At 62.0% G+C, this 112,773-nt stretch carries 113 protein-coding genes and 3 tRNA genes (1 of these 116 only partly in view); 79 read left to right on the top strand and 37 right to left on the bottom strand.

Features of this window, described 5'->3' with window-relative positions; genetic code table 11:
* Together VR71_RS06120 and VR71_RS06115 are read right to left on the bottom strand one after the other, a co-directional pair.
* A protein-coding gene (locus VR71_RS06120) for a Hint domain-containing protein (protein WP_045682087.1) crosses the window boundary here: on the bottom strand, positions 1-1,948 show its 5' portion. It extends 305 nt beyond the left edge of the window; 1,948 of the gene's 2,253 nt are visible here — the first part of the coding sequence; it begins with the start codon at positions 1,946-1,948; its stop codon lies beyond the left edge, outside the window.
* Between the two features lie 190 nt (positions 1,949-2,138).
* The gene (locus tag VR71_RS06115) at positions 2,139-2,891 is read right to left on the bottom strand and encodes an SDR family NAD(P)-dependent oxidoreductase (RefSeq protein WP_045682085.1); all 753 of its coding nucleotides are present in this window, start codon (positions 2,889-2,891) and stop codon (positions 2,139-2,141) included.
* A 73-nt stretch (positions 2,892-2,964) separates the two neighbouring features.
* On the opposite strand from VR71_RS06115, the gene VR71_RS06110 reads away from it, so the two are divergent.
* From VR71_RS06110 to VR71_RS06100, 3 genes are all read left to right on the top strand, one after another.
* Positions 2,965-3,447 (top strand): isoprenylcysteine carboxylmethyltransferase family protein, encoded by a 483-nt coding sequence (locus tag VR71_RS06110; RefSeq protein ID WP_009815598.1) that lies wholly within the window; start codon positions 2,965-2,967, stop codon positions 3,445-3,447.
* 128 nt (positions 3,448-3,575) lie between these two features.
* Entirely contained in the window at positions 3,576-5,150 is a 1,575-nt protein-coding gene (locus VR71_RS06105; protein WP_009815597.1) for a Re/Si-specific NAD(P)(+) transhydrogenase subunit alpha, read from the top strand.
* Between the two features lie 13 nt (positions 5,151-5,163).
* The gene (locus VR71_RS06100) at positions 5,164-6,597 is read left to right on the top strand and encodes an NAD(P)(+) transhydrogenase (Re/Si-specific) subunit beta (protein WP_045682083.1); all 1,434 of its coding nucleotides are present in this window, start codon (positions 5,164-5,166) and stop codon (positions 6,595-6,597) included.
* Positions 6,598-6,688: 91 nt separating this feature from the next.
* Here the strand turns inward: VR71_RS06100 and VR71_RS06095 are convergent, their stop codons facing one another.
* Positions 6,689-7,639 (bottom strand): DMT family transporter, encoded by a 951-nt coding sequence (locus tag VR71_RS06095; protein ID WP_045682081.1) that lies wholly within the window; start codon positions 7,637-7,639, stop codon positions 6,689-6,691.
* Positions 7,640-7,931: 292 nt separating this feature from the next.
* On the opposite strand from VR71_RS06095, the gene VR71_RS06090 reads away from it, so the two are divergent.
* The gene (locus tag VR71_RS06090) at positions 7,932-9,212 is read left to right on the top strand and encodes a DUF3422 family protein (protein WP_009815594.1); all 1,281 of its coding nucleotides are present in this window, start codon (positions 7,932-7,934) and stop codon (positions 9,210-9,212) included.
* A gap of 6 nt (positions 9,213-9,218) precedes the next feature.
* Here VR71_RS06090 and glyA read toward each other — a convergent pair whose 3' ends face one another.
* Positions 9,219-10,535, bottom strand: coding sequence for an aminotransferase class I/II-fold pyridoxal phosphate-dependent enzyme (gene glyA / locus VR71_RS06085; protein WP_045682189.1), 1,317 nt, complete (start codon positions 10,533-10,535; stop codon positions 9,219-9,221).
* Between the two features lie 101 nt (positions 10,536-10,636).
* Between glyA and VR71_RS06080 the strand changes: the two genes are divergently transcribed.
* From VR71_RS06080 to VR71_RS06055, 6 genes are all read left to right on the top strand, one after another.
* Complete coding sequence (locus VR71_RS06080) at positions 10,637-11,527, top strand: LysR family transcriptional regulator (protein ID WP_045682079.1); 891 nt, start codon at positions 10,637-10,639, stop codon at positions 11,525-11,527.
* 68 nt (positions 11,528-11,595) lie between these two features.
* On the top strand, positions 11,596-12,747 hold the full coding sequence (gene ribB, locus VR71_RS06075) for a 3,4-dihydroxy-2-butanone-4-phosphate synthase (protein WP_045682077.1): 1,152 nt from the start codon (positions 11,596-11,598) through the stop codon (positions 12,745-12,747).
* A 4-nt stretch (positions 12,748-12,751) separates the two neighbouring features.
* On the top strand, positions 12,752-13,297 hold the full coding sequence (locus tag VR71_RS06070; RefSeq protein ID WP_045682075.1) for a 6,7-dimethyl-8-ribityllumazine synthase: 546 nt from the start codon (positions 12,752-12,754) through the stop codon (positions 13,295-13,297).
* Positions 13,294-13,776 (top strand): transcription antitermination factor NusB, encoded by a 483-nt coding sequence (gene nusB, locus VR71_RS06065; RefSeq protein WP_009815589.1) that lies wholly within the window; start codon positions 13,294-13,296, stop codon positions 13,774-13,776. Before VR71_RS06070 ends, nusB begins: the two co-directional genes overlap by 4 nt.
* Positions 13,777-13,921: 145 nt before the next feature.
* Complete coding sequence (locus tag VR71_RS06060; protein WP_009815588.1) at positions 13,922-14,257, top strand: hypothetical protein; 336 nt, start codon at positions 13,922-13,924, stop codon at positions 14,255-14,257.
* 354 nt (positions 14,258-14,611) lie between these two features.
* Positions 14,612-15,055: an MmcB family DNA repair protein gene (locus tag VR71_RS06055; protein ID WP_009815587.1), complete on the top strand. Its 444-nt coding sequence runs from the start codon at positions 14,612-14,614 to the stop codon at positions 15,053-15,055.
* Here VR71_RS06055 and VR71_RS06050 read toward each other — a convergent pair whose 3' ends face one another.
* Entirely contained in the window at positions 15,056-15,238 is a 183-nt protein-coding gene (locus tag VR71_RS06050; protein ID WP_009815586.1) for a DUF6324 family protein, read from the bottom strand.
* 78 nt (positions 15,239-15,316) lie between these two features.
* On the opposite strand from VR71_RS06050, the gene VR71_RS06045 reads away from it, so the two are divergent.
* Both VR71_RS06045 and VR71_RS06040 read left to right on the top strand, forming a co-directional pair.
* Positions 15,317-15,802 carry a GNAT family N-acetyltransferase gene (locus VR71_RS06045; RefSeq protein ID WP_045682071.1) on the top strand — a complete coding sequence of 162 codons (486 nt, stop codon included), beginning with the start codon at positions 15,317-15,319 and terminating at the stop codon, positions 15,800-15,802.
* Positions 15,803-15,843: 41 nt separating this feature from the next.
* Positions 15,844-15,920, top strand: a tRNA-His gene (locus VR71_RS06040).
* A 265-nt stretch (positions 15,921-16,185) separates the two neighbouring features.
* On the opposite strand, the gene VR71_RS06035 is transcribed toward VR71_RS06040, so the two are convergent.
* A complete protein-coding gene (locus VR71_RS06035; protein WP_045682069.1) occupies positions 16,186-17,271 on the bottom strand; it encodes a PLP-dependent cysteine synthase family protein in 1,086 nt (361 codons plus the stop codon).
* A gap of 368 nt (positions 17,272-17,639) precedes the next feature.
* On the opposite strand from VR71_RS06035, the gene VR71_RS06030 reads away from it, so the two are divergent.
* On the top strand, positions 17,640-18,254 hold the full coding sequence (locus VR71_RS06030) for a hypothetical protein (RefSeq protein ID WP_296429957.1): 615 nt from the start codon (positions 17,640-17,642) through the stop codon (positions 18,252-18,254).
* A 92-nt stretch (positions 18,255-18,346) separates the two neighbouring features.
* On the opposite strand, the gene VR71_RS06025 is transcribed toward VR71_RS06030, so the two are convergent.
* The gene (locus VR71_RS06025) at positions 18,347-18,661 is read right to left on the bottom strand and encodes a DUF6476 family protein (protein WP_045682067.1); all 315 of its coding nucleotides are present in this window, start codon (positions 18,659-18,661) and stop codon (positions 18,347-18,349) included.
* Here VR71_RS06025 and VR71_RS06020 point away from each other — a divergent pair.
* The 4 genes from VR71_RS06020 to VR71_RS06005 all read left to right on the top strand — a co-directional run bounded on the left by VR71_RS06020 (position 18,660) and on the right by VR71_RS06005 (position 22,235).
* Positions 18,660-19,688: a pseudouridine synthase gene (locus VR71_RS06020; protein ID WP_009815580.1), complete on the top strand. Its 1,029-nt coding sequence runs from the start codon at positions 18,660-18,662 to the stop codon at positions 19,686-19,688. The two genes, VR71_RS06025 and VR71_RS06020, sit on opposite strands and share 2 nt — an antisense overlap.
* A gap of 161 nt (positions 19,689-19,849) precedes the next feature.
* Positions 19,850-20,746, top strand: coding sequence for an RNA polymerase sigma factor RpoH (gene rpoH, locus VR71_RS06015; protein ID WP_040650238.1), 897 nt, complete (start codon positions 19,850-19,852; stop codon positions 20,744-20,746).
* A gap of 133 nt (positions 20,747-20,879) precedes the next feature.
* Positions 20,880-21,902 (top strand): alpha/beta fold hydrolase, encoded by a 1,023-nt coding sequence (locus VR71_RS06010; protein WP_296429953.1) that lies wholly within the window; start codon positions 20,880-20,882, stop codon positions 21,900-21,902.
* A gap of 63 nt (positions 21,903-21,965) precedes the next feature.
* Positions 21,966-22,235, top strand: a complete 270-nt coding sequence (locus VR71_RS06005) for a DksA/TraR family C4-type zinc finger protein (RefSeq protein WP_009815577.1) — start codon at positions 21,966-21,968, stop codon at positions 22,233-22,235.
* An 84-nt stretch (positions 22,236-22,319) separates the two neighbouring features.
* Here VR71_RS06005 and VR71_RS06000 read toward each other — a convergent pair whose 3' ends face one another.
* Positions 22,320-24,140, bottom strand: a complete 1,821-nt coding sequence (locus VR71_RS06000) for a M3 family oligoendopeptidase (RefSeq protein WP_045682062.1) — start codon at positions 24,138-24,140, stop codon at positions 22,320-22,322.
* A 134-nt stretch (positions 24,141-24,274) separates the two neighbouring features.
* Here VR71_RS06000 and VR71_RS05995 point away from each other — a divergent pair, with 134 nt between their 5' ends.
* The gene (locus VR71_RS05995) at positions 24,275-25,105 is read left to right on the top strand and encodes a fumarylacetoacetate hydrolase family protein (RefSeq protein ID WP_045682060.1); all 831 of its coding nucleotides are present in this window, start codon (positions 24,275-24,277) and stop codon (positions 25,103-25,105) included.
* On the opposite strand, the gene VR71_RS05990 is transcribed toward VR71_RS05995, so the two are convergent.
* Both VR71_RS05990 and VR71_RS05985 read right to left on the bottom strand, forming a co-directional pair.
* Positions 25,059-26,048 (bottom strand): alpha/beta fold hydrolase, encoded by a 990-nt coding sequence (locus VR71_RS05990; RefSeq protein ID WP_045682058.1) that lies wholly within the window; start codon positions 26,046-26,048, stop codon positions 25,059-25,061. The genes VR71_RS05995 and VR71_RS05990 overlap by 47 nt on opposite strands.
* Entirely contained in the window at positions 26,048-26,338 is a 291-nt protein-coding gene (locus VR71_RS05985) for an SCP2 sterol-binding domain-containing protein (protein ID WP_009815573.1), read from the bottom strand. The genes VR71_RS05990 and VR71_RS05985 overlap by 1 nt, the downstream gene beginning before the upstream one ends.
* 71 nt (positions 26,339-26,409) lie before the next feature.
* On the opposite strand from VR71_RS05985, the gene VR71_RS05980 reads away from it, so the two are divergent.
* The 5 genes from VR71_RS05980 to VR71_RS05960 all read left to right on the top strand — a co-directional run bounded on the left by VR71_RS05980 (position 26,410) and on the right by VR71_RS05960 (position 31,490).
* On the top strand, positions 26,410-26,970 hold the full coding sequence (locus VR71_RS05980) for a tetratricopeptide repeat protein (protein WP_296429951.1): 561 nt from the start codon (positions 26,410-26,412) through the stop codon (positions 26,968-26,970).
* Positions 26,971-26,991: 21 nt separating this feature from the next.
* Positions 26,992-29,913, top strand: a complete 2,922-nt coding sequence (locus VR71_RS05975) for a helicase-related protein (protein ID WP_045682055.1) — start codon at positions 26,992-26,994, stop codon at positions 29,911-29,913.
* A gap of 4 nt (positions 29,914-29,917) precedes the next feature.
* Positions 29,918-30,298: an RNA-binding S4 domain-containing protein gene (locus VR71_RS05970; RefSeq protein ID WP_009815569.1), complete on the top strand. Its 381-nt coding sequence runs from the start codon at positions 29,918-29,920 to the stop codon at positions 30,296-30,298.
* Positions 30,299-30,350: 52 nt separating this feature from the next.
* Positions 30,351-30,689, top strand: a complete 339-nt coding sequence (gene fdxA / locus VR71_RS05965) for a ferredoxin FdxA (protein WP_009815568.1) — start codon at positions 30,351-30,353, stop codon at positions 30,687-30,689.
* A gap of 291 nt (positions 30,690-30,980) precedes the next feature.
* A complete protein-coding gene (locus VR71_RS05960) occupies positions 30,981-31,490 on the top strand; it encodes a CarD family transcriptional regulator (RefSeq protein WP_037242295.1) in 510 nt (169 codons plus the stop codon).
* A 57-nt stretch (positions 31,491-31,547) separates the two neighbouring features.
* Here the strand turns inward: VR71_RS05960 and cobS are convergent, their stop codons facing one another.
* On the bottom strand, positions 31,548-32,306 hold the full coding sequence (gene cobS, locus VR71_RS05955) for an adenosylcobinamide-GDP ribazoletransferase (RefSeq protein WP_045682054.1): 759 nt from the start codon (positions 32,304-32,306) through the stop codon (positions 31,548-31,550).
* Positions 32,307-32,383: 77 nt separating this feature from the next.
* On the opposite strand from cobS, the gene cobT reads away from it, so the two are divergent.
* Positions 32,384-33,400 carry a nicotinate-nucleotide--dimethylbenzimidazole phosphoribosyltransferase gene (gene cobT, locus VR71_RS05950; RefSeq protein ID WP_045682053.1) on the top strand — a complete coding sequence of 339 codons (1,017 nt, stop codon included), beginning with the start codon at positions 32,384-32,386 and terminating at the stop codon, positions 33,398-33,400.
* A gap of 89 nt (positions 33,401-33,489) precedes the next feature.
* Complete coding sequence (locus VR71_RS05945; RefSeq protein WP_045682052.1) at positions 33,490-35,154, top strand: iron ABC transporter permease; 1,665 nt, start codon at positions 33,490-33,492, stop codon at positions 35,152-35,154.
* A gap of 54 nt (positions 35,155-35,208) precedes the next feature.
* Here VR71_RS05945 and VR71_RS05940 read toward each other — a convergent pair whose 3' ends face one another.
* A complete protein-coding gene (locus VR71_RS05940; protein WP_296429949.1) occupies positions 35,209-35,814 on the bottom strand; it encodes a flavin reductase family protein in 606 nt (201 codons plus the stop codon).
* An 88-nt stretch (positions 35,815-35,902) separates the two neighbouring features.
* Here VR71_RS05940 and VR71_RS05935 point away from each other — a divergent pair, with 88 nt between their 5' ends.
* The 4 genes from VR71_RS05935 (at position 35,903) to VR71_RS05920 (ending at position 39,076) form a co-directional block, all read left to right on the top strand.
* A complete protein-coding gene (locus VR71_RS05935) occupies positions 35,903-36,388 on the top strand; it encodes a GNAT family N-acetyltransferase (RefSeq protein WP_045682048.1) in 486 nt (161 codons plus the stop codon).
* Between the two features lie 55 nt (positions 36,389-36,443).
* Positions 36,444-37,214 (top strand): EcsC family protein, encoded by a 771-nt coding sequence (locus tag VR71_RS05930; RefSeq protein ID WP_045682046.1) that lies wholly within the window; start codon positions 36,444-36,446, stop codon positions 37,212-37,214.
* A gap of 196 nt (positions 37,215-37,410) precedes the next feature.
* On the top strand, positions 37,411-37,887 hold the full coding sequence (locus VR71_RS05925; protein ID WP_296429947.1) for a hypothetical protein: 477 nt from the start codon (positions 37,411-37,413) through the stop codon (positions 37,885-37,887).
* Entirely contained in the window at positions 37,880-39,076 is a 1,197-nt protein-coding gene (locus VR71_RS05920; RefSeq protein WP_045682044.1) for an HlyD family secretion protein, read from the top strand. Before VR71_RS05925 ends, VR71_RS05920 begins: the two co-directional genes overlap by 8 nt.
* A gap of 12 nt (positions 39,077-39,088) precedes the next feature.
* Here the strand turns inward: VR71_RS05920 and ptsP are convergent, their stop codons facing one another.
* The 5 genes from ptsP to VR71_RS05895 all read right to left on the bottom strand — a co-directional run bounded on the left by ptsP (position 39,089) and on the right by VR71_RS05895 (position 44,393).
* Positions 39,089-41,332 carry a phosphoenolpyruvate--protein phosphotransferase gene (ptsP, locus tag VR71_RS05915; RefSeq protein WP_009819542.1) on the bottom strand — a complete coding sequence of 748 codons (2,244 nt, stop codon included), beginning with the start codon at positions 41,330-41,332 and terminating at the stop codon, positions 39,089-39,091.
* A gap of 67 nt (positions 41,333-41,399) precedes the next feature.
* On the bottom strand, positions 41,400-42,638 hold the full coding sequence (locus VR71_RS05910) for an aspartate kinase (protein WP_009819543.1): 1,239 nt from the start codon (positions 42,636-42,638) through the stop codon (positions 41,400-41,402).
* Between the two features lie 108 nt (positions 42,639-42,746).
* The gene (locus VR71_RS05905) at positions 42,747-43,394 is read right to left on the bottom strand and encodes an SDR family oxidoreductase (protein ID WP_045682042.1); all 648 of its coding nucleotides are present in this window, start codon (positions 43,392-43,394) and stop codon (positions 42,747-42,749) included.
* Between the two features lie 15 nt (positions 43,395-43,409).
* Positions 43,410-43,820, bottom strand: a complete 411-nt coding sequence (locus VR71_RS05900; RefSeq protein WP_045682185.1) for a DUF1178 family protein — start codon at positions 43,818-43,820, stop codon at positions 43,410-43,412.
* A gap of 69 nt (positions 43,821-43,889) precedes the next feature.
* Complete coding sequence (locus VR71_RS05895; RefSeq protein ID WP_157046639.1) at positions 43,890-44,393, bottom strand: NUDIX hydrolase; 504 nt, start codon at positions 44,391-44,393, stop codon at positions 43,890-43,892.
* Between the two features lie 216 nt (positions 44,394-44,609).
* On the opposite strand from VR71_RS05895, the gene hemP reads away from it, so the two are divergent.
* From hemP to bfr, 4 genes are read left to right on the top strand one after another with little or no spacing between them, the layout of a single operon-like run.
* On the top strand, positions 44,610-44,774 hold the full coding sequence (hemP, locus tag VR71_RS24705; protein WP_009819548.1) for a hemin uptake protein HemP: 165 nt from the start codon (positions 44,610-44,612) through the stop codon (positions 44,772-44,774).
* Positions 44,771-45,241, top strand: a complete 471-nt coding sequence (locus VR71_RS05890) for a hypothetical protein (protein WP_009819549.1) — start codon at positions 44,771-44,773, stop codon at positions 45,239-45,241. The genes hemP and VR71_RS05890 overlap by 4 nt, the downstream gene beginning before the upstream one ends.
* Positions 45,242-45,257: 16 nt before the next feature.
* Positions 45,258-45,551, top strand: coding sequence for a bacterioferritin-associated ferredoxin (locus VR71_RS24700; RefSeq protein ID WP_083781571.1), 294 nt, complete (start codon positions 45,258-45,260; stop codon positions 45,549-45,551).
* Positions 45,499-45,984, top strand: a complete 486-nt coding sequence (gene bfr, locus VR71_RS05885; protein ID WP_045682039.1) for a bacterioferritin — start codon at positions 45,499-45,501, stop codon at positions 45,982-45,984. The genes VR71_RS24700 and bfr overlap by 53 nt, the downstream gene beginning before the upstream one ends.
* A 50-nt stretch (positions 45,985-46,034) precedes the next feature.
* Here bfr and VR71_RS05880 read toward each other — a convergent pair whose 3' ends face one another.
* From VR71_RS05880 to VR71_RS24695, 4 genes are all read right to left on the bottom strand, one after another.
* The gene (locus VR71_RS05880) at positions 46,035-47,054 is read right to left on the bottom strand and encodes a hypothetical protein (protein WP_045682037.1); all 1,020 of its coding nucleotides are present in this window, start codon (positions 47,052-47,054) and stop codon (positions 46,035-46,037) included.
* A 92-nt stretch (positions 47,055-47,146) separates the two neighbouring features.
* Positions 47,147-47,884, bottom strand: coding sequence for a hypothetical protein (locus VR71_RS05875; RefSeq protein WP_045682036.1), 738 nt, complete (start codon positions 47,882-47,884; stop codon positions 47,147-47,149).
* Complete coding sequence (locus VR71_RS05870) at positions 47,884-49,341, bottom strand: amidohydrolase family protein (protein WP_045682034.1); 1,458 nt, start codon at positions 49,339-49,341, stop codon at positions 47,884-47,886. The genes VR71_RS05875 and VR71_RS05870 overlap by 1 nt, the downstream gene beginning before the upstream one ends.
* Positions 49,342-49,498: 157 nt before the next feature.
* Positions 49,499-49,582 (bottom strand) — tRNA-Tyr (locus VR71_RS24695).
* A gap of 134 nt (positions 49,583-49,716) precedes the next feature.
* Between VR71_RS24695 and rlmB the strand changes: the two genes are divergently transcribed.
* Positions 49,717-50,493 carry a 23S rRNA (guanosine(2251)-2'-O)-methyltransferase RlmB gene (gene rlmB, locus VR71_RS05865; protein WP_045682032.1) on the top strand — a complete coding sequence of 259 codons (777 nt, stop codon included), beginning with the start codon at positions 49,717-49,719 and terminating at the stop codon, positions 50,491-50,493.
* On the opposite strand, the gene VR71_RS05860 is transcribed toward rlmB, so the two are convergent.
* Together VR71_RS05860 and VR71_RS05855 are read right to left on the bottom strand one after the other, a co-directional pair.
* Positions 50,475-51,368 carry a hypothetical protein gene (locus VR71_RS05860; RefSeq protein WP_045682030.1) on the bottom strand — a complete coding sequence of 298 codons (894 nt, stop codon included), beginning with the start codon at positions 51,366-51,368 and terminating at the stop codon, positions 50,475-50,477. The genes rlmB and VR71_RS05860 overlap by 19 nt on opposite strands.
* Positions 51,369-51,441: 73 nt before the next feature.
* The gene (locus VR71_RS05855) at positions 51,442-52,209 is read right to left on the bottom strand and encodes a class I SAM-dependent methyltransferase (protein ID WP_045682028.1); all 768 of its coding nucleotides are present in this window, start codon (positions 52,207-52,209) and stop codon (positions 51,442-51,444) included.
* A 188-nt stretch (positions 52,210-52,397) separates the two neighbouring features.
* On the opposite strand from VR71_RS05855, the gene VR71_RS05850 reads away from it, so the two are divergent.
* The 3 genes from VR71_RS05850 to VR71_RS05840 all read left to right on the top strand — a co-directional run bounded on the left by VR71_RS05850 (position 52,398) and on the right by VR71_RS05840 (position 54,754).
* A tRNA-Gly gene (locus VR71_RS05850) sits at positions 52,398-52,471 on the top strand.
* A 100-nt stretch (positions 52,472-52,571) separates the two neighbouring features.
* Positions 52,572-54,368, top strand: a complete 1,797-nt coding sequence (locus VR71_RS05845; protein ID WP_045682027.1) for an ABC transporter transmembrane domain-containing protein — start codon at positions 52,572-52,574, stop codon at positions 54,366-54,368.
* Positions 54,369-54,442: 74 nt separating this feature from the next.
* Positions 54,443-54,754, top strand: a complete 312-nt coding sequence (locus tag VR71_RS05840; protein WP_009819558.1) for an ETC complex I subunit — start codon at positions 54,443-54,445, stop codon at positions 54,752-54,754.
* A gap of 109 nt (positions 54,755-54,863) precedes the next feature.
* On the opposite strand, the gene VR71_RS05835 is transcribed toward VR71_RS05840, so the two are convergent.
* The 4 genes from VR71_RS05835 to ccmI form a co-directional block, all read right to left on the bottom strand.
* Entirely contained in the window at positions 54,864-55,106 is a 243-nt protein-coding gene (locus VR71_RS05835; protein ID WP_045682026.1) for a hypothetical protein, read from the bottom strand.
* A gap of 146 nt (positions 55,107-55,252) precedes the next feature.
* The gene (locus VR71_RS05830; protein WP_045682025.1) at positions 55,253-55,489 is read right to left on the bottom strand and encodes a DUF1289 domain-containing protein; all 237 of its coding nucleotides are present in this window, start codon (positions 55,487-55,489) and stop codon (positions 55,253-55,255) included.
* A complete protein-coding gene (ruvX, locus tag VR71_RS05825; RefSeq protein ID WP_009819561.1) occupies positions 55,479-55,961 on the bottom strand; it encodes a Holliday junction resolvase RuvX in 483 nt (160 codons plus the stop codon). The genes VR71_RS05830 and ruvX overlap by 11 nt, the downstream gene beginning before the upstream one ends.
* On the bottom strand, positions 55,958-57,190 hold the full coding sequence (ccmI, locus tag VR71_RS05820) for a c-type cytochrome biogenesis protein CcmI (protein ID WP_045682024.1): 1,233 nt from the start codon (positions 57,188-57,190) through the stop codon (positions 55,958-55,960). Before ccmI ends, ruvX begins: the two co-directional genes overlap by 4 nt.
* Positions 57,191-57,404: 214 nt before the next feature.
* Here ccmI and VR71_RS05815 point away from each other — a divergent pair, with 214 nt between their 5' ends.
* The 6 genes from VR71_RS05815 (at position 57,405) to rarD (ending at position 64,425) form a co-directional block, all read left to right on the top strand.
* Positions 57,405-58,649 (top strand): sarcosine oxidase subunit beta family protein, encoded by a 1,245-nt coding sequence (locus VR71_RS05815; protein WP_045682023.1) that lies wholly within the window; start codon positions 57,405-57,407, stop codon positions 58,647-58,649.
* Between the two features lie 14 nt (positions 58,650-58,663).
* On the top strand, positions 58,664-58,993 hold the full coding sequence (locus tag VR71_RS05810; RefSeq protein ID WP_045682022.1) for a sarcosine oxidase subunit delta: 330 nt from the start codon (positions 58,664-58,666) through the stop codon (positions 58,991-58,993).
* Positions 58,994-59,055: 62 nt separating this feature from the next.
* The gene (locus VR71_RS05805) at positions 59,056-62,067 is read left to right on the top strand and encodes a sarcosine oxidase subunit alpha family protein (RefSeq protein ID WP_045682021.1); all 3,012 of its coding nucleotides are present in this window, start codon (positions 59,056-59,058) and stop codon (positions 62,065-62,067) included.
* Complete coding sequence (locus VR71_RS05800; RefSeq protein ID WP_045682019.1) at positions 62,060-62,629, top strand: sarcosine oxidase subunit gamma; 570 nt, start codon at positions 62,060-62,062, stop codon at positions 62,627-62,629. Before VR71_RS05805 ends, VR71_RS05800 begins: the two co-directional genes overlap by 8 nt.
* A gap of 107 nt (positions 62,630-62,736) precedes the next feature.
* A complete protein-coding gene (locus VR71_RS05795) occupies positions 62,737-63,336 on the top strand; it encodes a superoxide dismutase (protein WP_009819567.1) in 600 nt (199 codons plus the stop codon).
* A gap of 192 nt (positions 63,337-63,528) precedes the next feature.
* The gene (rarD, locus tag VR71_RS05790) at positions 63,529-64,425 is read left to right on the top strand and encodes an EamA family transporter RarD (RefSeq protein WP_045682017.1); all 897 of its coding nucleotides are present in this window, start codon (positions 63,529-63,531) and stop codon (positions 64,423-64,425) included.
* Here the strand turns inward: rarD and VR71_RS05785 are convergent.
* Entirely contained in the window at positions 64,386-64,937 is a 552-nt protein-coding gene (locus tag VR71_RS05785) for a TIGR00730 family Rossman fold protein (RefSeq protein ID WP_040651788.1), read from the bottom strand. The genes rarD and VR71_RS05785 overlap by 40 nt on opposite strands.
* A 102-nt stretch (positions 64,938-65,039) precedes the next feature.
* Between VR71_RS05785 and VR71_RS05780 the strand changes: the two genes are divergently transcribed.
* The 15 genes from VR71_RS05780 (at position 65,040) to VR71_RS05710 (ending at position 80,869) form a co-directional block, all read left to right on the top strand.
* Entirely contained in the window at positions 65,040-66,143 is a 1,104-nt protein-coding gene (locus VR71_RS05780; RefSeq protein ID WP_296429945.1) for a LysM peptidoglycan-binding domain-containing protein, read from the top strand.
* A 64-nt stretch (positions 66,144-66,207) separates the two neighbouring features.
* Positions 66,208-68,028 carry an ABC transporter ATP-binding protein/permease gene (locus tag VR71_RS05775; protein ID WP_009819571.1) on the top strand — a complete coding sequence of 607 codons (1,821 nt, stop codon included), beginning with the start codon at positions 66,208-66,210 and terminating at the stop codon, positions 68,026-68,028.
* A gap of 170 nt (positions 68,029-68,198) precedes the next feature.
* The gene (locus tag VR71_RS05770) at positions 68,199-68,783 is read left to right on the top strand and encodes an HNH endonuclease (protein WP_040650796.1); all 585 of its coding nucleotides are present in this window, start codon (positions 68,199-68,201) and stop codon (positions 68,781-68,783) included.
* A 119-nt stretch (positions 68,784-68,902) separates the two neighbouring features.
* The gene (locus VR71_RS05765; protein WP_009819573.1) at positions 68,903-69,790 is read left to right on the top strand and encodes a LysR family transcriptional regulator; all 888 of its coding nucleotides are present in this window, start codon (positions 68,903-68,905) and stop codon (positions 69,788-69,790) included.
* A gap of 90 nt (positions 69,791-69,880) precedes the next feature.
* Positions 69,881-70,345, top strand: a complete 465-nt coding sequence (locus VR71_RS05760) for a formate dehydrogenase subunit gamma (RefSeq protein ID WP_009819574.1) — start codon at positions 69,881-69,883, stop codon at positions 70,343-70,345.
* Positions 70,342-71,850, top strand: coding sequence for an NADH-quinone oxidoreductase subunit NuoF (locus tag VR71_RS05755; RefSeq protein ID WP_045682009.1), 1,509 nt, complete (start codon positions 70,342-70,344; stop codon positions 71,848-71,850). The genes VR71_RS05760 and VR71_RS05755 overlap by 4 nt, the downstream gene beginning before the upstream one ends.
* A complete protein-coding gene (fdhF, locus tag VR71_RS05750; RefSeq protein ID WP_045682007.1) occupies positions 71,847-74,741 on the top strand; it encodes a formate dehydrogenase subunit alpha in 2,895 nt (964 codons plus the stop codon). Before VR71_RS05755 ends, fdhF begins: the two co-directional genes overlap by 4 nt.
* Positions 74,741-75,568 (top strand): formate dehydrogenase accessory sulfurtransferase FdhD, encoded by an 828-nt coding sequence (gene fdhD / locus VR71_RS05745; protein WP_296429942.1) that lies wholly within the window; start codon positions 74,741-74,743, stop codon positions 75,566-75,568. The genes fdhF and fdhD overlap by 1 nt, the downstream gene beginning before the upstream one ends.
* On the top strand, positions 75,558-75,782 hold the full coding sequence (locus VR71_RS05740; protein WP_009819578.1) for a formate dehydrogenase subunit delta: 225 nt from the start codon (positions 75,558-75,560) through the stop codon (positions 75,780-75,782). Before fdhD ends, VR71_RS05740 begins: the two co-directional genes overlap by 11 nt.
* A gap of 425 nt (positions 75,783-76,207) precedes the next feature.
* Positions 76,208-77,605, top strand: a complete 1,398-nt coding sequence (gene murD / locus VR71_RS05735; protein ID WP_045682005.1) for a UDP-N-acetylmuramoyl-L-alanine--D-glutamate ligase — start codon at positions 76,208-76,210, stop codon at positions 77,603-77,605.
* Positions 77,606-77,607: 2 nt separating this feature from the next.
* Positions 77,608-78,231, top strand: coding sequence for a VOC family protein (locus tag VR71_RS05730; protein WP_045682003.1), 624 nt, complete (start codon positions 77,608-77,610; stop codon positions 78,229-78,231).
* The gene (locus VR71_RS05725; RefSeq protein ID WP_045682001.1) at positions 78,228-78,707 is read left to right on the top strand and encodes a GNAT family N-acetyltransferase; all 480 of its coding nucleotides are present in this window, start codon (positions 78,228-78,230) and stop codon (positions 78,705-78,707) included. Before VR71_RS05730 ends, VR71_RS05725 begins: the two co-directional genes overlap by 4 nt.
* A gap of 45 nt (positions 78,708-78,752) precedes the next feature.
* Positions 78,753-79,451 carry a molecular chaperone DjiA gene (locus tag VR71_RS05720; protein ID WP_009819582.1) on the top strand — a complete coding sequence of 233 codons (699 nt, stop codon included), beginning with the start codon at positions 78,753-78,755 and terminating at the stop codon, positions 79,449-79,451.
* Positions 79,432-80,457 (top strand): endonuclease/exonuclease/phosphatase family protein, encoded by a 1,026-nt coding sequence (locus tag VR71_RS05715; protein WP_045681999.1) that lies wholly within the window; start codon positions 79,432-79,434, stop codon positions 80,455-80,457. Before VR71_RS05720 ends, VR71_RS05715 begins: the two co-directional genes overlap by 20 nt.
* Before the next feature lie 37 nt (positions 80,458-80,494).
* Positions 80,495-80,869: a hypothetical protein gene (locus tag VR71_RS05710; RefSeq protein ID WP_009819534.1), complete on the top strand. Its 375-nt coding sequence runs from the start codon at positions 80,495-80,497 to the stop codon at positions 80,867-80,869.
* A 30-nt stretch (positions 80,870-80,899) separates the two neighbouring features.
* Here the strand turns inward: VR71_RS05710 and VR71_RS05705 are convergent, their stop codons facing one another.
* From VR71_RS05705 to VR71_RS05675, 7 genes are all read right to left on the bottom strand, one after another.
* The gene (locus tag VR71_RS05705; protein ID WP_009819533.1) at positions 80,900-82,441 is read right to left on the bottom strand and encodes a Ppx/GppA family phosphatase; all 1,542 of its coding nucleotides are present in this window, start codon (positions 82,439-82,441) and stop codon (positions 80,900-80,902) included.
* Positions 82,442-82,491: 50 nt separating this feature from the next.
* The gene (locus VR71_RS05700; protein WP_009819532.1) at positions 82,492-84,666 is read right to left on the bottom strand and encodes an RNA degradosome polyphosphate kinase; all 2,175 of its coding nucleotides are present in this window, start codon (positions 84,664-84,666) and stop codon (positions 82,492-82,494) included.
* Positions 84,667-84,718: 52 nt separating this feature from the next.
* The gene (locus VR71_RS05695; protein WP_045681995.1) at positions 84,719-85,393 is read right to left on the bottom strand and encodes a DnaA/Hda family protein; all 675 of its coding nucleotides are present in this window, start codon (positions 85,391-85,393) and stop codon (positions 84,719-84,721) included.
* Positions 85,390-86,457, bottom strand: a complete 1,068-nt coding sequence (locus VR71_RS05690; protein ID WP_040650788.1) for an AI-2E family transporter — start codon at positions 86,455-86,457, stop codon at positions 85,390-85,392. The genes VR71_RS05695 and VR71_RS05690 overlap by 4 nt, the downstream gene beginning before the upstream one ends.
* A gap of 156 nt (positions 86,458-86,613) precedes the next feature.
* On the bottom strand, positions 86,614-86,820 hold the full coding sequence (locus VR71_RS05685; protein ID WP_040650786.1) for a cold-shock protein: 207 nt from the start codon (positions 86,818-86,820) through the stop codon (positions 86,614-86,616).
* A 234-nt stretch (positions 86,821-87,054) separates the two neighbouring features.
* Positions 87,055-87,621, bottom strand: coding sequence for a L,D-transpeptidase (locus VR71_RS05680; RefSeq protein WP_009819528.1), 567 nt, complete (start codon positions 87,619-87,621; stop codon positions 87,055-87,057).
* A gap of 340 nt (positions 87,622-87,961) precedes the next feature.
* Entirely contained in the window at positions 87,962-89,182 is a 1,221-nt protein-coding gene (locus tag VR71_RS05675; RefSeq protein WP_045681993.1) for a multidrug effflux MFS transporter, read from the bottom strand.
* A 179-nt stretch (positions 89,183-89,361) separates the two neighbouring features.
* On the opposite strand from VR71_RS05675, the gene VR71_RS05670 reads away from it, so the two are divergent.
* The 9 genes from VR71_RS05670 to VR71_RS05635 all read left to right on the top strand — a co-directional run bounded on the left by VR71_RS05670 (position 89,362) and on the right by VR71_RS05635 (position 96,711).
* Positions 89,362-90,894 (top strand): acyl-CoA carboxylase subunit beta, encoded by a 1,533-nt coding sequence (locus VR71_RS05670; RefSeq protein ID WP_045681992.1) that lies wholly within the window; start codon positions 89,362-89,364, stop codon positions 90,892-90,894.
* Between the two features lie 72 nt (positions 90,895-90,966).
* Positions 90,967-91,302 (top strand): hypothetical protein, encoded by a 336-nt coding sequence (locus tag VR71_RS05665; protein WP_045681990.1) that lies wholly within the window; start codon positions 90,967-90,969, stop codon positions 91,300-91,302.
* Positions 91,299-91,712: a DUF6497 family protein gene (locus VR71_RS05660; protein ID WP_009819524.1), complete on the top strand. Its 414-nt coding sequence runs from the start codon at positions 91,299-91,301 to the stop codon at positions 91,710-91,712. The genes VR71_RS05665 and VR71_RS05660 overlap by 4 nt, the downstream gene beginning before the upstream one ends.
* A 223-nt stretch (positions 91,713-91,935) precedes the next feature.
* Positions 91,936-92,073 (top strand): hypothetical protein, encoded by a 138-nt coding sequence (locus VR71_RS24690; protein WP_009819523.1) that lies wholly within the window; start codon positions 91,936-91,938, stop codon positions 92,071-92,073.
* Positions 92,074-92,163: 90 nt separating this feature from the next.
* Positions 92,164-92,508 carry a hypothetical protein gene (locus VR71_RS05655; RefSeq protein WP_009819522.1) on the top strand — a complete coding sequence of 115 codons (345 nt, stop codon included), beginning with the start codon at positions 92,164-92,166 and terminating at the stop codon, positions 92,506-92,508.
* 400 nt (positions 92,509-92,908) lie between these two features.
* Entirely contained in the window at positions 92,909-93,139 is a 231-nt protein-coding gene (locus VR71_RS05650; protein WP_009819521.1) for a hypothetical protein, read from the top strand.
* 161 nt (positions 93,140-93,300) lie between these two features.
* Positions 93,301-95,301, top strand: a complete 2,001-nt coding sequence (locus VR71_RS05645) for an acetyl/propionyl/methylcrotonyl-CoA carboxylase subunit alpha (RefSeq protein WP_045681988.1) — start codon at positions 93,301-93,303, stop codon at positions 95,299-95,301.
* Between the two features lie 4 nt (positions 95,302-95,305).
* On the top strand, positions 95,306-96,088 hold the full coding sequence (locus VR71_RS05640; protein ID WP_045681986.1) for a hypothetical protein: 783 nt from the start codon (positions 95,306-95,308) through the stop codon (positions 96,086-96,088).
* A 5-nt stretch (positions 96,089-96,093) separates the two neighbouring features.
* On the top strand, positions 96,094-96,711 hold the full coding sequence (locus VR71_RS05635; RefSeq protein WP_296429940.1) for a hypothetical protein: 618 nt from the start codon (positions 96,094-96,096) through the stop codon (positions 96,709-96,711).
* A gap of 13 nt (positions 96,712-96,724) precedes the next feature.
* On the opposite strand, the gene VR71_RS05630 is transcribed toward VR71_RS05635, so the two are convergent.
* On the bottom strand, positions 96,725-97,171 hold the full coding sequence (locus VR71_RS05630; RefSeq protein ID WP_040650781.1) for a DUF4174 domain-containing protein: 447 nt from the start codon (positions 97,169-97,171) through the stop codon (positions 96,725-96,727).
* 169 nt (positions 97,172-97,340) lie between these two features.
* Here VR71_RS05630 and VR71_RS05625 point away from each other — a divergent pair, with 169 nt between their 5' ends.
* Positions 97,341-98,276, top strand: coding sequence for a hypothetical protein (locus VR71_RS05625; protein WP_045681984.1), 936 nt, complete (start codon positions 97,341-97,343; stop codon positions 98,274-98,276).
* Complete coding sequence (gene scpA, locus VR71_RS05620; RefSeq protein ID WP_045681978.1) at positions 98,248-100,377, top strand: methylmalonyl-CoA mutase; 2,130 nt, start codon at positions 98,248-98,250, stop codon at positions 100,375-100,377. The genes VR71_RS05625 and scpA overlap by 29 nt, the downstream gene beginning before the upstream one ends.
* Positions 100,378-100,567: 190 nt before the next feature.
* On the opposite strand, the gene VR71_RS05615 is transcribed toward scpA, so the two are convergent.
* Complete coding sequence (locus tag VR71_RS05615) at positions 100,568-101,764, bottom strand: NAD(P)/FAD-dependent oxidoreductase (RefSeq protein WP_045681977.1); 1,197 nt, start codon at positions 101,762-101,764, stop codon at positions 100,568-100,570.
* A gap of 126 nt (positions 101,765-101,890) precedes the next feature.
* On the opposite strand from VR71_RS05615, the gene ftsW reads away from it, so the two are divergent.
* The 10 genes from ftsW to ftsZ form a co-directional block, all read left to right on the top strand.
* The gene (gene ftsW, locus VR71_RS05610) at positions 101,891-103,054 is read left to right on the top strand and encodes a putative lipid II flippase FtsW (RefSeq protein WP_045681976.1); all 1,164 of its coding nucleotides are present in this window, start codon (positions 101,891-101,893) and stop codon (positions 103,052-103,054) included.
* Complete coding sequence (locus tag VR71_RS05605) at positions 103,051-104,157, top strand: UDP-N-acetylglucosamine--N-acetylmuramyl-(pentapeptide) pyrophosphoryl-undecaprenol N-acetylglucosamine transferase (protein ID WP_296429938.1); 1,107 nt, start codon at positions 103,051-103,053, stop codon at positions 104,155-104,157. The genes ftsW and VR71_RS05605 overlap by 4 nt, the downstream gene beginning before the upstream one ends.
* Complete coding sequence (murC, locus tag VR71_RS05600) at positions 104,154-105,551, top strand: UDP-N-acetylmuramate--L-alanine ligase (protein ID WP_045681975.1); 1,398 nt, start codon at positions 104,154-104,156, stop codon at positions 105,549-105,551. The genes VR71_RS05605 and murC overlap by 4 nt, the downstream gene beginning before the upstream one ends.
* Positions 105,552-105,555: 4 nt before the next feature.
* Positions 105,556-106,743: an APC family permease gene (locus VR71_RS05595; protein ID WP_045681974.1), complete on the top strand. Its 1,188-nt coding sequence runs from the start codon at positions 105,556-105,558 to the stop codon at positions 106,741-106,743.
* Complete coding sequence (locus VR71_RS05590) at positions 106,740-106,985, top strand: DUF2484 family protein (RefSeq protein WP_009819508.1); 246 nt, start codon at positions 106,740-106,742, stop codon at positions 106,983-106,985. The genes VR71_RS05595 and VR71_RS05590 overlap by 4 nt, the downstream gene beginning before the upstream one ends.
* A gap of 55 nt (positions 106,986-107,040) precedes the next feature.
* Positions 107,041-107,982, top strand: coding sequence for a UDP-N-acetylmuramate dehydrogenase (gene murB, locus VR71_RS05585; protein ID WP_296429971.1), 942 nt, complete (start codon positions 107,041-107,043; stop codon positions 107,980-107,982).
* Between the two features lie 52 nt (positions 107,983-108,034).
* A complete protein-coding gene (locus VR71_RS05580; protein ID WP_198134903.1) occupies positions 108,035-108,958 on the top strand; it encodes a D-alanine--D-alanine ligase in 924 nt (307 codons plus the stop codon).
* Between the two features lie 29 nt (positions 108,959-108,987).
* Complete coding sequence (locus tag VR71_RS05575) at positions 108,988-109,815, top strand: cell division protein FtsQ/DivIB (protein ID WP_296429936.1); 828 nt, start codon at positions 108,988-108,990, stop codon at positions 109,813-109,815.
* 2 nt (positions 109,816-109,817) lie between these two features.
* Positions 109,818-111,152, top strand: a complete 1,335-nt coding sequence (gene ftsA, locus VR71_RS05570; protein WP_009819504.1) for a cell division protein FtsA — start codon at positions 109,818-109,820, stop codon at positions 111,150-111,152.
* 173 nt (positions 111,153-111,325) lie between these two features.
* On the top strand, positions 111,326-112,773 hold a 1,448-nt coding region (gene ftsZ, locus VR71_RS05565; RefSeq protein WP_045681970.1), incomplete at its 3' end, for a cell division protein FtsZ.

Here is a 112,773-nt window from a genome sequence, read left to right as displayed (position 1 = left end):
CAAAGAGCAACTCGGCCTTGTAGCCGGTAAACAGAAAGCGGTGCTGCGGCGAGACCAGGAGCGGCGCGCGCGCCCCGTCAAGCACATGCGCGGCCACGCGCACCGGCGCAAAGCGGTCAAGTCCCGGCACCGTCCGGCGGCCGGTCCAACGGACGGGTTGCGGGCCGTGATCGCGGGTGAGTACCAAATCCCCGGCGCGCAAGGTCTCTACGTTGCGCTCGCCGTTGGGCGTCAGAAGGCGGATGCCGGGGGTGAAACAGATGATGTTCTCGATCTCGGAGAAATTCACCACCGTGCCGTCAGTCAGGGTGAAACTGCCTGATAGCCCACCCGCCGCATCGTCGGGGTTGGAGAATGTGATGTCTGCCTTGCGCGCCTCGGGCGACAGAAAGAGCGTGTCGCCGCCGGTTTCGCTGCCTTCGCCACCGACGATGGTGATCGTGCCGGTGCCGGTCTCGGCGGGCGAGCCGATGACAAAGAGGTCATCGCCATCGCCGCCATATAGCGTGTCATTCTCGCCTGCGATCAGCGTGTCAGTGCCGCCCTCGCCAAAGAGCAGGTCCGCCCCCGCGCCACCATCGAGGTAATCATTGCCCGCAATGCTATCGCTGCCCACGATCAAGGGGCTGGTCGCCAGATCCTGCACCGCCCCCCCCGGCAAGGTCACGGTGCCCGAGAGCACATTGCCGCCGAGGTTTTCCCAGTAGCGCACCTCGATGGTGTAACTCTGGCCCGCCTCAAGCGTCACCTCGCCCCAACGGGTCGTCGCGCCCTGATGGAAATCGTTGTCGAGAAACGATCCCGTCGTGCCGTTCTGATTGGTGAAGGTGACAGGATCGCCGTTGCCGTCGAGAATGCGGATGGTCGATCCATCGTCCGAGGTGGTGGCAAAGCGGTAAACCCCGTCCGCCGTGGCAATGAGGTTCGAGCTATAGATGACGCCGTAATCGTTCGGATCGCCCTGACCTGTCGCCTGTTGGCCGTGGCCTGTGACGTCGAACGCGGCAGAGGTGCCAGAGCCAGCCAACGTGCCGCTCTCGATGTCGAACGCCTGCCCGTTGGCCGATGTGAAATCGCGGGTATAGACCTGATAGCTCCAGCGTGCGGCAGTGCCGCCATCGCCATAAAGCGTGTCATTGCCTGTGCCGCCGTCGAGGCTGTCATCCCCCGCGCCACCGATCAGCGTATCGGTGCCGCCCTCGCCCAAAAGCGTGTCATTGCCGCTCTCGCCGCTCAGGCTGTCGGCGCCGGTGCCGCCCTGGACCGAATCGTTGCCCAGCCCCGCCAGCACGGTGTCATTGCCCGCGCCCGCGTTGATGACATCGTCGTTGCCGCCGCCCGGTGCGTCGTTGTTGTCCACCCGGTCAGAGCCAGAGGCGACCGGCTCGGTATAGCCGCTGTTGATGAGATCAGCGCCGCCGGTGCCCTGCACGATGCCATCATCAATGCCGATGTCAGCCCGGTCAGCCCCGAGATTGGTATTGGTGGAGGTGTTGACCGAGTTGAAGGTGACAGACTCGATCGGGCGCGCGGTCATGGCCGCGATATTCGCGGCATTCGCCGGCGTGGTATTGAGCGGCGGCGCCAGAAAGAGATTGCCATTGGTGTCCTGCACCAGAATCGCAAGAAACGATGCCGTCGTGCCATCGGTATAGGTCAGCGTGGCGTTGAATGTGGACAGGCCGTCAAAGGTAAAGGTCTGCGTGCCGCTGCCGATGTCGGTCGAGAATTGATCATTCGAGGCGGTATTGTTCATATCCAGCGCGCCCGCCGCCCCACCATTGTCGATGGTGGTGACGCGCGTCACGTTCTGGTAGAGCGGATCAATCGCGGTGCCATAGGTGCGGTTGACGAACAGGCCTGCGTTCTCGGCATTGCTGTTGCCTTCGGTCGGATCGAGAATTATCGGCTCGTTGCCTAAAAAAATCCAGTTGAAGGTCGTTGGCATTGTATTGGCACCCTGTTGTTTCCAAACTGGATACACAGCGTCTGCGGCGGCAATGGGCGCGGATTCAGGAGAAATTTAGACGAGTGTGTCCAAATTCGGACGCGTTCGACGTGTCGCAAGGCAGGGGGCGCTGCCCCCGGACCCCCCGGAGTATTTCAGCCAAGAAAAAGCCAAGAGGGCCGGGGATGGATCAGACCTGTCCGCCCGCGATTTCAAGCGCTTGGCCATTGATGCTGGATGATCCCGGACCGCAGAGCCAGAGCACCGCCTGCGCCACCTCGTCGGGGGTAATCAGGCGCTTGTGGCGGTTGGCCTCGACCATCATGGCGCGCGCCTCTTGCTCTGATACGCCTGCGCGCGCGGAGATGGCGGTGACATTGCGGCTGATGATTTCGGTGTCCACATAGCCGGGGCAAATCGCATTGAAGGTCAGACCTGTGCCAAGATAATCCTCGCTCAAGCTGCGGATCAGGCCGATCATCCCGTGTTTGCTGGCGCTATAGGCCGCAGCCCCCTTGAGCCCCTTGATCCCGGCAATCGAGGAAATTGCGATCACCCGCCCCCAATCGGTCTGGCGCATGCCGATCAGGCATTCGCGCACCGTATAAAACGCGCCGTCGAGATTGGTGGCCATGATCTGCCGCCAGAATGCGGCATCCGTCTTGTGCAGGGCGCGGCCTTCGGCGATGCCGGCATTGGGGATGCAGATTTGCACCGGGCCGCGTGCCTTGACCGCGGCGACCACGCCCGCTGCGACCTCATGCTCTTGGGTCACATCCATGGACAGCGGGTAGAGGCCCGCGCCTGCCACCTCGTCCAACACCGCCGCACGGCGTCCGGTGATCGTCACCTCAGCACCCGCCCCGGCGAGCGCGCGGGCGATGGCGAGGCCAATGCCGCTGCCGCCCCCCGTCACCAAAGCGTGCTTGCCCGCTATTGTCATCTTGCCTCCGCCATATCTCACGCTACTCTACCCGCTCTTGCTCCAGAGACAACCACGAGAGGACCGCAGGCCCATGCTGAAATGGCCCATGCTGAAATGGCCAGTGCTGAAATGGATCGACATGCCACCGGTCTGGCTTGTGGGGTTTTTGGCCGTGGCCTGGGCGCAGTCCAGTCGGTACGCCATGGGTCTCAGCTTTGGCGAGACATGGGCCGATCTCTTGGGGGGGCTGCTGGTCGGCGGGGGGATTTTGCTAGTGGCGATGGCCGCACTGGAATTTCGCCGCCATAAAACCACCATCGTCCCGCATGAGACGCCAGAGCGGGTGATCCAGTCCGGCATCTTTCGCCGCTCACGCAATCCGATCTATCTCGGTGACACCCTGATTCTCGCCGGGCTGATTCTGCGCTGGGACGCCGTTTTGGCGCTGCCGCTGATTCCCATTTTCGTCTGGGTGATTGAAAAACGCTTCATTATCCCGGAAGAGGACCGTATGCGGCGCAAATTCCGCATGGATTTTGCCCGATACTGTGAAAAAACCAGACGTTGGTTGTAGAAACCGCGACAATCTTGATCTCGTCACTCACGAAATAGTGTGAAATAACGACCTTCGGGACAAAGAAACCGGCATGCCGCAGATGCGGGGCCATCAGAACACGTCATCTGCCAGAGGGGGAGACAGCATTGAAGATCGGAACGCCAAAGGAAGTGCTTGAGGGCGAGAACCGGGTTGCCATGACGCCCGACTCGGCGCTGCAATTGCAAAAGCTGGGATATGACTGCGCGATTGAGAGCGGCGCAGGCGCTGCGGCCGGGTTCTCGGACGCCGCCTATAAGGAGGCTGGCGTCGAGGTGCTCAAGACCGCCGCGGCGCTTTACAAGGCCGCCGATGTGGTGGCCAAGGTCCGCCCCCCCAATGAGACAGAGGCCAAGCGCCTGACCGAAGGCCAGCTTCTGATTTCCTTCTTCTGGCCTGCGCAGAATGAGGCGCAGATGAAACAGCTCGCCGAAAAAGGCGCGTCGGTCATCGCCATGGACATGGTGCCGCGCATCAGCCGCGCGCAGAAGATGGACGCGCTCTCAAGCATGGCCAATATCGCCGGCTATCGGGCGGTGATCGAGGCGGGCAATAACTTTGGCCGCTTTTTCACCGGCCAGATCACGGCGGCGGGCAAGGTGCCCCCGGCCAAGGTTCTGATCGTCGGGGCCGGGGTTGCTGGCCTCGCGGCGATTGGCACCTCGACCAGCCTCGGGGCCATCACCTACGCGTTCGACGTGCGCCCCGAAGTGGCCGAGCAGGTCGAATCGATGGGCGCGCAATTCGTCTATCTCGATTTCAAGGAAGAGCAGCAGGACGGGGCCGCCTCTGGCGGCTATGCCTCTGTCTCCAGCCCCGAGTTCCGGGAGGCGCAATTGGCCAAGTTCCGCGAACTGGCCCCCGAGATGGATATCGTCATCACCACGGCGCTGATCCCCAACCGCGAAGCCCCCGAGCTCTGGACCGAGGATATGGTCAAGGCGATGAAGCCCGGCTCGGTCATCGTCGACCTTGCCGCGGAAAAGGGCGGCAATTGCAAAATGACGGTGATGGACGACAAGATCGTCACCGACAACGGCGTGACGATCATCGGCTATACCGATTTCCCCAGCCGGATGGCGGCGCAATCCTCGACGCTCTATGCCACCAACATCCGCCACATGATGACCGACCTCACGCCCGACAAGGACGGCAAGGTCAATCACAACATGGAGGATGACGTGATCCGGGGCGCGACCGTGGCCCATGCCGGTGCGGTCACCTTCCCGCCACCGCCGCCCAAGGTTGCGGCGATTGCGGCGGCCAAGCCCAAGGAAAAAGTCAAGGAACTGACTTCTGAGCAGAAGCGCGCGGCAGAACTGGCGGCGTTCAAGGCGCAGACCAAGAACCAGGTCACGCTGCTTGTGGTCGGTGCGGCCCTGCTTCTCGCCGTGGGTCTGGTGGCCCCGGCCAGCTTTATGCAGCATTTCATCGTCTTCGTGCTGGCCGTTTTCGTGGGCTTTCAGGTGATCTGGAACGTGTCGCATTCGCTGCACACGCCGCTGATGGCGATCACCAACGCGATCTCGTCGATCATCATTCTGGGCGCGCTCATGCAGATCGGATCGGGGTCTTTCCTCGTGATCGTGCTGGCGGCGCTGTCGGTGTTCATGGCCGGGATCAATATTTTCGGTGGCTTCCTCGTCACCCGGCGCATGCTCGCCATGTTCCAGAAGTCATAAGGAGTAGAGGATCATGGATTACGGTTTCACGACGGCCGCCTATGTGGTGGCGGCCATCCTCTTCATCCTCTCTCTGGGTGGGCTCTCGGGGCAGGAAAGCGCCAAGCGCGCGGTGTGGTATGGCATGGCAGGCATGGCGCTGGCGGTTGTCGCCACGCTGATCGGCCCCGGTGCCGGGCTCTGGCTCTTGTCGCTGGTGCTGATCGCCGCCGGGGGCGGGATCGGCTATGTCGTCGCCACGCGGGTGCAGATGACCGAAATGCCGCAGCTTGTGGCGGCGATGCACAGTCTTGTGGGTCTGGCGGCGGTGTTTGTCGGCTTTAATGCCGATCTCGAACTGGGCCGCGTGCTGGCGATGGACGAGACCGCGCGCAAGGGGCTTGAGGGCTTTGCCGCCGTGCTGGCCAAGAAAACCAGTGTCGAGGTGGCAATCCTGCGGGTCGAGGTGTTCCTCGGCGTCTTCATCGGGGCCGTGACCTTTACCGGCTCGATCATCGCCTTTGGCAAGCTGGCGGGCAAGGTCGATACCGCCGCCAAAAAGCTGCCGGGTGGGCATATGCTCAATGCCGGGGCGGCGTTCTTGTCGGTGGTTCTGGGGGTGATGTATTTCAACGACGCAGGCCTCTGGACGCTGGTGGTGATGACGCTTCTGGCGTTTTTCATCGGCTATCACCTGATCATGGGCATTGGCGGCGCGGATATGCCCGTGGTGGTCTCGATGCTCAACAGCTACTCGGGCTGGGCGGCGGCGGCGATCGGCTTCAGCCTTGGCAACGACCTCTTGATCGTGGTCGGTGCCTTGGTCGGCTCAAGCGGTGCGATCCTGAGCTACATCATGTGCAAGGCGATGAACCGCTCGTTCATCTCGGTCATTCTGGGCGGCTTCGGCGGCCCGGCGGGCGAACAGATGGCCGTTGAGGGCGAGCAAATCGCGATTGACGTCGATGGCGTCGCCGCAGCCCTGAACGAGGCCGACAGCATCATCATCATCCCGGGCTACGGCATGGCGGTGGCGCAGGCGCAGGGGGCGGTCAGTGAACTGACCTCGAAGCTGCGGGCCAGGGGCAAGACCGTGCGCTTTGCCATCCACCCGGTCGCAGGCCGTCTGCCGGGGCATATGAACGTGCTCCTGGCCGAGGCCAAGGTGCCCTACGATATCGTGCTGGAAATGGACGAGATCAACGAGGATTTCCCCGGCACCGATGTGGCGATCGTGATTGGCTCCAACGACATCGTCAACCCGGCGGCGCAGGACGATCCCAACTCGCCCATCGCCGGCATGCCGGTGCTGGAATGCTGGAAGGCCAAGCAGGTGTTTGTCTCCAAACGCGGCCAGGGCACCGGCTATTCGGGGATCGAGAACCCGCTCTTCTACAAGGACAACACCCGCATGTTCTACGGCGACGCCAAGGCGAGCCTGTCGAGCCTCTTGCCCAAGATCGACTGATCCTTGGAGGTGTGATTTGCGGAGGGCGCGGCCGAAAGGCTGCGCCCTTTGGCTTTGCTGCGCCCTTTGGTTTTGCTGCGCCAGCGTATCGTCAGACAGATCGCCTGCGGCGCGTGACGACCGTTCGCAGGTGTTTCACCGGACGACCGTCGACCGCGCAGAGACCTGCGCCGATCAACGCCATACCCCAGATATGCCGCGCGAGCAGCGCCTCGCCCAGAAACAGTGTCCCCAACAGAATCGCGCTGATCGGCACAAGAAGCGTCACCAGCAAGAGATTGGTCGCGCCCGCCGTCGACAGGATGCGGAAATAGAGCGTATACGCGAAAGCCGTCGATATGGCGGCGACGCCGATCACCGCGCCGATGCTCCGCCATCCGGGGACGGGCAGGGTCCAGGGCTGATCCACGACCATCACCAATGGCAAAAGGATCAGGCTGGACGCGATGACCTGACCGGTCGCGGTGCTCATCGGGCTAACGCCCAAGGTGCGAAACCTGCGCCCGAAGATGCCCGCGACAGCATAGGAAACCGCAGCGAGAAGGCATAGGATCTGGGCTGCGACGTGAACGCCAAGATCGCGCAGGGCCCCAGTGCCGATCATCACCGCGACCCCGGCAAAGCCGATCAGTACACCCGAGAGCTTGCCGCGACTCATCTGCTCGTCCTGCGTCAACAGATGCGCAAGCAAGACTCCAAAGAACGGGGTCGAGGCGTTCAGGATCGACGCCGCACCCGAGGTGATATGCTGCTGCCCCCAGACGATCAGGGTGAAGGGAATGGCATTGTTCAAAAGACCCATGCCAAGAAAGGCCGCCCAGACCCGCCGGTCCTGCGGCATCCGTTCGCCGCGCAGCCGCAGAAGCGCAAGCAGAAGGATCGCGGCAAGGGCCACCCGTGCCAGAACCACGGTCAAGACCGGCAATTCCCGCAGCGCGACGCTGTTGAAGAAGAAAGACCCGCCCCAGACGGTTGCAAGGGCCAAAAGCATGACCCATTCCCGTCCCGTCATGGGGCGGTTTGCAGGGGTGAGGAGTGGCATGTCCTGTCCTTTCACTTGGCGCTCCGGCAGAGCGGGTTGACACCACCTTGTCATCGACACGCGCGCCGGACGACCCGTTTCCTGCGCTAAAGAGGTTTTAGACGCGCGCGTGTCATCCTCTGGCGCTTTCGTCTTTGGCTGTCGTTGAAAATTGAGTATTTAGACCAAGAAAAAGCCCAAAGGTCAGGCTGTATACACTTGTGTTCCGCTAAATCATTGGGTTTGAACGAAAAACCTCTTTTTCGCGGGCGCGGCACGCGCTAAGGAGCGGTCAGGATCAGGAGAACGGCGCATGCCCCCCATTCAGGACCACCCGCTGCGCTATGATCTGGCCAATGAGCTGCATGCGCGGCCGTTTCCGTCACTTGAGGCGCCCTGTACGGCGGTGTTTCTGGCCGTCAAGCAACCGCATGACGCGGCCAAGCGCGACCGCGCGGCGGATCTGGCGCATCTGACGGCGCTTCTGGATCGCTACGGGGCCAAGCATCCGCAGCCGGGGGCCACGCATTATTCCGGTCAGATCGGGCGGCACAGCCTGAAATGGGAAAGCCATACCGAGATGGTGACCTATACCGTCTTTACCGACGGGGTCAGCGCGCGCCCCTTTGATCCGGCAGATTTCGAGGTCTTTCCCGTCGATTGGCTGTCCGATGCGCCGGGGCTGCGCGTCACCTCTGCGATGATCCGGGTGATCCCGTGGAAAAGCCGCGAGGCGACGCGCGACGAGATTGATCAGTGGTTCGTGTCCGAGAGCGTGGCTGTGGCGCGGGTGCTGGATGATGCGGCCGTGATGGCGGGCGATTTCCGGATTGATCCGGCGGGGCATCTGCGGTTCTCGCTACATGTCGCCCCCTCAACCGGCGCGCGCCGGATTGGCCGTGTGGTGCAGCGCCTCTGCGAGATCGAGACCTACAAGGCGATGTCGATGCTGGGCTTTGCCCGCGTTCGCGAAATGGGCCGCCAGATGGGCGACACCGACAGCCAGTTGAGCCGCCTCATCAATGACATGACCGGCGGCAGCCAGCCGGCGGAGGAAACGCTGCAAAGCCTGTTGCGGGTTTCGGCGGAACTGGAGGCGCTGGTGGCGCAATCCTCGTTCCGCTTTGGCGCCACGGCAGCCTATGAGCAGATCGTGCATCAGCGGATCGTCGTTTTGCGCGAGGAGCGCTTTGAGGGCCGTCAGACATTCGCGGAATTCATGATGCGCCGCTATGATCCGGCGATGCGCACGGTGCGCGCCACCAAGGACCGGCTGGCCGCGATGGCAGACCGGGCGATGCGGGCGGGCGAATTGCTGCGCACCCGCGTCGATGTCGAACGCAGCGCGCAGAATCAGGCGCTGTTGGAGAGCATGGACAAACGCGCCGATCTGCAATTGCGCCTGCAAAAGACCGTTGAAGGCCTGTCAGTGGTGGCGATCAGCTATTACGCCGTCTCGCTCGCGGGCTATCTGCTCTATCCGTTGGCGGAGGCGCTGGAGGTCAGTAAAGGCATGGTCACAGCCATTGCGACCCTGCCGGTGATCGTGCTCGTGTGGTGGATGGTTCAGCGCATCCGCAAGAAACTGCATTGACGCCGCTCAGGTGATGTAATGCAGCCGGTCAAAGCTCTGTCGCCAGTCCGACACCTCGGGGCGCAGCGCGTCCGGGTCATTGCCGCGCAGCGCCCGCGCGATCACGGCGGCCATGCGCGGAGCATGGTCTGGCGTGACCCCCCAGCGGACCAGTTCCGGCGTGCCGATGCGCAGCCCGTTCATGTCGCCCGCCACGGCGGGTAGGGGCAGGCCGATGCCACAGGCGAGAAAGCCTGCGCGGCGCAGTGTTTTGGATGCCGCCTGACCGCCGCCAAATCCGGCTGCCGCGATGGCGAATTGATGCGAGGCCGTGGCGATACCCCCGGCCTTGAAGACCGGCAGACCTTCTGCCTCGAGCGCCGCTGCCAGCGCCTGCGCCAGTGCGATCATCTGCGCGGCATAGGCGCGCCCATGCATCCGCCAATCCAAGAGCGTTACTGCCAGAGCCGCCGATTTCGCCGCGTCGAAATTCGCGGTAAGCCCCGGAAAGGCGATGGCATCCAGCCGCTCGGCCAGAGCGGTGTCATTGCTGACGATGAGCCCACCGGCAGGCCCGCCAAGGCTCTTGTAGGTGCTCATCGTCATCAGATGCGCGCCCTCATGGAGGGGGTTCTTCCATGCGCCACCCGCAATGATCCCACATTGATGCGCCGCGTCAAAGAGCAGATGCGCGCCCACGTCATCGGCAATCGCGCGCACCTCGCGCACCGGATGTTCCTGCAGATTGAGGCTCGCGCCCAGCGTGATCAGCCGGGGGTGTTCAGCCTCAGCCAGCGCGCGCAGCCTCTCGACATCCACCGTATACCCATCGGCATGGACCGGCGCCTCAAGGATGCGCAGCCCGTAGAGCCCGGCACAGCCCGGCGCGTGATGGGTCACATGCCCGCCGATGCTGGCAGGCGGCGCAATGATCGTGTCGCCGGGTTTGCAGGTGGCCATAAAGGCGTAGAGGTTGGCAATCGCGCCGGAGGGGACGCGAATCTCGGCATAGCGGGCGTCAAACACCTCGGCGGCGAGTTCGGCCGCGATGACCTCGATTTCCTCGATCGCCTCAAGCCCCATTTCGTATTTGTCGCCCGGATAGCCCAACGACGGGCGCGACCCGATGCCAGAGGCGAGAAGAGCCTCGGCGCGCGGGTTCATCACATTGGTGGCGGGGTTGAGGTTGAAACACTCGGCCTCATGGATGCGGCGGTTGTCCTCGGCCAGCGCCTCGATGCGCGCGGCGATTGTGTCTGCGTCTTGGGTGGCGGTGCGGGTGGCAAGCGTCTGGATCAGGTCTTCGCATAGGCTGGGCACCCAGGGGCGGCGGGCAAGTGTCATGGCGGTCTCCTCAGGATCGGTTTCCAGCAAAATGCTTTGACGGGCTGGACGGCGCAAACGAGATTATATAAAATTCAGCGTAGAAAAACTAAGGCTAGAAAATGTCTGTATCGCCTCCGCGTCCCAAGGGTCCGCCGCTCAATGCGTTGCGTGCGTTTGAGGCCGCCGCTCGTCTGGGTGGTTTTGCCAATGCCGCCGAAGAGCTCTGCGTCACCCCCGGTGCGATCTCGCAGCATATCCGCGCGCTGGAGGCGTGGATCGGCGCGGACCTCTTTGAGCGCCGCTCGCAGGGGGTGCGGCTGACCGCGCTGGGGGCCGAGGCGCTGCCGGGGTTTGCCACGGCTTTTGATGCGATGGGGGCGGCTGTGCATGCCATGCGGAGCGCCGCGCGGCATGGCACGCTGCATATCGCGGCGCTGCCATCGGTGGCGCAACTCTGGCTCTCGCCGCGCCTGCCGGCGGTGCGCGCGGCGCTGCCGGACCTGCGCATTTCCGTCTCGGCCATCGAGAGCCCGCCCAATCTGGCGCGCGATCTCTTTGACCTCAGCCTCTTTATCCGCCCGCCGACCGGGGCCCGGGGCGAGCGGGTGCTGGCGCGGGATATGATCCTGCCGGTCTGTGCGCCCGAGATTGCCGCAGGTTTGCGCAGCTCTGACGATCTTGTCGGGGAAACCCTGTTGCACGATGCGCTCTGGCCCGAGGATTGGGCGCAATGGGCACGGGCGAGGCTGCCGGGTATCAGCCTTCCCACCAACGGGCCGCGCTATTCACTCTATGCCATCGCGTTGGAGGAGGCGCGACATGGGGCGGGGGTATTGATGGGGCATCAGAGCCTTGTGCAGAGCGCGTTAGACGATGGCACCCTTGTCGCGCCCTTTGATCTGGCTGTGCCGACGGGCAAGGCGCTGGTGCTGGAGCATCCGGCCTTTGATCCGCCCCGCGCCGATCTGGCGCGGGTGTTGGCACTGCTCGGCGGACAGGTCACGGGCTGATCCCCTCTGGCCATTGCCGCGCGGCTGCGGTATCCGGGCCGGGTTGCAACACCCCGGAGGGCGCGCTCATGTCCGACACCGTTCCATTCGAGAAACCCGGCCCCGTCGAGGCCGATCTGCGTCACGCCATCGCGCCGACCGAAGAGATCATCGCCGAGGCGCGCAAGGGCCGGATGTTCATCCTCGTGGACCATGAGGACCGCGAGAACGAGGGTGATCTGGTGATCGCCGCCGAATTCGCCACGCCCGAGGCGGTGAATTTCATGGCGACCCACGGGCGTGGCCTGATTTGTCTGCCGATGACAGCCGAGCGGATCGACCGGCTGGGCCTGCCGATGATGGCGGTCAACAATTCCTCGCGGCATGAAACCGCCTTTACCGTCTCGATCGAGGCGCGCGAAGGGGTGAGCACCGGGATTTCCGCCCATGATCGCGCCCTGACCATTGCCACGGCGATCAACGAGCAAAATACCATGGCGGCGATTGCCACGCCGGGGCATGTGTTTCCGCTGCGCGCGCGGCGCGGCGGCGTGCTGGTGCGCGCCGGTCATACCGAGGCGGCGGTTGATATCGCGCGCCTTGCCGGGCTGAACCCCTCGGGCGTGATCTGTGAGATCATGAAGGAAGACGGCGGGATGGCGCGGCTGCCCGACCTCATCGAATTTGCGGCCAAGCATGACCTGAAAATCGGCACGATTTCAGACCTCATTGCCTACCGGCACAAGCACGATAACCTGATCACCGAAATCCGGCGCGAAACCGTGACATCGAGTCACGGTGGCGCCTGGGACATGCGGATTTTCGCCGACCAGATCACGCAGACCGAACATGTCGTGCTGAGCAAGGGGGACATCACCGATGGACGCCCCGTGCTGGCGCGCACCCATGCGCTCAATGCGCTGGAGGATGTGCTGGGCATAGGCCTGAGCAAACGCGCCGAAGGCCCCACCGGCAAGCTGCCGCGTGCGATGGAAATCATTGCCCGCGAGGGACGCGGTGCCGTGTTCCTGTTCCGCCAACCCCGGCCCAAGCTGGCGGGCGAGATGGAGGATGAGGATGCGCCGCGCACCATCAAGCACACCGGGCTTGGGGCGCAGATCATGTCGACCATGGGCATTCACGAGTTGATTCTGCTGACGGACAGCCCGAAAACCCGCTATCTGGGTCTGGATGCCTATGGCATTTCGATTATAGGCACCCAGCCACTGACCGAGGAGTGAGAGCATGGCCGAGCATGAATACACCCTGCCGCGTGCCGAGTTTGACAAGCCAGTGAAGCTCTTGATCGTCGTGGCGCCGTTTTACCGCGACATCGCCGACAATCTGATCGCTGGGGCCACCGCCGAGATCGAGGCCACGGGCGGCACCTATGAGATTGCCGAAGTGCCCGGCGCGCTGGAAATCCCCACTGCTATCGGCATCGCGGAACGCATGTCCAACTTTGACGGCTATGTCGGGCTGGGCTGTGTGATCCGGGGCGAGACCACGCATTACGAGACCGTCTGCAATGACAGCTCGCGTGGGATTGCGCTCTTGGGCTTGCAGGGGCTGTGCATCGGCAATGGCATTCTCACCGTCGAGAACCGCCCGCAAGCCGAGGTGCGCGCCGATCCCAAAGCCATGAACAAAGGCGCAGGGGCTGCGGCAGCGGCCTTGCATCTGGTGGCCTTGGCCCGTAAATGGGGCGGCCCGCGCAAAGGCGTCGGCTTTAAACCTGCGACCGAAGAGATCCAGATCGCGGGTCAGACAAAAGGCACGCCCACCGCATGACCACCGATCCCGCCCTCTCTGGCAACCGCAAACGCCAGATGAAATCCGCAGCCCGCCTCTACGCGGTGCAGGCTCTGTTTCAGATGGAACATTCCGGCCAGACCTCTGACGTGGTGCGCGAGGAGTTTCTGGATTTCCGGTTCGGGGCCGAAGTGGACGAGGGCGTCGACATGGCCGAGGGCGATGTCGATCTGTTTCGCAAACTGCTCGACGATGCGGTGAACTGGCAGGCCAAGATTGACCAGATGACTGACCGCGCCTTGGTGGCGAAATGGCCGATTGCGCGGATTGATCCGACCCTCCGGGCGCTCTTTCGCGCAGCGGGGGCCGAACTGGTCGAGTCCGACACGCCGCCCAAGGTGGTGATCATGGAATATGTCGATGTTGCCAAGGCCTTTTACCCGGCGGGCAAGGAATCGAAATTCGTCAATGCCGTGCTCGATCACATGGCGCGCGAGGCGCGACCCGAGGCGTTCTGAACGAGGCCCCGCCAGCGTGAGGGCCAGCCCCAAACCCCGAGGTATTTGCGGCCAGATGAAAGCGACAGGTAAAAGGGTCGCGGGGCGCCGACTTGTAATTCTGTGTCAAAAGCGTAAACTTGAGCCAAAGCAAAGGAGTCGTTTCATGCCCAAGCTTATACGCCTCTACATCACGCAGGTTGCCATCGGCTTTGGCATCGCGGGGGTCTTTGTCGCCCTGCTGCTGTGGTTCAATGTCGCAAATCTCTGGCATCTGGTCAGCCATTCCGACAAGGGGCTGCTGGCCGTTGTGATCCTGTGGTTTGCGAACGGCATCGTGTTCGCAGGCGTGCAATTCGCCATTGCCGTGATGCGGATGAAAGATGACGATGACGACGAGCCGCGCGGTGGGCACCGTCAGCATATGATGCAGCGCGACTATATGGCTATCCCGGTCCGGGTCGACGATGGCCGCGCCCGTGAGGCATGGCGCAAGCGCTAGGACCGTTCACCGCGTTCGAACTGAGGTCTGAAGCGCCCCCTTGCGGGGCGTTTTCAGTGCGTACAGACTGCATGTCCACACAGGACACGGTGTCCGCAGGTGAAAGGTTGGATCTGGGTGTGACGGGCCCGTAGCAACCGTTCGGTGGTATGATTCCCGAGGACCTGTATGTACAGGTGGGCATCGGATAACTGGACCAGGGCCCAGACAGAGCCAATTCCCTCGGATTTGCTTAAGGCCACTGGAATGCAACCGTTATCGAGAAGAACAGAACCCGCCACGCCTCACAGTTAAGCCTTTGCTCGGGCCACGACAAGGGGTTGCGCGCGTTCGTGGTTTGTTCATAATCGCCGCATGGAATGGACCGCCGATCAAATCCTGCAACCGGGACAACTTCTGGCACGCGGAGTGTGTCGCCATCTACGCGGCTATGATTTTGATTCTATTGTAGAGTTTGTGCCGGAGCGGGGGCGGCGCGTGGATGTCATGGCGATTGGTCCCAAGGGTGAAATTTGGGTGATCGAGTGCAAATCAAGCCGCGCCGATTTCATGGGGGACGCCAAATGGCAAGGATATCTGCAATGGTGTGACCGCTATTTCTGGGCCGTAGACGCGGAGTTTCCCATCGACCTGCTGCCAGATGGCACCGGGCTGATTCTCGCCGATGCCTATAATGCAGAGATCATTCGCATGGCGCCGGAAACCCGGCTTGCCGGGGCGCGCCGTGCCGCGCTCACCCGTAAATTCGCCCGTCATGCGGCGCGGCGTCTGCAATCGGTGCTGGACCCGCGCCTGTGATCACTTGGCCCGCGCAGCCGTGGCCGAAGCGATGAGCTCTTGAGCGATTTCCTCGGCCTCATCTGGGGTGAAGTCCATAGGAATTTCAAGGCCTTGCGCCTCAATGTAGAGGCGCACCATGCCCTGATCGGTGGGCCCGATTTGCAGGTTGGCTTCGACGTCGCTCTCTGAATTGATACCCATTGCGCTCTCCTTGAAAGAGCCGGTTTGCTACTCTTTTCCCACTTGCTTGACAAGCGCCTTGGCGCTTTGGTGAGGGGTATGGACGAAATCACTCTGCGCCTCTTTCATCCGGACGATGCCCCTTGGCTCATCGAGCGTCACGGGACCCTTTATGCTCAGGAGGCGGGGTTCGATGCTACGTTCGCCCCGCTCGTGGCCGAAATCGTCAATGACTTCATAGCGATGCATGATCCAGAGCGCGAAGCGGGCTGGGTCGCGGAGGCAGGCGGGCAGCCGCTTGGGTCAATCTTTTGCGTCGCGTTGAGCGAGGATATCGCCAAATTGCGGCTCTTTCTGCTCGACCCCGGCGCGCGGGGCAGGGGCCTTGGCCAGCGGATGTTGAGTCATTGCATGGCCTTTGCCCGAAAGGCGGGCTACCGGGGCATGCAGCTTGCGACCCATGAAAGCCACCGCGCCGCTTGCGCGCTTTATGCGCGCAACGGCTGGCGGATCGCCACTTCGCACCCGGTGCGGTCGTATGGCTGTGATCTTGTGGAACAAACCTGGGAAATCCGCTTTCATTAGGCTTGCATTCGGAGAACGGTAAAGTTACATCGCCCTCCAGTGCCGCCTTAGCTCAGTTGGTTAGAGCGCTGGATTGTGGATCCAGAGGTCCCCTGTTCAAGCCAGGGAGGCGGTACCATCAAAACCCGATAGAACATGCCAAGCGGGTCTGACTGAGTTCAGAGATCCGCGTGATTTCTGCATGCTTCGCAAACCTCTCGACATGCGACCGCAACGCACTGGCGTTGCCCCTCCGGTTCGGACGGGTTTACGGTGGTCTGAAGTGTACCCGGTTTAGGTCTTACACTGCGTGTTTTTGCTCCAAGCCCGACCAATATGCATGGTTGGGCCTCTGCGGATCATGTCAGGGCGTGTGCCCGTCACCACCTTGGGTCAGTGACGGGTTATTCGGCTGCCATTCGGTATCCCGGCGTCGAGTTTGACATGGCCAGTTCCTCGTCATCCATGAACTCGACAATGTCTTCGAACAGCGGCGTGGACAGGTAACGCTCTCCTGTGTCGGGCAACATGGCGAGGATCACCGATCCTTTGGGCGCCCGTTCGGCAATCTGCATGGCGACAGCAAAGCTCGCGCCGCCCGAGACACCGGTCAGGATTCCCTCGCGTGCGGCGAGTTTCTTGGCCCAAGCGATGCCGTCTGCACCAGTGACCGGGATCAAGTCGTCATAGCCGCCCGTGTCCAAGGCTTCTTGGAGCACCAGCGGAATGAAATCCGGCGTCCAACCTTGGATGGGATGTGGCTCAAAGGCGGGATGACTGCCCGCGGGGGCACCGTTGCTGCTACGCTCCTGAGCGATCCCACTTGCGATCAGCGCGGCATTCGCGGGTTCGCTGAGAATGATCTTTGTCTCCGGACACTCCTTGCGCAGAACCCGCGCGAGTCCCGTGACCGTGCCGCCGGTTCCGTATCCTGTGACGAGATAATCCAGCCTGTCACCGGAAAAATCATTGATGATCTCGCGCGCGGTTGTTGATTCGTGGATATCCGCATTTGCCGATGTCTCAAATTGATGCGCGAGGAACCAGCCGTTCTTTTCGGCCAATTCCACGGCTTTCATATACATTCCCGTGCCCTTTTCCGCGCGCGGCGTCAGCACGACCTTGGCACCCAGCATCCGCATCATCCGCCGACGTTCGACCGAAAAGCTGTCGGCCATGGTGACAACCAGCGGATAGCCTTTCTGCGCACAGACCATCGCGAGCCCGATGCCGGTATTCCCGCTGGTGGCCTCGACCACGGTCTGACCCGGCTTCAGAGTACCTGCGCGTTCCGCAGCCTCTATGATGTTGAGGGCAAGCCGGTCCTTGACCGATGCTGCCGGATTGAAAAACTCGGCCTTGACGTAAACGCGCACATCCGGCGGCGCGATATTGTTGATACGAACGACCGGTGTGTCGCCAACGGTATCAAGGATCGAGTCGTAGAGGCGTCCTCGTCCATTTGTGGTTCGGAGTGTTCCAGTTGTCATTCGTGTTCTCCCTTAGTCTGTCCGGTCGTGCGGTGGTGGGCCCGTCTTCGCCTGAGACCTGAACGGATACGCCGCAGCAAGACGTCTTGCACGACACGCAAAGGACAACGAAGATGGTGAAGGATACCATCGGCGCGGACATCTCGAAAGACCATCTCGACGCGCGCCGCCTGATTGACGTCGAGCCCAAGGGCAGGGGTCATGATCGCTGACAGACGGTCCGACATCTGGAATGAACAGGCAAAGCAGAGCGGAACAGGCGCATTGCCTTGCCTTTGCTGGCGTATGGCACCCCTGGCTCGCGTGTGGCTGAGGTCAGGCGAGTAGAGTTTTCGGGGCTCCACTCAAATCTCGGAAACTCTGGAGTCGTGAAAGTCGTCAGCATCAGGCATAATGCGCGAACGACGCCCCGTTCGGCGGTGCGGGACTGGGGTGCGGGACTGGGGCGCGGGACGGGCCACGAGCAACCATCGCATCTGCCTTTTCCGTTTACCCGGTGGCCCGACCGGGTATTACTTTCAGTGACGCGCCATGCTGGCGCCGCCTCTGCCGCGCGACATCCGGAGATCAACGCTTTGACCAGAGTTTCAAGAATCTTTGCAGCCCTTGTGCTGGCATCATTTGCCGCTGGCTGCAGCACGCCGCGCGAAAGCTGCATCGCCTCTGTGACGCGTGACTACAGGGCACTTGAAAGTCTGATGGTCGAAACGCAGCAAAATATCATTCGGGGCTACGCGGTCCATTCGCAAAGCGTGCCCTATACCGTCCAAGGCATCTGCCACTGGAGCGATCCCTATACATACCGAACGTTGCCCTATCCCTGCCCGTCAACCCAATACCGGACCCAGACAACGCCGGTGGCGATTGATGTCAGCCATGAGAAGGAAAAACTTGCGCAATACAAACGTTTGTTGCCCGATTACGCCGCCAGGGCCGCAAATGGTGTAAAGCAGTGCAACGCGCAGTTTCCGGAAAATTCATAGGCCCTGACCCCGCGCGACCCCGTTCGATGGGTGATCCGCCACTCGGGCCCGAGTGGCTGCGCGATGTGGTCCGATGTCCCCGTTTTTCGGGGTCACTCTTGCCGCTCAACGGTCACGGTTTGCCGCAGGGTTCCGCTCTGGCGGTCATAAATCAAGATGCGGTTGTCGTCGGTCACGATCGCATACCAGTCGCGGCCTTGGGTAAAGGCTGTGGCGTTGGTGCCATCTGGCAGGGCGATGCTGTCAGGCACAACAGGCCGCGCCACGGTGTCATACCCCCAGAAGCGGGTGACAAGCAGCCCCACGATCACTAGAAGGCCCACAATCATGGTCGCGGTCAGGACAGTGACCAGCCGCGCCAGAAATTTCAGTGTCGCCGGACTGATCGGCGCGGAGTTGTCATCCATGGGGCTAGAACCACTTGTCTTTCGGATCGGGGATGATCCGCCTCAACGCCTTGATAAGGCGCTTTCGCGCGATGTGCCAGAGGAGGCGACCCTGTCGCGCACCCGTCTGGCGCGGCTGCTCGAAGAGGGGGCTGTGCAGGTCAATGGCGCGGTGATGCGCGACGCCAAGGCGCGGGTGACTGCGGGCGACCTGATAGAAATCCTCGTGCCAGAGGCGCGCGAGAGCCATATCAGCGCCGAGGCGATAGCGCTGACCGTCGTCTATGAGGATGACGATCTGATCGTCATAAACAAACCGGCCGGCATGGTTGTGCATCCGGCACCAGGCAGTCCGGAGGGGACGCTGGTCAATGCGCTGTTGCATCATTGCGGCGACAGCCTGTCAGGGGTGGGCGGGTCCAAACGACCCGGCATCGTCCACCGCATCGACAAGGACACCAGCGGTCTCTTGGTGGTTGCCAAATCGGATGCCGCGCATCAGGGGTTGGCCGCGCAATTCGAGGCGCATAGCGTCGAGCGCTCATACCGCGCCGTGGTCAATGGTGTGCCCGATGCTGGCGACCCGCGTCTGCGGGGCCTGCCCGGCATCAGTTTCGAGGCCGGCAATATCCTGCGCATCGCCACCCGTCTGGCCCGACACAAGACCGACCGTCAAAAACAGGCCGTGTTGTTTGAGGGCGGGCGGCATGCGGTGACGCGGGCACGCGTGATCGAGTCCTTTGGGACGCCCGGCGTTGTTTCGCTCATGGAGTGCTGGCTGGAGACCGGGCGCACCCACCAGATTCGGGTGCATATGGCGCATGCCGGGCACGGGCTGATTGGTGATCCGGTCTATGGCGGACGTCGAAAACTCTCGGAGAAGGCACTTTCAGCCACGGCCGTCGCGGCCGCGCGCGACTTTCCCCGGCAGGCGCTGCATGCGGCTGTGCTGGGGTTTGTGCATCCGGTGAGCGGCATGGCCCTGCGGTTCGAGGCGGCGCTGCCCGAGGACATGACAACCCTGATCGCTGCGCTGCGTGGATCGTGACAGAGGCGCAAGATCGCGTGACTTTTTGTCATAATGCGGGCGTAGCGACGGAACTATCCTAGATCAGCGTTAGTTGATCTAGAGTACGACAGCACCTTGAAAGGGTGTCAGCCTGTACCTAGTTCAATGTTAACGATGTAAACATCAGGAGGGACAACCGAGTGGGAAATTACAAGAATCTGCCGGCCCCAACGCCGGAAGGCGGTTTGAACCGCTACATGCAGGAAATCCGCAAATTCCCGCTGCTAGAGCCGGAAGAGGAATACATGCTGGCGAAACGTTGGGTCGAGGAACAGGACACCGAGGCGGCGCACAAGATGGTCACCAGCCACCTGCGTCTGGCCGCCAAGATCGCCATGGGCTATCGCGGCTACGGCCTGCCGCAGGCCGAGGTGATTTCCGAGGCCAATGTGGGGCTGATGCAGGCGGTCAAGCGGTTCGACCCCGAGCGCGGCTTTCGGCTTGCGACCTATGCGATGTGGTGGATTCGCGCCAGCATTCAGGAATATATCCTGCGCTCGTGGAGCCTTGTGAAACTGGGCACCACCTCGGCGCAGAAAAAGCTGTTTTTCAATCTGCGCAAGGCCAAAGCCAAGATCGGCGCGCTGGAAGATGGCGATATGCGGCCCGAAGTCGTCAAGAAGATCGCGACTGATCTGGGCGTGACCGAGGCCGAAGTCATCAGCATGAATCAGCGGATGGCCGGGGCTGACGCATCGCTCAATGCCACGGTTGGCTCTGAGGGCGAAGGGTCGATGCAGTGGCAGGACTGGCTCGAGGATGAGGATGCCGATCAGGCTGGTGATTACGAGCGACGCGATGAAATGGATGCGCGACGCGAATTGCTGACCATGGCGATGGACGTGCTCAACGAGCGCGAGCGCGATATCCTGACACAGCGCCGCCTGAGCGATGAAACCGTGACCCTCGAAGATCTGAGCGCGGAATATGACGTGAGCCGTGAACGTATCCGTCAGATCGAGGTGCGGGCCTTTGAGAAACTGCAAAAGCGGATGCGGGCGCTGGCGCAGGAAAAAGGCATGCTTGCATCGGTCTGAAGCAACGCTTGGCGCGACCGAACAAAACGCGTATCTCTCGACCGACAATCAGTGTGCGAGGGATACAGTGACGCAAGCAGCAGGGCAGGCGGTGACAGGGGCAAACCGTGGAGTCAGGCTTTTGTGCTTTGGCATGGTTCTTCTCATCGCCGCCTGTGCGCCGCGCGCAACCGCCGAGCGCGCGGCCCCCAATCCCGCAGCCACGGTCGTGCCGATCTATGTTGCGACGGGGCGCAGGCTCGATCAGACCGGGCCGATTTTCGGGTTGGAGCGGACAGAGGGTCTGCGCTATTTCCGGACCGATGTGTCCGTTCCACCAACCCACCAACCGGGGCAGATCGAATGGCCGGACGGCCCTCCGGACGCGGCCACGGATTTTGTCGTCACCGGAACCGAGGTCTTCCCCAGTCCCGGCGCGATGGTCAATGAGGTCAGGCAAGAGCACGCAGGACGCGAGACCCTGCTCTTTGTGCATGGCTACAACAACACGCTGTCCGAAGCGATGTATCGGCTGGCACAGATCCAGACCGATTTCGACACGGGCATGCCGGGACTGTTGTTCTCGTGGCCCTCGGCGGGCGATCCGCGTGGCTATATCTATGACCGCGATTCGGTGCTTTATGCGCGCGATGATCTGACTGATATGCTGCGCCAGCTGACCCGCGCGCCGGGTGACAAGGTGTTCTTGCTGGCGCATTCCATGGGGTCGAGCCTTGTGATGGAATCACTGCGCGAAATCGCCCTCAGTGGGGACCGCCATTTGCTGAACCGGATCAGCGGTGTGGTGCTGATGTCGCCTGATATCGACCCGGATGTGTTTGACCGTCAGGCCGAGGTGATCGGCAAACTGCCGCAACCGTTCCTGATCTTCATCACCAAGGCGGACCGGGCGCTGACTGTCTCGGGGTTCATTACCGGGCGCAAACCGCGTTTGGGCATGATCGACACCGTTGACAAGGTGCAGCGGCCGGATGTTCAGGTCTTCGACTTCAGCACTTTGGCGGATGGCTCCGGGCTCAATCACTTTGTGCCCGTTACATCGCCTGCCGCCATCGGTCTTCTGCGCGAGATATTGGCCGAGTCAGGGCCACAGAGCAGTGACTTCATCAAGAGCATGGCGCTGCGCCTTCCCAAACCCAAAGTGTTGCAGCCCTGAGGAAGTGGGAATTGACGCAAAGTGCAGGGCGCGTAGACTGAAACTCTGCGAAAGGAGGATGCCATGGCTGGCGGATGGGCGCGCGACGGCGCGGTAAGTGAACAGATCGAGGCGTCGATTTCTGATGAATTGGCGCGGTTGAAGGCGCGGCGCGGCCCGCAGGGCGAGAGCCTGACGCATTGCGCCGAATGCGAGGAACCGATCCCCGAGGCGCGGCGCGTGGCGATTCCAGGGGTCAAGCTCTGCATCGACTGCCAGCAAGAGCGCGACGCGGCCCAATCCCCGCGCGGCGGCATCAACCGGCGCGGATCAAAGGACAGCCAGTTGAAGTGAGGGGGGAAAGCGGGGGCTCTGCCCCCTTGGCCTACGGCCAATTCCCCCGAAGTATTTTGGGCAAGATGAAAGCCCGACCGAGCCTTAGCCCTCCATCGCCTCCAACTCGTCGATCATACCAGAGATCATCGACAGCCCCTTGTCCCAGAACGCCGGGTCAGAGGCATCAAGGCCGAACGGGGCAAGCAGGTCCTTGTGATGTTTGGACCCACCCGCCTTGAGCATCTCGAAATACTTGTCCTGAAATCCCTCGGGATTTTCCTCGTAGACCGCATAAAGAGCGTTCACCAGCCCGTCACCAAAGGCGTAGGCGTAGACGTAGAAGGGTGAATGGATGAAATGTGGGATATAGGCCCAAAAGGTCTCATACCCGTCCATGAAATCAAATGCTTCACCGAGACTTTGGGCCTGCACTGACATCCAGAGCAGGTTGATATCGTCAGGGGTCAGTTCGCCGTCGCGCCGCGCGGCGTGGAGTTTGCATTCGAAATCGTAAAACGCGATCTGGCGCACGACCGTGTTGATCATGTCCTCGACCTTGCCAGCCAGCAGCACCTTGCGTTCGGCCTGGGTCTTGGCCCCGTCGAGCATGCGGCGGAAGGTCAGCATTTCGCCGAAAACACTGGCGGTCTCGGCCAGGGTGAGCGGTGTCGAGGACAGCAATTCGCCCTGATCCGCCGCCAGGCGCTGATGCACGCCATGCCCCAGCTCATGCGCCAGCGTCATCACGTCGCGCGGTTTGCCAAGGTAGTTGAGCATCACATAGGGATGCACGGTCGTCACGGTCGGATGGGCAAAGGCCCCCGGCGCCTTGCCCGGTTTCACGCCGGCGTCGATCCAGCCCCGCTCGAAAAACGGCTGCGCCAGATCGGCCATGCGCGGATCAAAGGCGGCGTAGGCCCCCATCACCGTGTCGCGCGCCTCGTCCCAATCGACCAGGCGCGTGGTCTCCATCGGGAGGGGGGCGTTGCGGTCCCAGACCTGCATCCGCTCCAGCCCCAGCCACTTGCGCTTGAGCTCGTAATAGCGATGCGACAGTTTCGGATAGGCCGCGACCACCGCATTGCGCAGCGCCTCGACGACCTCGGGCTCGACATCGTTCGAGAGGTGGCGTGCGGTCTGGGCCGTGGGCATCTTGCGCCAGCGGTCGATCACCTCTTTTTCCTTGGCCTGCGTATTGTGGACGCGGGCAAAGGTGCGGATGTTCTCGCCAAAGACCCGTGCCAGTTCACGAGCCGCCGCTTCGCGTTTGCTGCGGTCCTGTTCGGTGAGCAGATTCAGCGTGCCCTCGATGCTGAGGTCATCGCCATCGACGGTAAAGGTCAGCCCGGCAATGGTCTCGTCAAAGAGGCGCTCCCAGGCGTCGCCGACAACGCCGAGGTCATGCAGGAATTTCTCCAGCTCATCCGAAAGCTGATAGGGCTTCATCGCGCGGATGCGGTCGAGCACCGGCTTGTAGCGGGCAAGATCGTTGTTTTCGGAATACATCGCCGTCAGCGCAGTCTCGTCGAGCCGGTTCAACTCCAGCGAAAAGAACACCAGCGGCGTGGTCGAATTCGTCACCTTTTCCTGACAATCAGACATGAATTTCGCCCGCCCGCCATCGGTGGTCAGCTGGTAATAGCGCAGGCCCGCGTAGGACATGATGCGTCCCGCGATGTTGCTGATCGCCTCATCGCGCCGGATACAGTCCACAAGACCCTTTGCGTCGAGCGTGGCCAGTTTCCCCTCGTAATCGGCGGCAAACTCGGCGCAGGCGCTCTGTAGCCACTCAAGATCGCGTTTGAGTTCCGGGGCCGTCTCTGAGGTGTAGAGATCGCTCAGATCCCATTCCGGCAGGTTTCCCAGGTTCCTGTTACCAGATGTTGCATTGGCGTCGCGGACGGGAAACGGCAGATTGAGCATGGGGCACCTCGTGTTGATATGGCCCAGACATAGGCCGGAGGTGCCGGGGCTACAAGAGGACAGGCACCACTGGTGCTTGCCATTCGCGACCTGCTGGCTAGGGTGGCGCGCACCATGAACCGGGGAGGTGAGACATGAAATTCGCACGATATGGTACGGCCGGGCAGGAGAAGCCTGCGGTTCTGGACGATCAGGGGCGGTTGCGCGATCTGTCGGGCGTTTTGCCTGATCTCGCGGGGCCGCTGTTGGCGGACCTGCCGCGCATCGACCCCGAGAGCCTGCCATTGGTCAAGGGAACGCCACGGATCGGCCCGCCGGTAGGTCAGGTGGGCAAGCTGATCTGCATTGGGCTGAACTATACCGATCATGCCGAGGAGTTGGGCGTTGACGCGCCACCAGAGCCGGTGGTGTTCCTCAAGGCGACATCGGCCATCACCGGCCCCTATGACCCGGTCAGCCTGCCGCGTGGCGCGCGCAAGGGCGATTGGGAGATCGAGTTGGGCGTGGTGATCGGTCGTCGCGCAAAATACGTGACCGAGGCAGACGCGTTGTCCCATGTTGCGGGCTACACCATTGTCAACGACGTGTCAGAGCGCGCCTATCAGATGGAGCGGGCCGGCCAATGGACCAAGGGCAAGAGCTGTGACAGTTTTGCGCCGATTGGTCCCTGGCTGGTCACGCCTGACGAGGTGGACGATCTCGAGGCGCTCGACCTTTCGCTCGACCTCAATGGCACGCGGATGCAGACCGGCAGCACGGCGCGGATGATCTTTCCGGTGGCGCATATCGTGGCCTATCTGAGCGAATTGATGACGCTTGAACCCGGCGACGTGATCGCAACCGGCACGCCTCCCGGTGTGGGCATGGGCCAAAGGCCGCCGCGCTATCTGGCCGAGGGCGATGAAATGGTGTTGCGGATCAGTGGGCTTGGGGAGCAGCGCTCGCCCGTGGTGCGGGACCGCTAGAGCCAAGGCGCGCGGTGCTGCCGTAGAAATCGCAAAGCTGTTGCAACATGCGTTTGCGCATGTCTTGCGTGTCCATCAGGGTCTCATGCCGCCCGCCGGGCACCACGTCCAGGTGCCCGCCCGGCCACTGCGCCATGCGCTCGTGCACACGCGGCACATCGACGATCTGCTCGTCGCTGCCCAGAATGGTCAGGCAGGGCAGGGCGGGTGAGGGCAGGCGTGCGAGATCGCGGGTCTCGCGCAGGGCCTCGTGCAGCCAGTGCAGACTGGGGCCGCCCAGCCCAAGTTCGGGATGCGCCCGCAACTGCCGCGCCATGTCGTCATACATCTCGCGGTCATTGGTCAGCTTGTTGGTCTCGAACGGTTCGGCCAGCACGTAATGTTCGCCCGCCGTGCCGGGGGCATAGCGATGGCTCATGCCAAGTTGCCGACTGCCCCAAGACAGCGACCACGCGACCGGGCGCAGCGCTTGGGCCATGTGGATGCCCCACATCGGGCTGGAAAAGGCACAGCTTTGAACGTCCAGCCCCTCTATCACCGCACGCAGCCCGATGCAGCCGCCCATGGAATGCGCCAAGAGATACCAAGGGCGCGGCAGATCGAGGCGCTTGGCGGCCTCGCTCATGGCGATGACATCCTGCTGGTAGTCTATGAAGTGATGCACATGGCCCGCCATGGCATCCTCGGTCAGCCGGTCAGAGAGACCCTGACCGCGCCAGTCGATCGCCAAAGTCGCATAGCCACATCCGGCAAAATGCGTGGCGGCACGACCGTATTTTTCGATGTATTCCGTCCGTCCGGGAAACAGCAGAATGGTGCCCTTCGGCCCCTGCCGGTTCCACAAGCCAACGCGAAGGCGCACCCCGTCGGCTGCGGTCAGCCACCACGCAGCACCGCCCTCAGGCCCGTAGGCCACATCGTCAAAGAGCGGTGCCTCATGCATCAGGCCAGCACGCTGCCCAGCTTCATCGCCATGCCCATGTCGCCGTCGACGCTGAGGCGGCCAGACATGAAGGCGGCGGTCGGATCGAGATCGCCGGCGAGAATCGATTCGAACGTGTCGCGGCTGGCCGTCATCGTGACATCGGTCTCGTCGTCACCTTCGCGCGCGCCATCGGCGTCGATCACGATCGCACCCTCGTCCTCGATGACGAATTTCGCGGTGCCGTCAAACCCTTCGCCGCCGAGTTTTTCATTCAGGGCAGCCACCGCTGCGGTCATAACGTCGCTCATTTGCGCTTCCTTTCACATTTGCGATGCCGGGGCTGTGCAACCGGACAATCTGCGCTAAACTCACACATGTTATGGGTGCAGTAATCATCAATCTCAACCGTATCGTCGCGGCAGGTGTCGCGATAGTCACGTTTTCCCTACCCGTGCTGGCGGAGGAGACGCGATTGGATGATCTCTTTGCCCAGCTCTCGCAGGCCGAGGCGCCCGAGGCGCGCAAGATTGCCGCAGAGATAGAGCTGGCGTTGTCGCGCTCTGGGTCGCCCGCGATGGACCTCTTGCTGAGGCGGGGGCAGGATGCGCTCGAAGCGGGGGACCTTGGGGCGGCAATCGAGCATTTGAGTGCCGCCATCGACCATGCGCCGGACTTTGCCGAGGCGTGGCATCTGCGCTCCGTCGCGTTCTTCAAGCAGGAAAGATACGGTCTTGCGCTGCATGACATCGAGCAGGCCTTGGCGCTCGAGCCGCGGCATTTCAACGTGATCTATGGCCTGGGTGTCCTTTTGGACGAACTCGGCCAGCCCGATCTGGCAGAGGATGCGTTTTCGCGCGCCTTGGCTATACATCCCCATCACGAGGACGTAACCAAGGCCCGGGAGAGCGTGACCCGGGACTTGGGCGGCGCGGAACTCTGACACTTTCAAGGAGCACGGCGGATGCCCGAACAGTCAAGAACCTTTGCGGTTCTGGGCCCGACCAATACCGGCAAGACGCATTACGCGATTGAGCGGATGCTGGGCTATCGCACCGGAATCATCGGCCTGCCGTTGCGCCTCTTGGCACGCGAGGTCTATGACAAGATCGTAGCCGTGCGCGGCCCCTCTGTCGTGGCGCTGGTCACGGGCGAAGAACGCATCGTGCCCGAGCGCGCGCAGTACTGGGTCTGCACCGTCGAGGCGATGCCCGAGGGGATGGGGACGGATTTCGTCGCGGTGGATGAGATCCAGCTCTGCGCCGACCCTGAGCGCGGCCATGTCTTCACCGACCGGCTGTTGCGCATGCGCGGATTACGCGAGACGCAATTTCTCGGCAGTCACACCATGCGCCAAACCATGGCCGCGCTGGTGCCGGGGGTGGAATTCCTGAGCCGCGCGCGTATGTCACAACTGACATACACCGGCCCCAAGAAGATCGCCAAGATGCCCGCCCGCAGCGCGATTGTCGGGTTCTCAGTTGAGAATGTCTATGCCATCGCTGAATTGCTGCGCCGTCAAAAAGGCGGGGCCGCAGTGGTCATGGGCGCGCTCAGCCCGCGCACCCGCAATGCACAGGTAGAGCTCTATCAGAATGGCGATGTCGATTATCTCGTCGCGACGGATGCCATCGGCATGGGGCTTAATCTCGATATCAACCATGTGGCGTTTTCCTCTCTCAGCAAATTCGACGGGCGCAGAATGCGCTATTTGCAGCCGAACGAGTTGGGGCAAATCGCCGGGCGCGCCGGGCGGGGGATGAGCAACGGCACCTTTGGGGTGACCGGCGAGGCCCCCGATCTTGATCCCGAACTGGCCGAGGCGATCATGGAGCATCGCTTTGCGCCGATCCGCAAACTCGAATGGCGCAATGCGCGTCTGCAATTCGGCACCACGGCCGCACTGATTGGCAGTCTTGAGGCGCGACCGGAGCACGAGTTGCTGGCCCGCGTCCGCGAGGCGGATGATCTCACCGCGCTCAAGACTTTGTCTGACCTTCCGGATGTGGCGCGGCGGGCCATCGGCGGGCCTGCCGTGAAACTGCTCTGGGATGTCTGCCGAATTCCCGATTTCCGGGGCATCAGCGCGGCAGAACACGCGAGCCTTCTGGAACGAATCTTTTGTGATCTGGTTGAGTATGGTCGGGTGCCCGATGACTGGCTGGCACAGCAGGTGAGCCGCATCGACCGGACCGATGGCGATATCGACACACTGTCCAAACGGTTGGCGTATATCCGCACATGGACCTATGTCGCGCAGCGAAAAGGTTGGGTGGATGACGAAAAACATTGGCGCGGCGCGACACGCGCTGTAGAAGACCGCCTGTCGGACGCGCTGCACGAACGTCTGACCCAGAGATTTGTGGACCGGCGCACATCCGTGCTCTTGCGCCGGCTCAAGCAGAAGGAAGCCATGGTGGCCGAAGTGAACGATCAAGGTGACGTGACCGTCGAAGGCGAATTCGTCGGACGGCTCGAAGGGTTCCGCTTTATGCAGGACAGGTCTGCGGCGGGCAACGAAGCGCGCACGCTGCAACAGGCGAGCACGGCGGCACTGGCCCCGCATTTTCATCTCAAGGCGGACCGGTTCTACAACGCGCCCGACACCGAGATCGACTTTACCGAGCAAGGCGGCCTCTTGTGGGGCAAGGAGGCGGTGGGCAAACTGACGCCCGGTGCAGACCCGCTCAAGCCGCAGATCGTGGCCTTTGTCGATGACGAGGCGGGGCCGGATGTGGCCGCCAAGGTGCAACGCCGCTTGCAGCATTACATCGACCGCAAGATTGCCACCCTGTTCGAGCCGCTCCTGAACATCCAGCGCGACGAGACGCTGAACGGTCTGGCGCGCGGATTCGGCTTTCGCATGGTCGAGGCGATGGGTCTCATCCCGCGCGGCGAAGTGGCGGATGAAGTCAAGGCGCTGGATCAGGACGCCCGCGGCGCGCTGCGCAAACATGGCATCCGCTTTGGTCAGTTCACGGTATTCCTGCCACTCCTGCTCAAGCCCGCGCCGACGCGCCTGCGGCTGGTGCTGTGGTCGCTAAGCCAAGGGATGGATGAATTCCCCGAGGCCCCGCCGCCGGGTCTGGTCACGGTTCCCGCGCGCAGTGACGCGCCCAAGGGCTATTTCACCATGGCTGGCTATCGCGCCGCCGGGGATCGGGCGATTCGGATTGATATGCTCGAACGTCTGGCGGACATGCTGCGCGGTGAGGATACGCGGGCTGGGTTCGAGGCCAAGCCGGACATGCTCTCGATCACCGGCATGACGCTGGAGCAATTCGCCGTCTTGATGCAGGGGCTGGGCTACAAGGCCGAGCGCGGCGAGCGCGAAAAAGTCAAACCGGTGGATCAGGCTATCGCGGATGCGCCCGCCGATGCTGCCCAAGCCGCAGAGGCTGAAACGGTAGGCGATGTGGTTGCGGATATCCCCGATGAGGGCGTCGCTCCCATCGCGGCAGAGCCCGAGATCGAGGCCGAAGTGCCCGGCGCTCTGGACGCGGTCCCCGCCGAGGAACTGGTCCCCGGCGAGACGCCGGACGTGGCCGCCCCCGAGATCGAGGTCTTCTATACGTTCACCTGGGCTCCGCGTGCGAGTCGGCCTCGTGGCGAACGTCCGGCGCAAGCAGGACGCGGGCCGCGTGGCGCACAGGGCGCGCAGGGAGCACAGGGTGCCCCGAGCGACGGTGGCGAGGCGCAAAAGCGGGAAGGCAGACCGCAGCGTCAAGGTGGCAAACCCCGCGGCAAACCCGGCAAGGGCAAACCGCGCGAGGCGCGTGAAGAACAGCCCAAGACCTATGCCGCCAAGCCCGAGAAAAAGAATGACCGGATCGACCCGGACAATCCCTTTGCCGCCGCGCTCATGGGGCTGAGGACCAAGGGCTGAGCGTTTGGACGGCCCGGGCGTAAAAATCAGGCTCGACAAATGGCTCTGGCAGGCGCGGTTCTTCAAGACGCGCACGCTGGCGGCCAAGGAAGTATCGGCCGGGCATGTGCGGGTGAATGGCGCGCGGGTGAGCAAACCCGCGCAGGCCGTCGGGCCACAGGATGTGCTCACATTTTCACAGGCCACACGGGTGCGGGTGGTGCGGATCGTCGAGATCGGCACCCGGCGTGGCCCGGCACCCGAGGCGCAGGCGCTCTATGACGACCTGAGCGACCCGGTGACGCAGGACAGCGTTCCGCCCGCGCCCAAATATGAGGGAAAAGGACGCCCGACCAAGCGTGACCGCCGCAAACTCGATCTCAATGGACCGGGACCGCTTGATTGATCCGCCCCACTGGATTAGGTGAGGCGCAATTCGGCAAGAATGAGAGACGGCCATGACCTATATCGTGAACGACGCCTGCATCGCCTGCAAATACACCGACTGTGTCGAGGTCTGCCCGGTCGATTGTTTTTACGAGGGCGAGAACATGTTGGTCATTCATCCGGATGAATGCATCGACTGTGGCGTCTGCGAGCCGGAATGCCCCGCCGACGCGATCCGCCCGGACACCGAGCCGGATATGGAAAAATGGGTCGAGTTCAACCGCAAATATGCCGAAATGTGGCCGGTGATCATCACCAAGAAAGACCCGCTGCCCGAGGCCGAAGAGCGCGACGGTGAGGCCGGCAAGCTTGATAAATATTTCTCCGAGGCTCCCGGCGAAGGCGGCTGAGACTGATTCGCGGACAGGGTGCGGCCGACTGGGCCGCGCGCGAAATCGTGAACGCCGTAAAGCGTTCATTTGAGGGCGTGAGTGCCCTCTGCCAGAACACCGCCCTTTCATTGAGCGGTTTTTTGTGATACAGTTTCATGACAAATGAAGAGATAGCCTGATATCCATTCACCCGCGTTGCTGCCCGGGGGTGGATTACTCTGCGACAGAGTTACATATTCCGTGGACCAATATGGCCCTTGGCATATGTTTTTGTGCGTCTGAGCTGGCAGCCCTGCGAGGAAGACCTGAATGTCGAAGACCAAGAAGTCCGAATTTCGCCCTGATGATTATGTTGTATACCCCGCGCATGGCGTGGGCCAGATCGTTTCGATCGAAGAGCAGGAAATCGCCGGCATCACGCTGGAACTGTTCGTGATCTCGTTCGAAAAAGACAAGATGACCCTGCGTGTGCCGACCAACAAGGCCACCGAGATCGGAATGCGTGGCCTGTCCAGCCCCGATGTCGTGTCCAAGGCCATGAGCACGCTCAAAGGCAAAGCCAAGGTCAAGCGCGCGATGTGGTCGCGTCGGGCGCAGGAATACGAGCAAAAGATCAATTCCGGCGATCTGATCGCTATCGCCGAAGTGGTGCGCGACCTGCACCGCTCTGACGACCAGCGCGAGCAAAGCTATTCCGAGCGGCAGCTCTATGAAGCCGCGCTCGAGCGTTTGACCCGCGAAGTCGCCGCCGTTTCCGGCGGAGATGAAGTGCTGGCTGCGCGTCAGGTGGATGAGGTGCTGGTGTCGCGCGCCGCGTGAGTCCGATCACCTCAGATAGTCAAAGGCCGTACCGCAAGGTGCGGCCTTTCTCGTGCCTCACGCCAAGAGGCTGATCAACACCGCGATCTCCGCCAGTTGCTGCGTTGCGCCAAGGATGTCGCCCGTCTGTCCGCCGATCTTGGCGCGCGCGATCAAAGCGATGGCCAACGTCGTGAAACCTGCGCATACCAGTGCTGTAAGACCCGCGCCCCCAAGCAGCGCAAATGTCCCTGCCGCCGCCAGCCCAATCCCCAGGGTCACAGTTGCAACCCTCGGGCGCCCCTGTGCCTGTGACAGCCCCGTGTCGCGGGCATGCGGCAGGGCACACATCACCACCGGCATCATAGCGCGCGACAGCATGGCTGCGGCCAGCACGGCCGCTGTCGCAATCGCCGGGCTGGCGTCAAAAAGCAGCCAGAGCGCCACACCGCGAGCCCCAAGGGACAGGATCAGCGCAATCACCCCATAACTGCCGATATGACTGTCTTTCATGATCGCCAACCGCCGCTCGCGCGTCCAACCGCCCCAGAGACCATCGGCAGTATCGGCAAGCCCATCCTCGTGCAGGGCACCGCTCAGCAGAATCGGAGTGGCGACGACCAAGAGCGCCACCAACGGTGTCGGCCATCCCAGCCAGAGCGCGACCAGCCCGCCCAAGGCCGCTAGTCCGCCCAGCACCACGCCCGCCAGCGGATAGGCCCAAGCCGCCCGCGCGCCCCGCTCATAGTGCCACACCGGCACAGGCAAGCGGCTGAGCAGGCTCAGCGCCAGCGGCACATCTCTGAACCGGATCAAGGCTGTGTCGTTTTCTGCCATGGGCGTGCCCTTTTCGTCTGGGGCGGGGGCTCTGCCTGCGATACAGAAAGGACAGATCACAATCAATGAGGCTTTGCATGGCGGGTGCCTTCTCTTCACTGTCCGATTTTGCGGCACTCCTTGGCGAAATGCCCGGCCCGGACCCTGCCGCCATGATTGATGCGCAGGCGCGTGATGCGCAATTGACCAAGCCCCCCGGTGCTCTTGGGCGGTTAGAGGGGCTTGCGGTGTGGTATTGTGGCTGGCGCGGCGAGGCACGGGCCCGCGTGACCGCACCTCAGGTGATTGTCTTTGCCGGCAATCACGGTGTCGTGGCGCAGGGCGTTTCGGCCTTTCCCGCCGAAGTGACCGCGCAGATGGTCGCGAATTTCCGCGCGGGCGGTGCAGCCGTAAACCAATTGGCGGCGCAGGTCGGCGCGCGGATGGACGTGCACGCGCTTGATCTCGACCGGCCCACGGGCGACATCAGCCTTGGCCCGGCCATGTCCGAAGACGAGATGTTGATCGCGCTCAGCACGGGCTGGGATGCGGTTGATCCGGCCAGTGATCTCTTGGTCGTGGGGGAAATGGGGATCGGAAATACCACAAGCGCTGCGGCAATTGCCTTGGCGCTCCATGGCGGAGAGGCCGCCGCTTGGACCGGGCGCGGCACGGGCCTCGCAGACGCGGCACTTGCCCATAAGGCGCAGATTGTCGCGCAGGCGGTTGCCATCAACGCGGCCAGCGGGGCAGGGGGGCTGGAAGTCTTGCGCCGCTTGGGCGGGCGCGAGTTGGTGGCGATGGCCGGGGCCATGGCGCGGGCGCGGAACCTGCGCATTCCGGTGATTCTCGACGGATTCATCTGCACTGCCGCTGCGGCCTGCCTTGAGGCAGAATGCGCCGGCGCGCTCGGTCACACTGTGGCGGGGCATGTGAGCGCCGAACCCGGACATGCGCGGCTCTTGCAGATATTGGACAAGGTGCCGCTTCTCTCCCTCGATCTGCGTCTGGGCGAGGGATCAGGCGGCGTGCTGGCGGTGAGCGTTGTTCAGGCGGCCTTGGCCTGCCATTCTGGAATGGCCACCTTTGCAGAGGCGGGCGTGACGGGCGCGTGACGCTGCCTGTTCTGGCGTCATCGCCTTGACCCGCCTGTTGCCCCGGAATACTGATTAAAATCGTCAGATTACCCCGGAGCGTCAGGCCCATGAGCGAAAAACTTTTGCACCGCCTTGCATGGGTCGTGGTCGTGCTCTGCGTGGCCCCTATCCTCGCGGCGGCGCTCGCGGCGTTGACGGGCGATTTGCAAACCTGGCGCGAGGTGCTGTCCACCGTCCTGCCCCGCTATACAGCCACGACCCTGACACTGGTCGTGATTGTCGGGCTGAGCACGGCGGTGATCGGGTCGGTCACGGCTTGGCTCGTGACCGTCTATCGCTTTCCCGGTGCCCGGCTGCTGGAGGTTGCACTGGCCCTGCCGCTGGCCTTTCCGGCCTATGTGATGGCCTATGCCTATACCCATATGCTGGATCACCCCGGCCCGGTGCAAACGGCGCTGCGTGCCGTGACCGGATGGGGGCCGCGTGACTATTGGTTTCCCGAGGTCCGCAGCTTGGGCGGTGCGGCAGTGATGCTGACCATCGTTCTTTACCCTTACGTCTACCTGCTGGCGCGCGCCTCGTTCCGGCAGCAATCGGGCAATGCGTTTCTGGTGGCGCGCACGCTGGGACGCTCGCCGATGCAGGCGTTCTGGCGCGTGGCCCTGCCGATGGCGCGTCCGGCGATTGCGGGCGGTGCGCTTCTTGCCATCATGGAGACGATCGCGGATTTCGGCACCGTGGCGTTCTTCAACGTTCAGACCTTTGCCACAGGCATCTATCAGGCGTGGTTCAGCCTTGGCGACCGGGCGGCGGCCGCGCAGCTGGCGCTCTGCCTGCTGGCCTTTGCGCTGTTGCTGGCCGGGCTGGAACGCAACAGCCGGGGGCGGTCGCGCACCGCCGGACGCGGCGCGCGGTTCGAGACGATGGAGCAGCCTGTTCTAAAGGGAGCGGCGGGCTGGGGGGCATTCTTGCTCTGTTTCCTGCCGGTGCTCCTGGGGTTTGTGCTGCCGGTGATCATGCTCGGGGTGATGGCGATCGGCTCGGGGCAGAATATTCTCTCAGCGCGGTATCTTGGGTTCATGTCCAACTCGATCCTCCTGGCGAGTGTGGCCGCCGTGCTGACCGTCGCGGGGGCCATCCTTGTGGGATTTCGTGCGCGCACCCGTCCAGGGCGCAGCTCTCGCTGGCTAGTGTTGGGGGCCGGGCTTGGCTATGCGGTGCCGGGCGGGGTGATTGCGGTGGGGCTGATGGTGCCAATGGCGGGGCTGGACAATGCCATCGACGCCGTCATGCAAGAGACATTCGGCATCCGCAGCGGGCTTTTGATCACGGGATCAATCTGGTTGATGATCCTCGCCTATATTGTGCGGTTCATGGCGGCCGCGCTCAATGCCTATGACAGTGGCATGGCGACGGTGCCGGGGCATCTGGATGCGATCGGCCGCTCCTTGGGACAGCCCGGACCCAAGCTGCTGACCCGTGTGCATTTGCCGGTGGCGCGCACCTCGGTGGTGACCGCGCTCTTGATCGTTTTCGTCGATGTGATGAAGGAACTCCCGGCCACGCTGATCCTGCATCCCTTTGACGTTCAGACGCTGGCGGTGCAGGCGCATCGCCTCGCCGCCGATGAGCGGCTCTCAGAGGCGGCGGTGCCCTCGCTGGTGCTGGTGGGCTTTGGCCTGATCCCGGTGCTGATCCTCTGTCGCACGCTGGGACGTGAAAGCATGGGACGGCGTGCGGCGAAACTGGGCACGGCGATTTCGGCGGGGTGATGGGAGGGGCAGTCGCCCCTAACGCCACCGCGCGGCTCACCACACCGCACCGCGTTACTCCCCCGGACGCCGCAGGCTGAATATCTCGCGGATCACCGAATAATCCTGATACCCAAGCCGAGTCAGAGGCGTGTAGCGGGTGATGTCAAAGCGGCCATCCACCATGCAATCATCGCGCATGTGAATGCCTGTCACTTCGCCGAACACCACGAAATTCGCCTCACCCGGCAATTGCACGATCTCGGTCAACTTGCATTCCAGACTCGCCGGAGAGGCCGCCACCCGCGCGCAGGAAATCGTGCTGCACTCGGCTTTCTCCAGCCCGGCATCGACAAATTCATCCACGTCACGCTCCCATGCCCCAGAGGTGCGATTCATCGCGTCGCGCAAGGCCTCGCTTACGATATTCACGCAAAACACGCCGGTCTCACGGATATTGGCCACACTGTCCTTGGTATCGCCGCGATCCGCCTTGGCCGCAGTCGAGGCGAACATCACCTGCGGCGGCACATAAGCCACGGCATTGAAAAAGGAATAGGGGGCGAGGTTATCCTGCCCATCGGCACCCCGGCTCGAGATCCAGCCAATCGGGCGCGGCGTCACAATGGCGTTGAACGGGTTGTGCGGCAGGCCGTGGCCATCCTCGGGTTTGTAAAACATCCACCTCTCCTTGGTCATCGGGTTTGTGCCTGTCGTAGCGTCGTGCTACGCGCATGACCAGTTGATTTTCGCAAGGACAGAGCCCGGCATGTTCACCCTCGAGACGGAGAAAGCCGTTGATTATTGGGAGGTTGAGGCCCTCTATGACCTGTGCTTTGCACCGGGGCGCGAGGCGCTGTCGTCCTATCGCCTGCGCGACAACGTGCCAGCCGTCGCCGATTTGTGCCTTGTGGTGCGCGATGGTGAGGGGATTTTGGCCGGGGCGATCCGCTACTGGCCTGTGCGGATCGGGGTGGCACGCGCGCTCTTGCTGGGGCCAGTGGCCGTGCATCCCACCCATCAGGGCGAGGGGTTGGGCGCGCTTCTGATCCGCGACAGCTTGGAGCGGGCAGAGGCGCTGGGCTGGGATCGGGTCATTCTGGTGGGCGATGCGCCCTATTACAGCCGCTTTGGATTTGCCAAGCTGGCCTCGGTGGAAATGCCGCCCCCCACCAACCCAGAGCGCGTTCTGGGGCTGGAACTGCGCCCGGGTGCATGGGCGACTGTGGCGGGCAAAGTGGCGCGCGATGCTTGAATTCTAACGCCGCCGTGGCCAGTTCAACGGGGTAAAACCCTTGCGGAGCACGCAGATGGAGCTATTGGGCCGACCAATCGGCGAGACCGAGATCGAAACGCGCATGAACGCGTTGGTGCAGCGCAATGCTCAGGCGGGCAATGGGGTCATTGACCTGCTCAACCTCGTGGGCGGACAGGCCGAGGGGCTGCTGGACCGCCTGCCACCGGCGCTGCGGATGCGACTCAACGAGACCACCGAAGAGGCGCTCCGCCGTGCTGCCGAAATAGCGCATCGCTCGCGCAGCGTTGTCGGCGAACAGCCCGGATGGCGAACACGCGCGCTGACCGCCTCGATGGGGGCTGTGGGTGGCATGGGCGGCCTGCCATCGGCCTTGGCAGAGTTGCCAATGACGGTGACGGTGCTGCTCCGGGCGATTCAGGATGTGGCGGTAGAGCACGGGTTTGATCCATCTGAGCCCAGTATTCGGTTCGATTCCATCGAGGTGTTCGGCGCGGCCGGTCCGCTTGAACGCGATGATGGGGCCAATGCGGGCTTTATCGGGACGCGGATGACGGTCACTGGCCCTGCGCTCAAGGCGCTGATCGCGCGGGTGGCCCCGCGTCTGGCGGCTGTGCTTGGGCAAAAACTGGCGGCGCAAACGGTTCCGATCCTCGGCGCTGCGGCGGGGGCTGCCACCAACTATGCCTATACCCGCTACTATCAGGATATGGCGCAGGTGCATTTCGGGCTACGGCGGCTGGCGATTGATGCCGGGCGCGAGAGACAAGATGTGGTTGCGGAATTTCGCGCGAAAGCCGCCAAGACGCGGCTGCGAAAAGGGTAAAAGATACCGGGTCCAGATTGATGGATGTCGTGGGCATAAGTTTATCAAAATCAATTGGCTAGGCGTTGTGAAATTTACCCAGAACGGCCCGGACACCCGTGGGTTGAAGTGCCGAAGACCACGACCCTCGCGCGGCGTGCGCCTCTTGGCGAGATAGGAGCAAACAGCACCCGAACCGGGACTGCGACCGGGAAAAATGACCACTGCACTGCCAAGGGCTGCGAATTTTCTTGATATTCTGTGCCGAGATCATACCGTCGAGACAATCAATTTTAGTCAGGTGTTAAGCATGGCAGCAGAATCAGATCATGGACACGCTCTGCCGGCATGGTTCGCATCTCCCGGTGATGGGGATGTTCTTGCGTGGCTGTCTTTGGCTTTGATCATCGGGGGGCTTTACGCGCTCGTGACGCTCTATGCGGCTTTTGATCGTTGGGCAGAGCATCAGTCACACGGAACGCCTTTGGCCAAAACCATTCCCACAATGCTGACGGTTGCCTTGCTGTACGAGATATTTCCTCTTGGACATTTCAACATCCTGCTCCCGATCAGTGCGATCCTGATTGCCTTGATGGCGGATTGGGCGCGCTTCAATCTGAGAGGGGCGCCTGCGGCTGAGAGTGATCCGCGACCGGATGTCGAAAACCAGACAAGCGAGGCAGACCGTGTTTGAGCTCCTACTGACCTCGTTTCCGGTCATCATCCGCTATTTCCAGTTAAAGCGCCGAGGGGAGGCTCTGACCGTCTGGAACATGCGCACGGCGGTTCTGATCTGGGCGGTGCTGGCGTTCCTGCTGTTTCTCGTCATCTTTTACTTTCACCCCAAATCCTATTCGGGCATCGTCCCCTTTCGCACCATTTCCGTGGTTGCGCAGGCCAGTGGGCCGGTCACCGAACTTCCAGTCCGCAATGGTCAACGGGTCGAACCCGGTGATCTCCTGTTCCGTGTTGACAGCCGGTCCCAACAGGCGGCTCTGGCGCAGGCAGAGGCCGAGTTTGCCAAGATCAGCGCGGCAGAAACCAAGGCTGGTGAGACCCTGAAGGTGGCGCAGTTCAGTGTGGTCGAGGCGACGGCATCGCTGGAAAAGCTGAGGGTCGATCTGGAGAATGCGCAGACATTGGTGTCCAGAAATGTCGGGACACGAGATGCGGTTCGCGAGCTTGAGGCCTCGGTCGCAATGGCGCAGGCGGCATTGGAGTCCGCAGAGGCACAAGTGGGCCTCGCCCAAACGGATATTTCCGAAAGCCTGCCGGCGCAACGTCGGGCGGCTGAGGCTGTTCTGGAGAGTGCAAAGGTCGCGGTCGATCAGACCGAGGTGCGCAGCTATTCTGGGGGCGTGGTAACACAGCTTGCGATGAGCGTGGGCAGTCCGGCCTCGACCCTGATCCTCAGCCCGGCCATGGTGATCATTCCGGACCGGCCCGAGGGATGGCCGGTGCGGACGATCGCGGGGTTTTCTCAGGTCGCTCGCGGGACCATTTATGACGGAATGCCCGCTGAAATTGCCTGTGACAGCAACGTCAGCCTGTCGTTCCGCAACGCGGTCCTGCCTGCGCGGGTGGTTGCAGTCCAGCCTGCGATTTCCACGGGGCAGATCGTGCCGGGTGGGCGCTTGTTGGACCCTGCCGATATGCTGCGACGCGGCTCGATTCTGGTTTATCTCGAGCTTGAGTATCCCGAGCACGAAAAGATCATGCTGGATGGCAGCGGGTGCTTGATTCAGACCTATACCAGCAATCTTCCGGGATTTTTGGGGCATGTGATCGCGGCGACGGGCGTGATCAAGGCGGTCGGGTTGCGCATCAAGGTCTGGGGATCGCTGGTGTCGGGCGTGGGTCTTGCCGGGGGTGGTGGGCACTAAGTCCCCTTCGCGTTACATCTGCTCGCGTAGATAATCCATCACAGCCGGGCGCACGCTTTGCGCGCCGCGCGCGCGCTCGATGTGAATCACATCACGCAATCCCCCAAGGTCGATCCGCCGCAACAGGCTTTTGACCGGACCGATAGAGGCGGGGCGCATCGAGAGCGTGCGAAATCCGATCGCGGCAAGACACGCAGCCTCAACGGGGCGGCCCGCATCCTCGCCACAGAAACTGAGCGGCGTGCCAAGGGTAGCGCAGCGATAGACTATGCCTTCGAGGAAATTCAGAAAGCTGATGTTGAGCGTGTCGTACCGGCGGCGCACGCGCTCGTTCTCGCGGTCGGCGGCAAAGAAGAACTGCTTGAGATCGTTCCCCCCGACCGACAAAAAGTCCACCTCGGAATAAAACGCATCCGGCGCAAAGGCGAGCGATGGGGTCTCCAGCATCGCCCCCACCTCGATCAGTTCGGGAATCGGATGGCCCAGAATGCGCTCGCGCTCCAGTGCCTTTTCCATCTCGGCGCGGGCGGCGGTGAATTCGTCGCGCTGTGCGACAAAGGGGAACATGATGGTCAGCGGGCGGCCCTTGGCCGCACGGATGAGCGCCTGAAGCTGCATCCGCATCACCCCCGGCTTGTCCAGCCCAACCCGGATCGCGCGCCAGCCCATCGCCGGGTTGGGCTCGTCGTTGGGCTTCATATAGGGCAGCACCTTGTCCGAGCCGATATCAAGCGTGCGGAACACCACGCGCTGTTGGCCTGCGGCATCCATCACCCGCGCATAGAGCTCTGACAATTCCGCCCGTTTGGGCATGTGGTTGCGAATGAGAAACTGCAACTCGGTGCGAAACAGCCCCACCCCCTCGGCCCCGGATCCGGCAAGGCTCGGCAGATCCGCCATAAGCCCCGCATTCATCTTGAGTTTGATATGCTGGCCACAGAGCGTCTCGGCGGGCTTGTCCCGGATCGAGGCATAGCGTTGCTGCGCCTCGGCCTGCATCGCCATCTTGTCGCGAAAGGCCGACACCACGGTATCGTCTGGGCGCAGATGCACAATGCCCTGATCGCCATCGACAAGGATCAGATCGCCGTTCAACGCCTCGGTGGTGATGCGATTGGCATGGATCACCAGCGGAATCGCCAGGGCTCGCGCGACAATGGCGGCATGCGACCCGACCGATCCCTCTTCCAGAACGATCCCCTTGAGGCTGCGACCATAGTCCAGCAATTCCGCCGGGCCGATGCTGCGGGCGATGAGGATCGGATCGGGCGGCATATCCGCGCCAGTCTCGTGGCCCTGACCGGTGAGGATACGCAACAGGCGGTTCGACAGGTCATCCAGATCATGCAGCCGCTCGCGCAGGTAGGCATCCGTGACCTGTGTCATGCGGGCGCGGGCGGCGGATTGTTCCTTTTCCACGGCGGCCTCAGCCGAGAGGCCGCTGTCGATATTGGCCTCCATCCGGCGCATCCAGCCCTTGGAATTGGCGAACATGCGATAGGCCTCGAGCACCTCCATCTGGTCCTTGTCGCCGCCCTTGGCAGACGTCAGCATACGATCAACGCCCACGCGCAACGTCTCGACCGCCTCGTTGAGGCGCGCCAACTCGCGCACCGGATCATCGGCAATGGGGTTGGTCACAACCACGCGCGGTTCGTGCAGCCAGACACGGCCCTGCGCGGTGCCCTCTTGCGCGCTGGTGCCACGAAAGAGCACGGCCTGCTGATGGCGGGCCGACATGGCCGCCCCTTCACCCACGAAGGCGCCAAGCTCGGCCATTTCGGCCAACACCATGGCGACCACCTCGACCGCATAGATTTCCTCATCCGAGAACAGTCGCGCCTGTTTCGATTGCACGACGAGAACGCCCAGTTTTTCACCAAGCCGCTGGATCGGGACGCCGAGAAAGGATGAATAAGCCTCTTCCCCGGTTTCCGGCATATAGCGAAAGCCGCGCTCTGCGGGGGCATTGTCAGTGTTGATCACCTCGCCGGTGCGCGCCACACGGCCCACCAGACCTTCACCCATGCGCATCCGGGTCTGGTGCACGGCCTCGGGTTTAAGACCCTCTGTGGCACAAAGTTCCAGCGTGTCCTCATCGCGAAACAGGTAGATCGAACAGACCTCGATCCGCATTTCCTCGGCGATCAGGCGTGTAATCTGGTCAAGACGGGTCTGGCCGCCTGCATCCTCGGCCATGATGGCGCGCAAGCGGCCCAACATCTGGCGGCTGTCGGTCTTGAAATGGTCGCTCATGCGCGGCGGTCCCCCGGGGCGGATTCAGGGATTGGCCAGACCCGGGACCGGTGATGTGGGGGCCGGGTCAGGCCGCTTTGTCTAACTCGAAGGCATCATGCAGCGCCTGAACCGCGAGTTCCATGTATTTTCGGTCGATCAGCACGGAAATCTTGATCTCGGAGGTTGCAATGACTTTGATGTTCACACCTTCATCGCTCAGCGTCTTGAACATCTTGGCGGCAACGCCCGATTGGCTGCGCATGCCAATGCCCACAGCCGAGACCTTGGCCACATTCGTATCAGCGATCAGGTCGTGATAATTGATCTCGCCGCGCTCTTTGGCATCGCGCAGCGCCTTTTCGGCGCGGATCACCTGATCGACCGGGCAGGAAAAGGTCATGTCGGTGCGCCCCTCCTCTGCAATGTTCTGGATGATCATGTCGACATTGACACCCGCCTCTGACAGCGGGCCAAAGATGGCGGCGGCGATGCCGGGGCGGTCAGCCACCGAAATGAGGGTCATTTTCGCCTCGTCGCGGGAATAGGCAATACCGCTGACAACCTTTGATTCCATGATTTCCTCCTCGGCGCATACAAGCGTGCCGGCCGCGTCCGATGGTTCCTCGAAACTGCTGAGCACCCGCAGTTTCACATTATAGCGCATCGCCAGTTCCACGGAACGGGTTTGCAGCACCTTGGCCCCGAGCGAGGCCAGTTCCAGCATTTCCTCAAACGCGATCTTGTCCAGCTTGCGCGCCTTTGAGGTGATGCGCGGGTCGGTGGTATAGACCCCGTCCACATCTGTGTAGATATCGCAGCGCTCCGCGTCAAAGGCGGCGGCAAAGGCCACGGCGGTGGTGTCAGAGCCGCCACGCCCCAATGTTGTGATCCGGCCCTCAGGAGAGATCCCTTGAAACCCCGCCACCACGGCCACGCGCATGCCTTGGGCGAAGCGGCCATTGATGTTGTCGGTCGGGATTTCTTCGATCCGGGCGGCGCTATGGGCGGAATTGGTCTTGAGCGGCACTTGCCAGCCTTGCCAGCTGCGCGCGGGGATTTCCATTTCCTGAAGCGTCAGAGCCATCAGACCAGCGGTGACATTCTCACCCGAACTGACCACGGCATCATATTCGCGCGCGTCATACAGCGGCGAAATCTCTCCGACCCAACCCACCATTTCATTGGTCTTGCCGGACATGGCCGAGACGATGACGATGACGTCATAGCCCTTGGCCACCTCAAGGCCCACGCGCTTGGCGGCGCGGCGGATGCGGTCGATATTGGCGACCGAAGTGCCGCCGAATTTCATCACGAGAACGGGCATGGATGCAGTCCTGAGCCGATTTATCGCGCGGGGTGTACGCGCGGGCAAGGCGCGGCGCAAGGGGGGAGGTGTCGTAGGGGGTTTGGGTGCCGCCGCCACCCTCTGCGTTCAATAGGGATGGTCGCGCCCGTCCCATGTCTGAAAGCAGCCCGTCGAGGCGATATCCAGCGCGGCAAAACGCTCCGCCAGGCCCGTTGCGGCCTCGTCCACGGAAATCTCCGCAGTGTCACCGCCCATGTCGGTGCGCACCCAGCCGGGGTGATAGATGCCCACCGAAATCCCGTCCCCGCGCAAGTCACTGGCCAGATTGCGCCCGAGATTCAGAGCCGCCGCTTTCGAGGCGCGGTAAATGTAACTGCCGCCGGGCGCGCGGGTGTGGCTTGCCATCTGGCTTGAGATGATCGCGATCTTTGCCGATTGGCCCGCGCGCAGATGCGGCAATAGCGCCTGAACGGTCAAAAATATGCCGGTGACATTTGTGGCAAAGGTCTCGGTCCACATCCCGACCGGATAGCCAGTCTCCAACGATTGACCTTTGTCGGCATAAACGCCTGCATTGCAGATCAATAGGTCAATCGGCTGACCGGCGAGGCACTCGCCAAGGGCCGCGCAAGAGGCAGGGTCCGTCACGTCGAGGGCGATTTCCCCTTCAGCGGGCCTGCGCGCGGTGGCGATGACGCTGTGCCCTTGGTTGCGGTACTGATCGGCGAGCGCGCGGCCGATACCGCGATTGGCCCCTGTGATGAGGATATGCATGTCAGACCTTTCAGATCAGTTGGATTTGCGACGCGGAATAAATGGCAGCGGGGCCACGGGCACCCCGTCCTCGATCAGCTTGCGCGTCTCTTCGGGCTTGGCTTCGCCGTAGATGCTCCGCTCCGGCGTCAGCCCGTCGTGCATGTCACGCGCCTCGCGGGCAAAGTTGAGCCCGACATATTCCGATTGTGTCTCGATTCGATGCTTGAGCAGGGCAAGCGCCTGTTCGGCAGGGCTGGGAGAATTCGGCGCTGCCTCAGGTGTGTTGTGCAGGCTGGGCGCCATCAACGCCTTCTGCACGTCGGACATGCCGCAGATTGCACAATTGACCATGCCAGCGCCCTGCAGTTTCTCAAAAGCGGCAGCGGATTGAAACCAACTGTCGAACTGATGATCTGCGGCGCATTTGAGGGTGAACTTAATCATAACCTGATCCATTGCAGTGCCGTCGATAGTTACGCCGCTGCGCGGAAAATTCAAGCTATGCTTTTGATCTTACAGCCCAAGCCGTTGCGGATTGAAACTTCTTATGATCTCTGCCAGTTCGGGTTCCCTTACCCGCGCCGCGGCCTTTTTCGGGCGAAACCACTTCACGCGGCGCTGTCCGGCTTCGGGAAAATGCGCGGTCTGCGATTTCACACGAACCGGATAGACAAGGGCCACACAGGGCAGGCCGCGATCAGGTCCGATGGTCTTGGCATAGGAATAAAGGCCGAGGCAGGTGTCGTAGGCGCGCCCTTGCACGCCCGCTTCTTCCCATGCTTCGCGCAGGGCCATGGCGGCCGGGGTGCGGCCCGATGCAGGCCAGCCCTTGGGCAAGATCCAGCGACCAGAGCCACGGCTGGTGATCAGCAGGATTTCGGGCTTGTTCCCGACCATGCGAAAACAGAGCGCCGCGAACTGCGTGCGAATCTCCGATTTGGGGACTGCCGACAAGAGGAGCGGCATCTGCTTGAGTTTCAAAAGCGTCACCGGCCTGACCGCTCCCCATGTCGCCATACATCCCTGTGATCCATATAGCGCGGGGCTCGGGCCTCGGACCAGCAGATTTTCACCTATCATTTCTGATCAAAAGAATCGGAATTGACATACCTTATTAATTAAGTCAGAAATTACGAGCCAAGCCAGCCCGTCGTGGTGCGAGCCCGGCGTAACCTGCAACAGAGGACTGCAAGGCATGGCACATGTAAATTTTTTCTCGGCGGGGGCTCTTGCATGATCCGCGCACAAACCAAATCAGACCCCGATCTGGTGGCCGAGGCCACCTGCCACGACGCCCGCGCGCTGACGAATGGGGCCAACACGGCCTTGATCGTGCTCGACGGGCAGATTTACACGCTGCGCATCACCCGCGCAGGCAAGCTGATTCTCACCAAATGAAACATGCGCGCGACCTGACCGGCGAGATGCCGGTGGCCCAAATCTCTGAGATGCATCACCTGAACAGGCTGGTGGTGGCCTCGCTGCGGGCGTGGAACGCGGGCGGCGCACTGCGCGCGCATGCCCTGCTGTGCGAACGGATGGCAGAACCGATGGCGCTCGCGGCGTTTGAGGCGCTGCATGATCTGACCGAGGCGCTGGGGGCAACTCTGCGCCGCCCGTTGCGCTGTCACACGCCGCAGTGCGGCTGTGTCGGTATGGATGAGGCCGCCTTTGCCCGGTTTGTCGAAGAGGCGGCGCTGGGCGACCGCGAAGATGCCCTGATGATGGCAAGCGTGCTTGTCACTGCGCGTGGCATTCTGCCGCTGACCGAGGCGGCGGCGCGCTTTGGATTGTGTTTGCACAGGGCAGACCTCTGTGCGAAATCCGCGCGGATTCCGGAACCAACAAGCGCGACCCGGCATTAAGACAGGGGAACTGGCCATGATGATCTGTCACTGTATGTCCATCACCGATACCGATATTCACCGGGCCATCGACTGGATGCGCGCGGCCGATCCGGACACGCTGATCACCCCCGGCAAAGTATACCGCACCTTGGGCAAGCGGGCTGATTGTGGCGGATGTCTGCCACTCTTTATTGACACCATGCGTCAAGCGGATAGCCTGAGCATACCTATGCACCTGCGCGGACTTCGCCGCGCGACCACACAGGGAGACGCATATGAAAGGCGACGCCAAGGTCATCGACTATCTCAATCAGGCACTCAGGAGTGAGTTGACAGCGGTCAGCCAATACTGGCTGCACTACCGCTTGCAGGAGGATTGGGGATATGGCCGCATTGCCGCCAAATCCCGCGAGGAAAGCATCGAAGAGATGCAACACGCCGACAAGCTGATTGCGCGGATCATCTTTCTGGGCGGGCATCCAAACCTGCAAAAGCTGGACTCGCTCAGGATCGGAGAGAATTTGCGCGAGACGCTCGAGGCCGACCTGGCCGCCGAACACGACGCGCGCACGCTCTATATCGAGGCGCGCGGCCGTTGCGAAAGCGTGGCGGATTACGTGTCAAAGAACCTCTTTGAAGAATTGATCGCGGATGAGGAGGGGCATATTGATTACCTCGAAACGCAGATCGACCTCTTCGATAAATTGGGCGCCGAGCGGTATGGCCTGCTCAACGCCACCCCGGCCGATTCGGCAGAATAACGCGCGCGTGGACTGAGGGGGGGTGCCTGACCGCGTCGGTTGCTTGCCCCTCAACGCATCCAGAATCCGTTCCGCTTGATCGTGTTGCGGATCACCTGCTCGCGGCGTGGCAGGTCGTCTTGGTCAAAGAGCGCCCGCACCTTCAATCCCCTCCCCTGATAGATCATCCGCTTGGCGGGATCGTAAGCCTTGAGCACGCGCTTGATCTTGTTGGGGGCGGTCACGTCTTGCAGGACGTTGACCACATGATCGGCCTCGCGCGCATAGAGCAGCGGCAAGAGCCGGTAATGACAACTGACCGCACCATCCAAAAGGCCGGGCGGCAGCGTGTCGCGCCCACCCCCAAGCGAATGGATCACTAGGGGCAGCGCCACCTGATCGAGCCAGGGATCGAGCGATTGGCAGATCAACTCGCGCGGCGCGTCATCGCGGATGCCGAGCGCGTAATCGAGAAACCGTTGACCAAAGACATGCGGGCATTGGTAGAAAAAGAAGCCGGCGTTGAAATAAAGATAGCGTTGCCAGTAGCCCTCGGGCTGGCCATGATCGAGCGAGGTTTCGAACTCAATGCCAAACTTGTCGTAGAGAGATTTCCAAATCTGGGTATGGGTTGGCCCATAGAGCTCGATCTGCGGCCATGTGCCTTCACGGCGCAGCGACGCGGTGGGGCGACTGAAATCGAACGGCACCGACGCAAGATCACCACAGATCAACGTATCAGTGTCGAAAAACACAAAGGGCTCCCCCTTGGGCAAGGCGAACAGCGCCTCGATCTTGTTTCCATAGGGATAGGCCGCGCCGAAATGACGGCTCTCAAAAGCCAGGAATTCCGCGCCGAGATCGGTCAAGAGCGCTCGACTGTCCTCGTCCTTGATGCGCGGGTCATCCCGCCACAGCGGCCCCGGCTGCGGCTCCGCCACAAAAAGACGCCCCGGAAACTCGGGCGAGGTGGCCCGCAGCGACGCGGCAAAGAGAATGGCCTCGTATTGCAAACGACCGGCCTGACCGACGATCAGGATATTGTAGCTCTGAGGCGCCTCTGTCTTGGGAACCTGTGTCTTGGGGGTCATTCTTGTCGTGATCCTGCCTGACTGCCGCCGCCACTATGGGGTTTTCCACCGTCCAGATAAAGCGGTTATCGCAGGGCGGCGCGCCGCATGGATCAAAAGCGCAGGGTCAAACCGGCAAGCGGGCCAGAGAATGTCGCGTCGAATTTTCGGCCATTCTTGCTGTAATCCACATAAAGATGCCGGTAACCCGCCGAGAGCCAGAGCCGGTCATTGGCCTGCCAGTTGAGCGTGCCCACCAGTTGGGACGTCATGTCAGATCCCGCACCAAAACCGCCGACATCGGCATAGCCGATAAAGGACCAGCGGTCCGAGAGGCGGATATTGGTGCGTGCGGCCAGGATCGGATCAGTAAAGCTCACGTCGATCCCGGCGGCAAGGCCCGGCACCGGCGTCGTCGCGCGCCCCTCGACCTCCCAGTGGCGCAAACCGACCATGAAATCGACCGCCGCATCGGGCGTCGTCAGTGCCCGGTAGCCTGCGGTGAGTGTCAGTGAGGTTTGCTCAATCCGGCCCTGCGCGGGCAGGCCGGGGGCAGGGGCTGGCAGTGGCACGATCCCGCTCCGCGAACTGGCCGAATGCGAAATGTCCCCCATCACCACGAACTGCTGATAGCGGGCATACCCCGTGAGAAACAACGCCGCGTCGAGATCTTCGAGAACATCCGACAGCCCCTCGTCAAACCGCAATGACGGGCCGCCCGCAAGTGGCATGATCGTGCCACCAACACCCGTCCCCCAGGCGTAGGGCGTGATCTGGGCGCTCCAGTCCTGCGCACGCGCCGGCGCAGCAAGGCTCAGGATCGCGAGCAGGGCCAAAACCCGCGCCCACATCAGAGCCGGTCTTTCACGATGGACCCGCCTTTGACGATCATCGCAAGACTTTGCTCGGGCGTATCCAGCCAGTCGAGCCCAGCTTCCGGCTCACCCTCGACAACCAGAAGATCGGCCATGGCCCCCACGTCGATCACGCCCAACCGCCCCTCATAACCCGCACGGTCCCCCGACAGGGCCAGCAATTCGCCCGCCGCCCCCGTCGCCATGCGCAAGGCCTCAAGCGGGGGCATGAACCGGCTCAGCTTGGCCAGTTGCCGCCCCTGACTGCTGGCCCCTGCGGGGTTCATCAGAACGTCGGTGCCAAAGGCCATGTTGACCCCTTCGGCGCGGCCCAGCTCAAATGCCCGCTCTGTGCCTGCGGACACCTCTTCCTGCTTGGCGCGTTGCACGGGATCAGTGCGGGGATTGGCATCCTCATCCATCAAGAACGGCTGGATTGACCACCACGCGCCTGCATCGCGCATCATCCGCACGGTTTCGAGATCCGCCAATTGCCCGTGTTCAATGGATTTCACCCCGGCGCGCAGGGCGCGCTGGATGCCCTTGGGCGTATAGACATGGGCGCAAACATAGGTGCCCCAATCCGACGCGGCCTCGACGGCAGCGCGCATTTCATCCTCGGTATATTGCAGGCTCTCAAGCGGATCATAGAGCGAGGTGACACCACCCCCGGCCATGATCTTGATCTGGCTCGCGCCCTTCATCAGTTGCTCGCGGGTGCGGCGCAAGATCTCAGTGCGCCCGTCGGCGATCGCAACCACGCCAACCTTCTCGGTATAGCTCAGGTCGCCGTCGGCGCGGGGCAATTCCGAAATCATGCGAAAATCGCCATGTCCCGAGGTCTGCGACAGCATCGCGCCAGAGGCAAGGATGCGCGGACCGCTAAGCGCGCCTCGGTCAATCGCCAGTTTCAGGCCAAAGGCCGGTCCGCCGGTGTCGCGCACCGAGGTAAATCCGCGCATAAGCGTCGCGTCCGCCTCGCGCCCTGCCATCAGGTGCACGAAACCGATATCCGCTGTCATCGCCTGAAGCTGGGTCACACCGACCAGCGTGCTGTGCCAATGCGCGTCGATCAGGCCCGGAATGACCGCCCGTCCACCACAGTCGATGCGCTCCGCCTCGCTTGGTCCCTGTCCAGCGGCAGGCAGGCCGGTGATCCGCGCGCCCTCGATCAGAATGTCGCGTCCTTGGGTCAACGCGGGGCCGTGACCGTCGAAATAACGCAGATTGCTCAGCAACAGCGGGCGTCCGGGCGTCTGCGCCCGCGCCTTACGTGGCGCAAGACCAAAGCCCGCGTAGAGACCAAGGAGTGCCGCCGTCCCGCCCAGCATCTCGCGGCGGTTGAGATCCGCCTCAATCCGGGCAAAGGCCGCCTGTGTCGTCGGCGCTCCGCAGAGACAGCAATCAAGGGCGGCGTGGGGCGGGGTATCGGTATGGCTGCAAATCTGGCACATGAAAGGCTCTCTCCCAACTGCGTCAATCAAGCATGCAGGGCGCCAATCGCGCCATCCACGCAATTTAAACTAGAGATCGAACCGCCTGCGTCAACGCAAAGCACATGCCAGCGGCCAAAAAAACCGAAAATGCAGTCGAAATTTGAGAGGGTCAGAGTGGTGGGCGACCCAGGAATCGAACCTGGCGTGCGTCTCCGCGAGGGAGTTACAGTCCCCTGCCACACCTTGCGGCCTGTCGCCCACTGTCCAGCGCTTGCGCGTCTGGCGTGGGGGGCTGATTACTAGTGGCTGCATGCTGCGTCAACCGGAAAATCGCTTGCAAGCCATGCCTGCCCGTCGCATTGTCGCGGGCCGGAAAAGAGGGGCCTTATAGCCATGAAAAAACCCCGTTGGGTGATCGACAAGGAACAGGCCAAACGGGCGTCGGCCTCTGAGACCGTGTGGCTTTTTGGGCTGCACGCGGTGCGCGACGCGCTGGAGAATCCATCCCGTGAAAAGCTGCGCCTGATCGTCACAAAGAATGCCGCGGACAAGCTGGAGGCGGCGATTGCCGCGAGCGGGATCACCCCGGAAGAGGTTGATCCGCGCAAATTCAACGCGCCGCTTGATCCCGGTTCCGTGCATCAGGGGGCCGCGCTCGAGGTCAAGCCGCTCGATTGGGGACCGATGGGCGAGGTCTGTCTTGGCGACGGACGCACAGCCCCCCGTGTGGTGCTCCTGGACCGGGTGACGGACCCGCATAACGTGGGCGCGATCCTGCGCTCCGCAGAGGTGTTCGGCGCGCGGGCGGTCATCGCCCCCCGCCACCACGCCGCCCCCGAGACCGGGGCGCTCGCCAAGACCGCCAGCGGCGCGCTGGAGCGGCAGCCCTATCTGCGGGTGCGCAATCTGGCAGACGCCATCATCGAGTTGCAGGCGATGGGGTATCTGGTGCTGGGACTGGCCGGTGAGGCGGAGATGACCATCGAGGCCGCCATGGAGGGGCGGCGCGACCGGCCCGTGGCCCTTGTGCTTGGGGCCGAAGGGCCGGGCCTTCGAGAGCGCACGCGCGAGGTCTGCGATGCGCTGGTGCGGATTGAGTTCGCCAGCGATTTCGGCTCGCTCAACGTGTCGAACGCGGCCGCCGTGGCGCTCTACGCCGCACGCGCCTGAGGCAGGGCGGCGGCATCCTCAAAGGCAGTGAGGAACCGTCCCTTGATCATCCAACTGAGGCCAAAGGCGCAAAGCCCGAGAGATTCAAACAGGAAGGTCAGGCGCAGGCTGTCCCACAAAGCTTCGATGTTCTGCGCAAAAGCAAGCGGTAGGATCATCTCGAGCAGCGCCGCCTTGACCGCCAACACCCCCACCACGGCAAAGATGATCCGCCCAAGCATGCGATACCACCGATTGCGTCGGTCCTTGCGGTTGCCAGCAAGCCGCGCGGTGGTCGTATTCTCGCGGGTAAAGACAAAAGTCGAGAAATACCCCAACACGAGAAACATCACCCCCGCCGCCCCGAAATGCATCATTTGAAGGGCTGTGGGCACATCCGGGCCGATAGCGGCAAAACTGGCCCAGAAATCATAGCTGATCGTGCCGTCGACCGTGCCGCCCGGCGGGTGGAACCCCTCTGAGCCGCTGGCATTGGTCAGGAACACGCGCGCCACCTCGCCGGTATAGGCACAGCCAGACCCGGTTGTGGGCACAAAGGCCACGATAACCGCAGCCACCCCAGCGAGCTTGAGCAGCGCCACGTCATACCAATGCCAGCCCAAGCAGCCCTCGCGCCCCGGCGCGCGAAAGCTGTAAAAGAACATCAGCAAGAGCCCGATAAAACTGAGCGCGCCCACGAGGATATCCCCCCCGATGCGGCTGAAATAATAATGGCTGATCGAGGCGTTGAAGCAGGTGTTGGTCAGGATCGACGCCAGCCCAAGCGACACCGGCAGGCCAAGCGCCACATAGCCAACGCCCAGATTGAGGCGGCGCAGGTCGATGTCGAACGGCAAATCACGCAAGTCAGGGAGCGGGTCGTTTGTATCGGTCATCGGGCGTGTCCTTTGTCTGTCAGCCAAGACCAGACTAGCGCAGGACCACCGCTATCCGAAACGCTTTCACGCCTCAGGCCGCGTCCTCCTCGCCGTCCGCCTCCGGCGCGGTCCAGCGATTGACATAATCGGATTGATAGACCTTATCCGCCGATTTGGTCGAGCGTTTCGGTTTGCGCACCGCATAGTCGAGGATGATCCCGCCCTCGGCCAGAGATCCCGACAGGCGCGGGCGCTTGCCGGTCACATTGGGATTGGTGGTCGTCACCACCTTGCGCGCATGGGCGGGTTTGATCGGTTGCAGCGCACAATGGAGCACCTCATAGCCCAGCGTCGCCTCCCAGAAGCCATACACCATCTCGGGGTTGATCTGGTAAAAGGAATGGTTGACCCAATTGTTGCACGGGCTGTGCCCGATCAGCACGCCGCCGGGTTTCAGCATCTTGTGGATGTTGCGATAGGCGGTGGGCAGATCAAAGATATGCTCACACGTGCCGCCGTCATAAATCACGTCGAATTTGCGCTCCAGCTTCTTGGGCAGGTCCGCACTCAGATCCTGAATGATGCTCGCTTTCTCGAAATCCGAGAAATCCATCGAGTCGACCGACTCAAACCCCAGTTTCCCAAAGAATCCTTCCGAATAGGTCTCGCCCTCGGGGATGAGATCGGCCTCGCTCACGCCCGGCATATGGTCCGCCATCACCTGAGTGAACACCCGCGACGACGCGCCGCGCCGCGACCCGATCCATCGCTGCCGCCCCAGCATCAGAAACTTGCCGCCCAGATCGTGGCTCTTGACTGTTTCGATCAGTCGGGCGGCGAGGGTATCGGGAATGGCCATATGTCTGCTCTCTGAAAATCCGGCCCGTCTGGCCAGTCCTGGATGGGAACCGACTTGATGCGGCCTTGAGCGCACTCTGGCGCTTTTGCGACGTGGGATCAAGCGGGCGAGGGCGGCTGCGCGCAGTGCAGACCAATGCCTGGATGGTCTTGACCCTCGCGCGCGGCTCAACTAGTTACGCCCCGAGTGCGGGCGTTGTGTAATGGTAAGACCCTTGCCTTCCAAGCAAGAGACGCGGGTTCGATTCCCGCCGCCCGCTCCATCCTCGTCCCAGCGAATACGCCCTGCGGCTGATCTGTCCCCTTGACCCGGGCGTCAACGCCCGCCAAGAACCGTTGCCAAATGGTGAGGAATTAAGACCTATGGTGCGCAGAGCCGAAAACGGCGCTGATCTGCTAGATCGCGAGAAATCGAAACGTGTGGGCGCGCTGGCCGAATTGTGGCCGTTCCTGCGTCCCTACCGGCGCTTGTTGGCCGCAGCCATACTGGCCCTGGTGGTGACGGCCAGCGTCGCGCTGATTTTACCCTTGGCGGTGCGCCGTGTGGTGGACAACTTCAATGCGGATAACGGAGCCATCCTCGATCAGTATTTCGGGGCGGCGTTGCTCATCGCGGCGCTTTTGGCGGTGGGCACCGGCCTGCGCTATCTCCTGGTCACGCGGTTGGGCGAACGTGTCGTCGCCGATATCCGCAAGGGCGTGTTCGACCGGGTGATTGGCATGAGCCCCGCCTTTTTCGAGAAACTCATGACCGGCGAGGTGCTGAGCCGCATCACCACGGACACCACGCTCATTCTCTCGGTGATTGGCTCATCCATTTCCATCGCCCTGCGCAATCTGCTCATCCTTGTGGGCGGCATGGGGCTGATGCTGTTGACCTCGGCCAAGCTGACCGGCCTTGTGCTGCTCATCGTGCCGCTGGTCATCGTGCCCATTCTGACCCTCGGACGGCGGATGCGCGTGCTCAGCCGCGAGAATCAGGACTGGATCGCCAATAGCTCCGGCAATGCCTCTGAGGCGCTCCTGTCGGTGCAGACCGTGCAGGCCTTTACCCATGAAGGTGAGACCCGCGCGCGCTTTGCCGATGTGACGGAGCGCAGCCATGACGCGGCGCGCCGCCGTGTGAACACCCGTGCCTTGATGACGGTGATCGTGATCTTTCTCGTCTTCACCGGCATTGTCGGTGTGCTCTGGATCGGCGCACGCGATGTGCGCGCCGGCGAAATGACCGCGGGCAGTCTCGTGCAATTCGTGATCTATGCGGTGATGGTCGCAGGCGCGGTGGCAGCACTCTCGGAGATCTGGGGCGAGTTGCAGCGCGCGGCCGGAGCGACAGAGCGTCTGGTCGAGTTGCTGCAAGCCGAAGACCCGGTGCGCGATCCTGCCCGCCCTGTGGCTGTGCCGCGCCCGGTGCGGGGCGAGATTGCCTTTGAGGATGTGCAATTCACCTATCCGTCGCGGCCCGGCATCGCGGCCCTGGATCATGTGAGCCTGACCATCCGCCCCGGCGAGACCGTGGCCCTTGTCGGCCCCTCGGGCGCGGGCAAGACCAGCGTTATTCAGCTGATCCAGCGATTCTATGACCCGGATGCCGGGCGCATCACGCTGGATGGCGTGCCCTTGGCCGATATGGCACGGCACGAGTTCCGCCGAGATCTGGCACTGGTGCCTCAAGACCCGGTGATCTTTGCCGCGTCGGCGCGCGAGAACATCCGTTTCGGACGGCTCGACGCCACCGATGCCGAGATTGAGGCCGCAGCGCGCGCGGCGGCCGCGCATGATTTCATCTCGGCCTTGCCCGAGGGGTATGACACCTATGTGGGCGAGCGCGGTGTGATGCTCTCGGGTGGACAAAAGCAACGGATCGCCATCGCCCGCGCCATCCTGCGCGACGCGGCGGTGCTGCTCTTGGACGAGGCCACAAGCGCGCTCGATGCCGAAAGCGAGCGTGCCGTGCAACGCGCGGTCGAGACGATGGCCCGCACGCGGACCACGATCATCGTGGCGCATCGGTTGGCGACAGTGAAAAAGGCCGATCGCATTGTGGTCATGGATCAGGGCCGGATCGTGGCGCAGGGCACGCATGACAGTCTGGTGGCTGAAAACGGTCTCTATGCCCGCCTCGCGCGCCTGCAATTCACCGATGGCGAGGCCGCCTGAGCGCGGCTATTCGCCTCTTGCCGCGCCCGGCCCGATTTGGGATAAGACCGTAGCGATCAATCACGGAGAGCCACATGCCCGCACGCATCTACAAACCGGCCCGAAACGCCATGCAATCCGGCACCGCCAAGACGCGGCATTGGGTGCTGGAATTCGTGTCCGAGACGGCGCGTGAGGTTGATCCGCTGATGGGCTGGACCTCGAACGCGGATACGCAGGCGCAGGTCAGATTGCGGTTCGAATCCAAGGAAGCGGCGCTGCAATATGCCAAGGATCAAGGCATCGACGCCGTGGTTCAGGAACCGCACGCCCGCAAACCCAATATCCGCCCCGGTGGCTATGGCGACAACTTCGCCACCAGCCGCCGTCAGGTCTGGACGCATTAGCGCGCGCCGGGCGGCACCTCTCCGAGGCTTGGTCCCGAAATTATCTTCGAAACAAAAACGCCCCAGAGATTTCCGGGGCGTTTTCTAATCCATAACTCGTGGGTAGCGATCAGGCGGCGCGGAAAAAATCCGAACGCTCTGCCAGATCAGCAACCAATGTTTCGCGCTTCAGACCCAGTTTGGTCAGCTTGGCATCGCTTGCCATCGACAGGATTTCAACATCATGGGCAAAGCGGTTTGCAGCAACCACGGACTGGAAAAACCCGTCGATCAATCGCAGCGGCGCAAGCGCGAGACGGGCGAAATTCCCGAGAGCCGGTGCCGAAACAGTGCTGTGGGACGAATAAGCCATGGCTGAACTCTCCTGAGGTTGCCGAATGAATATGCCGCGTATGCAGCATAAATATACTGCGTTGCAGCAATTTTCCATACCACAGTATGCAACCCCGCTCTGCGCGGGTGGCATGGCTCAGGCGGATCTGTCTGAGACTGGACGGATCAGGCCCGGCCCACACGCCCCGCGCGCCCGCCCCGACGCTTGCGCAGCAATCCGGCGCGGTCGGGCAGGGCCTCCATGATCTCGCGCCGCTCGTCAGGTGACATCTTGGTCCATCGGGTGATTTCGTCGATCGAGCGCAGACATCCCGTACAGACCCGCGCCTCGGGATGCACCACACAGATCTTGACGCAGGGGCTCTCAACCTCGTTTCGCACCCATGGGCTCTCATCTGTCATGCTCAGCCCTCATATGGCTCATCCGGTCCAACACCCCTTGCAGGATATAGGCCGCCGCGATGTTGTCGATCACCTGCATGCGACGCTTTCGTGTCGCATCCGCCTCGAGAAGCGCTCTTTCGGCCGCCACCGTCGACAAACGCTCGTCCCAATAGCCGATGGGCGCGTCCGTCAAACGTGACAGATTGCGGGCAAAGGCGCGGGTGGATTGGGCGCGCGGCCCTTCACTCCCGTCCATGTTCCGCGGCAGGCCAAGAATGATCCCGCCCACGTCGCGCCCCGTCATGATGTCGAACAAGCGCGCGGCATCCTCCGTGAACTTCACCCGCTTGACGGTTTCATGCGGGCTCGCCACCGACCAGAGCCGATCCGACAGCGCCACGCCAATCGTCTTGGTCCCAAGATCGAGCCCCATGATCGCACGGCCGCGCGGCAATGCCCCGGCAAAACCCGCAATCTCCTCAAAGATCATTCCGCCACACCCGCAGCGTTCGCCGCTGCCCGCACCAACGCCAACCGCTCCGGCTCATCGGCAAAGACCGCCTGCGCCTCGGCCCAGATCTCTTGCGCCTTGTCTTGCTCACCCAGCACGCCGTACGCACTGATCAGCCGCGCCCAATCCTGTTCGGTGCCGCCTTCGTTGGCCAATCGCTCCGCCAATCCCGCGACCATGCCCCGGATCATCTCTTGCTGTGCCTCGGGGTCCATGTCTTGGGCGGCGGCGATATCCGCCGCAGTCGGCCCCGGCGCACCCGCCTCGGGCGGCAGCGTATAGCGCACCCCGGCGCGCGCTGCCAAGTCCTCGATCTGCGCCCGGATTGCGGGCACCCAAGGGGCCTCCGGCGTGCTCTCATCGAGCAGCGCCTCCCACAGCCGGAACGCCGCATCGGGCCGGTCCACCTGCATCATGTAAAGCCCAAGATAGAACCGTGCGGACGGTTCGCGCCCGTCCTTCTCCAGCGCGGCACGCAGCACCTGTTCAGCCTCGGACGAGACATAGCCGCCGCTTGCGTTGATCATCAGATCCGCCAGCATCGCATGATCGGCCGCCGTGGCTGTCGCACCCTTGACGGCAATCAATCGCTGCTGCGCCGTGCGCGCGGCGACCATATTCCCAAGCGCGGCCTCGCTGCGCACCAGAAAGCGCAGCCCCTGTTGGTCCTCGGGTCGCTCTGCCACGGTCTTGCGCAACTGCTCGATCAGTTTGAGATAGTCTTCGTTCGTGCCCTCGGGTACGCCGCCCTCACCGGGGCCAAACCGCTCTTCCGCCGCCGCCTGATCCAGCCGCGTCGCCCGCGCCGCATCCGAGGCGGCGATCCGCGCCGCCATCGGCAAATCCTCATAGCCCGGCGCGCCGACCCGGTCATAGATCACCACACCACCGCCCGCGATCACCGCCACGATCACCCCGGCCATCACCATCCCTGCGCCGCGCGGCTGCCCGCCGCTCTCGCCACCCTGACGCAATTGCGCATCCGCCGCCAACACCTTGCGCGAAATCTCCGAGCGCAGCCGCTCGGCATCCTCAGGCGCAATCACACCGCGCGCGGTGTCACGTTCGATTTCCTTCAACTGATCCCGGTAAACCTGCAAATCATAGGCCGCAGGCGGCGCTTCGCCGACGCGCCCGCGCAGCAGGACGAGGCCCAGAACAGCCCCCACGCCGATCGCCAATGCCGCAACGATGATCCAGAAACCCATGTCTTTTCCTTCTGTGTTGTCCTCATGTAACCGTCCGCGCGCCCGGAAAAAAGGCCCAAGCGGTCACATCCCCGCGCCCAGCCCGCGCCCCGATGTCGCAATGTCGCTATTGATACCGTTTCCGCCGCCCGGAGTATCCTTTCAACCGGCCACCTGACGCATTACGGTATCACTCGCATCCAAGCCCGAATCCAGCCAACTCCAGAGAGCGCGCATGAAACACTATTCCGCCTTTGCCGTCGCCCGAGAGGCGCTCCGCCACCACATGGGATGGGAGCGGGCCTGGGCCTCGCCCGAGCCGAAAAAGAAATACGATGTCATCATCGTCGGCGCAGGCGGTCATGGCTTGGCCACGGCCTATTATCTGGGCAAGAATTTCGGCATCACCAATGTCGCGGTGCTGGAAAAGGGCTGGCTCGGTGGCGGCAACACGGGCCGCAACACCACCATCATCCGCTCCAACTACCTGCAAGACCCCTCCGCCGCGATCTACGAGAAATCGCGCTCGCTGTATGAGACCCTCTCACAGGATCTCAACTACAACATCATGTTCTCACCCCGTGGCCTGATCATGCTGGCCCAGACCGAACACGAAGTGCGCGGCTATCAGCGCACGGCGCATGCCAACGCCCTGCAAGGGGTCTCGACCGAATTCATCTCGCCCGCCCGCGTCAAGGAGATTGTCCCGATCATCAATCTCGACGGCCCGCGCTATCCCGTCTTGGGCGGCCTCTATCAGGCGCGCGGCGGCACGGCGCGGCACGATGCGGTCGCATGGGGCTATGCCCGCGCCTGTTCCGCCATGGGCATGCACATCCTGCAAAAATGCGAAGTCACCGGCATTTCCCGCGAGAATGGCCGCGTGACGGGCGTCACCACCAATCGTGGCGACATCGGCTGCGACAAACTCGGGATTGTCGTCGCGGGCCACTCCGGCCACCTCGCCGACATGGCCGGCTTCCGCCTGCCCATCGAATCCGTCGCCCTTCAGGCGCTGGTCTCCGAGCCGATCAAACCCTGCATGGATTGCGTCGTCATGGCCAACACCGTGCATGGCTACATGTCGCAATCCGACAAGGGCGAGATGGTCATCGGCGGCGGCACCGACGGCTATAACAACTACACGCAACGCGGCTCCTTCCACCATGTCGAAGAAACCGTCCGCGCCCTGATCGAGACCTTCCCGATGGTCGCCCGCCTCAAGATGCTGCGCCAATGGGGCGGCATCGTCGACGTCACCGGCGACCGCTCGCCGATCCTCAGCAAAACCCCCGTCGATGGCATCTTCATCAACTGCGGCTGGGGCACCGGCGGCTTCAAGGCCATTCCCGGCTCCGGCTGGGGCTTTGCCGAACTGATGGCCAAGGGCCACTCCCCGCTCTGCGACGAATTCGGCCTCGACCGCTTCTATCAGGGCCGATTTATTGATGAATCCGTCGCCGCTGGCGTCGCCCACTAAGGAGGACTTGACCCATGCTGATCCTCACCTGCCCCTGCTGCGGCGTCACGGGCGAAGAGACCGAATTCCACCAGGGCGGCGAGGCGCATCTCAAGCGTTTCGGCCCCGGCTCTGCCGATGATGACTTCCACACCTATATGTTCGCCAAGGAAAACCCCAAAGGCGCACATTTCGAACGCTGGCGGCATAACAACGGCTGCGGCAAGTGGTTCATCATGGCCCGCGATACCGTGACGCTCGAGGTCTACGGCACCTATCCCGCCCAGACCTATGAGCCGCCCCAGCACATCCGCGATGCGATCACCGCCAAACGTCCCGGCTGGACATGGCGCGACTTCGCATGACCATTCACCTTTCTAAAAATACTCACAACACCACGCCCGCACCGGGCACGAGGGTTTAAGACATGAGCACGCGTCTGGCCAAGGGTGGCCGCCTCCTCGACAAGGGCCGCGCCCTTCACTTCACCTTCAACGGCAAGCGCCTCAAGGGCCATGCCGGCGACACGCTCGCCTCCGCGCTTCTGGCCAATGACCAGATGCTGGTCGGGCGCTCGTTCAAATACCACCGCCCGCGCGGTATCGTGGCCTCTGGCGCGGAAGAGCCGAACGCGCTCGTCCATCTGGGCGAGGGGCCGCGCATGGAACCCAACCAGCGCGTCACCACGACCGAGCTGTTCGACGGTCTGACCTGCACCTCCCAGAACCACTGGCCGAACCTCGATTTCGACATTGGCGCGGTCAACACCCATCTCGCGCGCTTCCTGCCTGCGGGCTTCTATTACAAGATGTTCATCCACCCGCGCCCCTTTTGGAAACACATCTACGAGCCGTTCATCCGCCAATCAGCGGGCTTGGGCCGCGCCAGCAACCCCGGCGACCCCGACCGCTACGAGCATTTCTATTTCTTCTGCGACGTGGCCGTGATCGGCGGCGGCGTGGCGGGTCTGCAAGCGGCGCTTGCTGCGGCAGAGGCCGGGGCAAAGGTGCTCTTGATGGAGCAAACCGCCCATTGGGGCGGCCGCGCGCCTGTAGACGGCGGCGAGATTGACGGCCAACCCGCCGAGGATTGGATCACCGCCACCCTCGCCAAACTCCGCGACATGCCCAATGTCACCCTGCGTTTGCGCTCTATGGGGGCAGGGGTCTATGACCACGGCTATCTCTTGGGTTACGAGCGGGTGAGCGATCACACCCCCGGCACCAATGCGCCGCGCCACCGTCTCTGGCGTATCCGCGCGGGGCAAATCATCACCGCCACCGGTGCCATTGAGCGCCCGCTCAGCTTCGCAGGCAATGACATTCCCGGCGTCATGCTGGCCTCTGCCATCCGCGACTATGCGGTCAATTATGGTGTCTCCATCGGCGACCGCACCGTCGTTGTCACCAATAACGATGACGCCTACCGCACTGCCATCACGCTCAAGAAATTCGGCCTCGAAATCCCCGCCATCCTCGACGCCCGCCAGCAGGGCGGCGGCGCTCTGGCGGCAGAGGCCCGCGCGCTTGGCATCCGGGTTGAGAATGGCAAGGGCATCGCAAAGGTCAAAGGTGGCAAGCGCGTCACCGGCGTGGCCATCTGCGCCCAAGCCGGCGAAGGCGCTGTGCTGGAAGAGATCAAATGCGATGCGGTCGCCATGTCCGGCGGCTGGTCGCCGGTGGTTCACCTCTGGTCCCATTGCGGCGGCAAACTCCTCTGGGACAACGCACAGGCGCATTTCCGCCCCGACCCCGCCAATCCCCCGCGCGGCGCGAAAGGAGAGGCGTTTGTGGTCGTCGCGGGATCGGCCAATGGCTATCTCGATCTGGCGGCCACGCTCACAGACGCCGACACCGCAGGTAAAACGGCGGCCAAGGCTATGGGCCACACGCCCAAATCGACCAAGGCCCCCACAGCCAGTGCCACCGACGAGGCGGCGCTTGAGGCGGTCTGGCTCATGCCGCAAGGCGCGAATATCAAGCTGCGGATGAAATCCTGGCTCGATTACCAGAACGATGTAAAGGTCTCCGACGTCCAGTTGGCCGCCCGCGAAGGCTACGAGAGCGTCGAACACGCCAAGCGTTACACCACGCTCGGCATGGCCACAGATCAGGGCAAGCTCAGCAATATCAATGGCTTGGCGATTCTCTCGGATGCCCTTGGCCAACCGATCCCGCAGACCGGCACCACCACCTTCCGCCCGCCCTATACGCCGATTTCCCTATCGGCCATCGCCGGGTCAGCGCGGGACGAGATTTTCCAGCCGATCCGCAAAACCCCGATCCACGGCTGGCACGAGGCCAATGGCGCTCATTTCGAACCCGTCGGCCAATGGCGCCGCCCCTATTGCTTCCCCAAGGGCGAGGAAACCCACCGCGACGCCGTGACCCGCGAGATCAACCAGACGCGGTCCCGCCTAAGCCTGCTTGATGCCTCAACGCTCGGCAAGATCATCGTCAAGGGGCCGGACGCGGGCAAATTCCTCGACATGCTCTACACCAATGTCATGAGCAGCCTGAAACCCGGCAAATGCCGCTATGGCCTCATGTGCAACGAAAACGGCTTCCTCATGGATGACGGCGTCGTGGCGCGTATCGACGAGGATACGTTCCTCTGCCACACGACCACCGGCGGCGCGGAATCGATCCACGGGCATATGGAGGATTGGCTGCAATGCGAGTGGTGGGACTGGAAGGTCTATACCGCCAACGTGACCGAGCAATATGCGCAAATCGCCGTTGTCGGCCCCAAAGCCCGCGAGACCCTCGCGAAACTGACCACCGATGACCTCAGCAATGACGCGCTGCCTTTCATGGGCTGGGCCGATCTCACACTGGCCGATATGCCGGTGCGCGCCTATCGCATCTCCTTCTCGGGCGAGTTGAGCTATGAAATCGCCGTCCCCGCCAGCCATGGTCGCGCCCTCTGGGATGCGCTGTTGGACGCCGGGGCAGAGCATGGCGTGACGCCCTACGGCACCGAAGGCCTGCACGTCATGCGCGCCGAAAAGGGCTTCATCATGATCGGTGATGAAACCGACGGCACGGTGATCCCCCAAGACCTCAACATGGGCTGGGCGATTTCCAAGAAAAAAGATGACTACCTTGGCAAACGCGCGCAGGAACGCTCGCATATGGCCGATCCCAACCGCTGGAAACTCGTGGGTCTGGAAACGCTCGATGGCTCGGTCCTGCCCGATGGCGCCTATGCCACCGCGCCCGGCCACAATGCCAACGGCCAGCGCAAGACCCAAGGCCGCGTGACCTCGACCTATTACTCGCCCACCCTCGGACGCGGGATTGCCATGGGTCTGGTTCACAACGGCCCTGATCGAATGGGCGATGTGCTCGATTTCCCAAAGGTCGATGGCGGCATCATAAAGGCCAAGATCGTCGATCCGATTTTCTTCGACAAGGACGGGGAGAAACAGAATGTCTAACGCCGTGACCGCCCTCAACGGGGCCAACTATCAAGGCTTTGCCACCATCGCGGATCAGGGTCTGACCGGCATGATCACCATGCGCGGTGATCTCGCCAGCGCAGGGGTCAAGGCGGCGGTCAAATCCGCCACCGGCCTTGACGTGCCCGCTCAGCGTCAGGCGCTGATGGGGCAGGGCACCGCCGCCCTCTGGATGTCGCCCGACGAACTCCTGCTCCTGTGCCCCTATGCCGAAGTGGGCGCGCGGCTTGCCGCCGTCGAAAAGGCGCTCAAGGGTCAGCATTTTCTCGCCGTCAATGTTTCGGACGCCCGCACCTTTCTGCGTATCTCCGGCAAGGGCACGCGCGAGGTTCTGGCCAAGGTCTGCCCGGTCGATCTCTCGCCCGAGGTATTCATCCCCGGCATGTTCCGCCGCACCCGCATGGCGCAGGTTCCTGCCGCCTTCTGGCTCGACGAGACCGGCACCTTCCACCTCATCTGCTTCCGGTCGGTTGCAGACTATGCCTTTGAGCTCCTCAAGGCCTCTGCCCAGCCCGGTGGCGAGGTCGGTCTTTACGCCTGATCCGCCAATCCTGACTGAAAAACTCTGACCGCGGGGTTGACCTTTGCGCAATCCGGCCACCATGTAGGGGGCATCCGATATGACTGCAAACGAACAAGGGGGCCCAAATGGCTTTTGAACTTCCCGACCTTCCCTATGCCCATGACGCGCTCGCCGCGCATGGCATGTCCGCCGAAACGCTCGAATATCACCACGACCTCCACCACAAGGCCTATGTCGACAACGGCAACAAGCTGATTGCCGGCACCGAATGGGATGGCAAGTCGCTGGAAGAGATCATCACCGGAACCTACGACAAATCCGCTGTGGCGCAATCGGGCATCTTCAACAACATCAGCCAGCTCTGGAACCACAACCAGTTCTGGGAAATGATGAGCCCGACCAAGACCGGCATGCCCGGAGCCTTGGAAAAGGCGATCACCGAGAGCTTTGGTTCGGTCGACAAATTCAAAGAGGCGTTCTCCGCCGCTGGCGCCGGTCAGTTCGGTTCTGGTTGGGCCTGGCTCGTCAAGGACAAGGACGGCAGCCTCAAGGTCACCAAGACCGAGAATGGCGTCAACCCGCTCTGCTTTGGCCAGACAGCGCTTCTGGGCTGCGACGTGTGGGAGCACTCCTACTACATCGACTTCCGGAACAAGCGCCCGGCCTATCTGACCAACTTCCTCGACAATCTGGTCAACTGGGAAAACGTCGCCTCGCGGATGTGATCCAAGCGGAGCGTGTCAGGTTTTCAGCCCCGTCGGCAGCCGCCGATGGGGCTTTTTCATGGCCTATCCGCAGTCGGCTGAACCTGTGTACGAAAACCGCGTACATTCCGTACATGCTGTACATTTTCACCTTGCCCCTCCGCGCCGCATGCGGCAGCACTCCGGGGACGGTTTTCAGGAGGCATCAGGCACATGCGCGACGCGACCAAAGGCATCCTTGCGATGGTCGCCACCTGCACGGTCTGGGGACTCTCAGGCATCTATTACAAGCTGCTCGATCACATTCCCCCCATCGAAATTCTGGCCCACCGAACCCTTTGGTCATGCATCTTTTTCTCGCTCGTCCTTTTGATACAAGGGAGAATTTCCGTTCTCGGCCAAGCACTTGGCGCGCGGCGCTCGGTGTTCCTGATCGGTTTTGCGGCGCTGATGATCTCGACCAACTGGTTCGTGTTCATCACCTCTATCCAGATCGGTAAGGCGGTTGAAGCGTCGCTTGGCTATTACATTTTCCCCCTGGTGGCGGTGCTCTTGGGTGCCATCGCCTTTCGCGAACGCCTTGGAAAGGCTCAACTTTTTGCCGTAGCCTTGGCCGCGACGGCGGTCATCACCCTCACCATCGGCTTGGGTGTCCCGCCTTGGATCGCCCTTGTTCTGGCTTCCAGCTTTGGTCTCTACGGTCTTGTAAAAAAAGGACTTTCCATCGGACCCGTGGTCTCGGTCACAGCCGAAGTCATGCTCTTGTCGCCCATCGCCTTGGGGGTTTTGTGGTGGTTTCACTCAGACGGGCACGGTGCCTTTGGCACCAATTGGCACGACAGCCTGCTCCTCGCCTTCTCCGGTATCCTGACCGCCACACCGCTGATCATGTTCAGTTACGCGACAAAACGCATCACACTGGCCACCGTGGGACTGGTGCAATACCTGAACCCCAGCCTGCAATTCCTTGTTGCAACAGTATTATTTCGTGAAGTCTTCAGCTTCTGGCATGCCATCGCCTTTGGCATGATCTGGACCGCCTTGGCGATTTACACCACCGCGAGCCTGCGTCAGGACAGGGCGGCTCGCAGGGCGATCCTCAAATCCTGAACCGTATCAATGGCTTGCACAAAGGATTTCACGTTGTCCTCGGCAAACCCTTGGGTCACGACATGCTCCAGAAGTTGCGTGAGAGGTGTCCAGTAATCTTCTGTATTCAAAAGAAAAATAGGTTTCTGATGCAGCCCAAGCTGCCGCCATGTCAGCACTTCGAAAAACTCATCCAGCGATCCCGCGCCACCGGGTAGAACCACGATGGCGTCCGAGTTCATATACATCACCTTCTTGCGTTCATGCATGGTCTCGGTCACAACATATTGTGTCAGGTCCCGTTTGCCCACTTCCCAAGCCACCAGATGTGCAGGAATGACGCCAAAGGTTTCCCCGCCCGCCGCCTGCGCCGCCCGCGCCGTGGCCCCCATCAAGCCTACATCCCCCGCACCATAAACCAGCCGCCAGCCGTTTTCGGCCAACATCTGGCCTGTGCCGGATGCATCCTCCATATATCTTGGGTTATTCCCGGCACGTGCGCCGCAAAAGACACAGACGGAACGCGCTGACATGAAATCACTCCGGGCTGATGCAGGGTTGTTTTGACCCGTGATAGCCTTGTTGCTATTCTTGAGCAACCTGACATAATGTCGGGGCATGGGGATGTAAGAAAGATGAGCAATTTCGGCGGTTTAGGTTCTGGATCGGCGATGGGTCTTGGCGGGCTGACCGTTCTAGGCGCGCTGATTGCGGCACTTTATTTCCGCGCACAGCCAGACCCTGGGCCCTTACCGATCCCCAGCGTTGAAACCGCGCAAGCCCCGATCGCGACCGCGCCCGACTCCCTTGCAACCCCACCGATGCCCGCGCCACCGGCGATCGACACTTTTCGTCTGGAACCCAACGGTCAGATGATCATCGCCGGTCAGGCAGAGCCGGGATGGAATGTCTCGATTATGCTGGACGACGTGAACATGGGCTTTGTACTCTCTGATAATGCAGGGAAATTCGTCCAGTTCCTCGATCTCCCCGCAAGCTCCTCGCCGCGTGTTCTGTCACTGAAGATGCGCTCTGACCCTTCTGGCCAGGAAATCGCCTCGCAAGACGAGATCATCATCGCGCCCACTCCCGAGGTTGCGCCGGACATCTCTGCCAACCCCTCCGTCGCGCCAATGCCCGAGCCGCAACCTGTCGCTGCCGACGCAACATCCTCCGCGCAACTGAGCGAGACCGACAGCCCGCAAACCGTTCTCCTGACCGACGAAACCGGCGTGCGGGTCTTGCAGACACCATCCTCGAATGCGTCCCCCGATGTAATGGCGAACGTTGCTCTGGACGCGATCACCTATTCGTCCGATGGCGAGGTCGAGCTGTCTGGGCGTGCCCAAGGTACTGGATTTGTTCGAATTTACCTCGACAATGATCCCGTCACCACGTCGCAGGTCACGCCCGATGGCGAATGGACCACGGCGTTGCCAGAGGTTGATACGGGCGTCTACACCCTGCGTGTCGACGAGGTCGACGCTGAGGGAGCTGTCACGTCGAGAGTTGAAACCCCATTCAAGCGCGAGGATCAACGCGTCTTGGCCGAGGCTCAAACCGCAGATATCAGTTCCATCCGCGCGGTCACGGTGCAACCCGGCTCTACCCTCTGGGCAATTTCGCGAGAGACTTATGGTGAGGGTCTGCTCTATGTCCGGGTCTATGAGGCCAACCGCGACCGCATTCGCGATCCGGACCTGATCTATCCGGGGCAGGTCTTTACACTGCCACGCTAGAGCAGACTGGCAATCCTTGTGGCTCAGAGCTATCTCTGAGACAAGTGATTGAAAAGGCTAGCTCATGCGTCACGCCAGCATTACCACCTCAGACACGCCCGCCAATGGCTGGCGCACGGTCAGGCGCGTCGCCCCCTATCTCTGGCCCGCAGATCAGCCTTGGGTTAAACGCCGCGTTGTTTTTGCGCTGATCGCCCTTTTGGTCGCGAAACTGATTGGTGTCGGCACACCATTTTTCTACAAAGCAGCGGTCGATATGCTGGCGGGCGAGGGACAATCCGCAGCTTGGATGCTGGGTGCAGGTGCCGTTGGTCTAACCGTTGCCTATGGCATGGCGCGGCTGATGACAGTTGGTTTTCAACAACTCCGTGACGTGATTTTCGCGCGCGTTGCACAGCGTGCCCTGCGCGCGCTTGCACTGCAAACTTTTCAACATATTCACGCGATGTCAATGCGTTACCACATCACCCGCAAGACCGGTGGTCTCAGCCGGATTATTGAGCGCGGGGTCAAGGGGGTGGAGTTTCTGCTGCGGTTTCTCCTGTTTTCGATTGGTCCATTGGCGTTGGAACTGTTGCTGATCGGCGTGGTTCTCGCGGTCGTTTTTGACATCTGGTATCTGGTCGTGGTCGTGGCAGTGATCGGAACCTATATCGCCTTTACCTTCAAGGTAACCGAGTGGCGGGTGCGTCTGCGCAAAGAGATGAACGATCAGGATACCGACGCCAATCAAAAGGCGATCGACAGTCTGCTCAATTTTGAAACGGTCAAGTATTTCGGAGCAGAGGGGCGCGAGGCGAGCCGATATGATGCAGCCATGGCCGGGTATGAGCAGGCTGCGCTCCAGACCTCCTATTCACTGGCCTTCCTCAACTTTGGTCAATCCCTGATCATCACGGGCGGGTTGGTCATCGTGATGGTGATGGCGGCAATCGGCGTGCAATCCGGACAGATGACCGTTGGCGATTTCGTCATGGTCAATGCCTATATGGTGCAAATCACGATGCCACTCAACTTCTTGGGGACGGTCTATCGTGAAATACGTCAGGCTCTGGTTGATATGGCTGAAATGTTCGATTTGTTAGAGCAGAATCCAGATGTAAAGGATAAGTCTGACGCAGATGTTCTAAAAGTGAAGGTGGCGTCTGTTCGATTGGAAGGCATTGATTTTGGATATGACGCAAATCGGCCCATTCTCAGAGGTGTGACGCTTGATGTGCCAGCCGGGCAGACGGTCGCAGTTGTGGGTCCTTCGGGCTCGGGCAAGTCGACGATTGGGCGCTTGCTCTTTCGCTTCTACGATGTTCAGGCGGGGCGTGTGCTGATCGACGGTCGAGATGTGCGTGACGTGACCCAAGAAAGCCTGCATGCGGCGATAGGCGTTGTTCCGCAAGATACGGTGCTTTTCAACGATACAATCGGCTATAATATTGGCTACGGGCGCGCCGGTGCCACGCAGTCAGAGATAGAGGACGCAGCGCGCGCGGCTCAAATCCATGATTTCATTGCCAGTTTACCTGAAGGCTATGCCACGCAGGTGGGCGAGAGAGGCCTGAAACTTTCGGGCGGCGAAAAGCAGCGCGTCGGTATTGCGCGCACTTTGCTCAAGAATCCACCGATCCTGCTCCTGGACGAGGCGACCAGTGCACTCGACACCCAAACAGAGCGGGATATCCAGGGCGCCTTGGCGCTTGCGGCAGAGGGGCGCACGGTCATCATGATTGCGCACAGATTGTCCACTGTGGCCAACGCAGATAAAATTGTCGTTTTGGATCAAGGTGTTGTGGTTGAGCAGGGAACACATTCCGATCTTCTGGCGCGGCAGGGACGGTACGCGGCACTCTGGCAACGGCAAGCGCGTGAAGAGGAAGAAGAGGCAGCGTGACCAGGTTGTCATGGGACAGTTACTTTGTCCCTTTAGAAATCCGTTCATCGAGCGCTACATATCGGACTTGTCAGGTTGCAATCGCGATATATAGTGGATTCAGGACGGGGTCAGGTGCCCGCTCTGGCACCTAGACCCCTAACGACCGGGGTGAGAGGATAGTCAGTCAGATGGACGGCGATTTCAGGACAGAATTTGTAAGAGAACCCGCAGCGTTGCGGCATTACCCGGCGCTTGTGTTGAATGCCGATTACCGCCCGCTGTCATATTATCCACTGTCGCTCTGGACATGGCAGGAAGCAATCAAAGCAGCATGGTCTGACCGGGTTGATATTGTAGCAGAATACGACCAGTGGGTCAGAAGCCCGAGCACAACCATACGCATCCCTTCCGTCATCGTCCTCAAAGATTACGTGAAACCCCAAAAGCGCGTGGCCTTCACGCGCTTTAATTTATTCTTGCGGGACGAATTCATGTGTCAGTATTGCGGTGGCAGGGGGGATCTGACGTTTGATCATGTTGTGCCGCGCGCCTCGGGTGGGGTCACAAGCTGGGAGAATGTTGTCGCGGCCTGTAGTCCCTGCAATTTGCGCAAAGGGTCGAAAAGCCTACGCCAATCCGGTCTGAGCCTGCGCAAACCACCCCGTATGCCGGAAGCGGAGCAGTTGCGTAATCAAGGGCGGAAATTTCCTCCGAACCATCTGCATGACAGCTGGCTCGATTTTCTATATTGGGATGCTGAGCTGGAGGCCTGAAGGCCGATTGCCCCAAATCGGTCGCCGCAGAGGTATCTAGCTTGAAAATCCGGGGTTGATTTACCGGCATGATTTCTATTTGTTATCAGATCTCCGATACCTAATAGGACTGGTCTATCATGCTGGATAAGCTGGAGATGTTCATTGCTGTCGCGAAAGAGGGCCATTTTGGCCGTGCGGCGGTCAGCATCGGGATCACACAACCGTCGCTCTCGGCGGGGATCAAGCAGCTTGAGGAACAGTTGGGTGTGCAGCTCATTTTTCGCGGCTCACGCTACGGCGGCCTCACTCCAGAGGGGCAGGCGACGCTGGTTTGGGCACGGCGAATCGTCGGCGACGCCCGGCAATTGCGTGAAGAAATGCGCGCCAAACGACATGGCTTGTCTGGTCAACTGCGTATCGCGGCAATCCCGACGGCGCTGACATGGGCGGCGCGGCTCTGTCATAGGTTCAACGCCAAACACCCCAAGGTACGCTTTACCATTCTGTCGCGCACCTCGGTCGAGATCCTGAGCATGCTGGACAATCTCGATATCGACGCCGGTATTTCCTATCTGGACAACGAGCCGATGGGCCGGGTCAGCACAGAGCCACTTTATGAGGAACGCTATATGCTGGTTTGCGCGGAGAATGCGCGCTTTGCCACGCGCGACGCTGTCTGCTGGGAAGAACTGGCGGGCGAACAACTTTGCCTGCTGACCCCAGATATGCAGAACCGCAGGATCATCAACCGCAACTTTGCTGCCGTCGATGTGACGCCAGAAGCCTGGATTGAATCGAACTCTACCGTGGTCCTGATGGCGACCGTAGAAACCGGCGGATGGATGACGGTACTCCCCGAAGATGCCGCCCGGTTTCACGCCCATGGCAAACCTTTGAAACTCATCCCACTCTCAGGTCCCGAACCTGCCCATTCTGTCGGTTTGGTCGCCCCATACCGCGAACCGCACACACCGGTATTGGAAAGCCTCCTGCGCGAGGCGCGTCGATTAGGGGTCAATGCTTGATAGAATTTGCCTATTGATTGACCGTATATTGATATTGATTGTTCATGGCTTGAGCTGATTGACTGATCGCGCAACTGCGAGAGGCAAGCCATGACAACACCCGCCCCGGATGATATTCAAGCTATCCTGACAGAGCATCTGCATCTTGAAGGGCCACTCCTGCCAATCCTGCACGCCATGCAAGACGCCTTCGGTCACATCCCCGAGGCAGCGCATCGACCCATTGCCGAAGCGCTCAACATAAGCCGAGCAGAGCTGCATGGCGTCATCAGCTTTTACCACGATTTCCGTGCCAATCCTGCCGGACGGCATGTTCTGAAGATCTGTCGGGCCGAGGCATGTCAGGCTGTCGGAGGCACGGCGCTTGCCGATGCGACACTGACCAAGCTGGGCCTTGATTGGCATGGCACCACCGCGAATGGCGCGGTCACGGTCGAGCCGGTGTATTGCCTTGGCCTGTGCGCCTGCGCGCCTGCGGCGATGCTGGATGACCGCGTGGTGGGCCGGGTGGATGCCGCCCGGATGGATACCCTCTTGGCGGAGGCGGGCGCATGAAGATTTACGTCCCCATGGACAGCGCCGCCAAGGCGCTTGGCGCTGAAGAGGTGGTCGCCGCCATTCTCGCCGTTGCACCGGAGGCACATATCATCCGCACCGGTACGCGCGGCATGATCTGGCTGGAACCGCTGGTCGAGGTCGAGATCAACGGGATACGTCACGGTTACGGTCCGGCGACAGTGGGCGATGTTGCGGGCATTCTCGATGGCAGCAGCGCCAAGGCGCTAGGCCCAGTTGAGTATCTGGACTGGATGAAGCGGCAGACGCGCCTCACCTTCGCCCGCGTCGGCGTCGTTGACCCTCTTAACATCGCGGATTACGAGGCGCATGGTGGGCTTGTGGGCCTGCGTCGCGCCATTGAAATGGACGGCGCCGGGATCGTTGCAGAAGTTACCCAATCGGGCCTTCGCGGGCGTGGAGGCGCAGGATTCCCGACCGGCATCAAATGGAAGACCGTGTTCGAGGCGCAGGCGCCGCAGAAATACATCGTCTGCAATGCCGATGAGGGCGACAGCGGCACCTTCGCCGACCGGATGATCATGGAGGGAGACCCCTTTACCCTGATTGAGGGAATGACGATTGCGGGCCTCGGTGTCGGCGCGACACGCGGGTATGTTTATCTGCGCTCGGAATACCCCGATGCAATCCGTGTGATGCGCCGCGCAGTCGAAATCGCGCGCGCGGCAGGTGTATTGGGCGCGGATGTGCTGAGCTCTGGCCGGGCGTTTGACATGGAAATCCGTGTGGGCGCCGGCGCCTATGTCTGCGGCGAGGAAACCTCGCTTCTGAATTCGCTCGAAGGCAAGCGCGGCGTCGTCCGTGCCAAACCACCCCTTCCGGCGCTCGAAGGATTTCTTGGGCGACCCACGGTGGTGAACAACGTGATCAGCCTCGCCACGGTGCCGGTGATTTTTGAGAAAGGCGCGCAACACTATGCCGATTTCGGTCTTGGGCGCTCGCGCGGCACCGTGACCCTTCAGATTGCAGGTAACGTGGCGCGGGGAGGTTTGTTTGAGACCGCCTTTGGCATCACCTTGGACGAGGTGGTGAATGATCTGGGCGGCGGCACGGCCTCTGGTCGCCCGGTCAAGGCGGTGCAGGTGGGCGGACCCCTCGGGTCCTATATCCCCGTCGATAATTTCGACGCCGCTCTCGGTTATGAGGAACTCGACGCCAGGGGCGGGCTGCTTGGGCATGCCGGTCTCGTGGTGTTTGATGACGCTGCGGACATGCTGCAAATGGCCCGCTTCGCGATGGAATTCTGCGCTGTGGAAAGCTGTGGCAAATGCACGCCCTGCCGGATTGGTGCGGTTCGAGGTGTTGAGACCATCGACCGGATCGCTGCCGGTGACGGTTCGGCCATCCCGCTTTTGACGGACCTCTGCGAGACCATGAAAGATGGCTCGCTCTGTGCACTTGGGGGGTTCACTCCCTTGCCGGTGATGTCTGCCCTCACGCATTTCCCAAATGATTTCGCCACCCAAAAGGAGGCCGCCGAATGAAAGATTTCATCATTCCCAACGACCGCGACATGGGCACGCCCGCCAAGCAGGGCGCACCGGTGACTTTGGAAATCGACGGCATGGCCGTCACCGTGCCCGAAGGCACGTCCGTGCTGCGCGCGGCGGCCGAGGCTGGCATCCAGATCCCCAAGCTCTGCGCCTCTGACAACCTCGAGGCCTTCGGCTCCTGCCGCCTCTGCGTCGTGGAAATCGAGGGGCGGCGCGGCACGCCTGCCTCCTGCACCACGCCTGTAACCCCCGGCATGGTGGTCCATACCGGCTCAAGCAAAGTGCGCAAGATCCGCAAAGGGGTGATGGAGCTTTACATCTCCGATCATCCGCTTGATTGCCTGACCTGTTCGGCCAACGGCGATTGCGAATTGCAGGATATGGCCGGCGCGGTCGGTCTGCGCGACGTGCGCTATGAAGCCCCGGAAAATGGCGGCATGGTCAACCATTTCGAAGCCCGCAACACGAGCGGCGAAACGAACCCGGAATGGCTGCCCAAGGACGACAGCAACCCCTATTTCAGCTATGATCCCAGCAAATGCATCGTCTGCAACCGCTGCGTTCGCGCCTGCGAAGAGGTGCAGGGCACCTTTGCACTGACCATTAAGGGCCGTGGCTTTGACAGCCGGGTGTCGGCGGGCAATGCGGGTGACGACTTCCTCGCCTCCGATTGCGTGAGCTGCGGTGCCTGCGTGCAGGCCTGCCCGACCGCGACGCTTCAGGAGAAATCCATCATCGAGTTGGGCACGCCCGACCGCTCGGTCATCACCACCTGCGCCTATTGCGGCGTCGGCTGCTCCTTCAAGGCCGAGATGAATGGCGACACGTTGGTGCGCATGACCCCCTACAAGCACGGCAAGGCCAATCGCGGGCATTCCTGCGTCAAGGGCCGTTTTGCCTATGGCTATGCCCATCACCAGGACCGCATCCTCAAGCCGATGATCCGCGATCAGATCACCGATCCCTGGCGCGAGGTCGAGTGGGACGAGGCGCTGAGTTTCGCCGCCACCCGGATGCGCGGACTTCAGGAGAAATATGGCAAGAAATCTATCGGCGTGATTACCTCAAGCCGCTGCACCAACGAAGAAACCTATCTGGTGCAGAAACTGGCGCGCGCAGTCTTTTGCAACAACAACACCGATACCTGCGCGCGCGTTTGTCATTCGCCCACCGGCTATGGTTTGGGTCAGACCTTTGGCACCTCTGCGGGCACGCAGGATTTCGATTCCGTTGAGCACACCGATGTGGTGGTGGTGATCGGTGCGAACCCCACGGATGGACACCCGGTCTTTGCCTCGCGGCTGAAAAAGCGGCTGCGCGAAGGCGCCAAGTTGATCGTGGTCGATCCGCGGCGGATTGATCTGGTGAAATCGGCGCATGTCGCGGCGTCGCATCACCTGCCGCTACGCCCCGGCACCAATGTCGCCGTGGTCAGCGCCCTTGCGCATGTGATCGTGACCGAAAGGCTGATGAATGAGGACTTCATCCGCGAGCGCTGCGATTGGGACGAATTCCAGCATTACGCCGACTTCATCAGCAATCCGCGCCACTCTCCCGAAGCAACGGCTATGCTCACCGGCGTCGATCCGGCAGAACTCCGCAAAGCCGCCCGCCTCTTTGCCACCGGCGGCAACGGGTCGATCTATTATGGCCTTGGCGTGACCGAACATTCCCAAGGCTCCACCACCGTCATGGGCATCGCCAATCTCGCCATGCTGACTGGCAACATGGGGCGGCCCGGCGTCGGCGTGAACCCGCTGCGCGGCCAAAACAACGTGCAGGGCGCCTGCGACATGGGCTCTTTCCCGCACGAACTGCCCGGCTATCGCCACGTCAAAGGCCCCGAGGTCCGCAAGGTCTTTGAAGAGGCATGGGGCGTTCAGATCGACGCGGAACCCGGCCTGCGCATCCCCAACATGCTCGATGCGGCGGTGGATGGCACCTTCAAGGGGCTCTATTGTCAGGGCGAAGACATCTTGCAATCGGACCCTGACACCAAGCATGTGGCGGCGGGTCTGGCGGCGATGGAATGCGTCATCGTGCACGACCTCTTTCTCAACGAAACTGCCAATTACGCGCACGTCTTCCTGCCCGGTTCGACCTTCCTCGAAAAGGACGGGACGTTTACCAATGCCGAACGCCGCATCAACCGCGTGCGCAAGGTGATCCCGCCCCTCAACGGCTATGCCGACTGGGAGATCACCCAGATGCTCGCCAATGCCATGGGGGCAGGCTGGCACTACAGCCACCCGGCCCGGATCATGGAAGAGATCGCGGCAACGACGCCGTCTTTCGCCGGTGTGGATTACGCGCTGCTGGAGGAAAAAGGCAGCGTGCAATGGCCCTGCAACGAGGCGCATCCCGAGGGCACGCCCCTCATGCATGTCGACGGGTTCATGCGCGGCAAGGGGCGGTTCATTGTCACCGAATACGTGGCAACGGATGAAAAAACCGGCCCGCGCTTCCCGCTTCTGCTGACCACGGGGCGCATTCTCAGCCAGTATAACGTTGGCGCACAGACGCGGCGCACCGACAATGTCATCTGGCATGAAGAGGATTTGCTGGAAATCCACCCGCATGATGCAGAGGTACGCGGGCTGAAAGAGGGCGATTGGGTGCGGCTGGCCAGCCGTGCGGGTGAAACGACGCTGCGCGCCAAGCTCACGGATCGGGTCAGCCCCGGCGTCGTCTACACCACCTTCCACCACCCGGACACTCAGGCCAATGTGATCACCACCGACTATTCCGATTGGGCGACGAATTGCCCGGAATACAAGGTGACAGCGGTGCAGATCAGCCTCTCGAACGGACCGACCGACTGGCAAGAAAATTATACCGCGCAGGCCGCCCAAGCGCGGCGCATCCTGCCCGCGGCAGAGTGATGGCGATGGGCTTTTCTCCCACCCAGAGCCGGCCGGGCCTCTCGGTGCAGATCGAGGGGGCGCGCCGCGTCACCCGCGCCCTGCCCGAAGAGGTCCCGGTAGCCTTTGTCTTTGACGGCACGACGCAGGCGGTGATGATGGCGACTCCTGACGATATCGCCGATTTCGCCCATGGCTTCGCCGTGACCGAGGGGATTGTGACCGATCCTTTGGAAATTGAGTCGTTTGAAATCGCCGCGCATGATCACGGGATTGAGGCGCGGTTCTGGCTGCGCGGCGACCGGCAAGAGGCGCTCGCGACTCGGCGACGCTTCATGGCCGGGCCAGTGGGCTGTGGACTTTGCGGTATCGACAGTCTGGAACAGGCGATCCGGCCGGTGCCCCGCGTGAGACAGCACGGTCCGATTTTCTCGCAGTATGAGGTTGCCCACGCCACCGAGGCGCTCAGCGCGCATCAACCGCTGCATGATCTCACCCGCGCCACCCACGCGGCCGGATTCATCCGTCCGGGCGAGGGGCTGGTCCTGGCGCGTGAGGATGTGGGGCGTCACAATGCGCTCGACAAACTCATCGGCGCGCTCTGGCGTGCTGGTATCGACCCGTCGGAAGGGGCTATCGTGATGACCAGCCGTCTCTCGGTCGAACTGGTGCAGAAATGCGCGATGGCAGGCTGCAGCATTCTGATTGCAGTTTCCGCGCCCACCGCCCATGCGCTACGGCTGGCGGAAACCTCGGGCCTTTCTATCGCCGCCTTTGCGCGTGGCGGCGGCTTTGATCTCTATTCCCACCCCCATCGTATCAACACCGAGGTTCCTCATGTCGCCTGAGAAGATGGTCCATATGGCCAACCAGATCGCCACATTCTTCAAAACCCAACCCGGCAGCGACCGCTCCACGCGTGTCGCCGCGCATTTGACGGATTATTGGGAGCCGCGCATGCTGGAGCAGCTACATTCCTATGTTGCGACTGGTGGAAAAGGGCTGGATGATCTGGTGATCGCAGCAGAAGCGGAGATTGCCGTGACGCGTGCCAGTGTCTGAAACAGAGCACCCTGATTGGCGTCAGCTCAGATAGATCCGAAATTCCGTTGGTTGGCATGGATATTTAGGGTGCGCGAGCATCCAAAAGAGGTGGCTGGCAAAGAGCTTCGAGTTCCCTTCTCGGGGTCAAGGCGGTTTGCACTGGTGGCGCTGTGAGCGCCGCTTTTTCAGGCGCGATCTCTAAATCAGATTATATATTACAAAACTCCGTTATTGCTGTTTGGCTACAGAACAAGCGAGCCGCGTTTTGACGCTCCCACTATCCCAATTTCTTGGAGATGCCAGATGCTTTGCGCGGTGGGAACTTTCTAAGGTGTCTTCCACGTCTAGGAGGTTGAACCAGACTAGGCTCTGACGCTTGCATCTTGACCCAGTCCCGGCGCAAATACGCACAGGCTGGCCAGATTGGGCTGAATGGGGGCAGGATGATACCGGTCATAGGATATTCCGAGGCAAAGGTCGCGGTGCTTGGGTTGGGGCGCACGGGCCTTTCGGCAGCACGGGCATTGCGTGCAGGCGGTGCAGAGGTGCTCGCATGGGACGACACCGAGACCGCGCGCGTGGCTGCTGAGGCTGAGGGGTTTGCCATCGTTGATCTGTCGAGGGCGGGCGCGTTGGACAGGGTGGCGTCCTTGATTGTCAGCCCCGGCATTCCCCATCTCTATCCGGCACCCAATCGGGTGATCGTGGCGGCGCAGGCGGCAGGTGTGCCAGTGGACAATGACATCGGTCTGTTTTTCCGATCTCTGGCAACTGACGACTGGGACGGGTTTGACGTGACGCCCAAGGTGATCGCCGTCACAGGCAGCAATGGCAAATCCACGACATCGGCACTCATTCACCATGTACTTGTCGAGGCAGGGCGAACGGCCCAACTCGCCGGTAATATCGGGCGTGGCGTGCTGGATATCGACCCGCCTGAAGATGGGGGTGTCGTTGTTCTGGAACTCAGCAGCTACCAAACTGATCTGGCGCGGGCCTTGACGCCTGATGTGGCGGTGTTCACCAATTTCTCACCAGATCACCTAGATCGGCACGCGGGTCTTGGCGGCTATTTCGCGGCCAAGCGCAGGCTCTTTGCCGAAGGCGGACCGGACCGGGCCGTGATCGGCGTGGATGAGCCCGAGGGCCAGTATCTTGCCGGGCAGATGGCGGAAGGGCCGAATGATGATCGGGTGATCCGGATTTCCGTTGACCATAAACTCACGGGTTCTGGCTGGTCTGTCTTTGCCCGCAAGGGATTTCTTAGCGAATACCGTCATGGGCGGCAGGTGGGGTCTATTGATCTGCGCGGCGTGAAGGGCTTGCCCGGATCGCACAATCATCAGAACGCCTGCGCCGCCTATGCCGCATGCCGGACCCTTGGGCTGGCCCCGCGCGTGATTGAGGCAGGGCTGCACAGTTATGCGGGTTTGCCGCATCGCAGTCAGCGGGTGGCGGAGAAAGATGGCATCATTTTTGTCAACGACAGCAAGGCAACGAATGTCGATAGCGCACTCAAGGCTTTGCAGGCGTTCGAGAATATCCGCTGGATTTGTGGTGGGTTGGAAAAGGACGGCGGCCTCGCTGGCTTGGCACCGGGGCTGGCGCATGTACGAAAGGCCTATGTGATTGGGCGTGAGGCAGCAGGATTCGCGCGTGCTCTTGGGACGGTTGAGTCAGAAGTCTGCACCACCATGGCGAAGGCCGTGGCCAGTGCAATGAGCGATGCGGAATCCGGTGATGTGGTACTATTGGCCCCGGCGGCGGCAAGTTTCGACCAATACGACAACTTCGAAAAGCGCGGTGAGGATTTCATGGCCCAAGTTCTGGCGCGTCTTTGACCATGGGCGGCGTGGTTCTGCGGCTTGATCATCTGGCAGTGGCAGCAGAGAGCCTTGAGGCGGGGCGCGCGCATGTCGAGGACGCGCTTGGATTGCGTCTTCAACCCGGTGGCAAGCATGCCCATTTTGGCACGCACAACATGCTCTTGGGGTTGGCAGATGGCCTTTATCTTGAAGTGATTGCGATTGATCCAGAGGCCCCTGCGCCGGGATGTCCCCGCTGGTTCGATCTGGATCGTGTTTCCGGTCCACCATGTCTGCACAACTGGATTTGTGCGGTGAACGATCTGGAGGCGGCGCTGATCCGGCATCCGCAGGCCGGACAGCCAGTGGCGCTGTCGCGCGGCGATCTGAAGTGGCGGATGGCAGTGCCGCAGACTGGAATTTTACCAATGGACAATCTGTTCCCGGCACTGATCGAGTGGCACGGCTCGGCGCATCCTGCGACGCGATTGACGCCATCCGGGGCGCGGCTCTCGCGGTTGATCGTCTCGCATCCAAATGCCAAGACGTTGCAAGCGGTGCTTGGACCCGAACTCGGCGACAACAGAGTGGTTTTTGAAACGGGGAATGCGGGGTTGTGTGCAGAGATTGCCACGCCGCATGGTCTAAGAGTGCTGCAATGATCGTCAGAAAAGCGGAACAGCGTGATATCGGGCCGATCCTCGCGTTCTGGAATCCGCTCATCCGAGAAACATCTGTTACCTTCACGACAGTGGAAAAGACGGCGGACTCCCTCGCTGGAGATATGGCCGCACGTGGTTTAGCCTTTCAGGTGATTGAAGAACAGGGCGTGGTTCTCGGGTTTGCCAGCTACGGCGGGTTTCGCTCGGGTCCGGGCTATGCCCGTACAGCGGAGCATACGGTGATTTTAGCCCAAGCCGCACGGGGACGCGGGTTGGGTCGGGCATTGATGACGCGCCTGGAAGATGTGGCACGCGCGGCTGACCTGCATGTGCTCGTTGCGGGTGTGAGTGGCGAAAATGCGGCGGCCATCGCCTTTCATCGCGCCATCGGCTACTCTGAGGTGGCGCGAATGCCCGAAGTCGGGCGAAAATTCGGGCGCTGGTTGGATTTGGTGCTACTACAGAAAACCTTGTGACGGTTTGCACTGACAGTGCTCTTGATTGGGTCTAAGGTATTTGGCATGTCGATCTGGGTGCGTATCTCCGAAGCCTTGTCGGCCCTCGCCAGCGGCGAGGGGCTCAGCGCCGTTTTCGACCGTCTGCGTAGCCCACCCGAGCGCAGTGTTGCCTTTACCATAGCAGTTATCGCGCTCTCGGCGAAAATGGCTAAGGCGGATGGTCTGGTGACGCGTGAAGAGGTGACGGCGTTTCGCGAAGTCTTCCAGATTGCCGAGGCCGAAGAAGCCAATGCCGCCCGCGTATTCAACCTAGCGCGGCAAGATGTGGCAGGGTTTGAGGAGTATGCTCGACGCATTGCGCGGATGTTCGACGGTCAGCCGGGCACGCTCTGTGACCTGATGGAGGGGTTGTTTCACATCGCGATGGCGGATGGGGTGTATCATCCGAATGAGGACACCTTTCTGGAGCGCGTGGCAGAGATTTTCGAGCTAAAGCCGCAGTCTTTTCGGGCGCTGAGATCGCGGTTTGTGCCCAATGCCGCACCCGATCCTTGGTCTGTGCTCGGCGTCACTGTGGATACGCCGATCGACGAGGTGCGCAAGATCTGGCGTCAGTTGGTGCGCGAGACACATCCCGATAGGATGCAGGCGCGTGGTGTGCCACCCGAAGCGATCAAGCTCGCCGAGCGACGTCTGGTCGATATCAATCGCGCGTGGGACGAAATCAGCGAGGCGCGTGTCAGTGCGGATCGCCACCTATAACGTCGAATGGTTCAATGCGCTCTTTGATGATTTAGGGCGTCCCTTGGACGATGCCGAATGGTCGGCGCGCTACAAGGTGACTCGCGGGGATCAACTGACTGCCCTTGGAATTGTCTTTTCCGCTCTTGATGCTGATGCTGTTCTTGTGGTTGAGGCCCCGGATCAAAACGGGCGGCGCAGCACCGTGACGGCACTTGAGAATTTCGCTTTGCTGATTGGCTTGAGAGCACGTCGGGCGGTGATCGGCTTTGCCAATGACACGCAACAGGAATTGGCGCTGCTCTACGATCCGGATGTCCTGACCGCGCGTCATGATCCGCAGGGCGACCCAATGCCCGGCGGGGTCGGGGTGCCGCGATTTGACGGTATATTCCGAATAGATCTCGATATCGACGACCACGCTGACCGGGTGCAGTTTTCCAAACCGCCGCTCGAGGTGGAGCTGACCACCAAGGCGGGCCGGGTGCTGCGCTTGATCGGCGCGCATCTAAAATCCAAGGCGCCGCATGGGGCCAAAGGCCGCGACGAGACCCTGCGCATCGCTATTGCCAATCGACGAAAGCAATTGGCGCAGGCGGTGTGGTTACGACAGAGGATCGCGGCGCATCTGGAGGTGGGGGATGCGTTGATCGTGCTGGGGGATCTGAATGACGGGCCCGGACTTGATGAATACGAGCATCTGTTTGGCCGCTCATCCCTCGAGATTATCACGGGCGAAGGGCAGGAGACCGCTCTGACACTCTTTGATCCGCATGCACATGGAGCATTAACCCAGCGGATCGGGGCTATTCACACCACAGCACGGTTCTACATCCGCGATAAAAAGCGCTACATGCAGGCCCTGCTGGATTATATCCTGATCTCACCGGATCTGATGGCGCGCCGACCTGTCTGGCGGATCTGGCATCCGTTCGACGATCCGGGGTGCTGGGACAATCGCGATCTCCGCGAGGCGCTTCTGGCGGCATCAGACCATTTTCCCGTCACACTGGATCTTGAGCTTTGATCTTAAAATCCTCATCAGACCTGCCTATATGAGTGGAATGAAACCATTTCGCCTGATCCGCACTGTCTTTCTGATTGCAGCGCTCAGCGCGGCCCCTCTGGCCGCTCAAGAGGCTGAAGATGAGGGGCGCTCTCTGATTGAAGAAGGCGCGCGGCTGTTTTTCGAGGGTCTCCAGCGAGAGATGGGGCCCGCTCTTGAGGGGCTGCGCGACAGGGCGCAAGAGATGGAGCCCGCCTTGCGTCAGTTTGTCGAGGAAATGGGGCCAGCGCTGCGCGACCTGATGGACGAGGTCGGCGATTTGAGCGCCTATCATGCCCCCGAGGTTCTACCCAATGGGGACATCATCCTGCGCCGCAAGACTCCGCAAGAGATAAAAGATGCCCCTCTGCCAGAAGGTGAAATCGAACTCTAAGCTGGTTTGGTCTGCTCAAGTTCCCTGTCACTACGGGGTCTTGATCACGACGCGGGCTGATAATGCTGCGGCCAACGACGCAAAGCGCGACTGAGCCACCTCGCCAAAGAGCGGGGCGGCCTCTGCCGAGAGGCGCAGTTCAAGCACCTTTTTCTGAGGAAACCAGCGCAATTCGCCCAAATGGGCATTGCGCTTGAGCCAGAGCATTGCGGTAAAGCGCATGGCCTTGCCGAGAACCTCTGCCTCGTGGCGGTCCTTGTCCGAAATCAGCCCGTCAAGATCGGCAAATCGACTGTTCTCGCGCTTGTTTGAATAGCGGTGCAACAGGGCGAGGCCCAGATAGACCCGCTCTGAATGTTTGAGGCCGCCCAGATTGGCGCGGGTGGCATTGTCGAAACAGACTTCGGCGCGGTAATCCGGATGTGCGCGCCAACTGACGTCATGCAAGAGGCATGCAGCTCGCATCAGGCGGCGGCGCTCTGGCTTGGCGGATTTGAAGAGCGGAAGAATGAAATGGTAGATGACTTTGCCAAATCCGGGCAGACGCGCATCCTTCTGCTCGGCAAAACGGCAGGCCTCTATCAATGGATCACGGTCGCGCAGCATTTGAGGCATCTGCTCATAAAGCAGGCCTTCGCGGATGCCATAGCTGGACACGGCGATGTCTCGTGGTTTGAAGGTTTTGATCAACTCGCCCAGAACCTCGACCGCTTGCGGGACAAGGTCTATCCGGGCCATCGACACGCCTGATTGCAGCCGGAGTGTTTCGGCATCCTGCTTTTCGATGTACTTGATCGTCGCGCGTACATCGGCGGGGCTCATGCGGTATTCGTGAAGGACATGTAGCGGATAATTGCGCCGCGCCATGTCAATTCGGGCGATCGCCCGCCAAGAGCCGCCGACCAGAAAGAGGCGGTTCTTTTGTTCACCAAGTTCGTCGCGCATGGCAGTCAAGGTTTGACGGATATAGGTCTTGCGCGCCTTCTTGCCGCCCTTGAGATCGCGAAGTTTCAGCGGACCAAGTGGCGAGGACACCCGCGCGCCGACCTTGCCGCCATTGATCTCGGCCAGTTCCATTGATGAACCGCCAATGTCACAGACAAGCCCATAAGACCCCGGCCAACCCAAGAGAACGCCTTGCGCCGATAGGCGCGCTTCTTCTCGGCCGTCGATGACCCAGAGCTTGAGACCGGTTTCGCGTTCAACCTCGGCGCAGAACTCTGCACTATCGCTGGCCTCGCGCACGGCGGCCGTGGCGACGGCCACAAGCGGGCCGGTGTCCATGCCGTCGGCCAACATTTGAAACCGCTTCAGCGCCTCCAGAGCGCGTTTGCGACCGGTCGGATTCAGTCGGCCACTTTCGGACATGCCCGCACCGAGGCCGCACATGATTTTTTCGTTGTAAAAGTATGCGGGGCTGCGCGCAGCGCCGTCAAAGACCACAAGGCGCACGGAGTTCGAGCCCACATCAACCACACCCACGCGGCTGAGCGCGCGCGCGGTGGGGCTATCGAACAGGGGACGGCCGAATGGGCCGCCGTCGGGTTCTGTTGGATCGTTGGTGCCGTCCATATCCGTCCCAGTCTTACGCGCCCCCTCTATGCGACACGGGCGCGCGCGGGTCAATCATCCGTATGGGTCAATTTAGGCACATCCGATGCGCCTGCCGAACCGCGACCAGAGAGCGACGGGTATTCCATGAAGAAGCGATGGCAGTTGAAGGCAAATGCTCCTTCGGGGACGGGCGTACGGGTAAAGCTGCCATCGGGTGCCATGACCCAACTCTGCGCAACATCGGCCATGTTGGCGGCCATGACCTGACTGACGATCTGTGCCTTGACGGTCTGGTTTTCGATTTCGACGAGGGTCTCGACGCGGCGGTTCAGATTTCGGCCCATCCAGTCGGCCGAGGAAATGAACACCCGCGCCCTTTTTGATGGCAGACCGAACCCATTGCCGAAACAGACGATGCGGGAATGCTCGAGAAAACGTCCAACAATGGATTTCACCCGAATATTGCTGGATAGGCCCTTGATTCCGGGACGCAATCCGCAGATGCCGCGCACCACGAGGTCGATCTTGACGCCTGCCTCTGACGCCGCATAGAGGGCGTCAATGATGTCGGGCTCGATCAGCGAGTTCATCTTGGCCCATATCGCCGCAGGTTTGCCGACCCTCGCATGCTCGGCCTCTCGGCCGATCAGTTCAAGCAGGCGAGGTTTAAGCGACTTGGGCGATATCGAAAGATTCTCCAGCCCCTCAGGTTCGGCATAGCCAGAGAGATAATTGAACACCTTTGTGGCATCGCGCCCAAGCTGCGTGTTGCAGGTAAAAAAGCTGAGGTCCGTGTAAATCCGGGCCGTGATCGGGTGGTAATTGCCCGTGCCATAATGCGTATACGTGACCAGATTCTCGCCCTCGCGCCGCACCACGGTCGAAATTTTGGCATGTGTCTTGAGGTCGATGAAACCATAAACCACATGCGCGCCCGCCCGTTCCAAGCGCCGAGATTGCCGGATATTGGCCGCTTCGTCGAACCGTGCCTTGAGTTCGACAAGGGCGGTGACGGATTTGCCATCCTCAGCCGCCTCGCAGAGCGCCTCGACGATGGGAGAATTGCGTGAGGTGCGATAGAGCGTCTGTTTGATCGCCACGACATCGGGATCGTGCGCGGCCTGCGTTAGAAACCGCACCACCATGTCAAAGGTCTCATAGGGGTGATGCAGCAGCATGTCCTTTTGCCGGATCGCCGCAAACATATCTCCGCCATGGTCCTGTACCCGTTCCGGCACGCGCGGAGTAAAGGGCGGCCAGAGTAGGTCAGGGCGGGCATCCAGCACCAGTTCCTTGAGGTCTGCTAGACCAATCATGCCCTCGACCTCGACCACCTCTTCGGGGATGACATGCAGTTCCTGCATGATCACGCGGCGCAGATCCTCTGGCGCATTGGCCGAGATCTTCATCCTCACCACCTCGCCGCGGCGCCGACGTTTCAGCGCCACCTCGAATTCGCGTACGAGGTCTTCGGCTTCTTCCTCGACCTCCAGATCGCTGTCGCGAAGCACGCGAAAAGCGCAATGGCTCTTGTACCGATAGCCCGGAAAGAGGCTGTGCAGATGCAACAAGAGCAACTCTTCCAGCGGCAGGAAGCGATAGGTGCCCTCGGGCGCGGGCAGCGGGATGAATCTCGCGATCTGTTGTGGAATCGGCAAGAGCGCCTGAAGTGGGCGTTTGTCCGCCTTGCGCTCAAGATGCAGGGCGAGACTATAGCCCAGATTGGGAATGAACGGAAAAGGATGCGCCGGGTCGATGGCCAGCGGTGAGAGCACTGGAAAAGCCTTGTTCAGAAAGACATCCGCAAGATAGGTCTTGTCGTCTTCGCCGAGTGAAGTGTGCTCGAGAATAGAGATGTTCTCGGCCTCCATCTCGCGGCGCAGGCTGTCATAGGTTTTCTGTTGCGAGTCCAAAAGCTTGCGGGCGTTCTCGTTGATCAGGACAAGCTGTTCGGCAGGGGTCAATCCATCGGCAGCGGGGGTGGTGTTGCCCGCTTGCGCCAGCTCTCTCAGGCCCGCGACGCGCACATTGTAGAACTCGTCCAGATTGGTCGCGGAAATCGACAGAAAGCGCAGCCGTTCAAGGAGCGGCACGCGTGGATTCTGTGCCTCTTCCAGCACACGCCAGTTAAAGCCAAGCCAGCTGAGTTCACGGTTATAGAACCGCCCCGGCCCGGTGAGGTCCAGATCAGGCAGTTCGACAGCTTCGGGCGCGGGGTGTTTCAGAAAATCTGATTGGGTCATGACGGGCTTATCGCGCTGATATGTAACGGATTGGTGACGCAGCGTGGCGCTATTACACCATTTTGTCCAGCACTTGCGCGGCGAATGCGCGGGTGATGGCGCGGCGCTCTGCGAGGGCTGCTGCATCGAGGGTCTCGACCACCTCTCGCACAGCGGCAAAGGAGCGGTCGATGCGGCGCGAGAGATAGGGGACAGTGTCTGGGCTCGGGGCAATCTGGCGGTCAGCAAAGAGTTTGGTCAACACAGCGGCGAGCAAAGCGTCATCGGGCGCGCGCAATTGGGTCACAAGCGTACCCTGCATGCGGCTCATCAGGTCGGGCAGCCTGAGTGGCCAGAGGTGCGGGGGGCGCTCTGCCGTGAGAAGGATCGTATGGCCTTCCGCGAGGCTAAGATTGTGCAGATGAAAGAGTGCCTCTTCTGCGGCGCGATTGCCTGCTGTCTGCTCTGCATCTTCAATCGCGAGAGGACTGAGCGCAAGAGCGGGAATATCAGCATCGGTGAGATCAGCGGCAGCAATGATCCGGGCGCCGGAAAGAGCCGCCCAAACATGTGTGAGATGGGTTTTCCCGGAACCGGTGGGCCCCGCGAGGATCAGCTTGCGTGAAGGCCATGTCTCCCAGGAGTCGATCATGGCCACTGCTTCGGCATTTGCCGGTGAGACGAAAAAATCCTCTCTCCCCAGTGCGGGCCGCACTGGCAAATCAAAGCTGAGTTGGTGGGGCGTCATTCGCGGTCAACGCTTTCGATGCCGCGATAAAGCCGGCTGTCGCGGTATTGGTCGATCGCAAAGCGGGCGATAACCCCAAGCGCTGCGGCCACGGGCACCGCGACCAGCATGCCGACAAAGCCGAAAAGTGCACCGAATGCAGAGAGTGCGAAAATGAGCCAGACCGGATGAAGGCCCACTGAGGAGCCGACCAGCTTGGGCGTCAAAAAATTGCCCTCAATGATCTGTCCCGACACAAAGACTGCGGCTACGAGGCCGACGCTGACCCAATCGCCCCAGAACTGAAACAGGGCAAGTCCGACGGCGAGCACGCCGCCTACGATGGAACCGACGTAGGGGATGAAGGTAATCAGTCCGGCGATGGCGCCGACCACGAGGCCGAATTGCAAGCCGACCAGCATCAGGGCGACCGCATAATAGGTGCCAAGGATCAGGCAGACCGTGCCCATGCCGCGGATGAAGCTGGCCAGCGTGTTGTCGATTTGGCGTGCGAGGCGGCGGATGACGGGGGCGTGGTCGCGTGGCAGGAGGCGGTCGATTTCAGCGACCATATTGTCCCAATCATAGAGAAGGTAGACTGAAACGACGGGAACAATGACAAGCAATATCAATATGTTAACCATTGATGCGGCCGAACTGAGCACTGTCTCGAGCAATTGGCCGCCGCGTTCGCGGATGGTCTCTCCCACGGACAGCAGCGTCTTGTTCAGTGCCGAATCCGCCTCGAAAAGAGAGGGGAAATGCGTGGTGAGAAAGCGATGGAGATCATTGGCAAGTTCCGGTGCTATGTTGAACAAGGCAACGGCCTGATTGACCAAGGAGGGAATCACCAAAAGTGCAATGATAACAAAGGCCAGGATGGCCAGAAGCGTGATCACCCCTACCGACGTGGCACGACTGAGACCCAGACGTTCCAGTCGGTCGGCTACCGGATCAAGGAAATAAGCAATTGCGCCGCCAAGCACGAACGGCAGGATCACATCACCCAAAAACCAAAGCAAAACAAAGGCTACGACGGCTGCCGCGCCCCAGTATTTCATCTGTTCCCTAACGGGGAGCGCCATTGTTCGCCTCCTGATACAGGCCCTATGTCATCGTTCGAGCGGGCGGTTTCAAGGGGAAAGGCAAGGTTCGGGAATATTTGCGCCCGATCTCTTACCGCGCCACTATACGGCGCGATAAGTCTTTGATTTCACGTGATTTATCGCTTCGCCTCTGGTTCAGGCGAGGGAGATATTCGACGCTGATTCACGACCGTCGCGGCCGGATTCGATGTCGAAAGTCACTTTCTGGTCGTCGGCCAGACCGGTCAGGCCAGCGCGCTCAACGGCGGAAATGTGAACGAAAACGTCCTTGCCACCGCCATCGGGCGCAATGAAACCATAGCCCTTGGTGGCGTTGAACCATTTTACGGTGCCAGTAGCCATCGTACTGATATCCTTTTGTTTTTGCTGCCCGCGGGAGTGCGGCAGCCCGGCAAAGTCGTGCAAGATCGAGTGACTGAGCCGTAAAGGACAGATGGTCGATAGCGGTAACGTCGCACCAAGAAATATGGCCAGTTCCAAAATGAAAAGCAAGACCCCCGCATCTGGCCCCCGTACGCTTGTGCGGTCAGACCGTACGTTCACGCGATCCCTGCCAGAGGAGCGACCGCGCCCCGGTCAGAGAACGGTGACGACCGTCCCAATCGGCACACGCGCGTAGAGATCCTGAACGTGCTCGTTGATCATCCGGATGCAGCCGTTCGACACTGATTGCCCGATCGAGGAGGGCTGGGTTGTTCCGTGAATCCGGTAATAGGTATCGCGACCATTCTGGAAGAGATAGAGGGCGCGCGAGCCAAGCGGATTGTCAGAGCCGCCGGGCTGAACATAATCATTGTCCTTGAAGCGGCCATAAGTGCGGGGCTCACGTTCGATCATCTCGTCCGTCGGGCGCCAAGTGGGCCATTCTTTTTTGACAGAGATTGTGGCGGTGCCGGTAAACTCCAAGCCTGCCTTGCCGACGCCCACGCCGTACCGGCGGGCACGGCCCGGCGCGGTGACGAAATAGAGGAAATGCGCGCGCGGCAGCACGATCAGTTGACCGGGTTGATAGACGGGGTCAAAGGACACCTCTTGAGGGGCGAATTTCGGGTTGAGCTCAAAGGCACCGGCAAAATTCGGGGCGAGGGTTGCCGTGCCGAGGGTGGCAAGGCCGGTGGACATGAATGTGCGGCGATGAATCATCGGAACCTCCTGAAATGTCGACTCAGATATAAAGCCTGCGTTCGCGATTGAAAAAATCAAAAGCGGTTGATGCTCACGTTCCGAGCCAGACTGTGGCGATAGGGTCGCGTGTTTGGGTCAGATCGCTGCCCAATCGGTGAAGAGAGCGAAGAAGGGGGGATGATGGAGAGGCGCGGAGGGGTCGCGCGGTTGAGTGTTCCGGTTTGACATGGTGGGCTCCTGTTGGTTGCTCAGGTCACAGGTGGGGGCCTGATCGGACGGGGACCAGAGGCGATGAAGGATTTGTGATTGAGGTTGAAAGACTTGGCTCTTGGGCAAAAGGCGGAGTCCGTCGTGTATCCTAGCCTGCCAGACCCAGCCTGCGTTCGCGCCGGATCACGGCGAGGATGGTGACGATGGCGGCCAGTGCCGTTGTGAGCATGATCCACAGAAGCGCAAAGACCCCACTTCCGGGGGTGAGCAGCAGTCCCGCCAAGGCCGAGAGCCCTGCGCCGATGCCGATCATCAGCGCGCCCGACAGGCCACTGGCGGTGCCCGCAAGATCGGGGCGGATCGAGAGGGCGCCTGCGGTCGCATTCGGGATCACCATGCCATTGCCCAAGCCCATGAACATCATCAGCCCAAAGAACGTGAAGGCCGTGCCAAACCCGAGATAGAAGAGAAAGAGGTTGAGGGCGATACCAGCCGCGTTGAAGAGTGTGCCCCAGAGCACCATGCGGTTGACGCCGACGCGTGTCGAGAACCGCCCCGACGCAAAATTTCCAAGGAAATAGCCAATTGCCGGGGCACCAAAGAGGATGCCGAGGGTCGAGGGCGGCAGGCCAAACACCTTGTCTCCCACAAAGGGTGCGCCCCCCAGATAGGCAAAGAATGCGCCGGACGACAGCCCTGCCGCCAGTGCATAGCCCCAGAACCGGCGCGAGGTCAGAAGGGCAGGATAGTCGCGAAACTGCTGCATCAGGGTGCGGCCCGACAGCGGCGCGGTTTCGCCCAGATCACGCCAACAGACCACAAAGAGCGCTGCGCCGAGAATAAAGAGCGCCCAGAAATTCGCCTGCCAGCCAAAGGCCTCGTCCAACAGCCCACCAAAGGCCGGACCGATCATCGGAACCACCGCCATGCCCATGGTCACGTAGCCGATCATCGAAGCGGCGCGGTCCTGCGGGACCATATCGCGCACGATGGCACGGCTGAGAACCATGGCAACGACGACGCTGGCCTGCACCATGCGAAAGGTGAGGAAGACGGTGACGTTGGGCGCAAAGATGCAACCCAGAGTGGCGACGAGGAAGAGGCCGAGCCCCCAGAGAATCACCGGACGCCGCCCCCAACGGTCCGAAATTGGTCCCATCAGAAGTTGCAGCCCGGCATTGACCCCGAGGTAGAGCGCCACCGACAGTTGGATCAACCGGTATTCGGTGTTGAAATACGCGGTCATTCCCGGCAGGCTGGGAAGAAAGATGTTCATCGCAAGCGCCGATAGGCCCGCAAGCAGGATCAGCGTTGAAATATGCGGTGGGGTGGTGCGGTTCAGATACCGGGGGGGCTGAGCGGTGGTCATCGCTTATGGCTAGGAGCGGCATCCGGTGAAGTCCATGCCGCGTAGGCCATTATTTGCAAGTTTACATATTTGCTGAATATGTTTTGCGAACATTTGCAAATTTGCCCGATTTTCCTTTGTCCGCGCGGCTCTAATCCCTATGCTGCGCGCATTATCGCAGGGATCGCTAGGGGAGTGCCATGAAAGACATCCTTCAGGAGTTGGAAAGCCGCCGCGCCGAGGCGCGCAAGGGCGGGGGCGCGCGCCGGGTTGACGCGCAGCACGCCAAAGGCAAGCTGACGGCGCGCGAGCGGGTCGAATTGCTGCTCGATGAGGGCAGCTTTGAAGAGTTCGACATGTTCAAGGCGCATCGCTGCACCGATTTCGGGATGGAACAAGAGCGGCCCTTTGGCGACGGGGTCGTGACCGGCTGGGGCACGATCAATGGTCGCATGGTCTATGTGTTTTCGCAGGATTTTACCGTGTTCGGCGGGTCTCTGTCGGAAACGCATGCCGAGAAGATCTGCAAGATCATGGATATGGCGATGCAGAATGGTGCGCCGGTCATCGGCATCAACGATTCGGGCGGCGCGCGCATTCAGGAGGGTGTGGCCAGTCTTGCCGGCTATGCCGAGGTGTTTCAGCGCAATATCATGGCGAGCGGGGTCATTCCGCAGATCAGCCTCATCATGGGCCCCTGTGCCGGGGGGGCGGTCTATAGCCCCGCGATGACAGATTTCATTTTCATGGTGCGCGACAGTTCTTATATGTTCGTGACCGGACCCGATGTGGTCAAGACGGTGACCAATGAGGTTGTCACCGCCGAGGAACTGGGCGGCGCGAGCACGCATACCCGCAAATCGAGCGTGGCAGATGGCGCGTTCGAGAATGATGTGGAGGCGCTGGCCGAGGTGCGGCGGCTGGTGGATTTCCTGCCGCTGAACAACCGCGAGAAGCCGCCGGTGCGTCCCTTCTTTGACGAGCCGGGGCGGGTGGAGCAAAGCCTCGATACGCTGATCCCAGACAATGCCAACACGCCCTATGACATGAAGGAATTGATCCTCAAGGTTGCGGATGAGGCGGATTTCTACGAGATTCAGGCGGAGTTCGCCAAGAATATCATCACCGGGTTCATCCGGTTGGAGGGGCAGACCGTCGGTGTTGTCGCCAATCAGCCGATGGTGTTGGCGGGATGTCTGGATATCGACAGCAGCCGCAAGGCGGCGCGCTTTGTACGGTTCTGCGACGCGTTCGAGATCCCGATCCTCACATTCGTCGATGTGCCGGGGTTCCTGCCGGGCACGGGGCAGGAATATGGCGGCGTGATCAAGCATGGTGCCAAGCTGCTCTTTGCCTATGGCGAGGCGACGGTGCCCAAGGTGACGGTGATCACCCGCAAGGCCTATGGTGGCGCCTATGACGTGATGGCCTCGAAGCATCTGCGCGGCGATTTCAACTATGCCTGGCCCACGGCCGAGATTGCGGTGATGGGGGCCAAGGGGGCGACAGAGATCATCCACCGCGCCGATCTGGGGGCGCCCGACAAGATCGCGACGCATACCAAGGATTACGAGGCGCGGTTTGCCAATCCGTTCGTGGCGGCGGAACGCGGCTTTATCGACGAGGTGATCCAGCCGCGCAGCACGCGGATGCGGGTGAGCCGGGCGTTTGCCAGTCTGCGCAACAAGAAGCTGACCAACCCTTGGAAAAAACACGATAATATTCCTCTGTGAGGGGTAAGGATTGGGGGCCTGCCCCCAAACCCCCGGAGTATTTTCAGAACCGTGATGCGCAAGAGAGGCAGGATGGGCAGGGACCGCTGGCATGTGATCGAGGAGGAGGGCGCGCTGACGCTGGCGCGGCGGGTGCCTGTGCGCTTTGATCTGGCGGTGGAGACGGTGTTGCCCGGCGTCACCGGGCGGCGGCGGTTGGCGCATCTGGTGCGACAGGATCTGTGGCGGGCGTTGCAATCGCTGCGCGGCTACGCCCCGGTGGTGCAGGTGACGCGCCGGGCGGACGCGATGCAGGTGCGGGCCGGAGGGGCCGTGGCGGGGCGGTTTGATCGCGCCAATTGCGAGGCCCTGATCGCGGTGGTGTTGGAGGATGCGGACAATCGTGCGCGCTGGATGAGGCGCGCATGATGAGACGGGTGGGACGGGCTGTGGCGCTGAGCGCCGGGCTGGCTCTCGCCCAAGGGGCGGCAGCGCAGGAGGAGGCGCTGCCGCTACCCTCGGGTCTTGTGGCGCGGATACAGGAAGTGCTGACGGATCGACCCGGCGTGGGCCTCACCTATCGGTTCCGGTTTGTGGCGGAAGGATTCGAGGGCGTGTCCGAGGAAGAGGCGGAACTGGAAACGGTGCTGGCCGATCTGATCTGGCTGTGCGAGAGCTACGCGCTGCCGCGATTGGCAAATACTGGGCCAACGCCCGCTCAGGTTGTGATTTCGCTGGCGGATCGACCGTCGGAATTCGGGGTTTTCGACCCCACAGTCATTCAGGTCTTTGAGGCCTACAGGCCGCAGGATGGAGCCTGCATCTGGGAGATGTTCTAATGCAAACGCAAAATGTTGCGCCGCGAAATCAAGACCTTGGAGCAACTGAGGCTTTGGGGACACAGGCGCACGGGATTGGTGAAGACAGATGTTCAAATCCAAAAAATTCCGATAAGCTGAATCGAGGTTGCACCCAAGCGACCTTTACCTCGCCCCTAAGGCGGGCAGGGACATGGTGTCCTTGCGCGTCTTTTCATGAAGATACGAGAGACAGGAGATATACATGTCGAAGAGCGTTAAGAGCATTCTCGCAATCGGCCTCGTTGCCTTTGTTGCAGCATGTGCCCAGCAGGCCGAAGAAGAGTTTGTTGTGGTCGAGCCGATCACCACAGAGCCCGTTTCGACCGGCAAGTACAAGTAAGCCCATTGGGCTAGGTACGGGACGGACCGGTTGGGCCGTCCCGTCCACCAAACTTTCCGCGCAACGCCCCGGTGATTCGGAGGGCGTAACATGCTGAAGCATCGCGGTTTTCCCGGTCGTTTGCCGGGCACGGATTTCCAATTCACCATTCGCCGCGCCAATCCCAAAGGGGCCAGCCCTCTGCTTCCTCGTGAGCGGTTTCGCGACCGTAGGCCCGCTGACAAGCGGGCGGATGTCGGATTCCTGCGCGCCATCTGGGAGTGTTTTGGCGCAGAGCCCTTTGAGCGGGGCAATCTGGATGCCGGGCGGTTGAGCTGGCTTTTGGGGCGCGAGGTGAAGCCTGCCGAGGAGCCCTTTGATCCCACGAGTTATGAGGCACTGCTGGTGCTTGATCTCGATGTGGCGCGATCGTCCTTTCCCGAGGTGTTCGAGTGAGAATGGGAGGGGGTGACCCAGTTTTTGGTGGCGCTTTGGGCGGCATTTTGCCTACAGGTTGTGTAAACGGGCAAAGGTCTGCCGACGCCGGTCTGTTGCGCAGCTCGTGCTTGGCGCATCGGCGCGTTGCTGGCAGATTAAGCCAAGTGGCGGGAGTCCTTTCCCCAGAGGTTGCGACCTTGCGTCGGTCCCGCCGCCCTTCCCCTTGTGGGCGATCCTATGCGGGCGTGCATGGATCGCCCACATTTTCGATCCGCGCAGATGAGGAGTCATCACTTGGTGCGGGTGGGCGGGCATTCGCCGATGCAGGCGGCCGCAGGCGCAATCGCTTTGACGCGGCCCTGTTCGCAGCGTTTTATGCCCGCGATATCCTATGCATCACCAAAGGAGAACGCCACACATGCAGAATATCCGATTGCACCCGATCCGACGGGGCATTGCCCCCATTTTGGCCGTCCTTGCCCTTGGCACGCTTGTCGCCTGCGGTGACACGGTTCCCGAACAGGCGCTGTTGGGGGGCGGTGCCGGCGCTCTTACAGGGGCGGCTGTCGGGGGCAGCGTTATCACAGGGGCCGCAGTCGGCGCTGCGGGCAATGTGGTCTATTGCCAAGCCTATCCCGGCCGGTGCTGACACTCTGATCCACAAGGCGGACGCAGGCGATTTGCCTGCCCGCCGCAAGATTTCAAACCGAACCATCGGCGCGCCCTGCGCCGGTGGTTTTTTTGTTGTGCCAAGAGAGATCCGGCGCGCCGCCTGAGGGGCTGCCGCGTAACGTGAGGAAGGGACGGAAGATGTTCAAGAAGATATTGATCGCCAACCGGGGCGAGATTGCCTGTCGCGTGATCAAGACCGCGCGCAAGATGGGCATCGCCACGGTGGCGATCTATTCGGATGCGGATCGCAATGCGCTGCATGTGCGCATGGCCGATGAGGCGGTGCATATCGGACCGGCCCCTGCGTCTGAGAGCTATATCGTCATCGACAAGGTGATGGCTGCGGTCAAGGCCACAGGGGCCGAGGCCGTGCATCCCGGCTATGGATTTCTGAGCGAGAATCCCAAGTTCGCACAGGCGCTGGAGGCGGCGGGTGTGGCCTTTGTCGGGCCTCCCGTTAAGGCTATTGAGGCGATGGGGGACAAGATCACCTCGAAGAAGATCGCGCAGGAGGCGGGCGTGAGCACTGTGCCCGGCTATATGGGCCTGATCGCCGATGCCGAAGAGGCGGTGACGATTTCGAACCAGATCGGTTATCCGGTGATGATCAAGGCCTCTGCGGGCGGCGGCGGCAAGGGGATGCGGATCGCCTGGACGGACGAGGAGGCGCGCGAGGGGTTTCAAAGCTCCAAGAACGAGGCGGCGAGTTCCTTTGGGGATGACCGGATATTCATCGAGAAATTCGTCACGCAGCCACGCCATATCGAGATTCAAGTGCTGTGCGATACCCATGGCAACGGCATCTATCTGGGCGAGCGGGAATGCAGCATTCAGCGCCGCAATCAAAAGGTGATCGAAGAGGCGCCGAGCCCGTTTCTGGATGAGGCCACGCGCAAGGCGATGGGGGAACAGGCCGTGGCGCTGGCACAGGCGGTGGGCTATGCCAGTGCCGGCACGGTCGAATTCATCGTCGATGGCGAGAAGAATTTCTTCTTCCTTGAAATGAACACGCGGTTGCAGGTGGAGCATCCGGTGACGGAGTTGATCACCGGTGTCGATCTGGTCGAGCAGATGATCCGGGTGGCTAATGGCGAGGCGCTGAGCCTGACGCAGGCCGATGTAAAGCTCAAGGGTTGGGCGATGGAGAGCCGCCTCTATGCCGAGGATCCCTATCGCGGGTTCCTGCCGTCGATTGGCCGTCTGACCCGCTATCGCCCGCCCGAGGAACTGGCGATGGACGGCGCGGTGGTGCGCAATGACACCGGCGTCTTTGAGGGCGGCGAGATCAGCATGTATTACGATCCGATGATCGCCAAGCTCTGCACCTGGGGGCATACCCGCGCCGAGGCGATTGAGGGGATGCGGGTGGCGCTGGACAGCTTTGAGGTTGAGGGGATTGGCCATAACCTGCCGTTCCTGAGCGCGGTGATGGATCACCCGCGCTTTGTCAGCGGCGATATCACCACGGCGTTCATTGCCGAGGAATATCCCGAAGGCTTTACCGGCGTGACCCTGCCGGAAGAGGCTCTGCGCGCGATTGCCGCGAGCACGGCGGCGATGCACCGGGTGGCGGAAATCCGGCGCACGCGGGTGTCGGGGCGGATGGACAATCACGAGCGCCATGTCGGCGAGGACTGGGTTGTGAGCCTTCAGGGCAAGAGCTTTGGCGTGGTGGTGGCCGCCGACCGCGAGGGGGCGACTGTGCGCTTTGAGGATGGTGACACGCTGCGGGTCACGAGCGACTGGACGCCGGGGGATCAATTGGCGCGGCTTGATGTGGATGGCCGGACGCTGGTGCTCAAGGTCGGCAAGATCAGCGGCGGGTTCCGTATCCGCACGCGGGGCGCTGATCTCAAGGTGCATGTGCGCACGCCGCGTCAGGCGGAACTGGCCGCGTTAATGCCCGAGAAACTGCCGCCTGATACATCCAAGTTGCTGCTCTGCCCGATGCCGGGGTTGATCGTGAAGGTCAATGTCGCGCCGGGCGACGAGGTGCAGGAGGGGCAGGCGCTCTGCACCGTGGAGGCGATGAAGATGGAAAACATTCTGCGCGCCGAACGCAAGGGCGTCGTGGCAAAGGTCAATGCCGGACCGGGCGACAGCCTGGCGGTGGATGATGTGATCATGGAGTTCGAATGAGGGGATGATCGAGCTTGCCCTGAATAACCTGCTGTTGCTGGGGGCTTGCGCCGCCGGCATTCTGCTGGTCGCCTTCTTCGTAATGGAGGAGGCGCCGGTGGCGCGGCGGGTGTTCGGGCAATTCATGTTTGTGATTGCCTTGCCGCTCTTGGTGTTGGTGGTGACGCCCTTGCTGCTCTTGGCCACATGGCTGGGGGTGAGCGTGCCGATCATGCAGGCCTTGATCGCGGGGCTGGTGATCGCGGGTGGCTGGCTTACGGGGGCAATCTTTAACGAGTTGGGCAAGGCCAAGGCCAAGGCCGAGCGGTTGCGCGATTTTCACAAGGCGATTTATGCCGAGATTGGCAATGCTCTGGCGGCGTTGTGGGACAGTGGCCGGGCGCAAGACTATGCAAGACAGACCATAGACCGGATGCAGCGTGAGCCGGATTACATCCCGTTCATTCCGCGGGAGCATCACGATCACATTTTCGATGCGATCACCACGCAGATTGATGTTCTGCCCCGGCAGACGATTGACGCGGTTGTGGCCTATTACAGTCTGGTCAAGGGAATCGCGAACCTTGCCGATGACATGCGGGGAGATCGGTTTCAAAGCCTGTCTCAGGACCGGCGCATTCTGCTGTATTCAGATTATCTGGAGATGCGGCGCCAAGCCTTTGATACCGGGCAATTCGCGCTCAAACTGATCAAGGCCTATGCCGCCGATGGGGCATCTGCGGCGGAGCGTCTGCTGATCAATAGCCGGGACGCGGACCTGTCCGCCCGGTCACAGGGATCGGAGTGAAGGGAATGTCAGGATCTTTTTCCATTGGTTCCGTGTCCTCGATTGAGCCTGCGCAGGGCACCATGCTCTGCCCGTTGAATATAGGGTGGCTGGTCGGCTTTCGCAAGCGATGTGGCCGTGTCGGGCGCACGGGCCTTGGGTTCGGCTTGGCGGGACTGGTGGGGCTGTCCGCCTGCGCGCGGGACGCAGAGGCGGCGCAGCGGGGGCGGTTGGCGGCGTGGTTTGCCTTGGGCGAGACTGTGGAATTCACGGCGATGATGCACTGTGCCGTCGGCCTCTACCGGGTGGCCGACGGGCGGATCAAGGCGGCGATGCCGGTGGCAGGCTCTGCGCCTGAGATGGCGCGGGTGCTGGGCGCGCGGGGGCGCGCGGCATGGGGCGCGCCGGGGCAGGCCCCCGATGCCGCGATGATCGCAATGGCCAATGTCGACAGACCCACCGGCATGGCCATGCGGCGAGCGGGGCTTGAGGCGCGGGCCTGTATGGGTGAGGTGAGCGAGAGCGCGTTTCATCATCTGCTGGGCACGCCCGGCGTGGTTCTGGCCTGGGAGGCCGAGACCGGCGCGCTGATGCTGATGGACCCCGGCACCGGGCTCTTGATCGTGGCGATGGGAGAGGGCTGATGGGGCGCGGGGATCAGCTGTCGCCGGGTCGCTCGCGCAGTTCCTGTTGGCGCATCGGCAGCTTGTCGATGGTGCGGATGATCTCGCGCACATGCCAAGGCGCGGGCTTGCGCAGATATATGACGCCATCCTTGCCGATGAGCACAAGGCCAAACCCGCGCGGGCGCAGTGTCTTGCGCAGGTCCGAGCGGGCGTCGGGGTCCGTATCGGTGATCACCACCACATCGAGGGCAGTGAGCACATCGAGCCGGTCGCTGATATACCCCATCTGTTCGACATATCGCGGATCGGCGGGGGTATCGGCAAAGATCACGAGCGGTCTTTTGAGCCAGAGGAAATCATTCAAATTGATCGCATCGGCCGTGAGGATTGAGGCGGATGCGGGGGCTGTACCACTGTCCTGCGCAAAACCGGTAGTGGCGATAAATGCCGCTAAAACAAGGGATAAGATGGGTTTCATGGGCTCTCCTGCTGGCACAGATATAGGCCGGTTGGTGGCGTTTGCGAAGGGCGAATGCCGCAGCCGCGTGAATTTTTCAGGGTTAAGCGCATGGTCAGGAATTGGTCGCAGGATCGGAGGCAAGAGTTTCCGGCCGCGGATTGCGGCGATTCGAAAGGTCAGACCTGACATGGAGATCATCCTGCATCTGGGGGCGCATCGCACCGCCTCGACATCGTTTCAGCATTACATGCGGGCCAATGCGGCCGAGTTGGCCGCGCAGGGCCTTGGCTATTGGGGGCCGGAGGTGACGCGCGACGGGGTGCTGAGCGGGGTCATTCCGATCGCCGGAGCGATGAGCGCTACCGTGCAGTTGGACCGTGCGCGTGGGCGCATCGCGCTGCGGCTGGCCGAGGCGCGGGCGCAGGGGCTGAAGCGCGTGCTGGTGAGCGACGAGAACATGATCGGCGCGGCGCGGCGCAACCTGCGGCGCGGCCGGCTCTATCCGGGCATAGGCGAGCGAATGGCGCGGTTTGCGCATGCGTTCGATGGGCGCATCACCCGCGTGGCCCTGTCGGTGCGGGGACAAGACAGTTGGTGGGCCTCGGCATTGGCCTATGGCGTCGGGCGTGGTCATGCTGTGCCGGAGGTCGATGATCTGGACCGCTTGGTGACGGTCAACCGCCATTGGCGCGAGGTGATCGGCGATCTGGCCTGTGCGCTGCGCGGTGTCGATCTGGTGGTGCTGCCGCATGAGGCACATGCCGGGCGGCCCGAGGATCGCTTGCGCGCCATGACCGGGATCGAGGCGTTGCCGCGCAAGGCGTCACGGCTCTGGCTCAACCGCGCGCCCGATCTGGCGGCTTTGCGCCGCGCTGTGGCGGCGCGGGGCGGAGATGTGACGCAATTGCCCGAGGGCGAGGGGCGCTGGCAGCCCTTTGACCGGGATCAGAGATTGGCCCTGCAAGAGGCCTATGCCGACGATCTGTTCTGGCTCGGAGCCGGGGCGGAGGGTCTGGCGCGACTATGTGAGGAAACCGGACCGGATGAGGCGGGGAGACACCTGCCCTCTGGCCAGAATGCAAGAGGACATCAGAATGGCTTTGAAGAAAGACGATTGGCGTAAGCTGGCGGCGGCGGAACTCAAGGGACGGCCGCTCGAAGATCTGACCTGGAAGACGCTGGAGGGCATTCCCGTCGCGCCGCTCTATACCGCCGAGGATGTGGCGGAGCTGCCGCATATGGGGGGCATTCCGGGGGCAGCGCCGTTCACACGCGGGGTCAAGGCCACGATGTATGCCGGGCGTCCCTGGACGATCCGGCAATATGCCGGATTCTCCACGGCGGAGGAGTCGAACGCCTTTTACCGCCGCAATCTGGCGGCGGGGCAGCAGGGGGTGTCGGTCGCCTTTGATCTGGCCACGCATCGCGGCTATGACAGCGATCATGCGCGCGTCGAGGGTGATGTCGGCAAAGCCGGGGTGGCGATTGACAGCGTCGAGGATATGAAAATCCTCTTTGATGGCATCCCGCTCGATAAGGTCAGCGTCAGCATGACGATGAACGGTGCGGTGATCCCGGTTCTGGCCAGTTTCATTGTCGCGGGGGAAGAGCAGGGGCATGACAAGAGCCTGCTGTCGGGCACCATTCAGAATGACATTCTGAAAGAATTCATGGTGCGCAACACCTATATCTATCCGCCCAAACCGTCGATGCGGATCGTGTCGGATATCATCGCCTATACCGCCGAGCATATGCCGAAGTTCAACTCGATCTCGATTTCCGGCTATCACATGCAGGAGGCGGGCGCGAACCTTGTGCAGGAGCTTGCCTATACGCTGGCGGATGGGCGCGAATATGTGCGTGCCGCGATTGAGGCGGGGATGGATGTCGACAGTTTCGCGCCGCGTCTGTCGTTCTTCTTTGCCATCGGGATGAATTTCTTTATGGAGGCGGCCAAGTTGCGGGCGGCGCGGCTCTTGTGGCACCGCATTATGACCGAGTTCGGCGCGACGCGCGAGACCTCCAAGATGCTGCGCACCCATTGTCAGACCAGTGGTGTGAGTTTGCAGGAGCAGGACCCCTATAACAATGTCATTCGCACCGCCTATGAGGCGATGAGCGCGGTTCTGGGCGGCACGCAATCGCTGCATACCAATGCGCTGGATGAGGCGATTGCCCTGCCCACGGATTTCTCGGCGCGGATCGCGCGCAACACGCAGTTGATCCTGCAGGAGGAAACCGGGGTGACCAAGGTGGTCGATCCGCTGGCGGGGTCGTATTACGTCGAGAAGCTGACGCATGATCTGGCGGAGAAGGCCTGGGCGCTGATCGAGGAAGTCGAGGACATGGGCGGCATGACCCGCGCGGTCGAGAGCGGCATGCCCAAATTGCGGATCGAGGAGACGGCGGCGACCCGGCAGGCGATGATCGACCGGGGTGACGAGGTGATCGTCGGCGTGAACAAGTATCGCAAGGACAAGGAAGACCCGATCGACATTCTCGACATCGACAATGACAAGGTACGGGAGTCTCAGATCGCGCGGTTGGAGCGTATTCGGGCGAGCCGGGACGAGGCCGCCTGTCAGGCCGCGCTCGACGAATTGACGCGCCGTGCGCGCGAGGGGGGCAATCTGCTTGACGCGGCGGTGGATGCCGCGCGGGCGCGCGCCACTGTGGGAGAGATCAGCATGGCACTGGAAAAGGAATTCGGGCGGCACCGCGCCGAGGTCAAGACGCTGGCCGGGGTGTATGGCGCGGCCTATGAGGGCGATGCGGGCTTTGCCGCCATTCAGAAATCGGTGGAGGATTTCGCCGAGGTAGAGGGGCGGCGGCCGCGCATGCTGGTCGTCAAGATGGGGCAGGACGGGCATGACCGGGGGGCCAAGGTGATTGCCACGGCCTTTGCCGATATCGGGTTTGACGTCGATGTCGGCCCCTTGTTCCAAACGCCCGAGGAGGCGGCGCAGGATGCCATAGACAATGACGTGCATGTCGTGGGGATCAGTTCTCAGGCGGCAGGGCACAAGACACTGGCCCCCAAACTGATCGAGGCGCTACGGGCGCGCGATGCGGGCGATATTATCGTGATCTGCGGCGGCGTCATTCCGCAGCAGGACTATGCCTTTTTGCAAAAAGCGGGGGTCAAGGCGATCTTTGGGCCGGGCACGAATATTCCCGAGGCGGCCAAGGACATTCTGCGGCTCATTCGCGAGGCGCGTGGATAGGGTGTAAGGGGGGCGGTGGGGGCGTTTGCTGACGCTGACCCCAAGCGATGAGCCGCGTGGTGCCCGACCGCCGCGCGGCGGCGCTACGCGCCTTTGTTCCGCGCATTGGGGATTGAGGCCAAGGTCAGCAAAAGGCCGCAAAACAGTCTTTGGTCTGTCGGCCTGACCGAGGCGGGCTGGGACCGAACGGCTAGGCGTCTGTCCCGGTTTGCGCAATCGCCGTGCCTGCGGCCCAGCCCGACGACCACGCCCATTGGAAGTTGTAGCCGCCAAGCCAGCCGGTTACATCCACGGCCTCGCCAATGGCATAGAGGCCGGGGAGATGCCGGGACTCGAGGGTCTTGGACGAGAGCCCGTCGGTGGCGATACCGCCAAGCGTGACTTCGGCGGTGCGGTAGCCTTCGGTGCCGGTGGGTTTGAGCGTCCAGCCGCGCAGCGCGTCGGTGATCGCAGCCAACCGTGCGTCGGAGTGATCGGCGAGATTGCCTGCGAGACCAAGGGCAGGGGCGAGATAGGCCACCAGTTTCGCGGGCAAGTGATGGCTGAGGTCGGTGGTAATGTTGCGACGACCTGCGGTCTGACGCTGTTGGCGGAGTGCGTCATAGAGCGTGGCGTTGGGGTCAAGATCAAGGGATATCGGCTGACCCTCACGCCAGACGGACGAGATTTGCAGGATCGCGGGGCCAGAGAGGCCGCGATGGGTGAACAGCGCCGCCTCGTCAAAGCTGATCCCGTCGCAACTGGCGCGCACCGGCAGAGCGGTGCCCGAGAGCGCGGCAAAGGGCGCGTCGGAAAAGGTGAGCGGCACAAGGGCGGGGCGAATGTCCGTCAACTGATGGCCGAATTGCTGTGCGATGTCATAGGCCATGCCGGTGGCGCCCATCTTGGGGATGGATTTGCCGCCCGTGGCGAGCACGAGGTTGCGGGCCGTGACCGTGACACGCCGCCCCTCGCGGTCGAGCGTGACGCAGAAGTGGCGGCCGTCATGCGTGACATCCGACACTTGCGTCGAGAGCCAGAGTTCGGCCCCGGCTTGGCGCAGTTCCTTGACCAGCATGGCAACGATTTGGGTCGCCTTGTCGTCACAAAAGAGCTGGCCCAGGGTTTTTTCGTGCCAGGCGATGCCGTGGCGCGCGATGAGATCGAGAAAATCCCATTGGGTATAGCGCGAGAGCGCCGACTTGCAGAAATGCGGGTTGGCCGAGATGAAATTCGCCGGTGTCGTGCCAAGGTTGGTGAAATTGCAGCGCCCGCCGCCCGAGATTCGGATCTTTTCGCCCGGTGCGCGTGCATGGTCGATCACCAGCGTGCCCGGCCCGGCATGGGCGGCACACATCATGCCGGCGGCCCCGGCCCCGAGAATAAGAGTGGTGCAGGCGTGGCGCATGGGCATGGCTCTGACGCGAAATGCTGCCGATTGGCAAGGGGATAGTTCTGGCATTAAGGTGAAAATAACGCTAGGATATGTGTCAGACCCCGAAAAGGGGCGCAAGATGCATGAGGCGGCAGTCAGATGACAGAAATGGTCTACGGGGCAATGCCCCTGCGGGACGCAGAGCCCGTCCTTCCGAAATGGTGGCGCACGATCGACAAATGGTCGCTGACCTGTGTTCTGATCCTGTTCAGTATCGGGATGTTGCTGGGCCTTGCGGCCTCGCCGCCCTTGGCAGAGAAAAACGGGCTTGGTGCGTTTTATTACGTGCAGAGGCAGGCGCTGTTTGGCGGGATGGCGCTGGCAGTGATGGTGCTGGTGTCGATGATGCGCCCAGAGATGGTGCGACGTCTGGCGGTGTTGGGGTTCCTTGCTGCGTTTCTTGCCCTGATGGCGCTGCCGTTTCTCGGCACCGATTTCGGCAAGGGCGCTGTGCGGTGGTACAGTCTGGGCTTTGCCTCGGTTCAGCCGTCAGAGTTTCTCAAGCCGGTGTTTGTGGTGGTCGCGGCCTGGATGATGGCCGCAAGCCAACAGGTGAATGGGCCGCCGGGGCTGAGTTGGTCGTTTCTGCTGACCATCGTGATCCTTGCCTTTCTGGCGATGCAGCCTGATTTTGGGCAGGCGGCGCTGGTGCTGTTTGGCTGGGGTGTGATGTATTTTGTGGCCGGTGCGCCGGTGACGCTGCTGTTGGGCATGGCGGGGGGCGTGGTGCTTGTCGGGACCTTTGCCTATTCCAATTCCGAGCATTTTGCGCGACGGATCGACGGGTTTCTAAGCCCGGAGGTGGACCCGACAACGCAGCTTGGCTTTGCCACCAATGCGATCCGCGAGGGCGGATTTTTTGGCGTCGGCGTGGGTGAGGGACAGGTGAAATGGAGCCTGCCGGATGCGCATACGGATTTCATCATCGCGGTGGCGGCTGAGGAATACGGGCTGGTTCTCGTGCTCTGCATCATTGCTCTTTATGCCAGTGTCGTCGTACGCTCGCTGATGCGGTTGATGCGGGAACGCGATCCGTTCATTCGGTTGGCGGGGACCGGGCTTGTGATCATGTTTGGGGCGCAAGCGATGATCAACATGGGTGTGGCGGTGCGCCTTCTGCCTGCGAAGGGCATGACGCTGCCGTTTGTGAGCTATGGTGGATCCTCTGTGGTAGCGGGGGGCATTGCCGTGGGCATGCTTCTTGCCTTTACCCGGACGCGGCCACAGGGCCAGATCGGGGATATTCTGCGGGGGCGGCGGTGAGCGCGCGGCAGCCCCTCTTGATCATCGCGGCGGGCGGCACGGGCGGGCATATGTTTCCGGCGCAGGCGCTGGCCGAGGTGATGCTGCGGCGGGGCTGGCGGGTGCGTCTGAGCACCGATGCGCGCGGGGCGCGCTATGTGGGCGGCTTTCCGCATTCCGTCGAGATCGAGCAGGTGGCTAGCGCCACCTTTGCGCGGGGCGGCCTTGTCAACAAAGTGATGGTGCCGTTTCAGGTCGCGGGCGGCGTGGTGGGAGCCGGACTGCGGATGATGCGCGACAAGCCGGATGTGGTGGTGGGCTTTGGTGGCTATCCGAGCATTCCGGCCTTGGTCGCGGCATGGGCGTTGCGGCGTCCGCGCATGGTCCATGAGCAGAACGGGGTTCTGGGCCGGGTCAATCGAATTTTTGCGAGGCGGGTCGATGTGGTGGCCTGCGGCACATGGCCGACAACGCTGCCGGAGGGTGCCGAAGGCGTGCCGGTGGGCAATCCGGTGCGTGCGGCCGTGCTGGAGCGGGCGGGGGCGGGGTATATCGCGCCCGGAGATTATCCGATGTCGGTGCTGGTGATCGGCGGCTCTCAAGGCGCGCGGATCCTCAGCGATGTGGTGCCCGCCGCGATTGCCGCGCTGCCGGAGGCGATCCTGCGCAATGTCCGGGTGAGCCATCAGGCGCGCGAAGAGGATATGAACCGCGTGGCGCGGTTCTACGCCGGGGCCGGGATTGATGCGGATGTTCAGCCGTTTTTCCGCGATGTGCCGCGGCGCATGACTGAGGCGCAATTGGTCATCAGCCGGGCGGGAGCGTCGAGTATCGCCGATATTTCCATCATCGGGCGACCTGCGATCCTGATCCCCTATGCCGCCGCGGCGGGGGACCATCAGGCCGCCAATGCGCGCGGGTTGGCGGCGGCTGGCGGGGCAATCGTGATCCCCGAGAGCCGGCTATCCGAGGCGGTGCTGACCGAACAGATTGCCGCTGTGCTGAGCGATCCGAGGGGCGCGTCGATGATGGCGCAGGCGGCGCTGAGCTGCGGGATGCCGGACGCGCCACAACATCTGGCCGATATGGTCGAAGACATTGCGAATAAAGGGCAGAGCCGATGAATGCAGCCACCAAGCTACCGACCGATATTGGACCGATTCATTTCGTGGGGATCGGCGGTATTGGCATGTCGGGGATTGCCGAGGTGCTGATCAACCATGGCTACCGGGTGCAGGGGTCTGATCTGAAATCCACCCCCATCACCGAGCGGTTGGCGGGTATCGGCGCCACGGTATTCGAGGGGCAGCGGGCGGAGAACCTGGACGGGGCAGAGGTGGTGGTCATTTCTTCGGCCATCAAGCCGGGCAATCCCGAGCTGGATGAGGCACGCAAGCGTGGCTTGCCGGTCGTGCGCCGGGCCGAGATGCTGGCAGAGCTGATGCGGCTCAAGTCCAACATCGCCGTGGCGGGCACCCATGGCAAGACGACCACAACGACGCTTGTCGCGGAGCTGTTGGTCAAGGGCGGGATTGATCCCACGGTGATCAACGGTGGTGTGATCCATGCCTATGGCAGCAATGCGCGTATGGGGCAGGGCGAGTGGATGGTGGTGGAGGCCGACGAGAGCGACGGCACCTTTAACCGTCTGCCCGCGACCATTGCCATCGTCACCAATATCGACCCCGAGCATATGGAGCATTGGGGCGATTTCGAGCGGTTGCGGCAGGGGTTTTACGACTTTGTCAGCAATATTCCGTTTTACGGTCTGGCTGTCTGTTGCACTGATCATCCCGAAGTGCAGGCGCTGGTGGGGCGGATCACTGACCGTCGGGTTCTGACCTATGGGTTCAACGCGCAGGCCGATGTGCGCGCGGTCAATCTGACCTACGAGAAGGGTGTCGCGCATTTTGATGTGGCTCTTCAGGCCGAAGGGCGGGTGATCGAAGGCTGCACCCTGCCGATGCCCGGCGATCACAATGTCAGCAATGCGCTGAGTGCCGTGGCGGTGGCCCGGCATCTGGGCATGAAGGCCGATGAAATCCGCGCGGCCTTGGCCAGTTTCGGCGGCGTCAACCGGCGCTTTACCCGCGTAGGCGAGGTGGACGGTGTCACCATTATCGACGATTACGGTCATCATCCGGTGGAGATTGCCGCCGTGCTGCGCGCCGCACGGCAGGCGACGACCGGTCGGGTGATCGCGGTGCATCAGCCGCATCGCTATACCCGCCTGTCGAGCCTGTTTGATGATTTCTGCGGCTGCTTCAACGAGGCGGATGTGGTGGCGATTGCCGAGGTTTATGCCGCTGGTGAAGATCCCATTCCGGGGGCGAGCCGGGATGATCTTGTGGCGGGGCTCATCCGGCACGGCCATCGACACGCCCGCGCTATCCGTGACGAGGACGATCTGGAGCGGCTGGTGCGCGAGCAGGCCGGACCGGGGGATATGGTTGTCTGTCTGGGCGCGGGCACGATCAGTGCCTGGGCCAACGGGCTACCTGCGCGTCTCAAGGGATAGAGACATGGCCGAGATCCTCAAACGCAGGATCGGGCTAGGATTGCTGACCGCTTACGGTGTTGGGGTCATGGTGGGGGCCGGGATTTACGTTCTGGTCGGGGCCGTGGCCGCCGAAGCCGGAATCTGGGCACCCTTGGCCTTTGTGCTGGCGGGGGTCATCGCCGCCCCCACAGCGCTGAGTTATGCTGAGTTTTCCACCCGGTTTCCGGAAGCCGCCGGCGAGGCGGCCTTTGTCGCAAAGGGGGTGCAAGCGCCATGGTTGGGCACGCTGGTCGGGCTGGCGATTGTGATGGCCGGGGCGGTATCGGCAGCGGCAGTGTTGCGTGGTGGCGTGGGGTATCTGGGCGCAGTGACGGGATGGCCTGCGGGGCCGAGCATGGTGGTGATCGGGGCGCTGTTGGCGGCGGTGGCCGTGGTCGGCGTGTTGGAGAGCCTTGCGCTTGCCGCGATCTTTACGGTGGTTGAGGTTCTGGGACTGGGTCTGGTGGTTTATGCAGGGTTCAGCGCCGTGCCTGTCGCGGATTTTCAGATGCCGCAAGAGATAGTCTGGTCGGGCGTGACGGCCGGGGCGGTGCTGGCTTTCTTCGCCTTCATCGGGTTTGAGGATATCGTCAACATGGCCGAAGAGGTGCGCGAACCGGAGCGCGTCCTGCCCCGTGCAATCCTGTTGTCCCTGATCATCACGAGCCTGCTTTACGCGTTGGTCACTTGGGCGGCGGTGCGGTCGGTGCCGCTCGAGCGGCTTGGCGCGAGTGAGCAGCCCTTGGCGCTGGTGTGGCAAATGGGGCAGGGCGGCAGTGCCGCGTTTTTGTCATTGATCGCGGTGGTGGCGGCATTGAATGGCGTTCTGGCGCAGATGGTGATGGCGAGCCGGGTTCTGTTTGGTCTGGGACGGCGCAGTGCATGGCTGTCCGTGTTTCACCACGCGCACCCCCGGTTTGGCACGCCAGTGCGCGCAACCGCACTGATCGGTGTGGCGGTCATCGGGGGCGCGCTGGCCTTGCCGGTGGCGGAGTTGGCGGGTGTGACCTCGACGTTGCTCTTGACGGTGTTCGTGATGGTCAATGGCGCGCTGATCCTGATGAAGCGGCGGGTGCCCGAAGCGGCGTTTCGGGTGCCGGTGGCGGTGCCGGTCTTTGGTGTGGTGGTGGCGTTGGCCGCCTTGGGCGCGAGCCTTGGAGGGTTGGGATGACACTGTCTCTGATATTGGCCTGCCTCTGGGCGGTGGCTGCAAATGTCTTGGCGATGCTGCCAAGCCGCGACAATTACTGGCGGCGGGCCTATGTTCTGATAGCGCTCGGCGTGCCGATCCTCGGGTTTGTCACATGGCAGAACGGACCTTGGATTGGTCTGTTGGTGATGGTCGCGGGCATGAGCGTTTTGCGTTGGCCGGTGATCTATCTCGGGCGTTGGATCAGGCAGCGCTTGGGGTAGCTCGGGCGCATGGGGCTTTACCTTGGGCGCGGCAGAAGGCAGAAGAACCGCCATGATGAGATTTCCTGATACGCGGGGCGCATTGACCCCGAATAGGCCTTTGGCCGATCTGACCTGGTTGCGCGTGGGCGGGCCAGCGGATTGGCTGTTTCAACCGGCTGATCTGGAGGATCTGGCAGCATTTCTGGCTGGGCTGGATGCGGCGGTGCCAGTTTTTCCCATGGGTGTGGGCAGCAATCTCATTGTGCGCGATGGGGGTCTTCATGCCGTGGTGATCCGGTTGGGACGCGGGTTCAACGGTATTCGCGTTGAGGGTCCGCGCGTCGTTGCCGGGGCGGCCGCGCTCGATGCGCATGTCGCACGGCGGGCGGCGGAGGCGGGAGTGGACCTCACATTTCTGCGCACTATTCCGGGCAGCATCGGTGGCGCGGTGCGGATGAACGCGGGCTGCTATGGGGCCTATGTGGCGGATCATCTGATCGAGGCGCGGGCCGTGACACGCGGCGGTGAGGTGGTGACGCTATCGCCCGATGCGCTGCAATTTGCCTATCGGCACAGCGCGCTGCCGGACGGCTGGGTGATCTTTGAGGCGACGTTTGAAGGCGTGCCGGGCGATCCGGCGACGCTGGAGGCCAAGATGGCCGAGCAGATCGCCAAGCGTGATGCCACACAGCCCACCAAAGAGCGCAGTGCCGGCAGCACATTCCGCAATCCGGCCGGGTTTTCCTCGACCGGGCGGGCCGATGATGTGCAGGATCTCAAGGCCTGGAAGGTGATCGACGAGGCGGGATTGCGCGGCGCGCGGCGGGGGGCGGCGCAGATGAGCGAGATGCATCCCAACTTTTTGATCAACACCGGCGGGGCCTCTGCTGCTGATCTTGAGGGCCTCGGCGACGAGGTGCGAAAAAAGGTTTTTCAAATGCGTGGAATAGAGTTAGAGTGGGAAATCATGAGGGTCGGTGAACCGGCTCCGGGCGCAAGCCCTCAGGCAGACTAACAAAAACAATACGACAACAGGGCCGGTAAACCGGTCCGGGACATTGAGGCACATGGTGGTTGGTTCGAGCAGAACAACCCCGAAAGTGGCGGTGATCATGGGCGGCCCCTCGGCGGAGAGGGACGTGTCGCTCTCTTCAGGGCGTGAATGCGCCGTCGCGTTGAGGGAAGCAGGGTTTGAGGTGGTCGAGGTGGATGCCGCGACAGACCTCTGCACGCGTTTACAAGACATAAAGCCGGACGTGGTATTCAATGCCCTGCATGGGCGTTGGGGTGAGGATGGGTGCGTGCAGGGGATGTTGGAATGGCTGGGCCTGCCCTATACTCATTCGGGCGTTCTGTCGTCCGCTCTCGCCATGGACAAGGAGCGCACCAAGGTGGCCTACCGCGCGGCCGGTCTGCCTGTGGTCGACAGCGTGTTGGCGCGGCGTGACGAGGTGCGGGCCGGGCATGTGATGCCGCCGCCCTATGTGGTCAAGCCCTACAATGAGGGATCGTCCGTAGGCGTCTATCTGGTCGAGGCCGGGGCCAACCGGCCGCCTGCGCTCTCGGATGATATGCCGGATGTGGTGATGGTCGAGAGCTATGCACCGGGGCGTGAACTCACGACCACGGTGATCGGCGACCGGGCTCTGACGGTGACGGATATCCTGACCGAAGGCTGGTATGACTACGATGCCAAATACAAGCCCGGTGGCTCGCGCCATGTGGTGCCTGCCGATGTGCCGCAGGAGATCTTCGACGCGTGCCTCGACTATGCGCTGCGGGCGCATGAGGTTCTGGGCTGTCGCGGGGTGAGCCGCACTGATTTTCGCTGGGATGAAGCGCGCGGTCTTGACGGGTTGATCCTGCTTGAGACCAACACGCAGCCGGGGATGACGCCGACCTCCTTGGTGCCGGAACAGGCGCAGGCGCTGGGCATTTCCTTTCCTGAATTGTGCCGCTGGATGGTGGAGGATGCGTCATGCAACCGGTAATTCCGCGGGCTGATCCGGCACCATCACGGATGTCATATCGCCTCCAGCGGTTGATGCTGACGCCGCTTTATCGACGGCTGATCCGGTTCGGTTTGCCGGTGCTCGTGATTGCTGGGCTGGTCGGAGGGTATCTGGGCAGCGAGGCGCGGCGCACGGCGCTGGTGGAGCAGATTGCGGACCTCCGCCACCAGATTGAGACGCGCCCCGAGTTCATGGTCAACCTTTTGTCGGTCGAAGGCGCGAGCACGAGCGTGCAAGAGGATATTCGCGAGATTTTCCCCTATGACCTTCCCGCGAGCTCGTTCGACCTCGTGCTCGACGACATTCGGGTGATGATCGAGGAATTGCCTGCCGTGGCGCGTGCTGAGGTGCGCATTCGGCAGGGTGGCGTTTTGGTGGCCGAGATCACCGAGCGCGTGCCGGTCGCGCTCTGGAAAACGCGGGATGCGCTGAACGTGATTGATATCGAAGGTCAGGTGATCGGGGTGGTCAATGCCCGCTCTGAGCGCGCCGATTTGCCGGTGGTGGCAGGCGAAGGCGCACCCGAGCAGGTGGCAGAAGCGCTGGACGTTCTGCACGCTGCGGCTCCGATGGGGCTGGAGCTGCGCGGTCTTGTGCGGATGGGCGAGCGGCGTTGGGATCTGGTTCTATCGGATGGCAAGCGCGTTCTCTTGCCCGAGAGCGGGGCGGTGCGCGCGTTAGAGCGGGTGATGGTGCTTCATGGGGCGCAGGACATGCTGGAGCGGGATCTGGCGGCGGTGGATATGCGGATCGCGGCGCGTCCGACGATCCGATTGAACGAAGCGGCCATGGAAGACTGGTGGACGATAACTCAGATGAGCTTGGGGACGAACTGACGATGATCGAGCTGTATGAATCCCAAAGGGCGATGCGCCATATGCGCAAGGCGGCGATGCAGAGGGGCGTGGTCGCGGTGCTGGATGTGGGCACCTCCAAGATCGCCTGTCTGGTGCTGCGGTTTGATGGCACCGAGCGGTTGCATGAGGCCGAGGGAATTGGCCGGATGGCCGGGCAAGCCGGGTTCCGGGTGATCGGGGCGGCGACGACACGCTCGCGCGGGGTGCGCTTTGGCGAGATCGACGCCATGGCCGAGACCGAGCGCGCCATTCGCACCGCCGTTCAGGCGGCGCAGAAGATGGCCAATATCCGGGTCGATCATGTCATTGCCTGTTTTTCGGGCGCAGGGCCGCGCAGCTATGGTCTGGCCGGGCAAGTCGAGTTGGAAGGCCATACCGTCAGCGAACAGGATATCAGCCGCGTGCTGAGCGCCTGCGACGTGCCGGATTTCGGCGAGGGCCGCGAGGTGCTGCATGCGCAGCCGGTCAATTTTGCGCTGGATCATCGCAGTGGCCTGATTGATCCGCGCGGGCAGATGGGGCAGGTCTTGTCCACCGACATGCATATGCTGACGGTGGACGGTGCCGCGATCCAGAACCTAGCCTATTGCGTCAAGCGGTGTGACCTGGAACTGGCAGGGGTTGCCAGCTCTGCCTATGTGTCGGGCATCGCGGCGCTGGTCGAGGACGAGCAGGAACTGGGTGCCGCCTGTATTGATCTGGGCGGCGGCACGTCGGGTGTGTCGATCTTTATCAAGAAACACATGATCTATGCCGATAGCGTCCGCATGGGCGGCGATCATGTCACCAATGACATTTCCATGGGGTTGCAGGTGCCGCAGGCCACCGCCGAGCGGATCAAGACCTTTTACGGCGGTGTCGTGGCCACCGGCATGGATGACCGCGAGATGATCGAGATCGGGGGCGACACCGGCGATTACGAGCATGATCGGCGGCGGGTGAGCCGGGCCGAACTGATCGGGATCATGCGCCCGAGGGTCGAGGAAATTCTCGAAGAGGTGCGCGCGCGGTTGGATGCCGCAGGGTTCGATCATCTGCCCAGCCAACAGATCGTGTTGACCGGAGGCGGCAGCCAGATCCCCGGTCTTGACGGGTTGGCAAGCAAGATCTTGGGGCAGCAGGTGCGTCTGGGGCGGCCTCTGCGGGTGCATGGGCTGCCGCAGGCGGCGACCGGGGCGGGGTTTGCCAGTGCGGTGGGTATGTGCCTCTTTGCGGCCAATCCGCAGGACGAATGGTGGGATTTCGAGATTCCCGTCGATCGCTATCCGGCGCGCTCGCTGAAGCGGGCGATGAAATGGTTTCGGGACAACTGGTGACCGCAAGATGTGGCGTCATCGGCGAAATCCCGCGAAAAAGACCACGAAAGGCGCCATATTTAGTGGCTGTTTCGTGTTTTTTAGGTGACGATTGGGCCAACCATCGGTAAGAATGGTGCCAATCAGGCGGAAAACAGCCCGCGAATGTGGGCATCAGGACAGGCGGACAAGCTATGACACTCAACCTCACTATGCCCGGACATGACGAGCTGAAGCCCCGTATCACCGTTTTCGGTGTGGGTGGGGCGGGTGGCAACGCCGTGAACAACATGATCGAGAAGCAACTCGATGGTGTGGATTTCGTGGTGGCCAACACGGATGCGCAGGCCCTGAGCCAGAGCAATGCGGAAAGCCGCATTCAGCTGGGCGTCAAGGTAACTGAGGGGCTGGGCGCAGGCGCGCGGGCCTCTGTCGGGGCCGCCGCCGCCGAAGAGAGCATCGAGCAGATCGTTGATCATCTGGCGGGTGCGCATATGTGCTTTATCACCGCCGGCATGGGCGGGGGCACCGGCACCGGGGCCGCACCGATCATCGCGCAGGCCGCGCGTGAGTTGGGCGTGCTGACGGTGGGTGTTGTCACCAAGCCGTTCCAGTTCGAGGGCGCCAAGCGGATGCGTCAGGCCGAAGAAGGCGTTGAGGCGCTGCAAAAGATGGTCGACACGCTGATCATCATCCCCAACCAGAACCTGTTCCGTCTGGCCAATGAAAAAACGACCTTTACCGAGGCGTTCAGCATGGCCGACGATGTTCTCTATCAGGGCGTCAAGGGTGTGACCGATCTGATGGTGCGCCCCGGCCTCATCAACCTTGACTTCGCCGATGTGCGCGCCGTGATGGACGAGATGGGCAAGGCGATGATGGGCACCGGGGAGGATAGCGGCGAGGATCGCGCCATCCAGGCCGCAGAAAAGGCGATTGCCAACCCGCTCCTGGATGAAATCAGCCTGCGCGGGGCCAAGGGTGTGTTGATCAACATCACCGGCGGTCATGACCTCACGCTGTTCGAATTGGACGAAGCCGCCAACCGCATCCGCGAGGAAGTGGACCCGGATGCGAATATCATCGTGGGGTCGACCCTTGATCCGTCGATGGAAGGCTCGATCCGTGTCAGCGTTGTGGCGACGGGTATCGACGTGAGCCAAGTGGCCGCCGATTTGCCCGTGCCGCGCCGCTCGATGGCGCAGCCGCTCAAGCAGCAAGTCAGTGCCGAAGTTCCGGCCCCGGCCCCGGTTGCACAGCCCGAGCCTGCACCGGTTGCCGCCCGAGTGGCCGAGCCTGAGCCCTCGCTCTTTGGTGCGATGGACGCGCAGCGCGCCGCTGCCGAGGAGCAGATGGAGGATATCTTTGACGACGAGATCGCCGCTGACGATCTGCCGCCGCCGGCCTATCAGCCGCGCGTCGAGGAATTCGCGCGCAGCACCTATGCCGAAGAGGATGATCTCGATGCCTATGTCGCGCCGCGCGCCCCGGCCCCCGGCACGCCCACTCCTGAGGCATTGCAGCGGTTGCAGGCCGCTGTCGGTCGCACCCCGGTGCAGCCACAACAGCGCCGCCCCGAGCCCGAGGCCCGTGCGCCAGAAGAGCGTCCGCGCTTTGGCATAAACTCGCTGATCAACCGGAT

Source organism: Roseovarius sp. BRH_c41, assembly GCF_000961715.1.
Classification (GTDB): Bacteria; Pseudomonadota; Alphaproteobacteria; order Rhodobacterales; family Rhodobacteraceae; genus Roseovarius.
Note: the sequence above shows the minus strand (reverse complement) of the source record. Positions and strands in the feature narration are given on the sequence as shown.

Coding starts and splice junctions, on each gene's coding strand:
- VR71_RS06080 (WP_045682079.1), top strand. CDS start 10,637: ATGTCTGTATCGCCTCCGCGTCCCAAGGGTCCGCCGCTCAATGCGTTG.
- ftsA (WP_009819504.1), top strand. CDS start 109,818: ATGATCGAGCTGTATGAATCCCAAAGGGCGATGCGCCATATGCGCAAG.
- VR71_RS05945 (WP_045682052.1), top strand. CDS start 33,490: ATGAGCGAAAAACTTTTGCACCGCCTTGCATGGGTCGTGGTCGTGCTC.
- VR71_RS05930 (WP_045682046.1), top strand. CDS start 36,444: ATGGAGCTATTGGGCCGACCAATCGGCGAGACCGAGATCGAAACGCGC.
- VR71_RS06050 (WP_009815586.1), bottom strand. CDS start 15,238: ATGGGTATCAATTCAGAGAGCGACGTCGAAGCCAACCTGCAAATCGGG.
- VR71_RS05890 (WP_009819549.1), top strand. CDS start 44,771: ATGAAACATGCGCGCGACCTGACCGGCGAGATGCCGGTGGCCCAAATC.
- VR71_RS05615 (WP_045681977.1), bottom strand. CDS start 101,764: ATGCGCCACGCCTGCACCACTCTTATTCTCGGGGCCGGGGCCGCCGGC.
- VR71_RS05710 (WP_009819534.1), top strand. CDS start 80,495: ATGAAACCATTTCGCCTGATCCGCACTGTCTTTCTGATTGCAGCGCTC.
- VR71_RS05975 (WP_045682055.1), top strand. CDS start 26,992: ATGCCCGAACAGTCAAGAACCTTTGCGGTTCTGGGCCCGACCAATACC.
- VR71_RS05755 (WP_045682009.1), top strand. CDS start 70,342: ATGAAGATTTACGTCCCCATGGACAGCGCCGCCAAGGCGCTTGGCGCT.
- cobS (WP_045682054.1), bottom strand. CDS start 32,306: ATGGCAGAAAACGACACAGCCTTGATCCGGTTCAGAGATGTGCCGCTG.
- VR71_RS05770 (WP_040650796.1), top strand. CDS start 68,199: ATGGACGGCGATTTCAGGACAGAATTTGTAAGAGAACCCGCAGCGTTG.
- VR71_RS06000 (WP_045682062.1), bottom strand. CDS start 24,140: ATGCTCAATCTGCCGTTTCCCGTCCGCGACGCCAATGCAACATCTGGT.
- VR71_RS05595 (WP_045681974.1), top strand. CDS start 105,556: ATGGCCGAGATCCTCAAACGCAGGATCGGGCTAGGATTGCTGACCGCT.
- VR71_RS05725 (WP_045682001.1), top strand. CDS start 78,228: ATGATCGTCAGAAAAGCGGAACAGCGTGATATCGGGCCGATCCTCGCG.
- VR71_RS05635 (WP_296429940.1), top strand. CDS start 96,094: ATGTCAGGATCTTTTTCCATTGGTTCCGTGTCCTCGATTGAGCCTGCG.
- VR71_RS05845 (WP_045682027.1), top strand. CDS start 52,572: ATGGTGCGCAGAGCCGAAAACGGCGCTGATCTGCTAGATCGCGAGAAA.
- VR71_RS05660 (WP_009819524.1), top strand. CDS start 91,299: ATGATGAGACGGGTGGGACGGGCTGTGGCGCTGAGCGCCGGGCTGGCT.
- VR71_RS05855 (WP_045682028.1), bottom strand. CDS start 52,209: ATGGCCATTCCCGATACCCTCGCCGCCCGACTGATCGAAACAGTCAAG.
- VR71_RS05780 (WP_296429945.1), top strand. CDS start 65,040: ATGAGCAATTTCGGCGGTTTAGGTTCTGGATCGGCGATGGGTCTTGGC.
- VR71_RS05680 (WP_009819528.1), bottom strand. CDS start 87,621: ATGATTCATCGCCGCACATTCATGTCCACCGGCCTTGCCACCCTCGGC.
- VR71_RS05655 (WP_009819522.1), top strand. CDS start 92,164: ATGCTGAAGCATCGCGGTTTTCCCGGTCGTTTGCCGGGCACGGATTTC.
- VR71_RS05670 (WP_045681992.1), top strand. CDS start 89,362: ATGAAAGACATCCTTCAGGAGTTGGAAAGCCGCCGCGCCGAGGCGCGC.
- VR71_RS24690 (WP_009819523.1), top strand. CDS start 91,936: ATGTCGAAGAGCGTTAAGAGCATTCTCGCAATCGGCCTCGTTGCCTTT.
- murC (WP_045681975.1), top strand. CDS start 104,154: ATGAATGCAGCCACCAAGCTACCGACCGATATTGGACCGATTCATTTC.
- VR71_RS06035 (WP_045682069.1), bottom strand. CDS start 17,271: ATGACAACTGGAACACTCCGAACCACAAATGGACGAGGACGCCTCTAC.
- VR71_RS05995 (WP_045682060.1), top strand. CDS start 24,275: ATGAAATTCGCACGATATGGTACGGCCGGGCAGGAGAAGCCTGCGGTT.
- VR71_RS05910 (WP_009819543.1), bottom strand. CDS start 42,638: ATGCCCGTTCTCGTGATGAAATTCGGCGGCACTTCGGTCGCCAATATC.
- fdxA (WP_009815568.1), top strand. CDS start 30,351: ATGACCTATATCGTGAACGACGCCTGCATCGCCTGCAAATACACCGAC.
- VR71_RS05665 (WP_045681990.1), top strand. CDS start 90,967: ATGGGCAGGGACCGCTGGCATGTGATCGAGGAGGAGGGCGCGCTGACG.
- VR71_RS05730 (WP_045682003.1), top strand. CDS start 77,608: ATGGGCGGCGTGGTTCTGCGGCTTGATCATCTGGCAGTGGCAGCAGAG.
- murD (WP_045682005.1), top strand. CDS start 76,208: ATGATACCGGTCATAGGATATTCCGAGGCAAAGGTCGCGGTGCTTGGG.
- VR71_RS05740 (WP_009819578.1), top strand. CDS start 75,558: ATGTCGCCTGAGAAGATGGTCCATATGGCCAACCAGATCGCCACATTC.
- VR71_RS05800 (WP_045682019.1), top strand. CDS start 62,060: ATGTCTAACGCCGTGACCGCCCTCAACGGGGCCAACTATCAAGGCTTT.
- VR71_RS05775 (WP_009819571.1), top strand. CDS start 66,208: ATGCGTCACGCCAGCATTACCACCTCAGACACGCCCGCCAATGGCTGG.
- VR71_RS05980 (WP_296429951.1), top strand. CDS start 26,410: ATGGGTGCAGTAATCATCAATCTCAACCGTATCGTCGCGGCAGGTGTC.
- VR71_RS05690 (WP_040650788.1), bottom strand. CDS start 86,457: ATGGCGCTCCCCGTTAGGGAACAGATGAAATACTGGGGCGCGGCAGCC.
- cobT (WP_045682053.1), top strand. CDS start 32,384: ATGGCGGGTGCCTTCTCTTCACTGTCCGATTTTGCGGCACTCCTTGGC.
- fdhF (WP_045682007.1), top strand. CDS start 71,847: ATGAAAGATTTCATCATTCCCAACGACCGCGACATGGGCACGCCCGCC.
- rlmB (WP_045682032.1), top strand. CDS start 49,717: ATGAAAAAACCCCGTTGGGTGATCGACAAGGAACAGGCCAAACGGGCG.
- VR71_RS05640 (WP_045681986.1), top strand. CDS start 95,306: ATGATCGAGCTTGCCCTGAATAACCTGCTGTTGCTGGGGGCTTGCGCC.
- VR71_RS05830 (WP_045682025.1), bottom strand. CDS start 55,489: ATGACAGATGAGAGCCCATGGGTGCGAAACGAGGTTGAGAGCCCCTGC.
- VR71_RS06115 (WP_045682085.1), bottom strand. CDS start 2,891: ATGACAATAGCGGGCAAGCACGCTTTGGTGACGGGGGGCGGCAGCGGC.
- VR71_RS05925 (WP_296429947.1), top strand. CDS start 37,411: ATGACCACTGCACTGCCAAGGGCTGCGAATTTTCTTGATATTCTGTGC.
- fdhD (WP_296429942.1), top strand. CDS start 74,741: ATGGCGATGGGCTTTTCTCCCACCCAGAGCCGGCCGGGCCTCTCGGTG.
- VR71_RS06025 (WP_045682067.1), bottom strand. CDS start 18,661: ATGGATGACAACTCCGCGCCGATCAGTCCGGCGACACTGAAATTTCTG.
- VR71_RS06010 (WP_296429953.1), top strand. CDS start 20,880: ATGGTTCTTCTCATCGCCGCCTGTGCGCCGCGCGCAACCGCCGAGCGC.
- VR71_RS05695 (WP_045681995.1), bottom strand. CDS start 85,393: ATGACGCCCCACCAACTCAGCTTTGATTTGCCAGTGCGGCCCGCACTG.
- VR71_RS05575 (WP_296429936.1), top strand. CDS start 108,988: ATGTCATATCGCCTCCAGCGGTTGATGCTGACGCCGCTTTATCGACGG.
- VR71_RS06045 (WP_045682071.1), top strand. CDS start 15,317: ATGGACGAAATCACTCTGCGCCTCTTTCATCCGGACGATGCCCCTTGG.
- VR71_RS05990 (WP_045682058.1), bottom strand. CDS start 26,048: ATGCATGAGGCACCGCTCTTTGACGATGTGGCCTACGGGCCTGAGGGC.
- VR71_RS05760 (WP_009819574.1), top strand. CDS start 69,881: ATGACAACACCCGCCCCGGATGATATTCAAGCTATCCTGACAGAGCAT.
- VR71_RS05860 (WP_045682030.1), bottom strand. CDS start 51,368: ATGACCGATACAAACGACCCGCTCCCTGACTTGCGTGATTTGCCGTTC.
- VR71_RS06020 (WP_009815580.1), top strand. CDS start 18,660: ATGGGGCTAGAACCACTTGTCTTTCGGATCGGGGATGATCCGCCTCAA.
- VR71_RS05985 (WP_009815573.1), bottom strand. CDS start 26,338: ATGAGCGACGTTATGACCGCAGCGGTGGCTGCCCTGAATGAAAAACTC.
- VR71_RS06070 (WP_045682075.1), top strand. CDS start 12,752: ATGGCCGAGCATGAATACACCCTGCCGCGTGCCGAGTTTGACAAGCCA.
- nusB (WP_009815589.1), top strand. CDS start 13,294: ATGACCACCGATCCCGCCCTCTCTGGCAACCGCAAACGCCAGATGAAA.
- VR71_RS05960 (WP_037242295.1), top strand. CDS start 30,981: ATGTCGAAGACCAAGAAGTCCGAATTTCGCCCTGATGATTATGTTGTA.
- VR71_RS05645 (WP_045681988.1), top strand. CDS start 93,301: ATGTTCAAGAAGATATTGATCGCCAACCGGGGCGAGATTGCCTGTCGC.
- VR71_RS05630 (WP_040650781.1), bottom strand. CDS start 97,171: ATGAAACCCATCTTATCCCTTGTTTTAGCGGCATTTATCGCCACTACC.
- VR71_RS05840 (WP_009819558.1), top strand. CDS start 54,443: ATGCCCGCACGCATCTACAAACCGGCCCGAAACGCCATGCAATCCGGC.
- VR71_RS06055 (WP_009815587.1), top strand. CDS start 14,612: ATGGAATGGACCGCCGATCAAATCCTGCAACCGGGACAACTTCTGGCA.
- ruvX (WP_009819561.1), bottom strand. CDS start 55,961: ATGATCTTTGAGGAGATTGCGGGTTTTGCCGGGGCATTGCCGCGCGGC.
- VR71_RS05785 (WP_040651788.1), bottom strand. CDS start 64,937: ATGTCAGCGCGTTCCGTCTGTGTCTTTTGCGGCGCACGTGCCGGGAAT.
- rarD (WP_045682017.1), top strand. CDS start 63,529: ATGCGCGACGCGACCAAAGGCATCCTTGCGATGGTCGCCACCTGCACG.
- VR71_RS05880 (WP_045682037.1), bottom strand. CDS start 47,054: ATGACCCCCAAGACACAGGTTCCCAAGACAGAGGCGCCTCAGAGCTAC.
- VR71_RS05805 (WP_045682021.1), top strand. CDS start 59,056: ATGAGCACGCGTCTGGCCAAGGGTGGCCGCCTCCTCGACAAGGGCCGC.
- VR71_RS05590 (WP_009819508.1), top strand. CDS start 106,740: ATGACACTGTCTCTGATATTGGCCTGCCTCTGGGCGGTGGCTGCAAAT.
- VR71_RS05935 (WP_045682048.1), top strand. CDS start 35,903: ATGTTCACCCTCGAGACGGAGAAAGCCGTTGATTATTGGGAGGTTGAG.
- VR71_RS05795 (WP_009819567.1), top strand. CDS start 62,737: ATGGCTTTTGAACTTCCCGACCTTCCCTATGCCCATGACGCGCTCGCC.
- VR71_RS06110 (WP_009815598.1), top strand. CDS start 2,965: ATGCTGAAATGGCCCATGCTGAAATGGCCAGTGCTGAAATGGATCGAC.
- VR71_RS06100 (WP_045682083.1), top strand. CDS start 5,164: ATGGATTACGGTTTCACGACGGCCGCCTATGTGGTGGCGGCCATCCTC.
- ccmI (WP_045682024.1), bottom strand. CDS start 57,190: ATGGGTTTCTGGATCATCGTTGCGGCATTGGCGATCGGCGTGGGGGCT.
- ribB (WP_045682077.1), top strand. CDS start 11,596: ATGTCCGACACCGTTCCATTCGAGAAACCCGGCCCCGTCGAGGCCGAT.
- glyA (WP_045682189.1), bottom strand. CDS start 10,535: ATGACACTTGCCCGCCGCCCCTGGGTGCCCAGCCTATGCGAAGACCTG.
- VR71_RS05835 (WP_045682026.1), bottom strand. CDS start 55,106: ATGGCTTATTCGTCCCACAGCACTGTTTCGGCACCGGCTCTCGGGAAT.
- VR71_RS05810 (WP_045682022.1), top strand. CDS start 58,664: ATGCTGATCCTCACCTGCCCCTGCTGCGGCGTCACGGGCGAAGAGACC.
- VR71_RS05940 (WP_296429949.1), bottom strand. CDS start 35,814: ATGTTTTACAAACCCGAGGATGGCCACGGCCTGCCGCACAACCCGTTC.
- VR71_RS05895 (WP_157046639.1), bottom strand. CDS start 44,393: ATGGCGACATGGGGAGCGGTCAGGCCGGTGACGCTTTTGAAACTCAAG.
- ftsW (WP_045681976.1), top strand. CDS start 101,891: ATGACAGAAATGGTCTACGGGGCAATGCCCCTGCGGGACGCAGAGCCC.
- VR71_RS05625 (WP_045681984.1), top strand. CDS start 97,341: ATGGAGATCATCCTGCATCTGGGGGCGCATCGCACCGCCTCGACATCG.
- VR71_RS05900 (WP_045682185.1), bottom strand. CDS start 43,820: ATGATTAAGTTCACCCTCAAATGCGCCGCAGATCATCAGTTCGACAGT.
- VR71_RS05875 (WP_045682036.1), bottom strand. CDS start 47,884: ATGTGGGCGCGGGTTTTGGCCCTGCTCGCGATCCTGAGCCTTGCTGCG.
- ptsP (WP_009819542.1), bottom strand. CDS start 41,332: ATGAGCGACCATTTCAAGACCGACAGCCGCCAGATGTTGGGCCGCTTG.
- VR71_RS24700 (WP_083781571.1), top strand. CDS start 45,258: ATGATGATCTGTCACTGTATGTCCATCACCGATACCGATATTCACCGG.
- scpA (WP_045681978.1), top strand. CDS start 98,248: ATGGCTTTGAAGAAAGACGATTGGCGTAAGCTGGCGGCGGCGGAACTC.
- VR71_RS06005 (WP_009815577.1), top strand. CDS start 21,966: ATGGCTGGCGGATGGGCGCGCGACGGCGCGGTAAGTGAACAGATCGAG.
- VR71_RS05650 (WP_009819521.1), top strand. CDS start 92,909: ATGCAGAATATCCGATTGCACCCGATCCGACGGGGCATTGCCCCCATT.
- bfr (WP_045682039.1), top strand. CDS start 45,499: ATGAAAGGCGACGCCAAGGTCATCGACTATCTCAATCAGGCACTCAGG.
- murB (WP_296429971.1), top strand. CDS start 107,041: ATGAGATTTCCTGATACGCGGGGCGCATTGACCCCGAATAGGCCTTTG.
- VR71_RS05905 (WP_045682042.1), bottom strand. CDS start 43,394: ATGCATATCCTCATCACAGGGGCCAATCGCGGTATCGGCCGCGCGCTC.
- VR71_RS05580 (WP_198134903.1), top strand. CDS start 108,035: ATGGTGGTTGGTTCGAGCAGAACAACCCCGAAAGTGGCGGTGATCATG.
- VR71_RS05815 (WP_045682023.1), top strand. CDS start 57,405: ATGAAACACTATTCCGCCTTTGCCGTCGCCCGAGAGGCGCTCCGCCAC.
- VR71_RS05870 (WP_045682034.1), bottom strand. CDS start 49,341: ATGTGCCAGATTTGCAGCCATACCGATACCCCGCCCCACGCCGCCCTT.
- hemP (WP_009819548.1), top strand. CDS start 44,610: ATGATCCGCGCACAAACCAAATCAGACCCCGATCTGGTGGCCGAGGCC.
- VR71_RS05700 (WP_009819532.1), bottom strand. CDS start 84,666: ATGACCCAATCAGATTTTCTGAAACACCCCGCGCCCGAAGCTGTCGAA.
- VR71_RS06060 (WP_009815588.1), top strand. CDS start 13,922: ATGCCCAAGCTTATACGCCTCTACATCACGCAGGTTGCCATCGGCTTT.
- VR71_RS06095 (WP_045682081.1), bottom strand. CDS start 7,639: ATGCCACTCCTCACCCCTGCAAACCGCCCCATGACGGGACGGGAATGG.
- VR71_RS05685 (WP_040650786.1), bottom strand. CDS start 86,820: ATGGCTACTGGCACCGTAAAATGGTTCAACGCCACCAAGGGCTATGGT.
- VR71_RS05675 (WP_045681993.1), bottom strand. CDS start 89,182: ATGACCACCGCTCAGCCCCCCCGGTATCTGAACCGCACCACCCCACCG.
- VR71_RS05765 (WP_009819573.1), top strand. CDS start 68,903: ATGCTGGATAAGCTGGAGATGTTCATTGCTGTCGCGAAAGAGGGCCAT.
- VR71_RS05705 (WP_009819533.1), bottom strand. CDS start 82,441: ATGGACGGCACCAACGATCCAACAGAACCCGACGGCGGCCCATTCGGC.
- VR71_RS05720 (WP_009819582.1), top strand. CDS start 78,753: ATGTCGATCTGGGTGCGTATCTCCGAAGCCTTGTCGGCCCTCGCCAGC.
- VR71_RS06090 (WP_009815594.1), top strand. CDS start 7,932: ATGCCCCCCATTCAGGACCACCCGCTGCGCTATGATCTGGCCAATGAG.